Raw genomic sequence first — 115343 nt, forward strand, 5'->3', positions numbered from 1 at the left:
AGTATATGTCAAAGAACAAGGGCTAAGCTTATATCATCAGGACTTCTTTTAAAAGATGGAGCCTATGTGACGCTTACGTATCTGTTGGGCGTTGGAAAAATATAATTCAAGGTAAATACATATGCGTTACAGATATGCTCTTTTTGATGACGACAGAGTTGAATGCTTCGAGGATGACCCGCAGGTTCGCAAAAATTTAATTTGGAGTGGAGCTAAAGCTTTTAGCGTCTATGCCTTTTCGGGGCGGTTGGGGAATTCCGTTTCTCCGTCTTTTGTTTTGGGTGATTTACATATGTACTTTCCTTTCCATAAAACTGAATTTTTTATTGATATATTATACCGGTATAGGGTTCCTCATTCTGCGATACATGTTTACAAACATTATGGGCTTCACGAACTTGTTGTTTCTGAGGAGGCTTTTAGAGGAGATCTTCCGTATGCCAACAGGATAGAGATAGATAATAGTTTGAGGGAATACTTTGATGCTTCCCCTAGTAAGGATAGATATTCTACAATTGAAGGGTGGAACGTCTTATTTACTAATTTTGAGATGTTGGGTTTAGAAAGCAATGTCTCTCTGAGTAGTTTAAGCAAAAAATACAATCGAGAAACCTCTTCTGGTGTATCTTTGCTGCATACTCTTTTTTTGAGTTTTAACTTTAAAGTGAATAAGGGCGTGAATCCTTTTCCTCAAGATAAAATATACTTGAAACAGTGTGGTGTTCTTCGTGGACTTTTAAGTTCAGAATTCATATCAAGCTTTGAATTTTGCACATTTAGCAATTTGTTCAAAGATGGCAGAGTTGGATTGAGCAAGTTTTTGAATGAATCAAGGCGTTTTGAAAGGGATGGTGAAGATTATAGTGAGGAGTTGGTGGGGGATATAACAGATACTCCATTGTGGTGTTGCGATGTTCCTAAATTTTTAGCTGAGAAAGGCTCCACTCTTAAATGTAAAGGTTCTTGTGGGGTTTCCACGCCAGAGGCTTTTATTTATGCTGCGTATCCTCCTGAGTTGGTGACTTTGAATGAGAAGCATGGGGGTTTCTTGCTTACTCGTACGGGTCTTTTTGTGAAAACTGATGATTTTATGGGGGGCACTGTTAAAATTTGCCCTCCAATCTGGGTGGAGGAGTGCCATTCTGGGATTTTAAATGGGTTCGGCGCACGTACTGTTGTTTTTTATGATATTGACGGCAATCGTAAGTCGTTAACAATCGACGAAAGGGATTTGGATAGCCCTAAACTTTTTGCTTTGCTACGCAGCCATAGGTTTGAATGTCCTACCGGAAAAACGGAAAAAGGGCTTTTGCGAGAATTTTTGTTACAGCAGTATCCAAAGCGCGATAATCCTGAAGCGGCTGTTGCTGTAAGGGCGTCTGGGTGGCAAAAAAAAGGCTTTGTTTTTCCCCTCTCTGAATTTCGATCTCCTTCCTACAGGCTAAAATCCGTCATTCTTCCACCTGAGTCTATTGATAATTTAAGGTTTGACCGATTCGATTATAAGAGAAATTGGAGCCCAGAAGAAGAGCTAGCTGCATGTTTTTCGCTTATCTCGCCACTGCTTAACTTTATCAAATCTAAGGGTATTTGTTTGCATTTTCATGGAGGATCAAAGCAGAACAGAGATTCAATTCTCAGCGCAGTAAATTATGTATGGGGAGATGTGTTAATTCCTAAGGTTTGTTCGGCTGACGATCTTAAGAATAATGTTGTCGCTTTAAAGAAATTACATACGGACCTTCCTCTTTGTGTTTGTGAAGTGGGGGAGGCAAATGAGGCGCAGAAGAAGATGCGAACCTTTCTTCGTCGCTATTTTTTGGGAAGAAAGGGGGCTGATGAAGGTATTCACGGTGTTGTGATATCAACAGGTAATATGCCACTTGCTCCCGAGAAAGATCGTAGGATGGGGCGGAACGGGTATGTTCATCAAAAGAATGTTTTGTTAATTGATATTCCCGTTGGAGCAATTGATTTTTCTATCTATGAAAAATTGCCTGCGGATTTCAGTCAGATGGCTGTACAGAAGATACAAGAGAACAAAGAACGGTTTGCTGAGGTCCTCAAATCCGTTCACAAAGAATTTAAGTGCCAACTGGTGGTCAGAAGCTCTTCAAAATTTTTTGCTGAAATTGTCCGTATTTTCTCAATGGTTTATTGTGCGGAATACTATTTGATTGGAGATAAAGAGCTCGCGGTGCCCACGTGTTTTGGTGCTGCGTCGTTAAGGCACATAGGATTTGTTCGCAAATTAGATTTAGAAGCCAATTATTTTATGCCCGAAGCTAGGCATTTATTCGGAGTTTGTGGTCAAATATTTAGCTTGGGTTTTGTTCTGGTCATATCTAGCTTGGGCCCTTCGTTGCCTAAGCTTAATTTTATTGCGACTAAAAGCTATATAATAATAGCAGCTGATGATTTTAAAGAGCTATATGGGGAAAATTTTCCGTTCGGAACTTATACGGCCTGGCTTAAAAGGAAGAATGTCTTGAAGCCTTTTAAGGGAGGTGATTTGTGCGGTGTTCACCATTTTCCGAAGCTTAATAAATCTGTACGGAGTTATAAAGTTATCTTGAAAAAATTATATCAACTCGCGCAGAACTGAGCAAAGGGTATGGCTATTTTGCTGTGGTAATTTTTTGGTCAGTTGTTATGTCTGTTGGATTTGATTCTTTCTAGTATAATATTCAGTAACTTTGCCATGAAATGATCTCGACGGACTGATTTATAGGTATTCTTAAATTTAATCCACGTTCCATATTTAGCATTTACTTTGAATGTTTTTTTATTCTTCATTCTTTCACAAAATATATTATTGTCTCAACATTATTCATAATAGTTAAGGATTGATGATGGTTGATTTGTGTATTTTGTTGTTCATATTACAGCATTTTACTAATTTAATTCTAAAATGTAATAGTATGATTGTATTAATTGATAATAAATTAAAAGTGATTTATTATTTGAATTAAAATGGAATTATATTTGATTCTAATGTTAACTTGTGAGGGGGAGTGAATGTCGATATATCACAGGATTAAGGGTTACAAAGATAGTCATCCAAAGCTTAAGTCGACCACAATCAGGGCGACAGAAGCCTGTCTGAAAAGGGTAAAAAAATTTGCAAAGGTTAATGGAATTGGCGAAGGTGTTGCATTATGGATTCTTGTGGAAGAGGCGCTCGAAGGAACTGATGAATCTCAAAAAACAGTGGACCCTATAGAAGATTTACGCGCTGAGGTTGCCTCCCTTAAGCAGGAAGTTGTATCAATGTGTGAGCGTATGAGAGATTTTGTTGAGGGCTCTAACGAGGTTTCGAATTTTGATAAATCAAAGGACTCAGATCGGGAAGAAGAAGGGGAAGCATCGCCTGCTACTGATGAAGAAAATGCTGAGAAGACCCTAAAAGAACCCGAAACTCGCCAACAATATGCAAGCGTGGTATCTAGGCCTCTAAAAAAATGAACACACAAAACCTAGACATCCTTAAATCTCGCCTCGACGCACACAGGCCGCTTCCGCCCGAGGTGGTAAAGAACCTGCGTGAGGATTTGTCTGTACGCTGGACTTACAACTCCAACGCAATTGAAGGGAACACGCTTACGCTTCAGGAAACTAAAGTCGTACTTGAGGGGATAACTGTTGGCGGCAAGTCTATTGTTGAACATCTTGAAGCTATCAACCATGCTCAGGCTATCAATCTTGTCTATGATCTAGCAGAACAGGGTGAGCTTCTTTCAGTTCATGCTATCAAAGAAATTCACAGCCTTATTCTGAAAAGCATTGATGATAAGAACGCTGGAGCTTTTCGTACAGTGAATGTGACTATTTCAGGTGCTGAACATGTTCCACCTAGTTTTTTGAATATACAGGATGAGATGGACAGCTTTATGAATTGGTGCGAAGGCGATGGAACTAGTCTTCATGTTGTCGAATGTACCGCCAGAGGTCACGTTGATTTCGTAAAGATTCATCCGTTTGCAGATGGTAATGGGCGTACTGCTAGATTGTTAATGAACCTTGAACTTATGAAAGGTGGATTTCCGCCGGTTGTGTTTCAAGCTTCGGAGCGCTTAGCGTATTATGAGGGGCTTGAAGACGCTTGTGTGAAGTCAGACTATGAATCGTTTCTAGAAACGACTGAGAGGCTGGTTGTTGACAGTTTCAAGCCGTATTGGTTTGCATTGGGGTTGAGTAAGGAAGGATTGTAATCGTCGAAGTAATCTTAAAGTTCTGAAAGAATTTCATAGTACCGTACTGTTGATAAACAGTGCGGTATTTTTTATGTGGTCGGGAATTTCGCTTAAAATAGGAAAAAAGAGGCTTCGAATGTGCTTTTCTGTCCTGTTCAAACTCACAGATTGTCACAGAAAATCACTCTCCATAGCCGTTTAAATGGGGACAGAGTGGGGACAGAATCAACTTTAGCCATAAAAAAAGGGTCTACAAACAATCCTAAAATTGTTCGTAAACCCTTGATTTAACCGTGGTACCCAGAACGAGACTTGAACTCGTACAAGCCGAAGCTCGAGGGATTTTAAGTCCCTTGCGTCTACCAATTCCGCCATCCGGGCACGGAGTAAAGTTATCTATACTGAGTCTGCTAACTAGTCAAGAAACATTAGCTTATTATAGTAATTTTTTTATTTCAAGGTAGTTTTTGAAAAGTCTAGGGCTGATACGCGAGAATTTATCCATATCTGAAACAATTTCTAAGCCCGGTATAATTGCGCGGGTTACGGGGATTTCTAGATCTTTACGGGTCAGATCCACGTAGATTGGATAGTAATTGTTTTTAGTAAGGAGGGTTTCAAGCACCATCACATCACCTTCTGTGCTTCCTGTCGACAGGTCTGGAAGGTCTTCCAGTTTGCGGACTGGCAATCCTTCGGGACATGGTGAGGTTGCGGGGCCGGGGAAGGGGTACGGAACTTCTGTCAGAGCAGAAAGGAGCGCCCTTTTGCCATCAAGATTACACCCGCCGCCTTTGTTGATGTCACCTCGTTTGCCGACAGCAAATGCGCGGTAGCAGGGAACTCCGAGCTCGGAAGTCATATCTTGAAACCAGACATGAATTCCTGAATCTTCCAAATCAGCTAGATGCTTTTTGATTTCGGCATTATCACTTTCAATTCTGAAACATTTTTCTTTGTCAAAAAGGATTGTTGAGTCTGAATCGCGCTCGAGCACTTCGAGAAGTCCGCTGAGCTGTGCTTCGGCAAAGGTGTTGCCAGAGGCCAGTCCTGTGGAACTAAGGCCGCTGAACAGGTTTTGCTCATCAAGGTTGCAAAAGAGAAATACATGTTGCACAGGAATCAAAATTTCTTCGTATTCTGTGCCGTTGAATCTGTCCGCTTCCATCCACCAGAGAGATTGTCCTTCGTAAGGATATTCCAGAGATAAAGTGGAAGGGTCAAGAGCTTTGCAGTCTTTTGACACCTCTTCGTAAGTTCCTTTAACAATTGGATAAGGATCAACTCTGTTAAGAACTCCGGCTTTGCCTATGCTTCCGTAGGAGCTTACTCTTTCTACCACTTCCATGGCGCAGGAAACCTGAGCATCGATAAGAGAGAAGCCGCGACCATAACTGGTTTGAATTGCATCCAGTGAGTTTGATAATGAGCCGTTATCGGTTTTTGTTTTAACCTGCCAATGTTGAAGTACCGCCGCAGGGCTTAGGCAGCCTTTCTGGCGCATTTGCTGGCCAAGGAAAACATCTAAGGCTTCTAGCTGCTTCATTGCGTGAGTTGTTACTTCGATTGTCGAGGCGCGTTCTTTCGCTGGAGGTAATTTTCCCTCTTTTTCAAGTGACGTTTTGACCGTTGAGGCTTCAATTGACTCTTTAACTGGAAGTTCTTCGTTCTTATATAAAAGAGGAAGCCCGGTTTCTTCGGGGCTTGGCAGGTCTTCGTGTTCTTCCATGTTTGCAGATAAAACCAAAGTCCATTGATTGTGCAACGGTTGATCCGCTAAGAGGTGAGAGCGAAGGTGCAGTGTCGGAGTGATATCTTTAAGCTCTTGCGCGTCGAAATCTTTTTCAATCTGTTCTTTTAATGAAACCAGCTTCGGGTGGGTGAGGCAGGCTTCATAAATCAGTGCAGCGAGCACTTTTTTATTAGGATCTCCCTTTATTTCGGTGATTAATTTTTCGATTTTGCGTGTGCGGTGTTTTCCGAGCATGTCGAGCATGTGGTGGTGCATAAATTCGTCATATGGGTGTTTTTCCAGATGATTTAATACATCGGAAAAACTTAAGTTCGGTACAGGGAACGCCGCGAAGCAGCCAGTTCCTGAAAGAGTATCCATAAGTTTAAGCTGGTAACGCATATATTTCCTTGGTTTTGCTGAAAAACAGCATCTCATGTTGATAATTAAATATGTAACCGCTATTCTGTTCGGACCGAGATGTTAGGATATTTAAGCCCGCAAGTGAAGTAGGTAAATATGGTTAAACGTGATTGGTTAAAAAGTAGAACTTTTTGGCATGGAGTTATAGTAGTACTGGTGGTGGGAGTTTTGTCTTTTACCGCTGAAAAATATGGAGAAGGGCACCTTAGCTCTCTTGTTAATTGGGTCGAAGCAAGTGGTAATTTTGCTCCGGTAATTTTTGTTTTGATAAATGTGTTCGGACTGGCGTTTGTTCTTCCGCAGACTTTGTTCACCGTTGTTGCTGGGGTGCTTTTCGGAACGTTTAAAGGAGCGCTCTTGAGTCTTGCTGGAATGGGCGCAGGTTCTGCATTGGCGTTTCTGCTTGGGCGTTTTGTTTTCAGGAAAACTATTTTACAGAAATTAGGTTCAAATACATATTTTATAGATCTGGAAAAGCTCAGTAAGAGCCACCCGTTGAAAGTATTGGCCTTAAGTCGGATTGTGCCTGTAGTGCCTTATTCAATGGCCAATTATCTTTGGTCTGTAACAGGCGTGAGGTTTATTCCGTTTTTGGTTATGAGCGTATTTTGTCTTATACCTGAAACAGTCTTTTTAACTGCGGGCGGGCATCTGCTTAAGGCCGGGGTGACGAAAGGAACCGTCAACTTAGAATTGATTGCTGTTTTAATTGTTGCCGGAGCAGTTATTTTTTTTCTTGCAAAGGCTGTTCAGAAAAGTTTGAAAGAATCTTGATAAGTTAGAATATTATTGCATTTCGGCCGCTAAAGAAATTTGCCCTGCGTCAGATTGAATAATGTAGAGCGGTTTTTGTACACTTCCGTTTTTAAAAGATATCTCACCTGAAACTCCTTTGAATTTATTAACAGCTGGAAGGTTGGTTCTTATGTTTACGGAAGGATTTCCTGTTGTTCCGGCTGCATGCGCGAGCAGAAGAATAGAGTCAAAACCGAGAGCAGCATAACCTGTTTGCGGCTGTTCACCGAATAATTCCGTATAGGCTTTTACAAATAGTTTAACGAGATTGTTTTCACGGGTGAGGCTTGCCTGTGATGCAAAAATAATATTTCCAGACCATGAGGCAATGGTTTTTTTCATGGCTACCATGTCAAAGCTTGTTCCGCCGACTATGTTGTAAGCCATTTCTTTTTCTTTCATGAGATTCAGCAATTTAGCGCTGACTTTTGCCGAAGCGAAAATTACGACAGCTTCAATTTCCTGAATTTCAGGAGGAGGCGTGCGTTTTTGGGTAATAATTGCCGCGCCTTCATCTATATAATTGCTGACCCCGATAGCATCCTCCGTCTTTTTGCTGTCTGACTGCGGTAGGGGTGCTAGTGCTTCAATGGCCTTCATGATGAATGATAAATCAGGGTTCGGCTCTGTTATGCGCATTTCTGAAAGGATAGTTCCGCCTTTTGTTTTGAAATTAGCGGAGAAGCTTTCAGCCTGTTTTGCTGTCGAGTCATTCATATCAGAACGGATTAGAAAAATATTTTCAGCTTGAAGTGTTGCAAAAGTGTATTTTGCTAAGTCTGTGCCGATTTTATTGTCTGACACTGCCAATGTGAAAGTGTCAGGTGTTTCGGGAGTGGTAAGGCTGTTTAGCTGCGCACCTGTGCATAGGAAAGGAAGTTGTGCTGTTTGAAAAACTGGCGCTGCCGAGAGTGCTGCGTTTTCTGAAATAATGCCTGTTGTGGCCATAATTCCTTTTGTTGCAGTCAATTTATGGACGGCTTGTATTATTTCCAGAGGTTCGTTTGTGATTGATTCGCATTCAAGTTTAATCTTTAAATTTTGGTTTGAATCATTGAACTTTTTGACGGCAAGTATAGCTCCGTTCATAGCCTCCTGCGCGGTAAGGGCATTTTCTCCTTTGGTCTCTAAAATCGTACCAAATACTAAGTCTTGCGCTGAAACTGTTGAAGAAAATGAAAATAGAAGGGCAATCGTCAATAGTATGATTTTCATGATCACGCTCCAGTTCTTTCTTTATTGCTTTTAACTATCCTGATTTTACGTTTTACTTTTTCTTGATTCTTTGGTTCGCTTTTAGGAACAGGAGATCCGAGTGTTCCTGATGTTTTATTTTTAGAAGTTTCATTTTTGCGGTTTATTTTTTCATCGTTAAGTTTTTTATCTTCTTTCTTTCTTTGCAGTTCTTCTTTTTTGAGTTCAACTTTCTTTTTAAACTCAAAAACAGCTTCTTTTAAATTTCCTTTTTTAGCTGTAAGCGCAACTTTTCCGGCATGGACAATCTCAGTAATCTTCTTGATTTCCCACATTTCAATTGGGCGTGGATGCCTTATGTAAACTGGTATTATTTCATGATGGTGCATGTCGATGGAAAGCGGTAATTGGCTGGTAAGAATAGATCTTCTGAAAATTCTTGATGAATTAAAGTAGCTTTCAATAAAATTTTCAGGTTCCGGGTTGCATGCGTCATCAAAGTATATGGCAATGATGATATCAATGTGTCGTTTCACACATTCCATTATCGGCATGGGAGATGAGAATGCTCCGTCAATTAATTTTTTGCCGTCAATATTTGCAGGGGGCATCAATGGATACACAGCGCTGCTTGCATAGATAGCCTGCGCAAGGTTCCCTTTTTCAAGGATTACAGGCAGTCCAGTAGTAAGGTCTGTGGTGGTGATCAGGGTTTTAGGTTTGAGGTCAGAAATGTCCATATTCTTAAACAGAGTTTCATATGTTTTGCGAAGGGAATCTGTTTTTAGAATGCCTGATTCTGCTGAAAATTTACCCTGACCGATATCAGCTATATCCATGACGGATTTATGGTTAATTTCTCTGAAAAAGCGTGGATCTACTGCTTTAGAGAAAATGTCTTGAATTTGTGTAAGATTATATCCTGCCCCTAGAAAGGCAGCCAGAAGAGCTCCGCCGCTTACTCCAATTACGAGATCAACTTTAATATTTTCTTTTTGCAAGTACTCGATAAACGGCAATGCACAGAAAGATTTAATGCCCTCGGAACCAATAATCAGAGCAATTGAAGGTCTCTCAATTGATTTTGCAGGTTTTTCCTGAGGTTCTGGATTTGTGTTTTCTTCCATCAGTTCTCCATTTCTTTGTAAAAAGATAACTTTCTTGGAAGAAAATTACAATATTAAGCAATCAGTTCCTCATAGAAGGATTTGAACAGGGGGAAAATATTTTCAGTCATTATGGCAACCCCTTCATTATTAGGGTGGACGCCGTCAGTCTGATAATATTCCGGGTTTTCGCCTAGTCCTTTCATGAGGTTTGCGTAAAGAGGAATGTTATATTTTTGTGCGATATCTGAAAAGATTGAGTTGAAAGCTAAAGCATATGATTGAGGGGTGAAATTCATGGGCTTGAAGCCTAGCAGGATCACAGGGATACGTGCTTCCTGAAAGGCTTCAACCATTGCAACAATATTAATCTTAACCTGTTCTGGATCGGCAAGCTGAAAGCAGTCGTTTGCGCCGAATTCAATGTAGGCAGCATCCGGTTTGCTTTCAATAACATCCACAAGTCGTGACAGGCCGTCAGCAGAGGTGTCGCCGGAAATTCCGTAGTTAGAAATTTCCAAATTGCAGCCTTCCTCAAGCAGTTTTCTTTCCAGTTGTGCTGGAAAAGAACTGTATGCGGGGAGACCATATCCTTCAGTCAGGCTGTCACCGAATGCGGCTAATGTTATCCGGGCCATTATATTTTCTCTTTTATTTTTCTTCGTCGTTACGAAGCCAGTGGCGAAATTTTGCGACTTCATCCTGCCAATTGTTGGAAATTCTGATTTTTATGAATTCCATGTAAACACAGTCCAGCAAAGAAAGACTTTTTTCGATTAGGAATATTTTTTCAAGGAATTTAGAATCAGGATCATCTCCCTCTTCATCCTTCATTTCGACTTTTGGGGTTTTAAGACCGCTTAAAGCAAAATCTTCTGCTTTGATCTGTACCTGCCATGCGTTTTCGTCAATTTCCATTCTTAGCTGGGCACGGGTAACTTTCTTACCTGTTTTCAACCCCATCAGAACTTCAGTCATATCTCCGCTTGAGGAGTTGACTGTGGCAGTATCAATATTTTCGCCTTCTCCGCCTTGAACAGACATGCGCTGTTCCATGAAAAGCAGGAAGCGTTCACCGTTTTCGAGCTCGAAAAGACCGTCGCGAATTTCACTTTTATACCAAAGCCATGTCAGGAAGTCCTGACCCAACAGGGTGTTTTCCCTTTCTGCAAGAAGTAACAGGTCCATAAAATTATCCTTATTTTTATCAGGCTGCTAGCCTACGAAGTATGTTGGGTCCAGTGATTCAAGTTTCTGCGCTGCGTCTTCTCCGAGCATATTCATTGCCAGAAAGAAAGGAGTCAGCGGTTCGAGAGTCAGTTCGAAGGTGTCTGTGAAGTATTCTTCAAACATGTCCAAGACTTTTGAGTTTGAACAGGCAAAATACAGTCTGTTGTCAGGCACGTTCCATACTGCGTCGAAAATGGCCGGAATAGGAAGACTGCGAGCGCGTATTTTTAATGTTACCTGATCTTTTATTTCTCGTTTTCTATCACGTGATATGAAATTTTTGCCTTCTTTTTTGGCTTCTTCAAGTTCGTGATTAAGGGCTATCTGCAAGTGTTTTTTTAATACGGCAGGTTGAATTCTGCGCGTGTCGAGCCGGAGTGAAAAAGTATAATATTGTCCCTTTTCAGGAGGAGAAATGCTCCATTTATCATCAAGCATATCATCCATATTCACCCATCCGAAAGATCTCTCTTCAGCGGTGTGGTCAATATCTTTAAAAGCGTATTTTACTAAAAGATTCGGAATAGATCTGATCAGATCATCCTCAACTTCTTCTACAATTCTATAACGGGTAAGTCCGACACTGGCGGAAAGTATTGGCAAAACAGACTCCTTGAACCGGTGGCGATTTGAAATAATTCATACCGGATTTATTTTATAGCGCATGACGCACTGTCGACAGTCATGGGTAAAATCATTCGTTTCAGATGTAAAGCGAAAGAATAACAGACTGTGTCAATATGGCATATTTGGTGCATAATATATTTTAGTAAGATGTTTGTAAATCAGGTCACAATTCAGGAGGATTCAGTCCGTTTAGGCTGATTTAAGAGTAGGAGGTCATTATGACACTCTGGAGAGTTCAAACGGAAGGCGATTTTATTGTTATGGGGAACCAGCGGAGGAAGAAGCTTACTTCGAACGGTTGCAATGAACCTTTTAAGGGGAGATTCTGGTGCCCTCGCAAGAAATGGTTTATGAATAGCCCTTGTCCTTTCGTTAATAAGCAAGAGTGCGGTAATTACAGGCAGATATGCGGTGCGTTGTAATTAAAACGGGTTGTTTTAAATAACCCTCTTAAGTTTATACTTACTTTATTTTGATTTTTAGAATATTTAATGTATGTAATCAAAATCGAAATAAGGGAGAGGTTATGCCTTTGAATTCATACGAAGTTATAGCAAACTGGCTTGATGCTGAGGCTGCACAAGTTAGAGATATTGAAAAACGCGCAAGTTCCGCATTGTACGATGATAAAGATGAACATCTGTATAGAGAACTTATGCGTCAAAAAGCCATACTTCTTGCCTATCTTGCTGATAACTTCGCCAGCTTAGATGAATCTTTGAGTGCTGAGGAAAGAACAGTTGTGCAGGAGCGAGTAGGCCGTTTTTCTCTTTCAGCTTCTAAAGCTCTTGAGATAGGGAGTGTTTTTTTTATGTCCGCTCTGTTGTATCCTGATGATCACAAAGACGGTGACAAAAATGATTTGGAACGTTTTGCTGAAAAAGTTCGCAACAGGTCACAATAATTTGATTTTATTAATAAAGCGATTTGTCTTATTGTTTGTATAGAAAGGTTGTGGATATTGTAAACGTGGTATATCTATTCCTCCGGGGTATATGGGAGGAACAGACTTTTGGTTAGTTTGTCTTTTTTTTGACGTTTAAAAAGGTAGATGAATGCTTTCTGCAGATCAAAATAATATCACAGCTTACGACAGTAAAAGTGTATCAGGCAAAGTTTTAAAAATTTTGTTAGCGGAAGACTGTGAAAATAATGTATTGCTGGTTCAATTATATCTTAAGAAATTTCCATATTCTATTGATGTTGCGGAGAATGGTGAAATGGCTTTTGAGATGTATAAAAAGAATCGTTACGACTTGGTTCTTATGGATATCGAAATGCCTTTTACCGACGGATATCAAGCCACTACCAGCATTCGGCAGTATGAAAAGGATAATGGTTTTGAGAATACTCCGATTATTGCCGTTACAGCACATGCTTTATGCGAAAACCGGGATAAGGCATATGATGTCGGATGTGATTATTTTATGACCAAACCCGTTAGAAAAGCTGATTTAATCAGCACTATTCAAAAATTCACAGAAAATCAGTAGTATTGAATTAAAAATTGTTTACTACGTTAACGGGGGTTCCTTTAATAAAGGATTCCAAGTTGTTGACTGTGCTTTTTGTCAGTCTGGTGCGCGCTTCGAGCGTCGCCCACGCAATGTGGGGTGTTATGATGATGTTCGGCGCGTCAAGCAATGGATTATTCGGCTGCATTGGTTCTTTATTTACAACATCAAGAGCCGCGCCGCCTATGGTTCCAGTCTTCAACGCTTCGGCAAGATCTACCTCATTTATAAGCTGTCCGCGAGCTGTATTGATGAGAATCGCATTTTTTTTCATTGATTGCAGGATTGAACGATTGATGAATTTTTCATTTTCAACTGTAAGTGGACAATGAAGTGATATTACATCTGACTCACGCATGAGTTCTTCAAGCCCTGAGAATTTGAACGGTAAATAGTCTGGTTTTTGTTTAGGGCGCGGAGAATAAGCAATCACTTCCATGCCGAATGCGTTTGCAAGGGCTGCTACTTTACTTCCTATATCGCCGAATCCTACTACTCCCAGCTTTTTCCCCTGAAGTTCGAACAAGGGGGCTTTCCAGAAGCAAAAATCTTCCTGAGAAGACCATTCTCCGTTCTTAACCGCTTTGTCGTGCAGGCTCACCTGATTGGAAAAGTTTAGCAAGAGAGCGAAAACATGTTGTGCTACTGACGGTGGCGAATAGCCCGGAACGTTTGAAACAATGATTTTATTTTTAGTAGCGGCTGAGATGTCTATAGTATTATATCCGGTGGCCAAGACTGATATGAATTTTAAATTAGGCAGAGAATTGATGATTTGTTCAGTGAGGATGTTTTTGCTGGTGAAGATTATTTCGGCATCCACGCACCGTTCGATTATTTTTGACTGCGGTGTGCGATCATATACGGATAGTTCACCAATTTTTTCCAGCTCGGACCACGGATTATCGCCGGGATTGATCGTATATCCATCAAGGATAACCATGCGCATAAAAAAGTCCTTTTGATTTGTTCAGCTATTGAAATGGTATTCTTTTTCGTCAGATAAAATTAAAAAGTATTAAAGTTCAATCTTTTTAGAAGGTGTCTTTTTTGATCCGCGTTTTGCCTGATTTTTGGCAACTTTTATGATTTCATTTTCTGTTTCGTCGTCAGTTTTTTTACCCAATTTTGTGCATTTAATAGCTCTTTTTTGCGCTGCAACAACAATTTTACTGACAACTTTATCTTGGTTTTTGTCTAATTCGTGAAATTCACAACCGACAAGTTTTTCTTTGCGTCTGACAATTTTTAATTTTAAATTTTTAAGAACAGGCTTTCCAGACCACAATAAAACGGATTCGATTATTTCTCCGACTGGAAATTCTTTTGAGCTGGTAAATCCGATGCCGTTTGCACTGATATCATTGATGCGGCATTTAACTCTCGGATCGCGACAGACTATTTGCATGTTATTTACATGTATTCTGAAAGCCGCACGCGCACTTGGCGAATCTGTTTTACCTTTAAAGGAAATGTCGAATGTTTCGGATTCTTTTCTTCCGAGCATTCTGTTAAGTTTGTCCTTTAGTCGGTCCACGATTCCGGATTCATTGTCTTCGCTTGCCATTGGATCCTCTGCAGTAGAAAAACTTGAATAAATAGTAGCAATTTATCGTGTTTTGAAAAATACTAATTAACCAATTGGTTAATTTAAAATTATTTTATATGTATGTTGTCGTTTGTCAATAATTATACTGAAACTAGATCTTGACATTATAATAAATAGCAGTGATGAATATCTAACATTTTTTTGTCATTAATTGGGCTTAATAATTGGAGGTACATGCGATGGTTGGTGAATTGATTAGTAATATGGGGCATAGCAGTACAGCTGGCTTTGTTGGCGTTTCTCTTATCTTTGTCTACTTTGCTTGGATTCTTGTTATGGCTTTTTACAGAATCGAACAGGGTAAAAATGAGAGTCATCACTAGAAAATAATTTTCAAAGAAGAACTTTGTTTTTCTTTATTTTTTCATAAAAAAAGGCGCGATTATCGCGCCTTTTTTTATTTTAGTTCTTTTTTGATCAGTTTTAATTGTTTTAAAACGATGTTTAGTTGTGCCTCGAGTATATAAGCTAGGTCTTTCAGTTTTTGATCATTCGCTTTAACGATTATATCATGAACGAAATTTTTCCTGCGTAAAAAATCGTTATATGCATATCCGCTTTTTTCTTTCAGAATGGTTGTTTCTTTGCTTTGAAATTCTTTTTCACGTTTAACAATATTTACAACAGAATAAAGTGAGTTCAGACTATGAACTTGTATTCGGCTTGTCTGGCACAAATTTGCCAAATCTTGCAGTGCGTATGCGCGGTCAGGCTGAGCGTCTGATCCGGCTATCTTGTCGAGATTTGCGCCGATTTTTTTCAATGCAGCCTCTACTTCGGATAAATTCCTGAAGTATTGAGTCAGGTTGGATTTTTGTGATGTATCTGAATCGTTGCACTTTGCAGAAATAGGAATGCAAATAATTGATGCTAAAATTAATATTATAAAAAAGTTACGCAATGCCTTTCTCCTTAGCTTCATTATATACGTCCATAAGGTATTTTCCGTAATCATTTTTCAGCATATCTGCGGCCAGCGTTTTAAGTTCTTCGGCACCGATGTATCCCATTCCGAAAGCTATTTCTTCAAGGCATGCTAAAAGGAATCCTTGTCTTTCCTGAATTGCTTCAACGTATGCTGCGGCTCTGAGCAGAGACGCGTGCGTTCCCATGTCCAGCCATGCGTATCCGCGTCCGAGAAGTTCAACATTAAGCAGACCTTGTTTTAAATATTCTTTATTAATATCTGTTATTTCAAGTTCTCCGCGATGTGAGGGAGCTATTTTTTTAGCAATTTCAATGACGGAGTTGTCATAGAAATAAAGTCCGGTAACCGCAAATTTTGATTTAGGATTTTCAGGTTTTTCTTCAATGCTGATTACAGATTGATTTTTATCAAATTCGACAACACCGTAACGTTTCGGGTCTTTTACTGCGTAAGCAAAGACAGTTCCGCCTTTTTTTAATCTAGACGCTTCTTGCAGTATATGCGGGAGGTCGTGCCCGTAGAAGATATTGTCTCCAAGTATCAGGCTTACACTGTCTTTCCCTATAAATTCTTCACCGATTATGAATGCTTGAGCAAGACCTTCCGGTTTTGGTTGGACTTTGTAGGATATGTTGATACCAAGTCTAGAACCGTTGCCGAGTAGATCTTCAAATCTATGTAGATCTTCGGGGGTGGAAATTATAAGAATGTCTCGTATTCCCGACATCATATGTATAGACAGCGGGTAGTAGATCATGGGTTTGTCATAAACAGGCAGGAGCTGTTTGCTTACTACGCGGGTCAAAGGATAAAGCCGTGTACCTGAGCCGCCCGCGAGGATAATACCTTTCATAATATTTAATTCTCCCAATCTTTTATGAACGAAACTTACTTAATTTATCAATAATATCTTGAAGTGTCTGCTTCAATAGCTTTAAATAACGTATTTCAATCAGTCTTTGCAACAAAGGAGTTTTTATCAAGATGCGCGGTCCTTTATTTTCTCTACCTACGGTGATGTTTTTAGGCGCTCTTTTTTTTATTCTCATATTCTTTTTGTTTATATTTGTACAGGTTGGCCTTATAACAGTCGCCTTCTCAAAATTGGGACTTACACCGGGGCAAGGGTTTACTCTTTTGATTGCCACCTTGCTTGGCAGTGGAGTGAATATCCCTGTTTTTCGATCTGAAAGATTGGTCCCTGATGTATTTGTCAGAAAATTTAGAATATTGAATCCGCAAGCTCCTGTTGAGGAACCTCTACAAGGGAAGTCGCTGGTTCATCAAACCGTGGCAGTAAATCTTGGCGGATGCGTAATACCTGTGCTGTTGTCAATGACGTTGTTGGCTAGTTTCGGGCTTAATCTTCCTATTCTTCTCTGTATTATAATTGTAAGTGCGACTACTTATGCTTTAGCGCGCCCTGTGCCGGGAGTAGGGATCGGTATTCCGGTTCTCATTCCCCCTATAATAACGGCTCTGGCTGCTCTTATTTTTGTTCCGGGAGATATTGCTCCTGTTGCAGCCTATGTTGCCGGTAGTCTAGGAACTTTGATCGGAGCGGATTTGCTTCATTTAGCAACTCCTGCAACCAGAAAGGTTCTTGATGCTCCTGTTGTCTCAATTGGCGGAGCAGGAACTTTTGACGGAATTTTCATTACCGGAATTTTAGCGGTCTTGCTGGCCTGATAAAAAGCAGTATTTAAAAGGAGTATGGTTATGGTAAAATGTGACTTTTCTTCTGCCGGGAATGTAAGTGTCGGCAGCCGTATTTATTTAGGCTGCGGTGATCATTTTCCTCAGGGATGTCCCTTTGTGAAGGTTTCAAATGAAGCTCGAAAGTTGCGGGCAGGGATGAAACTGGTCAGCGAAGGGTGCGATCTGCTCAGGATTATTTCCGTTTCATGGGCGGACCAAGTGCCGGGAGCTAAGACATGGGTTGCCGAAGTTCTTGACGTTCTTCCTGATACAGGAAATCTAAATTTAAAAATTGAGAAGATAGGTTATTCTGTTGCCTATGTGACTCTTAGCGATAAAGGTGCTGCGGGACAAAGAGAAGATAGGGGCGGACCGCTGATCGCAGAAATTATCAGTGATTCTTTGCCCGTATCTGCTGTGCACGGGTTTCTTATTCCGGATGAGTATGGAGATTTAAAATCACTTCTTATGCATCTGGCGTACACAAGCAGATTTGATCTTATCATCACTACGGGAGGGACAGGTGTCGGCCCACGAGATATTTCTCCTGAAGCAACTCTTGCGGTCATTGAAAAGAGATTGCCCGGTTTTGAGAGAGCTATAACTGCAACAGGTCTTGCTAAAACACCGCATTCCATGATTTCCAGAGGGGTTGCAGGTACGCTTGGGGACTCCATTATAATAAATGTGCCGGGTAGTCCTAAGGCTGTTAAAGAGAGCTTAGAGGCCATTATCCCAGCCCTTAAACACGCAATTGATAAGTTGCAGGGTGATATCTCTGATTGTGCAAACATTGCATAGTGTTTAATTACAAAATGTTTCTTGATTCCCTTGGCAGGAACCTCTATATAAAGTTTGATTTTGTTTTTTAGTCTTTTAAATAAAAATAACACGCATTGCTCAGGACGGATAGAATGAAACGCAACATTTTTCTTTTGTTTACGTTAATCTTTTTACTTGCGGCGGCTACAGCTTCCTTTGCTCAGCAGCTTCAAGGTGAAGGTCAACTCGGGGAGGCTAAAGCTCCCGTCTCCATGGAACAAGCTACAGAACAAGTTCCGCAGGCTGTTAGCAAGGAAGAGGAAACAGCTGATTTAACTCTTACTCTGGAAGAATGCGTTAATATGGGTCTTAAGCAGAATCCGACTATTATCGCAGCGCGCAAACAACTCATGGCTTCCGAAAGCAGTGTTGAATCTCAGCGCGGTCAGTTCGGGGCAGGAATGAAGTTGAAATACGGATATACTCATTCAGGTGATCAGCCTAGATCCGGTGCTATGCCGACCGATTACCAGGATAAATGGGGACTCGGCATTAATGTCAGTCAGCCGATTTTCATGGGATTTGAATTGCTTTCAAAGTTCCAGAAAACAAAGCTTCAAAGAGAACAAAGTGATGCCAGCCTTTATAATGCAGAATTGATTCTGATTAGAAATATTCAGGAAGCATTTTTGACATTGTTGCAAGGACGGATGGAAGTAAAAAGTAATCAGGATTCTGTTGCACGACTTAAATCTCAGCTTGATGTTATTCAGGCTTTTTATCAGGTAGGACTAAGACCTAGGGTTGACGTTTTGCAGGCTGAAGTTGAACTTGCTACAGCTGAGCAGGACTTGCTTAAAGCTTCAAACTCCGTTGCTTCAAGGGTTGCAAGGTTGAATACGTTGCTTAATCTTCCACTTGAGAAAAAAGTTAATTATTCTGGAGAACTTACCTATCTGCCTTTCTCGATGACTCTGGATCAATGTATCATTAAAGCTGACAAGGATCGTCCTGACCTGCGAATTGCTATGAAGGCGATTAAGATTTCAGAAGAAGATGTTACAATTTCCGAAAGTTCTTTTTATCCTAAACTTACTGCGGATTTCAATTACAACAGTGCTGGCGGAGATCCTTCCGTAAGCAAGAATAGATATAATTATAAAAACCGTTCTGATTCTTGGGACGTCGGCGCCAATGTTAATTGGGATTTCTTTAACTGGGGCGCAACCTACTACGATGTGCAGAGAGCTAGTGATAATGTAGACAAGATTAAGGCTGAGTATGACAATACAAGACTTGAAGCTTCCTACGAAATCAAAGATCAGCTTTTGAGCCTGAAAGCCTCGGCTGACAGAATCGGTGTTGGTCGTAAATCTGTTGAAGCCGGTCGTGAAGGTTATAGAATGGCTATGGCCCGTTATCAGGCTCAGGTCAGCACAAACAACGAAGTTCTGAACGCTCAGTCCAGACTAAGTGCCAGTGAAGCCCAGCTTATTGAGGCGCTGGCCGACTATCAGGTTGCACTTGCAAGGCTGTTTGTTGCAATGGGAACTAAGAATCCTTCGCTTACAACTAATTAAGAAAAAAACATGTTATTCTAAAGCCGGCTTCCGTTATGGAATCCGGCTTTTTTTATTAAGGGGGCGCCATGGGTGGGGGGAGAAGACTTTCATCAGACTTGGGAAGTATTAATAATACTGCTAAGTCAGGGATGATTTGTAAAGATTGCGGCGGAGAACTATATACGCGTCGGGGTTGAACCGGAGTTTCTTTATGTTGCAGGTCTTGCGGCAAACGGTATAGTGTTGCGGAATATGCGAAGTTTATTGATGATGACTTCGAAGAACAAATGGCTAATGTTTCGATGAACAGATTATAATGAGGATTTATGACTTTAAAGCTTAAAAAGCCGATGATCATTTTTGTTCTTTGTTTTTTGTTTATGATTTGCGGTGTTGTTTGCAGTCTTGCTTCAAGCTCGGCAGATTATGATGCTTGGGCGCCATTAAAGGACAGGCTGGTCAATGACGGGTTTAACAGAGAATATATAGATACGGTTTTTTCTGCCGGAACAATTAAATATGATTCTGGTATGATGACAAGAAAGATGAAAGTTCTGCTTCATCGCAGATTCGAGCCATCGGCTAAAAAAATAGCCCGTGAAAAAGAATATGATGATAGATATGTGGGACCGATTCTTCTCGCCGGAGCTTATTCATATCTGCGTGAAAATTTCGAAGTTCTTGTTAAAATAGATAAAAAGTACGGGGTGTCTCCCTCTGTTTTAGTCGCATTGCTGCTGGTTGAAACAAAACTTGGACATACCCTCGGCAATTCGCCTGCCTTTAGCAACCTTGCCAATATGGCTGCCAGTCCGGATCCTATGAAGTTTTTTGATGAGCTGGGGCATTCTGATCTTGGTCCTGAGGATATGGTATGGCTTAAAAAAAGAACTAAGCAGAAGGCTGATTGGGCTTATAAGGAGCTGTCAGCTCTTTTAAAATTTTCTTCCACTAATTCTCTTAATCCGTCGGAAATACCGGGGTCACCATACGGAGCTTTCGGTATCTGTCAGTTCATGCCGACGACTGCAATCAGTTATGCTGTTGACGGGGATATGGATGGCCGGGTAGATTTGTTCAGTAAGGACGATGCCCTCGAAAGCATGGCAAATTTTTTGAAAAAGCATGGTTGGAAAAGCTCGCTCAGCAAAAAGAAAAAACTAAAAGTTATCTATCGCTATAATCATTCAATGGTGTATGCCCGTACAATTTATGAAGTTGCTGTGCAACTGGATAGCATTCGGTCAACTTTCGGACCTGAATAAATATTCTTATTTTAAAATGAGCTAAGAGTTCTTTGTAAGTGTTCCCTGATAAAGAGTCAGAGTGCGCTTTAAAAAGTCAGATCCTGAAAGCTGCGACATTGTTTTAGCGTGAGTTTCAAGTAATTCTTTTTTCATTTCAGGTCTGCTGATCACTTCTTTCAGTTTAAGCGCCATGGCGGAAACATTTTGTGGTTCAACCAGTGCTTCTTCGGGAAGCAGGTCCGGCATTACTCCGACTGAGGTAGATATTAGCGGGCGTTGGCAAGCCATAATTTCAAGAGCTGCCCTTGCGATGGTTTCGGACCAGAGTGAAGCAATCACACCAATATCAATCGCTGAAATACATGCTGAAATGTTCTCACACTTACCGCTTATTTCAGTAATGTCGGCAATGTTATTTTCATTTAACCATGAGTCTATTTCGTGTCTGCTCGTGGCCGTCGGAAAGCCCATCAGAAATAATTTTATATTGTCGTTCTCAGAGTTTTGGCGAACTTTTGCAATCGCTTTTATGAGCTCATGCTGACCTTTTACTCTGTCGAATCTGCCAAGAAGGCCGACAACAATTTGATCGTCGGTGAATCCGTACTTTTTGCGGATTTCATTTCTTCCTTGTTGATTGAACTTAAATTTATCAGTATCGACCCCGCCGTGTATGAGCCAGAGTCTATTTTCGGCTAATTCCATTTTTTTTAGAAAATGTTCAGCCATGCGTTTGTTTGTTACGACAACAGCGTCGGCAATATTTGAATGCAGATAGCGGTTAAGTATATCGTTTCGTGGAAGACGCTGGTCTCCGCGGGTTCTTACGAGTTTAAAGCCAAGACCTGCTTTCCTGAGAAATCCCCACCAGAAGAAAGCTTCTCCTCTGTGGCAGTTTACGATATCAGGTTTATGCTTGCGAACGAGAGAAAGAACTCTTGCGCATGCTTTGACAAGTTTTATAGGGTGCGTTGAATTCAAATCAATTGTTTCAACATTAAGTCCCATTTCGAGAGCTTTCTCTTCCGTTTCTGTATCAGGAACGGTGATGACAAGAACATCGTGCCCGGCGTCCTGCAGTAGTTTACTGAGGTATAGGGCGTACCATGAGGTTGCGTTGAACCATCGAACGTTTATGACTTGAAAAATTCGCATGAAAGTAAATGACAATCCGTTAACTAAAGAGTCAAGTAAAAAGGGTCGATAAGCAATATTATAGGCAATTTATTATCCGTTAATAATGTTTATCGAACTATATCCGTCACAGGTCTTATATCGTTTCTTAATAGTATGTACACCTGACAATTTGAATTATAAAGATTTTTTTAAAAAAAGGTATGTGAATGTCGGTTGATAAAAATAATTCGGTTCCTGAAATTTCTGTTATTATACCAACTTACAATAGGTCGGAACTGCTTTGCCGTGCTCTTCGTTCCGCTTTAGTACAGAGCTTCACTGATTTTGAGTGTTTGATAGTGAATGATGGTTCGACGGATGATACGGTGCAGGTGCTTACAGAATTTACTGATGTGCGGATGAGAGTCTTGTTTCAAGAAAATAGAGGCGTTTCCGCAGCACGTAATTTTGCTATAAAGGAATCAAAAGGAAAGTATATAGCTTTGCTTGATTCTGACGATGAGTGGTTGCCTAAAAAACTTGAAATGCAGCTTGCATTTATGAAGTCTGAAGAATTAGATATAAGTCAGACTAATGAAATTTGGGTGCGCAATGAAAAGCGGGTGAATCAAAGTAAAAAATATGTGAAACCTGAAGGCATGTTTTTTGATAAGTCTCTTGAAACGTGTTTAATCAGCCCGTCATGTGCTATGTTCAGCAAGAAGTTTTGGGATAGCGTCGGCCCGTTTGATGAGAATATGCCTGCTTGTGAAGATTATGATCTTTGGATCAGGTCCGGGTTTAAATTTCCGGTCGGTCTGTTGGAAGATCGGTTGACCATTAAGTATGGAGGACGCCCCGATCAACTCACGAACAGTGTCGGCTGTTTTGATTTATACAGAATTTATTCTATTATAAAATTGCTGCACAGCAATGAGTTGAGTCTGGACGAGCTTGAACTGGCGAAAGTAGAATTGCAGCGCAAAGTTAGTTATTTTGTGGGCGGATGCAGGAAGCGCGGAAAGTTGGAGCAGGCTGAGAAGGTTGAACAAATGGTAAAAAATGTTTTAGAAGGGCAGAGTGTAAGTCCAGCAGATATTCTTCCTGATCAAATAATATCTGTTTAAAGTAAGATTGCCCAAAAGAGACCCGTTTTTGCTTTGCAAAACACAAGTTATCGGATCTCTTTTGAACAATCAGTTTAGGCCATTATTTCTTTTTTGGTGAAAGCTTCGGATTTTACTCTGTCGAGCATTGTTGCAAGACAGGCTTTAACATTTTCACGAATATCACCGGCAACGATAATGAAAAGAACATCATCGCCGGGTTTAAATGTTCCTTCATGTGCTTCGACGACAATTTTATAGATACCCGGTGATTTTTCGTATTCAGCGCGGAGCTGTTCAATTTTTTCATGGTCAGCTTTGATTTCGATTCCGGAAACTTCCTCGCGTGAACCGCGGGACCAGCCGCGGACAATTCCGTTGTGAACCAGAATCATTCCAACGTTTTTAGCAAATTCGGGGTCTTGTTTAAGTTCAGAAATTTTTTTCGAAATGTCCATAATCTCTCCGGTGAGTAAGGAGTTATTGTTTTGTATCAGATTGCCAGCTTATTTGAAAATCTTCCCGTTGTCAGCCATTCTCGTATGGTTAATCGCGGTTACGGCGTATGGATGGTGTGGGGAGGTACTCTCGACGACTCTGTTTCGCGTAGTATGAGTGATTTTGGCGGGATGCTCATGAAGGAAGGAACAAATCAGGCTTTCTGGTTCTTTTTCAGTGATGACGTATTCCGGGTGCTGGCGCGTTTGCAGATATGGTCAAAACTTAATCCAATGCCTGTCTTTACCCAGTTAATGCCGACCACTTTGCTCGTAGATTATAATTTAAATCTTTCATTGAATGTTTCGGATGAATTTACGAATCAAGAGACTGCACTGCCTACTGAGTTTGAAGTATTGATTCATCCACAGTTAAGTGCTGAGGTTAAGACTATTTCCGGTTTAAACCTTGAAGAGGAAAGATCTCCAAGTGGTCTATCAAAGTCGGGCTGGCTTAAATTAATACCTGATCAAGGGCTTGGGTATGAGTCTCTTCAGAGTTGGTATTTTATTTTAATTCCTGTGGGAAATCCTTCGGATAAGGCTTTTATCAAAGGATGGAGATCTTTTTTATCTGAAATACAAGTGTTGTTACAAAGACTCGGAGTTCAATATATTACTTCTGAAGTGCGGGTTATACTTCCTATTAAGTCTTTGTCTTTGCTTAGAACTTTTCTGAAAGATCTTTTGGTTCTTATAAACAGAGTCAGAAATCAGGAAGGAGAGGACATCAGTTACTGGCCATCTGTTATGGCTCTTGTTCCTCAGAAAGGGATGAGCTTTAATGAAGAAGTTGTACGAAAGGTTAATCTTGATTGGGATAAGCTTACTCCTGATTGCCCACATTTAAGATATCGGGATGCCTACCTTCTTGGGAAGGATTTTGCTGTTAATGAAGTAAGATTCGGAAGTGAGCAGGAAAGCTTGGAAGGATGGTGTCATGTAAGCCTTAAAAAAGGTGTTGAAGATAGTGGGTCAGACTCTATTGAAGTGACTATCTCCCGTAGAGTCTCTATCGGTGAACATGACGATTGTTTTTATTGCGGGATGAAAAATCATATTCCATCGGAGTGTCCGAGTAGAACATTGCAAGGAGTCGATCCAAATGTTTGGAAGCAGCTTGCAGCGATAGATAGTGAAAAATTTACGGAAGGTTTTCAGAATATTGATGTCGGTATGCAGGGTAAAGAAGATGTTGTTGCAGAATTTAAAAAAATTCTACAAGGCGGGAGCAGTTATGAAAATATAATCGGTAAAGCTCTTTTTTCCATCAATTCGGTCTCTCAGTTACGTACATTATATTTGGTCTGGCGTTCCCGGGGAAAAGAATGGCCTAACGGGATAACTGAGCAAGGCCCGGAAGAAGGGGAATTGATCTGGTCAGCTTTTGAATCATTAGTCAGCGGAGACTTAAACGATGCTGAAATTCTGGTAAAAAATGCTATGATTCGATTCAGTCGCGGTTATCAACCCCGAGCTTTAATGGGGTTTATTCAGCTGGAAATGAACGAGCCTGAGCAGGCAGAGTTTTATTGGCAGGAAGCTGAAAGGTTAAGCTTTTCTCCTTTGCAACAAGCTTATTTCATATACTTACAGGCTCGACTACAAGAAGTATCCGGTGAATTCGGGGCAGCAAGCACATCTTATAAAAAAGCTTTTGGTATTTGTTCTAACTGGCTGGAACCTCAATATCGCAGAGCAATCTGTATGGTTAAAATGGGTTTTTCAGAGCAGGCTGTTAGTTATTTTAAAGACATTATTTCGAAAGATCCTAATTATTTTAATAGAATAGTGATTGACCCTGAGCTCGACCGGGGTAGGTTGATTATTTTGCAATCTCTTGGAGAATTATGGGAAACAGCCGAGGCCGAGGCAAAACAAGTTGCCTCCGGGATTGATTCTCTTACCTCTGACATATCTCAATGGTTTGAGGAAGGTCATGAGTTCGCTGAGGATGCCGAAAAGTTTATGGAGAGAATGGGCCGCCTTGCTAAAATTAAAAATTATGTGGCTTTTAGGCATCTTATCTCCGGAGTTGAGACTCTTACCAGTGAAATTGAAAAAAGGGTTGAGTACGAAATTAAAGTTATTAATAAGAAAGTTGATTTTTTCAGAGAGCATCTTAAAGAAATTCGCGGAGAAGCGTCATGGTTTCCGTTCCCTAAATTGCTTACGGAATTTTATGCGGATTTTAATTATTGCGCTACAAAGATTTATTGGATCAAGTCACAGCATTTAAATGTGGCCGAAACTTTCAGAAAAACTCAGAAATATCTTCTTCAGATTGAAGATAGACTTAAAAAACTAAAAAACAGATTGGTTACTCTGCGAGTTGTGCGGGATTCAACTCTTTTCATCATGCTGCTTGGCAGGAATTTTATATGGCTTGAAGTTATTTTTTTAGGTCTGGCATTGCTTTGTATTCCTTTGCTTATTTATTATTCGACCAATGTTCAATCGAACTTCCTAATTGATATGATTATTCGTCAGAAGTGGGAATTCCAGAAAGGAATGATCCTTATTTTGAGCATACTGGCTTTAGCATTGTCAGCTTTTAAAGCCGCTGTTGTCTTTGAAAAGCGGAAACGTGAGTTGTTTGCTTCCGGTGAAGACAAAAGGGGGGAAGACAAGAAAGGCAAAGATAAAAAAGGTAAGGGAAAGTAAGGAATTTAAACTGTTTTCAATGTTGGTATACTTGGTGCAAACCTATTGTTGAAATAATATTTTTTTGACAGAGGGAATAACCATGACCAATATTAATGATAATATCGCAACTGTAATGAAGGTGCTGGGGAATTCCTCAGGAACCGCTGCGGGGGCTGGTACACCTAATCTTGCAGCTTTAAAAAATAAAGCCGGATCTTTTGATATGGAAATGGAAATGGCAGGGCGTATGTTCTCTGAAGGGCGGGATGGCGAAGGTTATTCCGCGCAGGGGATGGATATGGGGGTTATGAACAACGCCCTGATGCTTGAAGCTTTGACAGCCTTGAACTCGATTAAAGGTTTACAGAAAAATGAAGGTAGAGGTTCATCTCCTTTTACCAACAATCCATACAGCAATATTTCTAATCAGTTTGATGTTACTTCTGTCAAAAATATGTCCATGCCGGATGTTGTCGGAGATTTATCCGCAAAATTTGAATCAGGTGCCAAAGGTGTTTCTGCCATTGGATATGATCGTGTGGGCGGAACTTCATACGGAAAATATCAAATTGCATCTAATACCGGTACAATGGACAAGTTTATTGAATTTCTGAAGGATAAAGCTCCGCATGTTGCGGAAAGACTGGAACAATCCGGTCCTGCAAATACGGGATCTAAAAATGGTCATATGCCTGATGAATGGCGTAAAATAGCCGCAGAAGATTCAGCCGGTTTTGAAAAATTGCAGCATGATTTCATACGCAATAGTCATTATGACCCAGCAGCGAAAAAGATTTTTGCGCAGACTGGAATTGATATTAATAATTTGCCGGGACCGCTTCGTGAAGTACTCTGGAGTACGTCTGTTCAGCACGGGGCTACAGGGGCATCAAATTTGATTTCACGGGCACTCGATAAGCTGTCTTCGCAGGCAACAGAAAAAGGCTTTCCAGCTAATCTAGTTAAAGAGATATATGGTGAGCGTAAGGAGCAGTTTGCTTCATCCACTGGGGCTGTGCAGGAGAGTGTAGCAAAGCGGTTGACGAAGGAACAGAATATGGTTCTTACAATGCTTGAACAGGCTTCTGTTTCTAAACTGGCTTAGTTTGAATTGAATATAGTTTTTTAAATTGCGGTTATTTTTTCGCCAGAGACTCTTCAAGCGAATGGTCTACTTTTACGTGCAGAGTTCGGCTTACATTGTCGACTACTACCTGTCCCGGAGCAGCTCCTTTTCTTTTACGAACATCTTTAACCAGCGCGCACATTATATCCGCTTTTGAGTCATCGCATCGGTAACTTTTAAGCGCTGCAAGCGTTGCGGCTTCTTTGAATGTTGTTTCCGGTATTTCCTGGCCGGGATGATCTCTTTTCAATATAACATGTGATCCAGGCCCGCCTTCTACATGAAACCAGTAGTCGAAAACAGATGCCGCCTTGCTGAGCAGGTCATGGTTTGCTTTGCTGTTTTTACCCCTGATCATGAGAAATCCATCTGAGGAAACAAAGAGAGCAACAGCGATATCTTTATATTTTTTAGGAATTTCAAGGCTAGTTTTTTGCCTGTCTTTGCTTGACGGTGGCATTAAATTGGCGTGAAGGAATTCTTCCTGCTGAGTTTCAACTTCACCTCTCCGCCGCTCCATATGTTTGAGGCCCCTTTGAGCCTTGGCTGAAAGCTTGAAAATTTTAGTCATGTTTTCTGCCGGAGTCAGAGTAGGATCGAGCTTCACGACCATTTTTCCGTGCTCAGGATGTGTGACAGTAACCTTATCAAGTTCTCTTAGCGGTTTAAGGCGGTACATCTCAGCTTGAAGAGCTTCTGCTTCGATTTTTCTGCTTAAAAGTTTGCGGAGCCTGTCCTCTTCTTCTTCAATTCTACTCATTATTTTTTTGAATTTCTTTTTACTGGACTTAAGAGCATTTTTATCTTCAGAGTTTTCGAGCCGTTCCATTGTGGGGAATAAAACTTTTTCTCCATATACTGAAGAGGCTTCTATTGCTGATGAAAATATTTGCTGGTTTGAGTTTTCGTCCGGCCAGAGGCGTGGAGGGGATAATTCGTTTTTACCGTCAGTTGAAAGGTAAAAAGTATTAGCCGCACCGTTTTTCAGAGTATCAAGCAATTTTTGAGCTTCTGGAGGTGTGAGTTTTTTTAGTGCCTTGCGAAGAGGGGGCGAAATATGCGGGAATTCTTTCCAGATTTCTGCAGTGTCCTGAATGTCAGCATAAGAAGGCCAAAAGACAGGAAGGCCGAAGTCTTGGGGTAATTCGTGAATCAGGGATATTCCCTTTTTTATATCAAATAAAAGGAACCTGTATTTGCTGGGTTCTCTTCCCGGAGAAAGGGAAAATGCGACACGCAGGTTGGTCCAGTCGTGGTGGGCTTCAAAAATCCTTCGTCCTGAAAGTCTTTTTCGAAGCCACATTACAGTGGCGGTAGGGTTTGCCGGGTTAAGCGGCTTTACCTTTGAAAGAAAAAAAAGGCCCACCGATTTGGCGGGCCTGAATAATAAGAATTCTTTTCCACCCGTAGATTGGAGCGCAAGTGTCCATACCCCGTCTGCGGGAGCAAATATTTTTTCAACCCTTCGCCCATTAAGATTTTTCTCAAGTTCGAGTACAAGGGCATGAAAGAAGTGCGCGTCCATTATATGTATTCCGGGAGATTACTCTCCCCGATTTTGTTCTTCCTCTTCCTGTTTGCTTTTGCATGCAATGCAAAGGGTTGTTACAGGTCGTGCTTTAAGGCGAGCAATTGAGATGTCATCGCCGCATGCAACACAGTAACCGAAGTCCCCGTCATCGATGCGCTTGATCGCTTTTTGAATTTTTTTGATCAATTTACGTTCTCTGTCTCGTAGTCGCAAAGTAAAAGCTCTGTCGGATTCAGCTGTAGCACGATCAGCAGGGTCGGCGTAAGTTTCACCGGACTCTGTCATGTCTTCAATCGTTTCCTGTCCTTTTTGTAGAATCTCATCAAGATTTTTATTCAGGGCATCGCGGAAAAATGCTAATTCTTTCTGGTCCATATCATTAACCTCCCATTTGGAGAAGTTTAATTTAAGTAATTACCTCGACAACGCTAAGCTTTTTAAAGATGAAAGGTCTTATCCCAAAGACGACGTGAAAGTAAAGTGAAACCGGAGTAAATGTTATTAAAAATATAAATAAATTAAAAATCTAAATCGGTTGACAAAACTTTGAGGCCGTCCTAAAAGCTGTTCTCGGTTGACGCAATTAGTTCATTGAAATTTTTTCGATTTAAGTTTTAAACTGCATTGAACATGGCTAAGCAGTTTTAACTTAAAGAGAATGTTATAAAAAAATAAAAAAGTAGTTGACAGGTATTAGCCGAAAGGTTAACTTCTGTTTCGCTTTTCGTGAGCGGGAATAACTCAGCGGTAGAGTGTAACCTTGCCAAGGTTGAAGTCGCGAGTTCAAATCTCGTTTCCCGCTCCATTTTTTTATAAGGCGACATAGCCAAGCGGTAAGGCAGAGGTCTGCAAAACCTCCATTCTCCGGTTCAAATCCGGATGTCGCCTCCAATCCGCGGGAATAACTCAGTGGTAGAGTGCAACCTTGCCAAGGTTGAAGTCGCGAGTTCAAATCTCGTTTCCCGCTCCAGGAGAGTTCAGGGTCGATCAGCAATGATCGACCCTTTTTTTATGTCTATTCATAATATATAAGTTTCATTTTTTTGCTCATTGGTAAGCAGGGTGTTGACCGTATGAGTGTTAATGATTACTCCTTTTCGGCATAGAGAGACCTTATTCATACCAAAATGGAATGAATTTGTTTGTCTGTTTTTTGGTGAACAAAAAAATAGAATCGAACTTTCATAGGAGGAAATCCTTGAATAATATAGCTTTAAAGCCCGAGGCTTCATTTGATGAGTTACTTGCGGCTGCCCGTAATAAATTTGGTGCAATAAAATTTGAGTCTGTTAAAATTGGTGGGAAAGAACTCGAGATTGCTCAAGTTGTCGATATGCCCGCTTATTTAGATAGTTTAATTGATAAGATCAGAGGCGGTAAAAAAATAGAGTTGCCATTGTGGGCTAAGATTTGGCCTTCCTCGATGGTCCTTGGCGTTTATCTCCTTAAATTTAAGCCTGTTGAAAAGGCTACTTTTCTTGAGGTCGGAGCAGGCGGAGGTATTTGCGGACTTTTAGCTGCCAGCAGAGGGTATAATGTCGTACTGTCAGATGTTGATGACGATGCGTTGCTTTTTTGTCGCCTGAATGCTGTGCGCAATAATCTGGATGATAAAATTTCAGTTAAAAAAATAGATTTTTGCAGCGATGAAATGAATGAAAAGTTCAATTATATCATAGGTAGCGAAGTTCTTTATCAGGAAAATATTCAAATTCCTTTTTATCATTTTATAGAGAAGCACCTCAGTAAAGATGATGGCTCGGAAACTCTTCTTGCGATGGATAAGAAGCGCTCCGGCCGACTCTTTTTTGAAGAAGCCCAAAAAAATTATCGCCTCATGCGGCAGGAAGTTTCTTTTGCCGGAAATGAGACTGAAGGTAAAACCCTTATTTCTCTTGTAAGAATGGGAGCACTCTAAAATGATTAAACTTAAATCTTGTCTTAAAGTTTATACAACTGATCAGGATAAAGCTGTTTCACCTGAAGAAACCGTTTCCCGCGTAAAGAAGTTGCTGGAAAAGAATTGTGACGGAGTGCTCGGATGTACTCGTAAGATCGACACCGGACGACTCGGAATTCCTGTTTTTATAAGCGAATGCGGTCCTGCTGCACGTGATATTATGCCTACACGCAAACAGATGGGAAAAGGTGCTTCCGTTGCGCAGGCAGAAGCCTCAGCATTGATGGAATTAGTTGAAAGATTCAGCTTTTTCAGTTTCTGGAGCAATTCCGAAAATTTCACTCTTGCAACATATAGTGAAGCTGAAGAGCTTTGGCCCGGAAAAGTTATTTCCATTGAAAAGATCCTTCAATCCGTTGACGAAGAAATGGAACCGGCTAAAGCCCGTGTTATTCTGGATTTAGTACGCTGGCATTTTCATCCGGCGCTTAATGTGCTGACCGGAGAGACGGAATATGTTCCTTTGGACTGGTTTAAAATATTAAATGAATTTAATGGTTCTTCGGCTGGAAATACCCCGGAAGAATCTGTTCTTCAAGGTGGTAGCGAGCTTGTTGAAAGGCATGTTTGTGCGGTTATTGATCGTGACAGGGGTGAAGTTCCATGTATCGATCCTGCCTCATGTGGTGACGCTGTTCTGGCAAAGCTTTGCAAGTGTTTTGAAGACAACGGAATCAAATATATCATAAATGACTTTTCTCTAGGAATGCCGCTACCCACGGTTGCTGTCACTGCTTGGGATCCGTCAACTTTTCCCGGAATGAGTGAGATTGTTTTCACAGCGGGAACATCCTCCTGTCCGTCAAAGGCTGCAATCAGAGCTTTTACTGAGGTCGCCCAGCTTGCCGGGGACTTTGAAACCGGGCGAGTCTATGAAGCTTCAGGACTTCCTAAGTTTACTGATCTGGAACAGGCTGAATGGCTTGCCAGAGGCTGTCGTGTTGCTTTAGACAGTCTTCCGTCCGTAAAGCATGCTGATATCTACGAAGAGCTGATGCAGTTTGCCGCAGGTCTGAATGAGCGTGGGTATACTTTGTACACAGTAGATACTACTCATCCTGACTTAGGTGTGTCTGCGAACTATAATTTTGTTCCCGGTTTCCATTTCAGGGAACGCACTCCGTATGCAAGTCTGGGGCTTTTTGTGGGCCGTATTCTGTCCGAAAAAGTCGCTATAGATCTTGCGGGTGCAGGTCTGGATGTTATTTCAGATATTTATGAAGATGATTATTTCATTCCTTTCTTTGAAGGGATGCTGGCTCTTCGCGGTGGTGATACATCAAGAGCTGCTGATATGTTCATGCTGGCGACCGAGGTTCAGCCTGCCAATGAAGAGAAGGCCCTGTCGGCGTTTTATACTGCCTATGCCATGTCTTTAGAGGAAAGATGGTCCGAGGTTCTCCCTTATCTTGATCGGGCTGTTGAGCTTGATAGTGAGGCTAAAGAGTACTTCAATCTTCGTGGAGTTGCATATTTCAAAGCCGGAGAATATTCACTTGCAGCTGAAGATTTTAAATCAGCTTTGGCTATAGATAGCGGTTCGGCTTCTGATCTAGCCAATTTGGGGTTATGTCATAAGTTTATGGGGGATACCGAAGAAGCTATTGAATATTTAAGAACAGCTCTTGAGCTTGAACCTGGGCTTGAGTATGCGAGAACACATCTTGAGCAACTGCTTAAAGTTAAATAGTTCTAATTTTTATGCGTATTTTTTGGGTTCATTATTGACAAGAAAGCATATTAGAGATTATCGCTTTATGAACAAAAACGTAGAGTGGTTTTTTGTTCCTTAAAAAGTCGTGAAACAGCGGATCGCTGTTTTTGGATATGGTTGATTCGGCAAACGTTGAATCACATTTCAGCTTAATAGCATAATATTCCTAAGGAGTATCACAGATGGCAAACGTAGAATTCATGGGTCAGTCCTTCGAAGTTGATGAAGACGGTTTCCTCCTCAAGTTTGAAGAATGGAGCCCTGATTGGGTTGACTATTGTAAAGAAGGCGAAGGCATCAAAGAACTGAATGAAGAACACCAGAAAGTTCTCGACTTCTTGCAGGATTACTACAAGAAGAACGGAATCGCTCCTATGGTTCGCATTCTCTCCAAAGTTACTGGTTACAAGCTGAAACACATCTATGAATTGTTCCCTTCCGGTCCAGGTAAAGGAGCATGTAAGATGGCTGGTCTGCCTAAACCTACTGGTTGCGTATAGCTTCCGGTTTTTAGCAGAATATTTAGGCGGGGCCTTACGGCTCCGCCTTTTTTGTTTATATGAGTTGTTGACTTGTTGGCCGTTTCTACATAAAAATTTCAATCAAAGCAGATATCCCTTGCATATTGTGTACGGTGGGGGTATTGGGCTTTGTTTCCACGGTTAACAAAGACAGGAGTAAGTCATGAAAAAAGATATCCATCCTAAACTTTACAAGGCAACTGTCCGCTGTTATTGCGGATATGAGTCTGATGTTTATTCTACACTGGGTGAAGAGGTTAGTACTGAAATTTGTTCAAACTGCCATCCTTTTTACACAGGTAAACAGCGTTTCATCGATGCAGCTGGTCGTATTGACCGCTTCAAGAAAAAATTCGGTGATTTCAACGCTGCTGACAAAGTTAAAGGCAATTAGTTCTTTTTTTGCGGTTTTGCCGCGTAAACATGCCTCTGTTGCTTTTGGGCGACAGAGGCATGTTGCTTTTTTGTATCCAATCGACAATCCCGCGTTGTTTTAAAGTTGGGCTTTCACTTTTTACCGCCTGCATTGTCTTTTTTTTTGGGAAATCTCGCGCTGTCCCCTTGTCTGTTCCCAATGCGTGATTATCCTATCTGAATCTGAAATCACTTGAATTAAGTGGGAATTTTATCCCTAAGAGAGGAAACGCTTTGAAATCATCTCTTTTGATGTCCGCAGCTAAGACTGTTGGTGGTCAGGCTGTAATTGAGGGCGTTATGATGCGGGCTAAGGACAGGCTTGCTATTGCGGTTCGTCGTCCTGACGGTGAGATTACCGTGGAATTACGTCCTTGGTTTTCTATGACTCCTGAGTTTATGAAGAAACCTTTTTTGCGCGGCTTCCCAATTTTTATTGAGACTATGGTCAACGGTGTCAAAGCTCTCAACTATTCCGCAACTCAGGCTCTTGACGAAGAAGACGGAGAACTGACCAGTTTTCATCTGATACTTACCATGATTATAGCGATGGGTTCCGCCTTGGGACTTTTCGTAGTTCTTCCACATTTTTTTTCAGTATTAATGAAGTGGTGGGGCATTTCCGGTGATGTTGATACCCTTAGTTTTCATGTCTGGGATGGCTTTTTTAAAATGGCCATGTTTCTTGGATATATTGTAGCCATATCATTTGTTCCTGATATCAAGCGTGTTTTTCAGTACCACGGGGCTGAACACAAATCTATTTGGGCATACGAATCCGGTAGTGAACTGACACCAAGCAAGGTCAAAGAGTTCAGCAGACTGCATCCTCGTTGCGGGACTGCTTTTTTGTTGTTTGTTTTGGTTGTGAGCATTTTGCTGTTCACTATACTGGTTCCGTTGCTGCTCGCTATTTGGTCTCCTCAGACTTTCTTATATAAACATTTATATATTGTCGGCATTAAGCTGCTTCTTATGGCTCCGGTCAGTGCTATTGCTTATGAAATGATTAAAGCGTCAAGTAAGCATGAAAATAATTTGTTTTGCCGGGCCATGTGCCTTCCTGGACTAGGTATGCAACTTTTAACTACAAGTGAACCTGATCTTGATCAGATTGAGGTTGCTTTGGCTGCTCTTGCAAAGGCTGTTGAAGAAGACGGAGGAGTAAGCTGATGTTTGCCAAACTTGAAGATATCGAACGCTCATATATGGATTTGGAGCAGGAACTTAGCGACCCTGAAGTATATAATAACCAGGAAAGATTCAGAAAAGTAACTAGAGCTCACTCTGATCAGGGAGAGGTTGTTCGGGTTTTTAGAGAGTATAAACAACTTTCTGCCGACCTTGAAGATAACAAGGAAATGGCTAAAGATTCTGATCCTGAGATTCGTGAAATGGCCGAAATGGAAATTTCCGAGATAAAAGAAAAAATTCCTGCTCTTGAAGAAGAACTTAAATTGTTGCTTCTGCCGAAAGATCCCATGGATGAAAAGAATATCATTCTTGAAATCAGGGCTGGTACCGGCGGTGAAGAGGCAGCTCTTTTCTGTGCTGATGTTTTCCGTATGTATTCCCGTTATTCCGAGCAGAATGGCTGGAAAGTTGAAGTCTTAAGTTCCAATCCTACCGGAACCGGTGGTTTTAAGGAAATGATAGCTTCCATCAGCGGGCCGAAAATTTACAGCAAGATGAAATATGAATCCGGAACCCATCGCGTTCAGCGCGTGCCTGCTACCGAATCTCAGGGACGTATTCACACCTCAGCTATTACTGTAGCTATTATGCCCGAAGCGGAAGAGGTTGATGTTCAAGTTCGCACTGAAGATGTCCGTGTTGATGTTTTCCGTGCGTCCGGTCCCGGTGGACAGAGTGTTAACACTACTGACTCTGCTATCCGTCTGACGCATATTCCGTCAGGGCTTGTTGTTATCTGCCAGGATGAAAAATCACAGCACAAGAATAAAGCTAAGGCTATGAAAGTTTTGTGTTCGAGATTACTTCAACAGGAACAGGATAAGCAGCATGCAGAGTTGGCGGAAGTCCGTCGCGCACAGGTTGGGTCCGGTGACCGTTCCGAGCGAATCCGTACATATAACTTTCCTCAGGGACGTGTAACTGATCACAGAATTAACCTGACCCTCTACAAACTTGATTCAGTCATGGAAGGTGATATGAGCGAGCTTGTTGATTCGCTTATTAATCACTATCAATCAGAAGCCTTGAAAAATCAGGCTTCAGATTAGTCACGATTTCTGAATTAAGGGCGATTGTTTTATTGCTCTTTATATTATTAAATTAAAGCTCGCGGCCAATTTGGGCGCGGGCTTTTTTTATAGAAATTTGAGATTTATTAAAACAAAGGCATCATCGCATGAAAAAAAATACTCTTAGAGAACTTCTTTCCGCAGCCAATCTTAAGTTAACAGAGGCCGGAATAGATTCTCCGGCTTTATCCGCGCACTTGCTGGCTGAAAAAGTTTTTAAGTTAGATCGATTGAAAATAATCATGGAAATGAACAACCCTGTAAATGATGATTTAATTCCAGCGTTCAATGATTTCGTTGACAGAAGGGCAAAAGGCGAGCCTGTTGCCTATATTCTTGGTGAAAAAGAATTTTACGGGATGGATTTTAAAATTGGAGCCGGAGTTTTAATACCGCGTCCTGAAACAGAAGAAATTATTGAGCATGTTTTAAAACGTTTTAAAAAAGATGACGCTTTTCTTTTTGCGGATTTCGGTACCGGTTCAGGAATTCTGGCTGTGACCATAGCTAAGCTTTTTCCCCAAGCAAGAGGGATTGCTATGGAGTTAAGTGCTGACGCCCTCGGTATTGCCCGTGATAATGCAAAGAAGCACTTTGTGGACGACCGGGTTTTATTTATTAAGGCGGACTTCACTCTGCCTGTTTTTAAAAATGATATTTTTGATCTGGTGCTTGCCAATCCGCCTTATTTAAGTGATGCCGAACTAGGTGAGATCAGTCATGAGGTTGCCGGGTTTGAACCTGTTTCCGCGCTTGTTGGTGGAGAGCTTGGTGATGAAATGATAAAGGGTTGTGCTCCGCATATTGCCGCTGCATTAAAGTCGGCTGGATGTATGTATATGGAGATAGGTTACCTTCAGGGTGAGGCTGCATATAAAATTTTTGACTCCTGTGCTGCTTTTTCAGGGCAGGTTGAAGTGCTGGCTGATATTTCAAATCACGACCGGATTGTTGTAGCTCTAAAGAATTGAATGTTGTTGCATGGTTGCAAAAATACCACAGTGTATGTTTGATCTTGTTGTAAAAAAACAACCAGTTGCGTGATGTTAAAATCTTATCATGTAATAAATTCATTTAAATCAAAGTATTAGAAGTGGTCACTATTCTGGCACTGAGCTTGCATAATTAAAGGCAGAGGAGAACTTATGCTACAAACAACTATCCAAAAAACAGTAAGATGCAAAGGTATTGGACTCCACAGCGGCAAGCAGGTGGAAATCGTATTGAGGCCTGCTGTTGAAGACACTGGTATTCTTTTTTCACTTCATACCGGGGTCGGAAGTTCTTTTATTACTCCTAACCCTGATCTGGTTGTAGCAACCGGACTTGCAACGACTCTCGGAAATGGAAAAGATTCTGTTTCTACTGTAGAACATCTTCTCGCCGCTGTGCGCGGAATGGGAATTGATAATATTCATATCGAAGTCAGAGGCAATGAGCTGCCCATCATGGATGGTAGCGCAGGGCCTTTCGTATATCTTCTTCGTCAGGCTGAAGTCATGGAACTTTCCAAAGCTCGCAGGGTTATGGCTGTTACCAAGGCTATAAATTTTGAGCAGGACGGGAAGTACGTTCGTGCTTATCCTCATGACGGTTTCGCGATTGATTACACTATTGATTTTGATCATCCTCAGATTGGAAGACAGACTCTCTCACTTGAAATTACTCCTGATGTTTTTGTTGATGAACTGGCCAAAGCCAGAACATTCGGATTCTTGAAGGAAGTAGAATATCTACATGCCAACGGACTTGCTCTCGGCGGATCGCTTGATAACGCAGTTGTGCTTGACGATTATGGCATATTGAATGAAGACGGACTTCGTTTTGTAGATGAGTTTGTACGACATAAAATTTTAGATTTTATTGGTGATATGGCTGTAATGGAAGCTCCTTTACAGGGAAGATTTGAAATATTTGCTTCCGGTCATGCACTGAATAATTCTTTCCTCAAATATCTTTACGCAAATGCGGAAGATTATCTTGAAGAACGTGTGCTTGAGCCTCTTTACGACAAGGTTGCACAGAAAGATCTTTCTCCTGTTTATCCGGAAGCCGTACCCGTTCCGGCATAGTCTTTTAAGATTATAGGATTTACTTTTAAGCCCGCCTTTAGGCGGGCTTTTTTTTATGTTAGATCTGTGTGATTGCGTGTAGAAACGGGCTTGACTCGACTTGATGCAAGAGTAAATATAATAAAAATTAAAGGTTGAGATTTATTAAAGATGATTTAAAGAAATGCAGCTTGTTCTTATATAGATGATGCAAATATTAAGGAGTTTTTATGTTCCGGTCCATTAGCTCAAGAATTTCATATATGGTTGCCGTTGTAGTAATTATTTCAACAGTTATCATGCTGTTTTTTATCGACAGCACTCTTGAAAAAGACATGCTAAATGCACAGGGGCGTACCGCACGAAATACAATTCGTATGGGCTTATTGTATCTTCAAGAAGGAAAGCAGGCGATTGAAGTTTATCGGGATAATGTCTACCGGGAGCGCAAGCAGGCTGTTAAAGACGCAATGAGTGTTTTTATTGCGCAACTTGATTCATATTATTCACTCTACAAATCAGGGGTGTTGACAGAAGCTCAAGCTAAAGAGGCTGCTTATAATCTAGCAAGAACTACTAGGTATTTTAATAATGATTATTTTTTTATCTATTCAGAGAATCTTGTTTCTTTGGCTCATCCTGATAATTCAATTGAAGGGCGAAATTTATCTAAGAGCCAAGATCAGAAAGGGTATTCGTTTGGTCCTGATATGATTTCAAAAGGAACAACTGAAGGGGGCGGGTTTCTGAATTTATGGTGGACCAGATTGGGCTCTGAGGAACCGGTTCCTAAAATTTTGTACGTCCAGCCGTTTTCAAAGTGGAATTGGATAATTGGTACAGGCACATATGTAGATGACATTGAGAGCTCTGTTGCAGTTCAAAAAGTAGAACTCATTAAGGATTTGCAGAAAGGATTTTCGCAAATACGTTTAGCTGAGACTGGACGATTGTTTGTTTTTGATAATGATAAGAAAGTATTAGTCCCACCTGTAGGTGCAGGTCCTAATTTTGCGGATACAGTCAATCTGAATACTGGAAAAAGTTTATTGCATGATCTTAAAGATGTCGGAAAACAAGGGATGTGGAAGTTAAATTATAAAGTTTTGCGCGGAGATGGAACAGAAGTTGAGAAGCAGTCTTTTGTTCGTTATTTTGCTCCTCTTGGTTGGTATGTTGCTTCAACGGTTCCTTTGAGAGAAATTCATGCTCCGGTAAATAATTTGATTATGAAGCAGGGTGGTATAAGTTTTGCCATTCTCTTGTTCACAATTGTTTTTATTTATTATGTTGTCCGAAAAATTTGTATGCCTATACAGAGTGTTTCTAAAGTAGCTTTTCTTGTTTCGCGAGGAGATTTGAAGGAAGCTAAGACATTATTTTATAAAAATAATGATCAAGATTATTTGAAGAAAATAATTAATTCCGAGAATATTGAGGGCGGAGATAAGAAGTTTGATGAAGTTGACCATCTTGTAAAATCTTTTCATACAATGCTTATAACTCTTAATTCGCTTGTAAGTCAGGTTCAACGGTCAGGTGAAATGGTTACTGGGTCGGCACTCAAGCTTGGTTCTGCAATTGGACAGCTTGAAGTTGCTGTTGAAAACCAGGCTGCGGCTACTCAGGAGCTTGGAAGTACTTCCCGTGAAATATCTGCAACGTCTCAGGAACTTGCCCGCACAATGAATGAATCTACGGAAGTTGCGGTTTCCACAGGAAATCTGGCAGATCAGGGATTACTGGATCTTGATGTCATGAGTCAAAGTATGGAAACCATGCGCGATGCTTCCGGAGGAATTTTTTCTAAGCTTTCAGTAATTAATTCTAAGGCCGCTAATATCAGTTCTGTAGTCACTTCTATTTCTAAAATATCAGAACAGATAAATCTGCTTTCCCTTAATGCTGCAATTGAAGCCGAAAAAGCCGGTGAATTTGGTCAGGGTTTTTCCGTAGTTGCACGTGAAATTAGAAAACTTGCAGATCAAACGGCTATGTCTACTCTTGATATTGAGAAGATTGTTGCTGAAATGCTTTCAGCTGTTTCATCCGGTGTTATGGAAATGGATAAATTCCGTCAGCAGGTTGAAACGGGGGTTAGTAATGTTGAAGTGCTTGGTCGCGGAATTACTGGAGTTGTGGATCAGGTCCGTTCACTTACTCCGCAGTTTGCTTTTGTTAATGAAGGAATGCAGAACCAAAGCGAAGGAGCTGAGCAAATTAGTAGTGCAATGCTTCAGTTAAGTGAAACATCGATTCAGACTAAGGATGCTCTTGAGGAGTTTGTAAGTATTACCGAGCAACTCTCAATTTCTGTTGATACTTTGGAAGAAGGCGTGGCTGTATTCCGGGTAGAAAAAGAGTAGTACGTAATTTAGCTAAGAAGAACCTAGTAAATCTGACAAGAAGCCTCCGGCAAAGTATGCCGGAATCTTTTCAATACCCAGATATTCAGGAAAAGATTCTTTTAATTTCGAAGAAAGTAACAAGCTTGTGCCCTGAGAATCTGCAAGAAGTTTAAAGCCGCATTGCGGTTTTTTATACATAATCTTGAATCTCATAGGTGACGAAGGGGAAAGGTCGAAGGCGTAAAAAAGTTCATAGAACGAATTGTCAGGGTTTTGTTCATCTTTTTTTATCTTGAGAACTATTTCCTGATTTAAAGCTATAGGCATCAGCCAAGGCATGTAATGAAGAGTTGCCGTCTTTAAAGATGAATTAAGTAGCGAGACACATTTAAGTGTTTCAAAAAGAAGAATAGTGCTTTGAGTGTCCGATTCAATAATTTTTAAAAATGATTCAGCTTTGTCCGGGCAAGTTGCTTCAGCCTGTCTATAAAATTTATTAATAACAGTTCGCGATTGAGCTTCAAAAGCCGCTCTTTTAGTCACAAATTGTCTTGTTATGTCAACAGGGTTGAGAAATTGTCCCTCGGCACTTATATCATTGGGATCGATTTCTTTAAGAATTATATCGGGGTAGAGCTGGTGGACTATAAAAGCCAGAGTGTCTCCAGGAACAGGTGACGAAGAAATATCGGCCAGCAATGTTTGAGAATTAATTTCAACCCAGCCTAATGTCTGCCGTTCCCATTTCAAGAGTCTGCCTTTTAAAATTTCACCTACGCGATATTTTTTTTGAAAAGCTGTGGCTCTGGAGGATAATCTAGAGTTATCGTTACCGTATTGTCCGCTGCCGTATTTTGAAATTTTCATGAGAGCTGTCAGTTGTATTGATCTAATATAAGTTCAACTTCTTCCGTAGATAACCCTGTTGCTTTAGCTAAACGGCTTACAGGTTTGCCCTCTTTGTGTCCTGTAATAATTATTTGACGTAGGAATTGGGGCGAATGGGCGAATTCATCCGCTTGAGCAAGAATTTTTTTAAGTTTCTTGGTTTTATTGTCAAGCAAGAGATCAAGCTGAGCCAGTTCAAGCTGTCTTTGCTCAAAAGTGGAAACAATTTCATTTTCAAGTTGGGCATTGAAATGAAGCTTGTTTATGAATTCTTCTTGTTTGGATTGCAGTTGATTTAGCAATGATTCAGATTTTTTGAGACGTAAAAAGAAGAAGATAATAGCAATGAGCAGAATTATCTCAGTAATTGAGAAGAATATGAGTAGAAAGATAGTCATTAGTAATCAGCTTTTTTGTAATCCGCAGTTGTTAGTACGATTAATCATATTTTAACGTTTATAATGTTACCAGACCATTGAGAGCCCTTAGGAGTTTCTTCTTCCGGTTCTGGATCAGGTTCTTTATTTTTTCTTTTTTGTGACCTAGCTTCCTGTCGAGTATTCTTTCCACCTTCATCTTGAATCGCACTAGACCCTTCGTCTTTATCTATTTTTTGTATTTGTTTTTGCGATTCTTTATTTTTTTCCTGTTCGGCTGGATTGATCATCAACATTTGCTGCAATTCCGACTTGCTGATTTCGGAATTGGAAATTTTTTGAACGTTCGCAAGTTGCGATATGATCAGAGGCATGTCCATAGGGCCGGGCATATAATTACCTCACAAGGTATTTTTCAAACAGAATTGTGTCGAACTGGCCTGCAACTAGATATTGGTTTATAACCATAAGCAGGTCTTTTTTTAATCTCTCCGCATTCTTCTTATCGGATAAAAACTGTAAATCTTTATTTTTAAGGTAGTAGTATACCGCGTCCCGTAGAATCAGAGTCTTTCGGCCATATTCACCGACAATTCGCTCATCAGTGGTTGTCATCGCAAATCTGGCTACTAGAAAACGGATGTGTCCTTTATCATCTTTCTGTTCAACCCAGAAAGGGTCCATTCTAAGTAACGTGACTCCCGGTTCTTCTGGAGGTGGAGGAGGCGCTTCTGTTACTTTAGGGATTTCTACTACTTTCTCTACAACCGGAGCTGGTTCTTCTGCGGGGGGGGGGGCACTGAAAAAAAATACTTTAACAAGAATTAGAGATAAGAGCAGAATTACGATGCCAATTCCGAGATAAATAAATTTTTTGGAACCAGAGCTTTTTTCTTTAGTTGTTTCTTCTTCCAGAGCTTCCAGTTCTTGTGGTTCTTCGTCTGGAAGATCGTCTTCGTCTTCATCTTCTAGAAAAGGAGCATCATCAAGATCCAGATCAACTTTTTGGGTTGCCTTGCTCGGGGTTTCTGGTGACTGAGTTTCCTCCTCGGAATCGTCAATATCATCTATAGCGAGGAAGATCATGCTTGCAACCCTTTGCTAAAGTCTTTGCGCTTAAGAATGATTTTTCTACCAGTTTCAATGAAAAAACAATTATTCAGCGGATACATAAATATATCCGCTGAATAAAAATTATAATTTTTCAAAAATTTTATTAATTTTTTGACCGAGAGTGTCAGGGGTAAAGGGTTTAACTATGTAGTTTGAAACCTTTGCCTGAACAGCTTCAATGATATTTTCCTGTTGTGCTTCAGCTGTAACCATAAGGAAGGGCAGGTCAGCAAATTCTTCGCTGGCTCTGACTTTACGTAAAAATTCAATTCCGGTCATCTGTGGCATATTCCAGTCAGAAACGATGAACTGAATGCTATCATCCTTATTCAGCATTTCCCATGCGGTTGTGCCGTCATCAGCTTCAACTATATTGGTAAAACCGATCTGACGAAGGATATTTTTAATAATGCGGCGCATGGTCGCGAAGTCATCCACAACTAGAACTTTCATAGAGTAATCAATGGCCATTTGTTTCTCCTTAGGGTTCCGTACTATATTTTTCCTGGAACATTTTTCTTAATTTTGTCAAGGCTTGGGAGTGAAGCTGAGAAACTCTGCCTTCCGTAATTTCCATTACTTCAGAAGTTTCTTTCATGTTCAGTTCCTCTCCGTAATATAAAGATAATACCAACTTTTCTCTTGGCGTCAAATTATCAATTAGATTTGCAACCTTGTCTACTGTTTCTTCAAAAACAGCTGACTGATAAGGCTCATTGTCAAACTGAGCATCATGACTGCTAGGAATATTATCATTAAATGCGTCAAGGCTTATGCAAAATTGAGTTTGTAGAGCTTCCAAGCCCTGCTGAACCTCTTTTGCCGAAAACCCTGTAGCTTCTTCAATTTGTTCACTAGTCGGTTTTTCACCGGTTTCGTGTTCAAGGTTTCTTATACTGCTTTCAATGGTTTTAACTTTTTGGCGAAGGCCGCGTGAAAACCAGTCCAATCGTCTGAGTTCATCAAGCATTGCCCCTTTTATGCGGCTTTCAGCATAAGTTTCAAACTTGATTTTAAGTTCAGGACGAAATTTTCCAAGTGATTCAACAAGTCCCATGCTTCCGGCACTGATGAGCTCACCAAGTTCCACGTTTTGTGGTAGCTTGGCTTTCATTCTGAGTGCAATGATACGGATCTTCGGAGAATAATGCCGTACTATTGCCTCACGATCAGAGGACGAAAAATCTTCCCAGTCAGTAGCCCCGGACTCAAGTTTAAGCCACGGACTGTTCTTGGAAGAGAAGCTTTTTCCAGAAGAACTTAATGTTTCCATCTAATTCAGAGGTTGATTTCCATGTTGTAATTTTTTTAGCAGCTTCCCCGATTTTTATGCATGCGGGGCTGGAAGGAGACAGCTTGCACAGAGGAGTCTGGTTAATGACAGCTTCACGCATTTTAGGGTCGCGGGGAATTACTCCCGTTAGTTCCAAAGAAACACCGCTTAAGAAGTGATCGCATGCCATATAGAGCTTTTTGAAAATATCTTTAGCTGTGACCATATCAGGAGCCATGTTTACCAAAATTTTAAACTTGTCAACTCCGTGGTTCAGTTTCATCACCTTAATAAGTGCGTAGGCATCGGTAAGAGATGTTGGTTCCGGTGTCAGCACCAGAAGTCGTTCCTGAACTGCGAGGTTGAAGTATAATACGTTTTCATTGATACCGGCTCCGGTGTCAACAATAAGATAGTCAATTTCTTCTTCCAAATGGTCCATTGCTTCCAGCAGATCAAGCTTTTGTCCTGTTGAAAGAGAAACCATATCACTGACTCCTGAAGAGGCAGGAAGGATATCAAAACCGAATTCTGTTTTATATAAAACGTCTCTGATGCTGGTTCCTTCGTGAAAAAGGTGGAACAGGTTGTACTTAGGAGCTATTCCGAGAAGTACATCCACATTTGCCAGTCCCAGATCGGCATCCAAGACTAAAACCTTCTTGCCCATGCGGCTGAGATGGCAGGCCAAGTTTACAGAAATATTTGTCTTGCCTACGCCTCCCTTACCGGAGGTGACCGAAAAGACCATGGGAAGATTAGAACTCATTTGCATCACCTGTTTATATTTAATCTTTACTGTTTACGTTGCTAGCGACATTTATGCAACGAGTATCACACCCAAAATCGTTCAAAAATAGCTGATTTATCAAAACTTACTGGTTAAATTGCTTTAGCGAATACAGCTTCATCCTTTTCTGGCAACTGGTGTTTGAAGATAAGTCTCCAGAAATCTTTTTCAACAGCACCTTTCAGGCTGTTTCTCAGTCCTGATCCGTATGAGAGCAAGGATACTGGCAGTCCACTTTCAAAAGAGGTGTTAACCAGTGCACCGTAAGAGCAGGATTCATCAAGTTTGGTCCAGATAAGACTTTTGAGTTTTGAAGATCTATATTTTTTTAAAAATGCTGTATATTGCGCTGAGGCAAAGTAAGGATTCATTACAAGATGGACAGCTATGTCGCATGCTCCGTTTAGTCCGCAGACTGCAAGCCAGCTTTCAAGTTCCGCATTTCCGGAAAGTCCGGGCAGGTCGATAAAGATTCTGTCAAACTTATGACTTTCGCCTATAAGTGTTGCAAAATCTTCTCTTGTTGCAAGGTCTTTAAATTCAAGTCCGGAAAGGTCTGCGTAATGGCGCAGTACTAGTCGTCCTTTGCCTTGTCCCTGATCCGCAGAAGCTACACAGATGCGTGCTCCGGGATTGTTTTTCTTTTCTTTAAGAGCAAGTCTTATGATTGTAGATGTCTTTCCTACTCCGTGCGGGCCAGCGAGTGCATGAAATTTTTGAGGCCAACGTCCTCCGTCAAAAGAGCAGACAGGGGCTATGTTTTCAAGGACAGGTAGAATTGCTTTTGACGGGTCCTGTCTAAGTTCGTGAAATAAACTCATGATGACCTTGCTTTCAACTCCTTCACGCTCAAGATATTCAAGAGCAAGGCGTTGGCGGGGGGCAAGGAGATTCAAGTTCATTTGCGGTTTTAAAAGAGCCATCATATGCCCTTTTATCTGATTCCATTCCTGATTCCATTCGGGGATATTATTCATGGCATCCCCGAGTACGTCGTCTCTGGTGGACCGTGTCTGGACAGGGGCTTCCTGACCTTCGACACCGACCATGATTTCGTGGATTTTGCGTCCACTTTCCTCAACTGACTTATTACTGAGGATTACAGCGCTGTCGCCGAATTCTGCTTTGATTTCGGCGAAGACTGTTGCAGTGCTGCTTCCTCTGAATGTTTTTACCCGCATATTACCAACCTTTTTAGAACTCTACAGTACCGGCAGACATGATTCTTACACTCGCAGGAATCTCAGCTTGTGATATTATAGGTATTGTAGGCAAGAACCGTACCATCAGTTGTGCCAAGTGACTTCGCATCTGAGGCGCACAGAGCAGGACGGGTTGACCGTCAGTATCCAGTACATTTTCAGCTGCGACGCTGACGGTTTGAATTAACTGCTGAGCTGCTCCCGGGTCAAGTGCAAGAAAGCCTCCATTTTCAGAAGATCGGATTGCCGCATTAAGTCGTGCTTCCACATTCGGGCCGAAGGTCAGAATAGGTAAGCTTCCATCGCTTGCAAGGTAAGGCTTAATAATTGTTCTGCTCATGTGTGAGCGAACATATTCAGTTAATTGACCAGGGTCTTGGATGGATGGACCGTAGTCAGCTAATGCTTCAACCACTGTCAGCATGTCTCGAATTGAAACATTTTCTTTGACGAGGTTTTGCAGAACCTTCTGCACAGTTCCAAGCTGTAAGATATTCGGAACCAGATCTTCAACGGCTTTAGGCGCACGCTTCGCAAGGTTGTCCAGCAGTTCCTGAGTTTCCTGTCGTCCGAGGAACTCTCCAAGATTGCGGCGGAATACCTCAGTAAGGTGTGTTGCTATGACAGTTGAAGGATCGACTACAGTATATCCAGCAAGCATTGCTTCTTCTTTCTGGCTGTCCGGAATCCAGATAGCAGGCAGATTAAAAGCAGGCTCGACAGTTTCGATACCCTTAATTCTATGTTTTGCATCACCCGGGTCCATGGCGAGCTGATGATCGATAAGGATTTCAGCAGAAGTGATGACGTTACCTTTAATAAGGACTCTGTATTCTCCGGGTTTGAGCTGAAGGTTGTCACGCAGGTGCAGTGACGGAACAATGACACCCATATCCAGAGCGAACTGTCGACGTATAGAGCGTATGCGGGAAAGAAGATTTCCGTTCTGCTCTTCGTCTACCAGCGGGATGAGGCCATATCCGACTTCCAGTTCCAATTGGTCCAGAGGCAACAGGGCTTGCACTTCTTCCGGGCTGTCCAGAGACGGAATATCTTTCTTCGATTTTTTATCTTTAGCTTCCTGCTTGTCCTTTGCTTCTTCGTCGTCGCGTCCGAGGGTGGAAACTGCGTAGACAATACCTGCAAGGAAAAGGAAAGGAATTGTAGGCATTCCGGGAACTATGCCGAAAATTACAAGTATGACGGATACAAGTTTAAGAGCGCGTGAGTGATAAGTAAGCTGGCCGAGAAATTCTTCGCCCATCTTGGCTTCAGCTGCGGCGCGTGAAACAATGATACCTGCGGAAGTTGAAATAATCAGTGAAGGGATTGTAGAAACAAGACCGTCCCCGATAGTCAGGAGTGTGTATGTTTGCGCTGCGTCAGCCCAATGCATACCTTTCTGCAGGACCCCGATCAGGATGCCGCCGATGATGTTGACGAAGGTAATCATCATACTGGCGTTAACATCTCCCTGTACGAACTTACCGGCACCGTCCATTGCTCCGTAAAAGTCAGCTTCTCTGCGGATCTGGGTTCTTTGATTTTGAGCTTCTTCTTCATCAATCAGGCCGGAATTGAGGTCGGCTTCAATTGACATCTGCTTACCCGGCATTGCATCCAGTGTGAACCTTGCGGCGACTTCAGCAATACGGGTTGTACCAGCTACGATAACTTTTTTGTTCAGGATGAAAAGAATGAGGAAGATAACAACCCCGACAATGTAGTTACCACCGACGACAAATTCACCGAAACTTTGAATAACGTTACCAGCTGCAGATGTTCCTTCATCTCCGTGCAAAAGAATTGCTCGGGTTGTCGCAACGTTTAGAGCCAGTCGCAAAAGAGTTGTGACCAGCAAAAGTGATGGAAAGATTGAAAATTCAAGAGGCGACTGCATAAACATGGATGTAATAAGAATAATTAATCCAAGGGAGATACTTACAGTCAGCATAAAGTCAATTATGAGTGTCGGGAGAGGAATCAGCATGACGAAAAGAATAATTACTACGCCTGCTGCGAGAAGAATATCGCCATGCTTGGCAAATCTTTCGTAATTGATATTTACTGCTTTTGACTTTGATGCGGCCATAATATTGACACCCCTTTCAGGTCTTGTAATTGAGGTAACGATAATCGAGGAAGAGGGGGGCTGAATCCTTTATTTACGCTTAAATCTATTAAGTTTAGCAAGGATAGCAGCTACAGCTTGATACAGTTCTTCCGGAATTACGTCACCGATCTCAACCTGTTTATACAAAGCCTGTGCCAAAGGTTTATTTTCGCGAATGGGAACGTTATTCTCACGGGCTACTTCTTTGATTCTTTCAGCTACTTTATTCATGCCTTTTGCCAGAACTTGCGGAGCAGGAGCTTGAAGAGTGTCATATCGTAATGCAATTGCGTAGTGAGTCGGGTTGGTAATAATTACATCAGCCTTAGGGACATCACTCATCATCCTTTGCTGCAGAATTGCCATCATTTTTTGTTTCATCTGCATTTTAACTTGAGGGTCACCTTCAGCCTGTTTTCGCTCATCTTTGACTTCGTCTTTGGTCATTTTGAGATTTTCCTGATAATCCCAGCGAGTGTACACAAGGTCGATGATAGCTATAACCATCATTGGCAGCATGGCGTAGCTGACCATTTTGTATCCCACTTCGAGCATGTATACAGCAAGTCTATGTGCATCTGAGTGAAAAAGTGGAATAAAGTTGGGCATTTCCTGTTGAATTACAATGTATGGCGCAATTCCAACGACTATAGCAAGTAAAAGGCTTTTAACCAATCGGACCAATGTTTTTACATCGAAAAGAAGTCGTTTGACTCCAGCCATGATGTTAAACATTTTGCTGAATTTGGGTTCGAACACTTTTGTGGTCCACAGGCTTCCTACCTGAAGTCGAACAGTCAGATATGCTACAAGTGCAATGAAAAGAAGTAAGGGGAGCAATATTATTGCCAGTTTATAGGAACACCATATGAATAGTGTGTATACTGAACTTTTATCTAACTCTAAATAAAATCCTTTGGTTAAAAACCATTGGAAAAGCTCATAAAATTGTTCGTAATAGAAGTCCATCAGGTATTTAAGTGCAAGAACTCCGGCCAGCAAGGTCATTGTTTTACCCATTTCCTGGCCTTTCGCAACACTGCCTTCATCTCTGGATTTGTCTACCCGCTTGGGAGTCGCTTTCTCGGTTTTACTTGGATCTTCCTGCATATCGACCTATTTTAGAGGGGGCATGTCCAGCGGACTGGCAGCTTTGATGATGTTTAGCATGTATGCAGGAAGTGTGTGCACAAACTCAGCTATAAAGATGGATAAGATACTGAAAACCATACTTAAGAAGAAAAATCCGACCATAATTTTTAGAGGAAAGCCAAGCATAAGCACATTCATTTGAGGAGCCATTTTGCTGATTAAAGCTAGAGCTAAGTCTACAACAAAGATTGACGCGATGATTGGTGAGGCCACTTTTACGGCTAAAACGAAAAGCTCCTTGGAAATGGTCATTATTTGGTGGACCAGTGTGTCATTGATAAAAATTTCACCCGGAGGAATATATTTGAAACTGTCGACTAGTCCTGAGATGAGATATAAATGTCCATTCATGCTGAGAAATACCAAAATAGAACACATATATAAAAAATGGGCGGTAACAGCTTCATTTACCCCCGTCATGGGGTCAAGAACGTTGACCATTGATAACCCCATATGCACGCCTATAAAGTTACCACCGGTTTGAATTGCGGAAAAAATGACATGAATAATAATTCCTAGGGTTAGCCCCAAGACTAATTCGCCCAAAATCATGAGGGCAATATTATATGGATTTGCCGGCATAAGGGATCCATCAAATGAAACCTGTGGCCATATGGCAATTGTCATAACTACGGCAAGTGCAGCTTTGACCATGTTCGGAATAGAATTTGCGCCAAAAAAAGGTAGCATAAACAGCACAATACTTACCCTGAAGAAGGTAAGATAGAAGCTCATAAGATCGCTAGGATTAAAGTTGAAAATATTCATGCTGTTCTCTTTTTGTCGTCTATTGCAAGAAAAGACCCATTATTAAAATCTTATTAACATCAAGCTTTGAATAGAGCAAAGGTTCTCAAGGTGTTACCAATACTCGTATGAATCGAATTTAAGCATGAAAAAGGCCCGTCAGGATAAATTCCTTACGGGCCTTTTAGTTGTAATAAAACTGAGTTTTAATTCAAAATGTAGCGCATCGGGCTGACCGGAACTCCGCCAAGCCTTACTTCATAATGAAGGTGAGGTCCTGTTGAGCGGCCTGTGTTACCGGCGTAGCCGATAAGTTCGCCGCGGGTTACGACCTGCCCCTTTTTAACTGTAGGACGCTTAAGATGTGCATATCTTGTTGAAAGGTTTGCGCCGTGGCTCATTTTGATCATGCGTCCATATCCACCTAGAACACCTACAAAGGCGATAGTTCCTTGTGCCGGTGCATATATAGGTGTGCCGGCGGGACAAGAGATATCAAGTCCTTTGTGATATTCTCTTTTGCCTGTAAAAGGAGAGCTTCTCCAGCCGAAGGGAGATGTTACCCATCCTTGGAGGGGCCAAATAGAAGGAGTTGAATCCAGTGCATCCTGTTTGGAACGCATGGAGTGAATTATTTCTTGTTGTCTTACTTCTTCCAGCTTTGCTTCAGTACTGAGTTGAGCAAGAAAGTCGTGCATTTTACGGACAAGAAGCTCTTGTCTGTAAAGCGGGAGATAATTTGTAGAAAAATCAGGTTCAGTAGATCCCCCTTTTGGGGCTACATTTTGAACATTTCCCTGATCCAGATTAATCATAACCCGTAATTTAGAGTCAAAATTTCTAACCCGGTCCAGATCCTGCGAAATATTCTGCATTTTTTGAGAAAGAGACAGCAATTGTGCTTTTTGTTCTTGAACAGCTTTTTCAGCGTGGGCCAGATTTATCTCTAAACCTGAATAATTTTCGTAATATTTCCAAAGTAATACATTGCCTCCAGCAAGTCCTGCTACAAGGGCAAAGATGAAGAAAAACGTCCATCCCCTGATTTGGAATTTGCGAGCATTGTCACATGGATTTTTAAATATAACTATATGGTATTTTTTGAATAGCATTGTTTCCGTAGGCCTGTTTCTATGAGGTTATAATTAGCTCTGAGTAGAAGGCACAATGATTTTGAAGAATTGTTATTGCTTTTTCATGTTTAAGTCAAGCTGCCAGCGTCTTAAAGCGTTGAAAGTGTTGTTTCTAGTGACTGGATTTTTTTGCCACTCTTCTTGAAGGCGATCATAAATATAGCTTCTTTTGGTGGCATCATTGGAAGGACAGTTGTTTTTCCAGATGGGCAATTCCCATTGGCGCGCAGCAGCTTTGATATACTTTTTCTCAAGCATGAGAGCTGGGCGGATCATTTGCAGTTTGCCTTTGAAAAAAGGCTCACTGGCGGAAAGTCCCTGAACTCTGCCGTTTTGATACATGTTCATATGAAAAGTGGTAACGAGATCGTCTGCTGTATGTCCGATAGCAAGATGTGTCAGGTTGTATTGACCGCAAAGTTCATAAAGTCTTTTGCGGCGAAGTTTGCTGCAAAAAAAACAGGCGGATTTGTTTCTGTTTTCCGGCCCGTGAGCTCTTGGGCCATAGTCAGTCAGTTCTATATGAGATGACAGCCCGTATTCTTCACACCATTTTGTGAGCGGTTTATGACTTTCCGGGTCAAATCCGGGATTAACGTGAAGTACCATTAGTTCAATATTCATTGGAATAATGGCCTGTCGGATGAGCATTGCTCTGATCAATACAAAACTGTCAACTCCACCGGATACGGCAATTCCGAGGCGAGCGCCTTCGTGAACCATCTCTGTCTTCTGCATGAGCATGCCGATGGTTGAGACAGTCTTTTTTTGCGCATAGCTCAATTTTCCCCATTTGCCCATTCTGAAACTCCGAATCAGTTTATTTGTTTACTTGAGAGGAAAAACTGATTTTATTTATTATTTAGTGTAGGTGTTTTTTTAAAAACATATTGATAGAAAGAAGTGGGCACTTTGCCTTAAAATTGATTGACATGCAAGTCTATTCCCTTTATATTAATAAATTGCTCCATTGATGAAAAACGTCGTGAGTCTATTAATCCCAAGGTGCTGTTTGTGCTGAAAAGGTTCTTAATTTTTCTGGCTCTGGTTGCCATTATCTGTGGAGCCTTCTATTTAAGTTCGCCTGAAATGCCGATGCTGCTGTCCGAACCGGTTTGGCCGGTTGTAAAGTCTCAGCAGGTTGACAGGGTCGATGTCTGTCGGCGTGGGAAAGATTGTTTTTCACTGGTGCGCAAAGTTGACGGCTGGAATGTCGTTCAGCAAGGGTGGTTGACAGCTCCCTTTGCAGAGACTGCGAAGGTCAGTGCACTTTTAGATGTTTTGTCGCAAGGACAAGCTTTAAGGTACATCGGGCACATAACCGAAGAAGATGGGCAGCAATACGGATTGCTTGCTCCTAAAATCCGCATAGCAACGGGTGGCGGGCAGGCTCTTAGTCTTACTCTCGGTGAAGAAGCTCCATCCGGTGAAGGTTTTTTTGCTTTGAATTCTCAGGATCAAGATGAACTCTTTATATTGAGTAATGATTTTGTTCGTCAGTGTGATTTTCCTGCAGGTTATTATTTTAATCTGCAATTACTGTCAGGTAGCTCTGATAATATTTCTTCTATTTCTCTTGGACATGGTGGAGCTTTTTTATGGACACTTGTTCGTCAGAAAGACCAGTTCGCCTTTTCTTTCCCTGCTTCTTTGGCTGGAAAAACAGCTAGTTCTGGAGAAATAGATTTGTTTTTGCATTCTTTGATGGAAACCCCGGCAAAAGGTCTTGTGCCTGAAGCTTCAGATCTTCCTGGTATTACGGTCTGTAGTGTTGAGGTTCTCTTTAATGATAAGAGTCTAAAAAAACTTGAAGTTTTTGAGGTGGAAGGCGGTAAGGATTATTACTTAGCAAATTCCACTGTTCAAAATGGTTTTTTTGTTCTTAGTAAAGAACATGTAGATCAGTTGAATAAAACAGCATTCGGTATGCGTAAGCGTTCCGTTCTTTCTTTAGAAATCGGAAAGGTCGGTTCTATACGTGTTTTGCAGGGTAATCAGACTTTTGTCGGAATTAAATCTGATAAAAACTGGGAGAGCTTTGAAGACAGAAAACCGTTGCTGGGTATTGACATGTCCTTATGGCGACTTAATGAATTAAAATTCGAGGCGGAACCGATTAGTGAGCTTTCAAGTTCTGCTGTAAAAGTAATGGAACTTGAACTCATGAATGTGGATGGCAGCAGGATCGATAAAGTTTTATTTTTTTCCGACCCTGAACTTCCATCCGAGCGGTGCTGGCTTTCACTTGGTGACGGCAGCGGATATTATCATGTATCCAACAAGTTGCTCGAAGATTTGCAAGGTCAGATTCCTCTCAGAAAATAGTCGTAAAGAGATTTTCTCTTTCGGCAAAACCATCGTTTTGGAGATAATATGGCAAGGATTACAATTGAAGATTGTCTGGCTGAGGTCGGTAACAGATTCCTGATTGTCCAGATGGCCATTAAAAGAGTTAAGCAGTATCGTGAAGGATACCCGCCTCTTGTTGAATCCAAGAACAAAGAAATTGTAACAGCCTTGAGGGAAATTGCCGCCGGTAAAGTTATCCCTGAAGATTATCACACATTTTCTGGAGCAAACCCGGATAGTGAATAAACATGTCTAAACGCGATTATTATGAAATTCTACAAGTCTCCAAGGACTCTCCGGAAGGTGAAATAAAAAGAGCTTATCGCAAGATGGCTTTTGAATATCATCCTGACCGTAATCCTGGAGATGATGAAGCTGAATCAAAGTTTAAAGAAGCAGCTGAAGCATATGAAATCCTCCGTGATCCCGAAAAAAGAAGTCGTTATGACCGATTCGGGCACGAAGGAATGAACGGTGGATTTAATGGGTTTAAATCTTCCGACGATATCTTTGGTGCATTCGGAGATATTTTCGGGGATATTTTCGGATTCAGTCAGGGACGCGGCGGAAAACGCATGCAGGCTGGATCAGATCTTAGGTACAATCTTACAGTTTCTTTCCGCGATGCGGCTAAGGGGACTGAGGTTGAACTGAATCTTCCTATTACTGATACTTGTGAGGAGTGTAACGGAAGCGGTTCTGCTCCCGGAACATCTCCCGAAACATGTTCTCATTGCGGTGGCAGGGGTACAGTTGTACAGAATCAGGGATTTTTCCAGATTTCTGTACCATGTCCTTCGTGTAACGGACGAGGTCAGGTTATCACCGATCCTTGTTCCGCTTGCCGTGGTGCTGGTTATGTTCGTAAAGATAAGAGCCTTAATGTTCGTATTCCTGCCGGTGTAGATAACGGATCAAGACTTCGTTTACGCGGTGAAGGTGAAGCCGGAATGAACGGTGGGCCTCACGGTGACTTGTACGTTGTTATCACCGTACAGCCTGATAAGGTTTTCAGACGCCAGGGACAGGACTTGGTTCTGACCACTGAGATCTCTTTTGTTCAGGCTGCACTTGGTTACAAAATGAGTGTTCAGACTCTTGATGAGCCGATTGATATGGATATTCCCAAGGGAACACAAAGCGGTGAAGTTTTTCAGCTTAGAGGTTTAGGTCTGCCTTATCTAGGCAGTTCACATAAAGGTGATCTGCTGGTTGAAGTTAAGGTTGTAACTCCTATAAATCTCAGTCGTAAGCAGGAAGAGCTTCTTGAGCAGTTCGCGGCTCTAGAGGAAGATAAACCCATGAAAAAAGTTAAAAAACTTTTTAAAAAAGCTAAAGACAAGGTGATGGGTGATTAAAAAATGAGTGAATTCTCCCACTTAGACGCTGATGGGAATGCCGTAATGGTAGACGTGTCAGCTAAAAAAGATACTATTCGTACAGCTATAGCTAAAGGAAAAGTTCTTCTCAACCGGGAAACTTTTGAATTGTTACAGAAAAAAGCTCTCCCTAAGGGAGATGTTCTGAATACAGCTAAAATTGCCGGGATAATGGGAGCAAAAGAAACTCATAGGTTAATCCCTTTATGTCATCCTTTGGCAATCAGTTATGTTGACGTCCGCTTTAATATTGATGAGAAAAATTATATTGTTGAGATTGAAGCTGAAGCTCGCACAACCGGTAAGACCGGAATCGAAATGGAAGCGTTGATAGCTGTTCAAATTGCAGCCGCAACTATTTATGATATGTGTAAAGCTGTTCAGAAGGATGTTGTTATTACAGATTGTCGTCTTGTTTATAAAGAAGGTGGTAAGTCCGGTATTTTTAAAGCCGTTTAATTTACCTTCGTTGAATATACAATAAAAAGCCCGTCTTGAGTAATCAAGACGGGCTTTTTTTATTTGCGTAATATTTTATCAAAGTATGCGATGGTCGGTTTAAGTCCTTCTTCCAGTGGAGTGGAAGGGGTCCAGTCGATTGTTTTTTGTGCAAGGCTTATGTCTGGACTTCGTTGGCAGGGATCATTTTCCGGTAGTGGTTTGAATTCAATTTTAGATGATGACCCAGTCATATCTATTATTATTTCGGCAAGCTGACGGATTGTGAATTCGCGTGGATTGCCTAGATTTACAGGGCCGGTGAAAGAGTCGTCAGTATTCATGATCTTGATAAATGCGTCGATTAGATCGTCTATGTAGCAGAATGATCTCGTTTGTGACCCGTCCCCATAGAGTGTGATGGGATTATTTTTCAGCGCTTGTACAATAAAATTTGAAACTACTCGACCGTCATTTACAGCCATACGTGGACCGTATGTATTGAATATTCTGGCAACTTTAATGCGTAAATTATGTTGTCTGTGATAATCAAAAAAAAGTGTTTCAGCGCATCTTTTACCTTCATCATAACAGGCTCTAGGGCCGATGGGATTAACATTGCCCCAATAGTCTTCACGTTGCGGATGACAGGCCGGGTCTCCGTATACTTCAGAAGTTGATGCTTGAAATATTTTTGCTTTAACTCTTTTTGCCAGTCCGAGTACGTTGATTGCTCCATGGACTGATGTTTTTGTCGTTTGAACCGGGTCAAACTGATAGTGAATCGGCGATGCGGGGCAGGCTAGGTTAAAGATATTATCTGTTTCCAGATAAAGCGGAAAGGTTATGTCATGGCGCATCATTTCGAAGTACGGGCTATCCATCATTTTTATGATGTTTGCTTTTTGTCCGGTGTAGAAATTATCCACACATAAAACTTCGTGTCCTTGTTCAAGCAACTTTTCGCAGAGTCTTGATCCAAGGAATCCGGCTCCGCCTGTAACCGTATAGTGCTGCATTTTGCTCATTATTTCTCCGGAAACTATGCATAAAATTTATTTGTTTATTAATTACTTGGAAAGTCCTGATAAAACAAGCAACAAAAACATAATCTTAATTTGCTAAAAAACTTTATTCTGGGGTTTTAACTTTTTTAGAAATGTATTAAACGGACGTTATGGATAATCCTTTAAAAATACTCCTTGTTGATGATAATGTCGTCAATCTTATGTTACTCGATAGATTATTGCGTAACGAAGGTGCTGAGATATTCAAGGCAGTAAACGGTGAAGAGACGGTTGTACTTTGTGAAGAGCATGATTTTGCTCTCATACTTCTTGATGTTCAAATGCCCGGCATGGACGGTTATGATACCGCAAAAGCCATAAGGAGAATCGACTCATGTCGGTTAGTTCCGATAATATTTTTGACAGCTATATATAAAGATCCTGCGTATGCCCGTATGGGATACGAGGCCGGAGCTGTAGATTTTCTTACCCAGCCGATCGACCCTCCGACGTTGCGCAGTAAGGTTGGAATTTTTCTTCAATTAAAGAGGCAGAAGGATTTGCTTGAACGAGAGATTGCTCAGCGGATTAAAACTGAGAAAGCTTTACGCGTTGCAAAAGAAAAGTATCGTAATATTTTTGTTCGGGCGGTTGAGGGTATTTTCAGGTCAACTCTTGACGGCGAGTTTGTAGAGGTTAACCCTGCTCTTGCCCGGATTTTAGGATTTGATTCTCCTGAAGAAGCGTTAACTAAAGGTTGCGGATATGAGAGGTTTGCAGAACCGGAAGAAAGATTCCGTTACATTGAATTTCTTAAGCGCGATAAATATTTAAATGATTATGAAATCCAGATAAAACGCAAGGACGGAACGCTTGTCTGGATTTCAGAAAGTTCAAGTCTTTTTGAAGAGGATGGAGAGTTTTATATTGAAGGAGTTGTTGAAGATGTTACTCAGCGAAAGATATGCGAGTTGGATCTTCAGCAAAAGGCTACTCTGGATGCACTTACCGGAGTTCCTAACCGGTATTTATTTTTTGACAGGTTGGAAAGTTCAATTGCCAGCGCTCGAAGATATGGTGAAAAACTTGCATTGCTCTTTATTGATTTAGATAATTTTAAGTCTGTTAATGACCGGTTCGGGCATCATGCCGGAGATGTTTTGCTCTTGAACGTTGCTACCCGTCTTAAGTCAAGACTTAGAGCTTCTGATACTCTTGCCAGATTGGGGGGAGACGAGTTTTGTGTTTTGCTTGAAAGACCTTCCGGTAGAGATGATGTTCAAAAGGTTGCAGAGGATCTTGTGTCATGTCTTACAGATTCTTTCGATATAGACGGGATGGTTTGTAACGTAGGGGCCTCGGTAGGTATAAGTCTTTTTCCTGATGATGCTGCAATTGCTGAAGAGTTAGTACAAAAAGCTGATTCTGCAATGTACAAGGTTAAAGAGGGATCTTTTAAACGGTATTGTTTTTTTAGCAGGGATGAATGTTGTGATAATATTGAATAGTTTTATAGCGGATTGTTAGCCGTAGGTCGGGATAGTCTTGTTTTTGTTTTTGAGCTCTCACAGCATGCTGCGAGAGCTTTTTTTTGCTTTTCCTATAGATAAAATTGATAACATTGTTTTGAGAGACTTAGGCTTAAACATTATTGTGTGAAAAAATGATTTTGAAGATTTAGCCTAACACTTGGGAAAAAATAGAGGAAATTTCAAGTTGAATAACCTCCTAAATAGCTAGGTAATTGTCGAGGTGTAAAGTTATGCAGTGAATTTTTATTGCGCTTTTTTTTGGGCCCTAATTATTGTTTTTAACAGTCTGTTTTTATAGTATAAAAGTTTGTTACTTTTTTAACAAGACTTACCTGTTTAGAGAGGTTTTCAGAGGTTGTAGTCATAACGCCTTGACACTCTGAGTGGCTGGTGAGATAAACTTTAAGAAAAATAGCCCGTTTAGGTTGTTTTTATTGATTCTTTTTTTTGTGTAGCTGGTTGCGCGTAGTATTTATTTTTGTTATTTGCTCTTCCTGTGTTACTAAATACTAAAAAGTAAGCGAGGGTGAAAAATGGTATTTACTTGGCTTCAGTTAGCCATTTTTCTTTTCCTGTTGGGCGGATTGCTTTTTGCCGGGGGGCCGTTGATTCTTTCTTGGATCATTGCTCCGCGTGCTAAAGGCGGCGACATTGGAATGTCTTACGAGTGCGGTATGAAACCGCATGGTCGGGCATGGAATCAGTTCGGAATAAGCTATTACGTCTACGCTTTGCTTTTTTTGGCATTTGACGTTGATGTGCTGTACCTTTTTCCTGTTGCTGTTTGGTATCCGCATGCCGAAGGAATGATGTCATTTTATAAAGTGGCGATTTTTATGGGCGTTTTGGCTCTTGCAATAATCTATTTCTGGAGAAAAGGGGTATTCACATGGCCGAGAAAGATATCCTGACATCCGGCGGGCACCATATAGAAGATGGTCTCGTCCGGCTTCAACTTGCAGAGGATGCAATGGATATATGCAGGTCCATGTCCCTCTGGCCCATGACATTCGGACTGGCATGCTGTGCTATCGAGATGATGGCTTGCGGTATGGCCCGGTTCGATATGGCCCGTTTCGGAGCTGAGGTATTTCGTCCTTCAGCGCGGCAGGCCGATTTAATGATTGTAGCGGGAACAGTTACAAAAAAAATGGCTCCTGCGGTTGTTAGGTTGTATGAGCAGATGCCTGCTCCTAAATGGGTTATGGCTCTTGGAAATTGTGCGATATCAGGTGGTCCTTTTAAATTTAAAAATCAGTACGGCATAATTGAAGGTGTTGATAAACTGATTCCTGTTGATGTTTTCGTGCCGGGGTGCCCACCTCGTCCGGAAGCTTTGCTCGAGGGATTATTCGAAATTCAGAAAAAGGTATCTGGCAAACGTTGGTGGCCTGTTGCTGAAGCTCTTGAAAAGGAGAATGCCTAATGTCGGTGAGCGAGAAATTATTGGAATCTGTTACTCCTTTGATGGTCTACAAGTGTTCTTTTGAAAAAACCGGAATTAATTATAATGTATTTTTGTCTACAGATGATATTTCCACCGCAGCTAAAGAGATGCTCCGGAAAGAATATTACCTTGAAGACATTGATGCACTTGATGTCTCCGAAGGTTTTTTAATTACCTATCATTATGCGCGTTTCGATTCACCTGAGCGAGTGGCTCACCGGGTAATGCTTACTCATGATGAGCCAGTGGTTCCAACCATTTCAGATGTGTATCAGGGCGCTAACTGGCATGAACGTGAATGTGCCGACTTTCACGGTATAAACTTCAGTGGTCACCCCAATTTGATTCCTCTTCTCCTTGATCCCGATACTCCGCAAGGTGTCCTGCTTAAGGATGTTAAGTCCCGCATGCCTTTGCGGGATTTGATTAATCCGGGGGAGTCCATTTTTACTACTGAGGGTTTTACGCTGTTTGATGAGGTTCAGGCCGAACCCGAAGAACCGAAATAGGAAGCACAGATATGAATGCATTTCCTGAAGGCGATTTTTATACCAATCATTTCGAGAAAGGGGCCAACGAGAACACCATGATATTGAACATGGGTCCTCAGCATCCTTCCACCCACGGAGTTCTGCGGGTGATTCTCGAACTTGATGGTGAATATATTGTCCGCGCTGAGCCGGTCCTTGGCTATCTGCACCGTATGCACGAGAAAATGGCAGAGGTAAAAACATGGGTTCAGTATATGCCCAATATGGGCAGAGTTGATTACCTGCACCCTCTTGCCTGGAACCATGCGTATGTCGGAGCAGTTGAAAAACTGGCCGGAATCGAAGTTCCAGAGCGCGCTGAATTTATCAGAGTAATTACCACCGAGCTTAACAGAATTTCTTCACATCTGCTCTGGTGGGGAGCTTATCTTCTCGATCTCGGAGCTTTTACTCCGATTATGTATGCTTTTGATGATCGTGAAAGAATTATGGACATGATGCAGAAACCGACCGGATCAAGACTGACTTACAGTTCTTTCCGTATCGGTGGAGTTGTACATGATCTTGATGACGGGTTTCTCAAAGAGTGTGCTGAGTTAGTACCTTACCTGCGCAGCCGTCTACCTATCTATAAAGATCTTGTTACTGACAACATTATTCTTCGTAAGAGACTCGAAGAAGTCGGGACCATGGATAAGGATATGTGTCTACGTTACGGGGCTACGGGACCGCTGATTCGCGGAGCCGGAGTTAAGCACGATACCCGTAAGGCTGAACCGTATTCCGTGTATGATCGTTTTGATTGGGATATTCCGGTTTACAAAGAAGCTGATTCGATGGCTCGTTATATGGTTCGCATGGATGAAATTGAGCAGAGTCTGCGTATAGTTGAGCAGGCGGTGGCAATGATTCCGGAAGGCGAACATCTCATCAAAAAATCTCCGAAGCCGGCTTGGAAAGCTCCTGCCGGGGAAGCTTATTTTGCATCGGAAGGAGCCAGAGGTAAGGTCGGAGTTCATATTGTAAGTAACGGTAGTAAAACTCCTTACAGGGTTAAGCTTCGTGCTCCAGGTTTTTCAAATTTAAATCTTTTCGCTGAATGTGCGAAGGGAACGATGCTGGCTGATGCTGTTGCCATTCTTGGTAGTCTGGACATGGTAATCCCTGAAATCGACAGGTAGAGCGAGGAAATATCGATATGTCTCAAATACCCGTTGAACTGGTAAAATTACTGATTGCTCTTGTGGCGATTGCTGCTTTCGTAGGGCTGAACGGACTTGTTCTGGTTTACCTTGAACGAAAGGTGGCAGGACACATTCAGCGTAGGCCCGGACCTTTTGAAGTCGGCCCGCATGGACTTTTACAGCCTCTTGCGGATGCCGTGAAGTTGATTGGTAAACAGCTTTTCACTCCTAAAAATGCAGATGGATTCCTTTTTTGGCTGGCTCCGATTATTTCGTTTTTGCCAGCACTCTTACTTTTTGTCCCAATTCCTTTCGGTCCGGTTGCTACCGGAATGGAAATGAATCTGGGCTTGCTTTTGATTCTTGCATTTTCTGGCCTTAATGTTTTGGCTCTCTGTCTGGCAGGGTGGGGGTCTAACAATAAATATGGAGTTCTCGGGGCAGCGAGAGCAGTCGCTCAGTCGGTTGCTTATGAAATTCCGTTGTTATTGGCTGTTCTGGCAATAGCTTTCCAAACCGGAAGTTTGAATTTGTCAGAAATTGTACAGGGGCAGGGCGGCTGGCCGTGGCAGTGGAATGCAATGGTGCAGCCTTTAGCATTTATTATTTATTTTGTAAGTGCTCTCGGAGAGACAAACCGCGCTCCATTTGACCTTCCTGAAGCGGAAAGTGAACTGACAGCAGGTTTCCATACTGAGTATTCAGGCATGGGATTCGGACTGTTTTTCCTCGCTGAATATGCCAACATGATTGTTGTCTGTTCGGTTGCGGTAGCTCTTTTCCTCGGTGGATGGCACGGGCCTTTCTTTGACGGAAGCTGGTGGTTCCTTGCAAAAGTATATGTTCTCCTCCTGATAATGATCTGGCTGCGCTGGACTTTCCCCAGAGTTCGCTTTGATCAGCTTTTAAATATCAACTGGAAGTGGCTCATGCCTCTTGCATTGCTCAATTTGCTGATAACTGCCTTTGTAACCAAGCTTTCTTGAATCAGGTGGTGATATAATGACCGCAATTAAAAAGATATGGGAAAACGTCTCCGGACTTTGGAGTCTTATTGTTGGACTCAGGATTACGGGGAAGAATTTTATGGATAAGCAGATTACACTGCACTATCCGCGTGAAACAGTCAGTAAATCGCAGCTTGAAGGTTTTAGAGGACCGTTGGAACTGGTGGGTAAACCAAAAGATCCCGGTTCTCCTAAGTGTATCGCATGTATGATGTGTGTGTCAGCTTGCCCTAGTAATTGTCTAACAGTTGTTAAGGCTAAAGCTCCGGTGCTCACCGAAGAAGAACTTCAGGCTATGAAGGACGCCGAGGCTCGCGGAGAAAAAGTAACGAAGCCAAAGGCTCCTAAAGAACCGATTAAATTTATTTATGACTTTACGCTCTGTTCACTTTGTGGATCGTGCGTTGAAAACTGCGCGGTTAATTCTTTGAGATATTCCAGCAATGTGTATCTCGCTTCCACTGATCGCAATGATTTCAAGATGGATCTTCTGGCTCGTCTCGCCACGCAAGCACAGGCAAAGACGCCTCCTACGGAACCTGAAAATTCAACGAGGGAAGATTGATTATGGAACTGTTGGCTAAAATCGCTTTCGTTGTGTACACGCTGCTGGTTCTCGGCGGAGGGTGTCTTGCTGTCGGGGCGCACAGTCTGGTTCGGGCTATGGTCGGGCTTATTACTTCTCTGCTCGGTGTAGCGGGAATGTATCTGTTGATGGCCGCTCCGTTTATGGCTTTCATGCAGATACTTATCTATGTGGGGGCTGTCTGTGTACTAATCTTTTTTGCCATCATGCTTAGCAAGGCTGATGAACACGGGGTTGAATCTGGCTCTCGCAGACCCGGAAAAGCTTTGCTTTCTGCACTGGCATTTATTTCACCGGCTTTCGTAATCGGCTGGGTTGTCGTTAATTATCAACCGGAAAGTATTAACCTTCCGGTAGAAGTTCCTCTTGCTGTATTAGGTAAAGGTCTGCTTGATAATTACTCACTTGCCTTCGAACTTATTTCAGTGGTTCTGCTGGCGGCAATGGCCGGAGCGGTGCTGCTTGCTTTTGAAAAAAAAGGGAGGGCAGCTGAATGAGTCCGCTCATGATGTATCAGCTTGTAGCTCTTGGACTGCTGGCAATAGGCCTCTATGGAATTGTCTGGCGCAAGAGTTTGGTAGGGATGCTGATTTCAGTGGAATTGATGCTCAACGGAGCAGGTCTTTCCATTGTAGCAGCATCGCAATTGACCGCAGCCGATAGTGCGACAGGGCAGATAGCTACTCTTTTTGTCATGGGACTGGCTGCTGCTGAGGCTACATTAGTGCTCGCAATTATTGTGGTCGTTGCAAAACGATTCAAAAGTACTGAAACAGATGTTGTTTCAAGGCTGAAGGGTTGATCATATGACAGTTAGCAATGAATTCATCAACAGTACTCGTATGCTCATTCCGCTGGCAATTACCATGGTTGCTCCGATCCTGATCTGGCTGTTTCGTGAAAATGAAAACAGACGGGAAGCAGTTTCAGTTTGGGCCGGAGTCTTAGCATTTATTTCCGTTTTATCCATGGTTCCGGCAGTTCTTGAAGGGACAATAAGAGAATATACACTCTTCACCATTATGCCTGGCATAAATGTTTCTTTCGCAGCTGACGGACTGGCATTTGTCTTTGCTCTGGTAGCTTCACTTCTGTGGATATTCGCTACCAGTTATAACATCGGTTACATGCGAACTCTTAATGAACACGCACAGACCAGATATTACTTCTGTTTTGCCGTTGCGATTTTCGGAGCGCTCGGTGTTGCCTTTTCCGCTAATATTTTCACATTGTACCTTTTCTATGAAGTCATTTCAGTATTCACTTACCCTCTTGTAGCTCATCATCAGGATGATACTTCTTTCAACGGGGCAAGAAAGTACATGATCTACCTCATGGGTACATCAAAACTGTTTTTCCTTCCGGCAATGGTTCTTACCTATGTGCTGGCGGGAACTCTTGATTTCAATATCGGGAACATTCAGCAGGGGATCTTTCCTGCGGATGCAAACCCGACTCTCGTAACAATTACTTATGTTCTTTATATTGCCGGTCTTGCAAAGGCAGCCCTGATGCCGCTGCATAACTGGTTACCCTCGGCGATGGTTGCTCCGACTCCCGTATCAGCTCTGTTGCATGCAGTGGCAGTTGTTAAGGCCGGTGTTTTCTCGGTTTCACGCGTAATCCTTTCAGGGTTCGGTGTGGATCTTATGGACAAGCTGGGACTTGGGATGCCTACCGCATATCTTGCCGCGTTCACCATTATTACCGCTTCACTTATTGCACTAACTAAAGATGATATTAAGGCACGATTGGCATATTCAACAGTCAGTCAGCTTTCATACATTATTATCGGTGTTTCAATGCTGACGCCGGAAGCTGTTCAGGGTGGGTTGATGCATATTGCCCATCATGCCTTTTCAAAGATCACATTGTTCTTTGGAGCAGGGGCAATTTTTGTGGCAACAAATCTTAGGCTGATCAGCAAAATGGATGGACTTGGGCGACGAATGCCGTGGACTTTCGGGGCATTTGCCATTGCGTCATTATCTATGATCGGGGTTCCACCCGTCTGTGGTTTTGCAACTAAATGGTATCTGGTCAAAGGGGCTGTAACTATTGGCGAATGGGGACTTTTAATTGCACTTTTAGCAAGTACTCTTTTGAATGCCGGATATTTCGCTCCTATTATATATAGAGCGTTTTTCAAAGCTCCGGCCGCGGGTGCGAATATTGAGCAGTATAATGAAGCTCCGCTCACGATGGTTATTCCGCTATTTACTACGGCATTGATTTCCGTCTGGCTGGGCCTTTATCCCCAGACGTTTTTACAGTTTATTAACGTCTTCGGAAAATTTTAAGGAGCGTTAGGCATGAATAGCAGTTTAGGAAACTGGTTTGAAACCCAGCGCACAAAGAATCTCACAACATGGAAATGGGCATTTATTGTTTTCCTTGTTGTATTAGTGGTATTGAACGTCTTCATTCATCCACACCATCCTGAGTATGTTTATGATAAATATACTGGATTCTGGGCATTATTCGCTCTTGTAGTCTCAGTGGGAATGGTTTTTATGATGAAGGTTATTGTACAACCTTTCCTTGTGGGACCGGAGGAAGATGATGGAAATTAACGGATTTCTTCATCCGGCTGTCGCCTTTATAGCTCTGGCTATGGCGTTGCCGTTTTTCAGGGGACAACACTGGAAATGGCTGCTTCTTGTCCCGCCCATTATTGCTATTGCGGTTGTATTCACCGCAACAATGGGTAGTTTCGGGGTTATTCCTTATCTTGGAAACACCCTTATTCTGGGCAGAGTAGATAAGCTTTCCCTGGTGTTTGCGAATGTTTTTGCCATCCAATCTTTGATAGGTATGATTTATGCCTTTCATCTGAAAGATAAAGCGCATCATGCGTCAGCGGCATTATATGTCGCGGGAGCATTCGGTTGTGTATTTGCCGGAGATTATCTGACTCTCTTTATCTTCTGGGAGCTGATGGCTGTAGCCTCGACATTCCTTATCTGGCTGCATCGCACTAAAACTTCAAGCGCAGCCGGTTACAGATATTTTCTGTTCCATATGCTTGGCGGGCTGTTCCTGCTTGGCGGATTGCTGCTTAGATATCATGAAATCGGTACATTTGCGTTTTTACCTGTCGATCCATCGGCAGTTCAGTATTACGACTGGCTGATTCTAATAGGATTTTGTGTAAATGCCGCAGTTGTTCCTCTGCATGCGTGGCTGCCGGATGCTTATCCTGAAGCTACCATCCCGGGCGCGGTTTTCATGTGTGCGTTTACAACAAAAACAGCAGTTTATGTACTGGCAAGAGGGTTCTCCGGTGTATATGTACTCGCGATTGCCGGAACATTTATGGCGGTTTACGGAGTGCTTTACGCGTCTATGGAAAACAATGCGCGCAGGATTTTATCCTACCACATTGTCTCTCAGGTCGGGTACATGGTGGCCGGTATCGGAATCGGTACTGCATTGTGTTTGAACGGAGCTATCGCTCATGCTTACGCACATATCCTTTATAAAGGGCTGCTTTTCATGAGTGTCGGAACAATCCTCTTCGCAGTGGGAACGGCAGATCTTGATAAGCTCGGCGGTCTGGTCGGTAAGCTTCCTTGGCTGGTCATACTCTATATGGTCGGGGCGGTTTCCATTTCGGGAATGCCGTTCTTCAATGGTTTTATCAGTAAAACCATGACCATAACAGGTGCGGCTGAGTCTCATAATACATTAATTGCGATAGGGCTTGAAATTGCCGCGGTCGGTACGTTCCTTTCGGTGGGTATTAAGTTGCCGTATTTTGCTTTCTTCCATAAGCCGGCAAAGACAGAACTTAAGCTTAATCCAATTCCTAAGAATATGTACGTAGCCATGGCAATTGCAGCGACACTTTGTTTCGCACAGGGTGTTTATCCGCAGATGCTTTATTCACTGCTTCCATTCCCTGTGGAATATACTCCTTACACTCCATGGCATTTGTTGCAGTCAGCAATGCTGCTTGCATTCACAGGCGCAGGATTCTGGATCATGAGAAAGGTTATTGTTCCTCATCATGGCAGAAATCTGGATTTCGATAAGCTTTACAGGTGGATCGGAAATACCGGAATTAAGGTTGTGTGTCGTCCTGTCGCATGGGTGGATTCAGTCTGGACCACTGTTTACAGAGTGATCGGACTTAGAGCTCTTATGGACTTCGCAGACGGATCATCATGGTTCGACCGCAAAGGGATAGATACGGTTGTGGATGGAACTGCTTATACGGTAAGAAATATCGGCAGGACCGGTGCTAAGATACAAACCGGACGAATACAGGATTACCTTGGTATGGCTGTATTTTTCGCGCTGTGTATCTACGGACTTGTCTGGTACTTTGGATAAATTGGAGAGATCTAAATGCAAGAAGTAGCTTATCCGGTTCTGACCAGCCTCGTATTCTTCCCGCTTTTGGCGGCCTTCGGACTGTTTTTCTTCCGGGGAGATTCCGCAGTACGGATTTATACGCTGATTGTGTCAGTCATAGAACTCATGCTTTCTTTCCCTCTTTTCACTAACTTTAAATTAGGCTCGGCAGAGTTTCAGTTTGTGGAAAGAATACAGTGGGTGAAGCAATGGGATATTGAATATTATCTTGGAACGGACGGCATCAGTTTTCTTATGGTTATACTGACTATCGCTGTTCTTCCCTTATGTGTGCTCTGTTCGTGGAGCTATATACAAACAAGGGTTAAAGAATTTCACTTCTGTCTGCTGTTTATGACAGCGGCTTGTGTGGGAGTCTTTACCTCTCTTGATCTGGTTTTATTCTATGTGTTCTGGGAAGCGATGCTGATACCTATGTATCTGCTCATCGCTGTATGGGGCGGACCGGAGAAGAAATATGCTTCTCTCAAGTTCTTCCTTTACACACTTGCAGGTAGTGCTCTGCTTCTGGTTGCGATTGTTGCATTCAGAGTCGTGGGCGGAACATTTGCAATACCCGAACTGATGGAAAAAACATTCTCATTCGGTTTCCAGTTCTGGGCTTTTCTGGCTCTTGCCTTGGCATTCGCAATCAAGGTTCCCATGTTTCCTTTTCATACATGGTTACCCGCTGCGCACGTTCAGGCTCCGACAGCGGGTTCAGTTATTCTGGCGTCAGTTCTGCTTAAAATGGGAACTTACGGTTTCTTGAGATTCAATCTGCCGCTAACTCCGGCAGCGAGTGAATATTTTGCTCCTATGATGATCGCGTTTTCCATAGCTTCAATAATCTATGGCGGAGCGGTCGCACTGGGACAAAATGACATTAAAAAAGTTATTGCTTACTCTTCTGTGAGTCATATGGGTTTTGTCACTCTGGGTATTTTCCTTTTCAACCTTCGCGGGCTTGAAGGGGCACTTTTCCAGATGCTTAACCATGGTATCGTAACCGGTGGTCTCTTTATGATGATCGGGGCGATTTATGAACGCAGTCACAGTAGAGATATTTACGACAACCTCGGTCTCGGAAAATATATGCCTGCATATATGGGGTTCTGGGGACTGTTCGCACTGTCCTCATTCGGTTTCCCGGGAACTAATAGTTTCGTTGGTGAAATGTTGGTTTTCATCGGAGCCTTTGAGAAGAGCCCATGGATCGGAGCTATGATTGTTCCCGGTGCTATGATTGCCGCCGCTTACATGCTTCGTATTTCGCTTAAGCTTGCATGGGGCAGACCTTCAACCTGGAAAGGGTGGAAGGATTTAAATCTGCGTGAGTGGACTTATCTTGCGATTCCGGCTGTGTTTGTCTTTTATATCGGTCTTGCTCCGGGGCTCACTTTCAGAGTTATGGATGCCTCTCTTATTAAGTTGCAGAATGATGTCCATACCAAGGCTCAGGCTGTCAATATTGAAGATGAGAGACCGTTGGAAATGGCTTGGAACTCCATCAAGAACATAGTCAAATAAACAACTGGAGAGACTGAAGTGACTTTCAATCCGAATCTGATTTTACCGGAAATCTACCAGTTTCTTGTTATTGCCTTGCTTTTTATTCAAAGCATAGGCACCGCCAAGATGCGTGTTAAAGTCGGGCCGTGGCTTCCAATGGCCGCAGCTTTAGGCGTGGTGGTCGCGGTTGTGTCTGTTGGAGCGCAAGGTCTTGTTTTCTGGGATTCATATCGTGTTGACCATTTATCCCAGTTTTTTAAGGCCGCCATTGCCATAGGTTTTTTTATAACGGTTCTCAATGCCTCACGGCAGCCTACTCTGGATAAAGAAAAGACCGTAGATTACTTCTTGTTCCTCGCACTCAGTGCATGGGGACTTATGCTCTTATCTTCCGGAGTAGAGCTTATTACTATGTATCTCGCTTTGGAACTTTCCTCTTACAGCCTTTACGCACTCATTGCTGTGCGGGCTAAGAGTAAAGATGCAGCCGAAGCCGGTATTAAATACATTCTGTTCGGAGCAGTGGCTACAGCCCTTGCTTTATACGGATTATCTTACATTTTGGCTGGAATGCACACCACTTATCTTAGTGAATTGGTCAAGGCGGATTGGAGCTTTGCAGCTTCTCCGATGGCTGTCACAGGTATGGCGTTGTTTCTTGCCGGAATGTTTTACAAGCTTGCATTGTTTCCGTTTCACTTCTGGTGTCCTGATGTTTATGAGGGCGCAAGTAATGAAACCGCAGCGTTTGTTGCAACTCTGCCGAAGCTAGGTGCAATTGTTGTTTTGATCCGTCTGGCTACAATGTTTAAGCCCGGCTACGATATAACAACCATGCTGGCAGTGCTTGGTGCGCTGTCCATGACATTCGGTAACCTTGCCGCGCTGGTGCAGACCGACGTAAAAAGGATTCTCGGTTATTCGTCTGTCGCTCACGCCGGTTACATTATGATCGGTCTGGTTTCAGGAACTTCCGAAGGTCTGGCTGCCGCAAGCTTTTATGCTTTGGCATATGTAGCAATGAACCTGACTTGTTTCTGGGTAGTCAGCAGAGTAGCTGTTGACGGTCGTAACTTGAAACTTAAGGATTTGGACGGGTTGCACAAACGTGCTCCTGCTCTTGCCTTTGCGCTTGCGGTCGGAGCTTTTGCTCTCGTAGGTTTGCCACCGATGGCAGGATTTATGGGTAAGCTGTTCCTCTTCTCCGCAGGTTGGAATCACGGTTACAACTGGCTGATCATTATTGCGGGTCTTAATACCGCGATTTCGATCTATTACTACTTAGGTCTTGTTCGCCATGCTTATACCAAGGATGCCGAGGATGATGTTCCGTTGCCTGACACTTCACCATTCAGTCTTGTAGGCGCAGGTCTGCTTTCCGTGCTGGTGTTGGCTTTAGGACTTATGCCTTCAGGTGTTTTTGATTTAGCTTTAAGCGCCGGAGGATCACTCCTGCCATAAAAGGGAAGTGATTATTGAATTGGATTATTATCCTCCGTACATCTGATGGTGTACGGAGGATTTTTTTTAATTGAATTTAATGTAAATGTGGATGCAACGGGATAAAATAAATTGATTGCTATACATGTATCTTTCACGCGTTCTTGTTATTTATTTTCACCCGGATGGACGCAAGCAATTCGTAGGCTGCTTTGACTCTGGTTGCTTCCATATCAGGTAGTATCTTCTGGATGATGTTTTCTTCATTTTCGCGGACCTGATTCAATACATCCCGGCCATGTTCGGTAAGTTTCAGAAGTTTGGAACGCTTGTGGCGTGGGTTTTCCTGAAACTCAATCATGTTTTGTTTTTCTAGCTCATTGATCGCAGTCTGCACAAACTGGCGCGATATTTTCATGGCGTAAGCTATGTCTGGGACGGTTGCCTGACCAAGTTCTAAAAGGGTGTTTGCCAGCCTGACTTGAGAGGTTCGCATACCCGCTTTTTCATGAACTTCGTCCACTACTTCGGACAAAGTTGATTGCAGGTTGAATATCTCTTTGAATAACGTGTGTAAGGTAGCACCAGTAGCGTTTTTTTCAGTCATGATTAAAGCCATTTACGTACGTATTTGCAATATGTTTTAAATTCTGTGCCAAAAGTTCTGAGAAGGTATGCTTCTTCTTTGGGGATTACATAGAATGAAAGATACAGAGTCATCGGTAAGGCAGAAACTAGCATCCACACACTATCAACGGCAATGCCTAATCCCAAAAGTATAGCAATAAATCCTACATACATTGGGTTGCGGCTGTATTGGTGTGCTCCGTCTGTTACTAATTGTGACGCGGGCATGTCAGTGGGAACGTTGACTCCCAGAGACTTGAAACGGGCATGTCCCCACATCATGAAAGATATACCAGCCGCTATGATGATTATGCCGGTAATCAACAATGCTAGCCAGTTCTCGGGCATAATATGGCACGTGAAAAAAATATTAAGTGTGATGCCGTTGATTAGACAGCAGAAGAAAATGGATGGTGGCATTATTTTTACGCCGGCGGAGTCAGTTTCAGGAACGTTAGGTATGGCTTGCTTTGTCATTGTAATCTCCTTGATGTGTGTTTTAAGCAATATGTCGGAATGACAATCTAATTGTCAAGATGTAAATTAGGTTGTCAATAATAAAAGTTTTAACGATTTGTATTTTAAGTTTTTTGATTTGTAATTACTCTTGATCAGGATAAGGTTTTTTTGTGAGGATGGTTGCAATAGAACAAAATATGCTTATATATATTAGTAATGTGAATTTAATTTAGCTGTGAAAATATATTATGGAGGCTGGAATGCACGAAGTCAGTATGGGCGGAACTCTCAGAGATTATTTAAGCGGAGAGGAAATAGTTGAGACGACTTACGAAGAATTCAGGCAGACTCTGGCTAAGATTCTTGTTGAAGAGCACAGCTATCCTAAGGAATCTCTAAAGGCTAAAGTAGACCTGTGTTTTAATATTGACGGCGAAGAGATGTGCCGGACTATTGATCTGGTTATATATGACACAGAAGGGGCCCCGATTCTCATGGTAATGTTTTGTGCCGGAGATGTGGGGAGTTATGAGCGTGAGGCTGTCTGTGCCGGTAAGCTTCTTCAAGGTGGACCTGTTCCATACGTAATCATAAGTGATTCAATGGATGCTTTTTTATTAGATGCTATTTCAGGTAAAACTATTGCTCACGGTATGAGATCCGTCCCGGATTATAAAGAGCTTCTTTCTATGGTTGAAGGATATAAAAGAGAACCTTTACCCGCAGAAAGAAGGGCGAAGATTGAGAGAATTTTTTATACTTACACCGGATTTTTACAAGGCACATGTTGCAGTGACTCTTGTTCTTTGCCTCCAATTAGAAAAATTGAATTGAAGAAAATGCCTAAAGGTAAAAATATGAAAAAGTAAGAAAATTATTTAATACTTTATACAAAAAAGGTCCGAATTTTTGCTGATGCAGAAATTCGGACCTTTTTTGTTACATTAAGTTAGAGAAGATAAAATCTTAAAGCTTATATGTTGCTCCAGCAAAGCTTCAGGTGCTCCTTGTCTATTTTGGTAGTAATGAATGAGACTCCAATTGCTAAAATGAGAGATATCGGAAGCGCAACCACGTTGGGGTCGACCCATTGAAGCAACCATATCCATGAGCCTTTTGTCGCATTGGTGACGAGAGTCGGCTGCCCGAATAATGTCTGACAAAGACCTATCGGTACTGCTTCTTTAGCGTGAACAAAAAGCAGCCAGAACATTGAGGCACTGAATCCGCCGACTAAAGATACTTTTGCGGCTTTCTTTGTCATTCCTTTCCAGTAAAGGCCTAGAAGATAAATAGGCAGGAAGGACGCGGCACACAGGCCGAAGAAGAAAGCAGTCGCTCTTGCAATGATGGACGGAGGAAGAACCCATGCCCATGCAATAGCGGCAAGGAGCGTTATGGATACGCCTATGCGGGTTATTTTAACTGATTTTTCACTGGAAACTTTAACGAATCTTTCAAAAAAGTCTCTTCCCAGCGCTGTTCCGCCTACGTGGTACTGAGATGAAAGGGTAGACATACCCGCAGCAAGCATTGCCAGCAGGAAGAGTGATGAGAACCACGGAGGCATCATCTGTTCAATATACATTGGAATAATTTTATCCATGTTGCCGCCTGCAACGGCAATAGATATTTTTCCGACAGATTTGTAAAAAACAGCATTAGAAAGTGCTCCGACAGTAAAAGCAACACCTGTCATCAGCGGAATGAAAATACCGCCGTAAAGAACAGCACGGTTAAGTTCGCGGTCGGATGGAACGGTCATAAATCTTACTGCAAGCTGTGGCTGTGCCAGAACTCCGACACCGACACCGTAAACAATGGTGGTGTATATTACGAGCCAGAGCGGGGTTCCGAATCTGGCTCCTTGCGTCCAGCCGATCATGCCGCCTTTCACAAGTTTTTCCGGCATCAGATTAACCATGTCAGTAAGAGTTTGATGTGCTTCAGTCACGCCGCCGAGCATTACATATGTTGAAATGACAAGTATGAGCATCATTACCGCCATAATAACACCTTGAAAAGCATCGGTATACATTACAGCTTTCATGCCGCCTGTAACAACGTACATGGCAAGGATAATACTGATAATGATCAATGCCGCTCCGTAAGGAATGCCGAATGAAATTTCCATCATACGTGAAATTCCAATGAGGACGGCTGCCGCATAAATGGGAATGAATAGAAAAATAATTCCGCCGGCAAAGCCTTGAATAAATCTTGAATCGTAACGCCTGCCGAGCAGCTCGGGAAAGGTGTGACTCTCGAGGGCAAGTCCCATGCGCCGGGTTCTTTTACCAAAGAATACCATCGCAACAAAAACTCCTATGACAATTGTGGCAAGTGTAAGCCATAGAAGGGGGAAACCGAACAGTCCCGCCGCTCCGCCGAACCCTATAATGGCAGAAGTGGAAACAAACGTTGCTCCGTAAGACATTGCCATGATGAAAGGATTCATCTGTCTGCCTGCAAGCATGTAATCTGTGGACTTTTTGGTGGACTGCCAGCCTTTGAATCCAAGGTAGAAAATTACTGCGAGGTATATAACGATAATTACTATTTTGGTGATCATTTATTTATCCTCAACCTTGATATCAATTACTTTAGCAGTCGCATCGGGCTTACCTTTTTTATTCCAGTTGATAATGCCGTAAGCAACGCAGCCAAGCGCTGCCAGCAAGCAAAGCCAAAAAACTAATACTATTTCAATACTTCCTAAACCTAACATCAGACACCTCCAAAATGTTAATTTTGTAAAAACAGGATTGTTTTAAAAAAAAATCCCAGTTGGGGCAGCAAGCTTTTGGTGGGCTGGAGACAAAAAAAAGGCCGCCAGCGTTAAGCTGCGGCCTTGTGTGAAACTCTTTTATTTGCTTTTACGCGAGTGAACACCACCAGGCCACAGGGCTGGTAAATATAAAATAAGAATAAAAGAAAAATATTGATAGCTGGGTGTTCATTGACTTTATCAGTAATTGAGTAATTACTTTTTGTCAATGTGCTGGTTTTAATTTCGATAAATGTGTAATGGGGATAGGAAGCTATCAAGCCGATTGAGTAAATTGTCTAAATAATGCGACTTGTTGGTTATATGATGAAAAGTTAAGTGGTTGTTATTACTGTTTTTAATGATTAATACTGAGTGAGGGATGGCTGTTACGTAAATGTAAAAATAATAATAATAAATTTAGTCTTTTTTTCAAAAGATGTATGGACTTAGCACGTTAGTGATGAAATAAATAAAATAATTTTATGAGCTGAGTTCTTTTTTATCAACGTTCAAGGATTATGAGGAGGCTTTAAGAATGGATATATTGGAATTGATTAAAAACAGAGATCCTAATGAAAGAGAATTTCATCAGGCTGTAAGCGAAGTCGTGGATTCTATCAAACCTGTTTTGGATCGTAATCCTGAGTATCGCAGTGCACGTATTCTTGAACGTATTGTTGAACCTGAGCGTGTAATAATGTTTCGCGTTCCCTGGGTTGATGATGATGGCGATGTGCATGTTAACCGCGGTTTTAGAATTGAGATGAACAGTGCAATCGGACCTTATAAAGGCGGTCTTAGATTTCACCCTTCAGTCAATCTCGGTATTTTGAAATTTCTTGCTTTTGAGCAGGTATTTAAAAACTCACTTACTTCTCTCCCTATGGGGGGCGGTAAGGGCGGTTCTGACTTTGACCCTAAGGGCAAATCAGATATGGAAGTTATGCGCTTTTGTCAGAGTTTTATGATGGAACTATGCCGTCATATCGGTCCTGATACTGATGTACCTGCTGGAGATATCGGAGTCGGCGCTCGTGAGATCGGTTTCCTTTTCGGTATGTATAAAAAAATCCGTAATGAGTTTACCGGTGTTTTGACTGGTAAAGGTCTTAATTGGGGCGGTAGTTTGGTTCGTCCTGAAGCAACTGGTTATGGCGCTGTTTATTTTGCAGCTGAAATGCTTGATACCAAAAGTAAGACTTTAGACGGAACTGCCAGTCTTGTTTCCGGTTCTGGGAACGTTGCTCAGTTTGCAATGGAAAAACTCATTGAACTGGGAAGCAAGCCCATAACTTTCTCTGATTCTTCCGGTTATATTTATGATGAAAAAGGCGTAGATCGTGAGAAGCTTGATTTTATCATGAATCTCAAAAATGTTAGACGTGGACGCGTCAGCGAATATGCCGATAAATATCCGGAAGCAGTATATACTCCGGTTAATCCTGACGCTGGTTTTAATCCTCTCTGGAACCATAAAGCAGATTGTGCTTTCCCTTGTGCCACTCAGAATGAAATTAATGATAAAGATGCCGCACATATGGTAGCAAATAAAGTTAAAGTCCTTTCTGAAGGTGCCAATATGCCTACTACTCCTGAGGGTGTAGAATTATTCCTTAATAATGGACTGCTTTACGGTCCTGGAAAGGCTGCTAATGCCGGTGGTGTTTCTGTTTCAGGGCTTGAAATGAGCCAGAACAGCATGCGCCTTGGCTGGTCGAGAGAAGAAGTAGATCAGAGACTCAAGGCTATTATGAAGAATGTTCATAAGACTTGTAAAGAAACAGCTGATCAATACGGAACACCGTTTAATTATGTAAATGGTGCTAACATAGCCGGTTTCGTAAAAGTTGCGGATGCAATGCTTGATCAAGGTATTGTATAGTTAATTATTGTTTTTTAGTATAATTACACCCTAAGGGCGGATTGCGTTTTTCGCTTTTCGCCCTTTTTTAATGAAATAATTTTAATTCGGGTGGGAATTCTATGGAAAGCAGGTTGATGTTTACTGGTAATCAAGGGCGAAAGTTCAGTCTTTATCATGATCTTATGAAAATAAAGGTCAAAGAGATTCTTTTGATTTCCAGCCCATATGATGCCTGGGTTATGGAGGAAGACAGCAAGATCTCCGAAAGAATAGTCAGTGAATACCGGGGACTCAATCTCAGCCGCCCGCCACGGCTTACATGGGTTTCAAACATTGATGAGGCCCTTGAGATTTTGGAGCCTGATTCTTTTGATTTAGTTATTATTATGCCTCATCTTTCAAACATGGACTGCTTTGATATGGGGTTGAGAATTAAGGAAAAAGTTCCCGGAATTCCCGTGGCATTGCTTAGCCACAGGCAGGTCGAAGTTGCTGAAGGAGGGGTGCTCGGTGGTGTCGACAGGCAGTTCGTCTGGTCCGGGGATGCTGAATTGCTGGTGGCGATGGTCAAAAATCTTGAGGACTTGCTTAATGTTGAGCATGATACGCTGTCAGTCGGAATTCGGGTAATTATTGTAGTTGAAGACTCACCTCGTTATTTAGCTTCTTTTCTGCCTATTTTATACAAGGAACTTGTCAGGCAGACTCAGGCTCTTCTGGAAGAAGGACTTAATTCGGAACATCGTCTTTTGACCATGCGCGCCCGTCCTAAAATACTTACAGCGCAGACATATGAAGAAGCTTTAGAGCTTATCAAAAAGTATGGACCGTATATTCTGGGTGTTATTTCTGATGTCAGGTTTCCTAGAAATGGCAAGCTGGATGGGAGTGCAGGCATTGATCTGTTGAAAGATGTTAAAGCGCACAGGGAGGATATCCCGTTACTTCTAGCCAGTAATGAACCTGCAAATGAATCTAGGGCCGAAGAAATACCTGCCTATTTTGTTGATAAAAACTCACCGGATTTGATGTCTGAAGTTCGGAACTTTGTGACAGAGCATCTTGGTTTCGGTGACTTTGTTTTCAGAGATCTTGAAGAAAATGAAATAGCCAGAGCATCCAGTTTATATTCTTTAGAAAAAACACTCCGCAATATTCCTCACGATATTTTCATAAGGCACTGTGAAAGAAATGATTTTTCACGTTGGTTTTACGCCAGAACGGAGATCAGGCTTGCTAATAAAATCAGACCATTAAAAGATAAAGATTTTCCAAATATCGAAGCTCATCGACAGTACATGATGTCTCTTATTGCTGCTCGTCGTACACGTCGTCAGCAGGGCGTGATTGTTTCATTTAATCCTAAGGATTTTGATCCGCAGACGGAGTTTTTGAAAATAGGTTCCGGCTCACTCGGTGGAAAAGCAAGGGGGTTGGCTTTTATTCAATCGATGCTGAATCGTAATTCATGGATACATGAAAAGCATTCAGAAATGAAAATAATTGCCCCGAAGACTCTGACTATCGGAACATCCGGGTTTGATGATTTTATGGAAATGAACAGTCTGTTTTATCTCGCTTCTGCTGATATTGACGATAAGCAGGTCGCGCAGCTCTTTTCAGATGCTTTCTTTCCCGGTTGGATTGAAGCGCAGCTCTGGGCATATTTGAAGGAAGTTAAGTATCCACTCTCAGTTCGTTCATCCAGTTTACTTGAGGATGCTCAGTATCAGGCATATGCCGGACTTTACAGCACATACATGATTCCAAATGATAATGGGGATTTGGAAAAAAGGCTTGAGCAACTGGTCGGCGCAATTAAACTTGTGTGGGCTTCTACTTATTACAGGGCTCCTAAATCTTTTTCTCAGCGTGTTAATCAACGCACTGACGAAGAAAAAATGGGCGTAATTATTCAGCAGGTTGCAGGACAGCAATATGGAGATTATTTTTTCCCAGCCATTTCCGGGGTGGGGCAGTCTTACAATTATTATCCTTTCGGAAAGATGAAACCTGAACACGGTGTTGCAACTATAGCTATGGGAATTGGTAAATCCGTTGTGGATGGTGAGCAGTGTATTAGATTTTCACCTCGTTACCCTAATATTCTACCCCAATGCCCAACATTAGCCGATTCACTTAAAAATGCTCAGACTCGTTTTTACGGGCTTAAACTGGATCGAGGTCAAGATATTGATATTCACGGGGATGCAAATTTAGAAAGATTAAATATTGCTGATTTTGAAGATATTGCGCCCGTACGGATGCTAGCTTCAACTTATCAGGCGCAAGAGGGTAGAATTAGAGACACCGCAGCTATCCCGGGCCCTAAAATTATTTTGTTTGCACCTGTTTTGAAACATAAATCAATACCTCTTTCAGCTGTTTTAAAGGATGTACTTCTTATTGCTGAAAAAGGTATGGGCGGTCCTGTCGAGGCAGAGTTCTGCATAAATATGTATGAGGATGGCCGGCTGCCTGAGTTTAATCTTCTTCAACTAAGGCCCATGAGTGCCAGAGCTGATCTTAATCAAGTTAACATTACTGATGAAGATTTAAAAAATGCAGTTTGTATTTCGAGTCATGCTTTGGGAAATGCGGAAAAAAATGATGTTGAGGATATTTTGTTAGTTCGGCCGGACTCATTTGATGTTGCAAAAACTCGTGAGATTGCAATGGAAATTTCTAAGATGAACGGGAAGCTGATCGGGATGAAACGTAAATATATTCTTTCGGGTCCTGGCCGGTGGGGATCAGCTGACCACTGGCTGGGTATTCCTGTTGAATGGCCCGATATCTCAGGAGTTTCAGCTATTGTAGAAACGTCTACTGAAACTCTTAAAGTAGAGCCGTCGCAGGGATCACATTTCTTTCATAACATCACAACGCTGGGTATTAATTATTTTATGGTTTCTGATAAAGAAGATAATTTTATGAATTGGGAATGGTTTGCAAAACAGCCTGTAATTGAAGAAGGAAAATTTGTCAGTCATTTAAGAGTACCTGTGTCGATGGTTCTTAAAGTGGATGGCAGAAGTTCGCAGGGAGTGATTCTTCCGGCAAAGGGAAGCAGTGATTATTGTTTGCTTGGTAAAGGGGATTAATTGTAAATTCTTTTTTTGCAGAGTTGATAATAGTAGAAGCGGTGAAAGTCATAATGGCTTTCACCGCTTCTTTTTTAATGTTTGTTTTTAGATCTTATTTGTCGTGTTTATGCGGGATACCCAAAAGATCACGTTTGGCCCTGCCGCGTTCATACAACCATTTTTGGAAGGTATCCATGTATGTATAGAATACTGGTGTCAGGTAGAGTGTTACAACTTGTGAAAGTACAAGTCCGCCGACGATTGCAAGCCCCATAGGCTGTCTAGCTTCCGCTCCTGCGCCTAATCCCAGTGCGATAGGCATGGCTCCTGCGATTGCAGCAACAGTTGTCATCATGATCGGTCTAAACCTTTCAAGTGATCCTTTTATTGCCGCTTCTTCAGGAGACAGGTTCTCTGCTTCCTCCGCTTCAAGGGCAAAGTCGACGACCATAATTGCGTTTTTCTTAACAATACCGATAAGCATGATAATACCTACGATTCCGAAAAGGTCGAGGTCCTTGCCGAACAGTGTCAGGGTTAAAAGTCCGCCGATGGCTGCCGAAGGAAGACCTGAGATAATCGTGATCGGTTGTATCCAGCTTTCATAAAGAATGCCCAGAATTATGAAGATGATGAATATAGCAATGATCAATAGGAAGAATACACTGCTCATTGATTTCTGGAATTCATCAGCCGTACCTTCAAAGTTTGAAACGACTGTGTCCGGTAACGTGTCCAGAGCCAGTGAGTTGATTGCTGTCGTTGCATCACTTAGTGAAAATCCGGGAGCAATATTAAATGAATAGGTTACAGACGGCAGCATGCCGGTATGGTTAACCTGCATCGGCCCCGGTTTTTCTTCAAAAGTGGCAATGTTATCAAGGCGGACAAGTTGCCCGTCTTTGTTGGCAATATACAACTTCATGAGATCTCTTGGATCTTTTTTATTGGATGGAATAACTTCCAGAATAACCCAGTACTGATCTGTGTCGCCGTAAATTGTGGAGACCTTTCGTTCTGAGTAAGCGGAGTTAAGGGTGTTTTCGATGTCGTGGGCGGTAACTCCGTAATATGAGGCTTTGTCTCTGTCTATTTTTACCCATAATTCAGGATTGTTATCCAGCAGGTCTGAGTTAACTCCGGTCAGGAAAGGGATTTGGTGCAAAGCCATTTCAAACTTGGGAGCTATTTCAAAAAGTTCCATCTGGTCGGGAGCTTGAATAGTATACTGATACAAGTTCTTTGACGTTTTAGCAGTAAGCCTGATCATGGGTGGATTCTGAATCCAGACCATAATTCCCGGGTTCTGATTCAGTTTCTGCATTAAAGAACGTGCAACTTCATCCGCTGTCATTTTACGGTCATGCGGTTCGACAAGCATCGGGAAAATGTAGCCCTGATTAAGAACCGGTGCCCCTGCAACAATAATGACATGTTTTATGTTTTCGTCCGCTGCCAGTATAGGCTCAAGTCCTTTGATATGCTCCTTCATGGAATTGTATGAAATACCCTGCTTGCTTTGTGCAAAACCCTGACAGTAACTCATGTCATCTGTGGGCAGAAATCCTTTCGGAATAATCATAAAGAAGTGGATAGTTGCAAGCAGAATTAGTCCTGCGGCGCCCATCGTCATACGGCGATGACGCATGACAAAGTGAAGCGAGCGCTCATAATTGCGCAGTAGGAAGTCATTAAATTTATCAGACCCGGAGAGTTTGCTGCCCGGTTTAAGAAGTCTGCTTGCGAGCATAGGTGTCAAAGTCAGCGAAACCACGCCCGAAGCAAGGATTGCAACTGTGATTGTCATGGCGAATTCATGTAGAATGCGGCCGATAATACCGGACATGTACATTAGCGGGATAAAAACTACCGATAATGATAAAGTCATCGAAACAATGGTGAAGGTTATTTGCTTGGCTCCTTCAAGAGCCGCGTAATATGGCTTTTTACCCATCTCCAGATGCCGGACAACGTTTTCAATCATGACGACAGCATCATCGACAACAAATCCGACAGAGAGTGTGAGTGCAAGCAGTGACAGGGTATCCAGTGAATACCCCAGCACATACATTATTGCGAAGGTGAAAACAATGGAGACAGGGACCGCCACTGCTGCAATAAGTGTTGCAGATATATTTCTGAGAAAAAAGAAAATAACGCAGATAACGAAAAAGACAGCTAGCAGCAGAGTGACCTGAACATCATCAACGGCTTCTTTAATGGGGATTGAACGGTCATAAAGAACGTCCATATCTATTCCGGCAGGAATCTGCTGACGAATGGTCGGAAGCATTCCTAAAATAGTTTTACATACTTGAATGGTGTTTGAACCCGGCTGTTTCTGGATTGCGATAATAACGGCTCGTTTGCCGTTAACCCATGATCCGGATTTATCGTCTTTAATAGAGTTTACTACAGTTCCGACATCTGACAAACGTACTGTCCTGCCGTCTTTAGATTCGAAAATCATCGGCAAAAATTCTTCAGCGGTTTTCAACTGGCCTGTGGCTTCAATTGTTACGGATTGGAGTTTGTTGTCTAATGTTCCTACAGGTTCTTTTACATTTTGCTCGGCAACAGCCTGACGTACTGTATCAATATTAATGCCTCTGGCGGCGAGCTTTTCAGGATCAACCCTAACCCTTACTGCAAGCTTTGATTCTCCGTAGATGACAACTTTAGATACGCCGTTAACCATAGAAATGGTGTCGGTAAGGAATGTTGTGACATATTCATTTACCTTATAAATAGGTAAAGAATCAGACCACAGCGCCATATAGAGAATAGGGTCATCAGCCGGGTTTACTTTTTCATAATAAGGTTGCTGAGGCAGATCAGACGGTAGATCTCCACTGGCTCGTGAAATCGCAGCCTGTGTATCGGAAGCCGCTCCGTCAATGTTGCGGTCCAGATCAAACTGAAGTGTTACAAGGGTTTTACCGAGAGAGTTGATGGAACTCATGCTGCGGAGACCCGGCATTGATGTAAATTGTTTTTCAAGCGGGGTGGCTACAGACGCAGCCATCGTTGACGGGCTTGCACCGGGAAGTGTTGCCGTTACCTGAAGTGTAGGGAATTCTACAGCGGGAAGATAACTGACAGGTAATTTAAAATAGCCGACAATTCCAAAAAAAACCATGGCAATGACCACAAGGACGGTCATAACCGGGCGTTTAATAAATAGTTCTGTTACATTCATAGCTACTCACCGGTGCCGGCTGTTTTGCCAGTCGAGTTGGTGTTTCCGGTGGAATTTGTATTGCTGTCTTTTACTCTGACGACTGCGCCGGGGAAAAGTCTCAACTGACCATCAGTAATAATTGTCTGACCATCTTTAAGGCCAGATGTAACTATATCAAGTTTACCTGACCTGCGATCTATATCAACAGGTTGCATATCAACCGTTTTATTCTGATGCATAATCCAGACAAACTTTCCGTTAGGTCCGTCGCATGTTGCCTGCATAGGGATTCGTACTACATTTTCTTCAAACAGTTTGAGCCTGATATCAACGTAGTTACCCGGCCAGAGTGTGCGCTTTTTGTTTGGAAAAGTTGCCTGCATCCAGACCGTTCCGGTCTTGGTATCAACATTATTGTCGATGAATGTCAGTGAACCTTCGGCAGGGATAGGATTCCCTTCACTGATAGCCATAACACTGAGTGTTCCGTTAGCAGCGTATTTTTGCACTTCGACCAAATATTTTTGAGGGAGGTAAAAGTTAACCGCTATAGGAGAAATCTGGTTTATGACGACAAGTTCATCTTTGTTTTCTTCAATTAGGTTTCCGGCTGTGGGAAAGATATAGCCAGTAAGCCCGTCGATGGGAGATTTGATAAAACAGTAATTCAGATCGTTTTTAGCATTTACAAGTTTTGCTTCAGTCACAGCGATTGAATCACTGGCAGTTTTCATTTCTAAACGTTTCTGTTCGAAATCTTCGGAACTTACAACTTTACGTCTGACAAGGTCACGGTAGCGATCATAATCTCGTTTTGCCTGTTTATACTTTGTAATGTCAGAAGCACGCTCGGCTTTATATTGGCGGATACTGGCTTCAAACTGCGTCGGGTCCATAGTGAACATTTGCTGCCCGATAGTAACAAAATCTCCGTTTGCTATTGAAATTTTGCTTAGATATCCGGTGACTCTGGAACGAACCGTGATAGTGTTGATAGCCTTAACAGTACCGATTGCAGTAAGGTAGTATGGAGTTTGTTTTTGTTCCGCATCAGCTATTGTAACTGGTGCAGGAGGAATCTCTCGTACTGTTTCTTTATTATTTCCACAGCCTTGTGCAACAAATCCTGTGCTGATTATCAAAGTTATATGTATAAAGTGTGTAAATATATTTTTTAATTTTAATAAGTTGGTTGAAAGCATAGGAATTTGCTCCTTGGGCATGGTATATTTTTCTTTTCTAATACCCTAACTGATTAAAACTTAAAAGACTATTTTTTTAATTGTTCTCTAAAAGATAATTTTAAAAACGCTGATAAATTTATTTATATAATAACTTGATCAGAAGTTGTTTTGCATGCAAATACTAGCCGTAACTTTATTTAGAAAGTTATTTAAACTTGTTCTTTTTACAAAAACACCAATAAAATAAAGATAAAATATATAATGCAATTAGAAAATATTACTAGAATTCAGTATGTTGACGGGGTGCGGTTTAGAAGGGGCGTAGTTGCAGCCGCAAGTCGTCTTATCGCGAATTCTCCGCATCTGGATGCAATCAATGTTTTTCCAGTTCCAGATGGTGATACCGGTGCGAATATGGCCGGAACTATGCGCAGTATTGTGCGTTCTTCTGGAGATTCTCTGGAGAAATCCCTTGAGAAGATGAGTGCCTTGATTGCTGAGTCTGCTCTGAATGGTGCAAAGGGTAATTCTGGAGCCATCTTGGCGCAATTTCTTTGTGGTTTTGCTGAAGGCGTAAAGGATATGCCGAGGCTTTCTCCTTCTGATTTTGCTCGGGTAGCATCTCTTGCCGCCCGTCGTTCCTGTGAGGCTATTTCTGATCCCAAAGATGGAACAATAATAAGTGTTATCAGGGATTGGGCCGCTCATCTTAGTTCTAAGAGTCATGAATATAAAGATTTTCATGAACTTCTTTCTGATTCATTGCATTATGCTCAGAAGTCAGTGAAAGCGACGACTGAGAAACTGGCTGAGCTTAAATCAGCTGGAGTTGTCGATGCCGGAGCGTTGGGTTTTGTGTATCTTCTAGAAGGAATTGTTGATTTTCTCGAAAATGGGAAAATTGAGAAAAGTGTTACTCTTGATTTAGCTCCATTATATAATGTAGAAGGTGTTCAAAGTAAGGTTGCTGTTGATAAGCTGGACTTCAGGTATTGCACAGAATTTCTTCTTAAAGGGTCAGATATTGATAAAAAATCAGTACGTGATGCTATTTCAGGTATGGGTGACAGCCTTATTGTCGCAGGATTGCCGGATTGTGTAAAAATTCATATTCATACTAATGATCCTGATGCTGTAGAAGACATAGTTTCCGGTTTTGCAAGGGTGGATAAGCGTAAGGTTGACGATATGCTGGTTCAGCATAAACGTTTACTTGCAGATGCATGTAAAGTCGGAATTGTAACAGACAGTACTTGTGATATTCCGGCTGAGCTTATTGCTGAATATGATATCCGGGTAGCCCCGCTAAGGCTTACAATTGACGGTCAGGAGTATATTGATCACGTTACTCTGACTCCTGAAGATTTTTATAAAATGCTTCCCAAAGCTGAAAAAGCACTTACCTCGCAGCCTTCTCCCGGTGATATGAAAAGAGTTTATGCAAGAGCTTGTGCTGATTACGAAAATGTCGTTTCTTTACATGTTGCCAAGGTTCTAAGTGGAACTTACCAGAATGCGCTTACCGTCAGCAAAGATTATGAAAATGTGTCAGCTTTTGATGGCAAGCAATTGACTGTCGCTCTAGGGCTTTCTGTTCTAGAGGCTGCTCGTGCGGCTCAAAAAGGGGCGACTGTAGCTGAAGTCACAAAAATAGCTAGAAAAGCCATTGATAATGTAAGAATTTTCGTTACTCTTGATACGCTTGATTATGCTGTTAGAGGCGGTAGAGTCAGCAAAGGGCAGGGATTGATTGCCAAGGCTTTAAATATTAAGCCTATTCTGGCTTTTGAAGGCGAAGGGCATCCTCGTACTGTTGCCAAATCTTTTGGTTATAAACGGCAGGAAGCTGCCTTAATCAGGCTTGTTAGTGAAAATTTTTATGGCAAGAGTCATTTGCGTTATGCCATAGCCCATGCCGCCGCGCCTGAAGTCGCCCGTAAGTTTGCTCGCATCATTAAAAGAGAGTTCGGGGTTAATCCTGTTTTTATAACCGAAGCATCTCCTGTGCTCGGTCTACACAGTGGTCCGGGGGCATGCGCGGTTGCATTGCTTGCTGACGATTAAAATCACATCTTTCGTGCTATGAAGTTTGCCTGTCTTCAGGTTGTTGTAAACTCAAAGTCCGAAACTTAGTTCGCAAATGCGTGCTTGAGTTTCGGACTTTTTTATTTATTACAAACTTGGTTAATGTTATTGTTAATGTATTAATAATTGTGGGGTGTTGAAGTTTTTAAGTTGTTTTTTATGAAAAATAGCGCTCCAATTTCTAGTGTTTGAAAAAAATATTAAAAAAATAGTTAAAAAAATAGTGTCGTTTTTGTTAAATTATCTTTTTTGTATATTTCATAAAAAGCTATAAGTTTTGTTGTTATATATGTGATCATGTCGTTAACCGTTGCTACATCCCATTAAATGAGAATGTGTTATTTCCTGTTTAATAGTCTGTTTTGGATTTACTCCCAAAAAAGTAAAGCACTTAATTTGTTTATACATAAATGGAAAATAGAGCCATTTTCTTGACTTTTGTTCGTTTTGGGATATGACTATTGTTCTTTCTTGAATTCTGAAAGTTTGTATTTAGGATTCAAAAAAAGGTTGCTGAAATTAAAAAAACTCTCTTTAAATAGTAGCCTGTCTTGAATTGATAACCAGTACGGACGTTGGAGTTAAGCTATATGTCGATGATTGAAATTAAGAATCTTCACAAATGGTATGGAGATTTTCACGTACTTAAAGGTATTAATGATCATGTAGATAAAGGTGAAGTACTTGTTATCTGCGGGCCTAGCGGGTCAGGAAAAAGTACATTCATCCGCTGTATAAACAGGCTGGAAGACTACCAGAAAGGTACCATCACCTTTGATGGAACAGACATTCTTGACAAGAGTGTCAATATTAACGAATTGCGTGCCGAAATAGGCATCGTTTTTCAGCAGTTTAATCTTTATCCTCACCTTACTGTTTTAAATAATGTAACTCTTGCTCCGCAGAAGGTGCGCAATACTCCGCGCGCCGAAGCAGAAGAAACAGCTCTTAAGTTGTTAGAAAGAGTAGGCATTCATGATCAGGCTCATAAATATCCAGCAGAATTGTCCGGCGGACAGCAACAGCGTGTCGCCATAGCAAGAGCTTTGGCAATGAAGCCTAAAGCTATGCTTTTTGATGAGCCTACATCTGCGCTTGACCCTGAGATGATCAATGAAGTTTTGAATGTTATGAAAGACCTTGCCCGTGAAGGAATGACCATGCTCTGCGTTACGCATGAGATGGGTTTTGCCCGCGAAGTGGCAGATCGAGTTATATTTATGGATGGTGGTGAAGTTATTGAGCAGGCTCCTCCCGAGGAGTTTTTCAAGAATCCGCGCCATGATAGGACTAAATTATTTTTGAAGGAGATATTGTAGCCGTTTACTTTGTTGACGGCATGGGGAAAACCTTAAAAAATGTTCTAGGAGGATCTATGAGAAGACTTTCAATCATGGTTGCCATGGTTTTGGCTATGGCTCTTTGCGCTTCTACCGCTTTTGCAGACAAATTGCAGGAAGTAAAAGATCGCGGAGTTCTTATCTGCGGTGTTAAAGATGCAGTTGTTCCTTTTGGTTACATTGATGAAACCACAAAGAAACTTGTCGGTATGGACATTGATGTTTGTAATTACATCGCAAAACAGCTTGGTGTTAAAACAGAGTTCAAACCAGTAACATCCTCTACACGTATTGCTATGCTTGCTCAGGGTTCAATTGACCTTGCTGCAGCTACAATGACTCATAAGATCGCTCGTGACGATACCATTGATTTCAGTATCACTTATTTCATGGATGGCCAGAAACTTCTCGTGAAGAAAGGTTCCGGCATCAAGTCCGCAGCAGATCTTAAAGGTCAGAAAATCGGTACTGCAAAAGGTTCTACTTCTGAACAGAACATCTTAGCAGTACAGCCTGATTGTAAAGTTCTTTCTTTTGAAGGTTACCCACAGGCTTTCCTTGCTCTCAAGCAGGGTAAAGTTAAAGCTGTAACTACTGATTCTACTATTCTTCTTGGCCTTAAAAACTCTGATCCTAATCCAGCTGGTTGGGAAATTGTTGGTGATTTTATCTCTCCTGAGCCTTATGGACTCGGTCTTCCTGAAAACGAATCTAACTTCCGTGACGCTGTAAACTTTGCTCTTATTGAAATGTGGAAGAGCGGCGATTATAAAAAAATCTACAACAGGTGGTTCGGTGCTGACACAAAATACGCACTGCCTTTGACTTGGCAGATGGAAATTTGGCCTTAGCCGGTTAGGTTACTAAGGTTGTATTGATTAGCAACGGAAGGACTGTGTCTGTCACAGTCCTTCCGACAAACAACGGATAAACGCCTTGAATTATCAGTTTGATTGGAATCTAGTTTTAACCGGGCAATACGGGCAGTGGATTCTTGACGGAGTCAAAGTTACTCTTCAAATTTCTGCGGTATCCATTGGTTTTACACTGGTTCTCGGTACCATTATTGCTGTAATGCGCATGTCTAAGTTTAAACCATTTGAATGGTTTAGCTTTGCTTTTGTTGAATTTTTCAGAAACACTCCTCTACTGATTCAAATATTTTTCTGGTATTTCGGATCATATGCCATACTGCCGGATTCATGGAATACGTGGTTGTATGATCATGATTTTGAATTTGCGGCAGGGGTAATCTCTCTTACTTTTTATACATCCGCATTTATTGCTGAAGAAATCAGAGCTGGAATTAATTCAATTCCCAAGAATCAGCTTGAAGCTTCCCGTGCAACAGGCCTTTCTTTTATGCAGGCCTACAGGTTTGTAATTCTTCCACAAGCATTCAGGATTATTATACCTCCGCTTATTTCACAGTCTCTTAATCTGATTAAAAACTCTTCTCTGGTAATGACCATCGGGGTTATGGATCTTACCTATATGGCTCGTCAGGTCGAATCTTATACATTCCATGGGTTCGAGGCGTTCACGGTAGCGACTTTGATCTATTTGGTTATTTCGCTGATCGTGTCCTTCTCAATTAATATGTACAATAAGCATTATCTGATTCAAATTAAATATTAGGGGTGGCCTCTGTGCAATGGGATGTAGTTTGGAACAATTTTGATTATTTTCTTTGGGGTGCATTTCCCAACGGACCTCTTGGCGGTTTGGCTGTCAGTATTATCTTGGCAGTGCTCGGGATTTTCGGTGCGTTCTGGATAGGACTTGCCGCCGGATTGATGCGACTTTCCAGAAATAAGCTGGTTAAAATTACTTCGGTTATCTATATTGAAGTTATCCGTGGTGTGCCTTTGCTGATGCTTATTTTTTGGTTCTACTTTCTTGCCCCTGTTGTTCTAGGCACATCTTTGCCGGAATTTCACTGTGCACTCATTGCATTTGTAGTCTTTACCGGTGCATATATTGCTGAAATTGTTAAAGCTGGAGTTGTTGCTCTGCCTAGCGGGCAGATGGAAGCTGCACGTGGAACCGGACTTTCTCATTACCAGGCGATGCGGTTCGTCATTCTTCCGCAGGCTCTTAGAAATATGATTCCGTCGTTTGTTAATCAGTTTGTCTCGCTTACAAAAGATACTTCACTTGCATATATTATCGGAGTTAATGAGCTTACCCGTACGGCTACTCAGGTAAATAACAGGACGCTATCAGCTCCGACAGAAATTTTTATTACTATCGCGGTACTTTATTTTATTGTTTGTTATGTTCTAACTTACACCAGCCGTAAGATGGAAAAACATCTAGCCCGTTATCAGGCCCGTGACCGGTAGTTCTTTTATTTGGTTTTTTATTTGAGTTTATTATAGGCCCCGAATTTTCGGGGCTTTTTTTGTTTTCTTTTGACCCTTTGCCCTTATTAATTTAATATTCCTTTGCTAGAAATTTGCGTTGTTCTTATAGTTTCAAAGAACGTTTTTATATTTATGAAGACTATTGAATAATTTAAGTATGTTGCTTTTTTCCCTTTAAAATTTGGGAGGCAGAAATGGATGTTATTAAAAATTTAGCTTCTTATGTTGATCATACCCTTTTAGATATATCCGCCGGTCCGGTGGATATTGAACAACTTTGCAGGGAGGCTGTTGAATACGGATTTGCTTCTGTTTGTATCCATCCTTGGCACGTAGCTCAGGCTTCAGAACTTTTGCGGTTTGAAAAACCGAAGGTTTGCTCCGTAATTGGATTTCCTTCAGGGGCTACACTTACTGAGGTTAAGATGATTGAAGCTATGCGGGCTGTCGAGAAGGGAGCGCAGGAACTCGATATGGTCGTAAATGTAGGAGCTTTGAAAGCAGGTGATATCAATACATTTTTAAAAGATATTTTCATGACAGTTGAAGGAGCTGGCGGTGTTCCCGTCAAGGCTATTATTGAAACAGGTCTTCTTGATGACGATCAGAAAAAACAGGCTTGTACGTTGGCTGTTAAGGCCGGAGCTTCGTTTGTTAAAACCTGTACAGGATTTAATTGCGGCTCTGCCACAGTCGAGGATATCAAACTCATGCGTGCCAGTGTTGGAGATTCGGTTGGAGTGAAGGCCAGTGGCGGAATTAAAACTTATGCTCAGGCTTGTGAACTTGTTGTGGCCGGAGCCACTCGTTTAGGTACATCTTCTTCCATAAAAATTATTCAGGAGGCCATCGGTGGCTGATAAAGTTAAACTTCTTGCTGTAGCTAAACCTAGAGATATTGAAACAAAATCTTTTGAAATAATTGATTCAGAAGTCCCTGAGCCTAGAAAATTTCAAGGGATTGAATGGCAAATAGTAAGAAGAATGATTCATACAACTGCCGATTTTGAATTTATTGATCTTGTCCGTTTTCACCCAAATGCTGTTGCCAGCGGTTTGAATGCACTAAGAAAAGGGTGCACAATTGTAACTGATACCGAGATGGCCCGGTGTGGAATTCCTGTACGAAGAATGAATCCACTCGGATGTGAAGTCCGGTGTTTGATTAATGATCCCGAAGTAATTGCTTCCGCAAAACAAAACTCAACGACCAGAGCCCATGCCGCCCTTGAACTTGCGGCAAATAAACTTAAACCCGCTATCCATGTCATAGGGAATGCTCCTACTGCATTGATTCGGCTTGTTCGTCTTATTGAGGCAGGTAAAATGGATATTCCTGCTTTGGTTGTAGGCATGCCTGTGGGGTTTGTTAATGCTGCTGAATCAAAAGCCCTGCTTATGGATTGCGCATCGTTACCATATATTACAATTTCAGGAAGAAAGGGCGGCTCTGCTCTTGCTGCTTGTGTCATTAATGCTCTGGCGGAAGTTGTTTTATCCGAAAAAAAATTGTCCTCAGATTGCAGTTGAGTCGTAAGTATAATTAATTTTTATTATAATATATTCCAGTCCTTCCAGCGTAGTACATTTTTTATCGGAATTGAATCATCAACTGTTGCTGATGCTCTGACAATTTTCGGTTTATTGGTATTAAATTGTCTGCGCTGTAGAAGAAATAAGTTTGTTCTTGTGATTTAGACATGTGGTGGGTAATTTAATTGCTAGAAGTGATTATCTGTATACTTAATTTTAAGGCTTAGTTATTTTGTAATAACATTTAGTATTTTTGGTTTGGTGCAATAAAATATGTCTGGGCATAATCCTTCTTCAATAAAATCATTCTTCCGTTTAAATACAGGTGAGAGATCCATTTCTCGAGATCTTTCAGCATGTCTTGTTTTTGCTCTTGCCGTAATTATCGGAATTGTAACTGCTTATGAGTATTTTGGACGTTCCAAAATGCTTCATCAGGAGATAGAGGATAAAGCGGATACATATATAGAGCAATTAACCAAGTCAGTAACCTTTCCGATTTGGAACTTTGACATGGTCTCTTTGAAGCATGTTTGCAGTGCCTATACCCAGAATGATCAGTTCGCCAAGTTTAAAATTATTGATGCAAACGGTGATGTTCTTTTTAATTTTGTGAGAGCTGGTGAGGATAATGATGATCCTATAATCAGATCTCGCGACTTATACATTGGAAAAGAAAGGATTGGATCGCTTAGTTTTGAGCTTTCAAACAAAGCATATCTTAGAAATCTTGACTGGATTCTTTTTGTTTCAAGCTTGACCTTTTTAACTTCTGTTGCGGTTATTTATATTATTACCGGGATCTTGCTCGATTATTTTATTCGAAAACCTATGAGCCGGTTGCGAAAAGGGCTTGATAAAGTAGCGATGGGAGATTTTTCGTATAGATTTGAAGAGATACCATATGCGGAACTTCTCGCGATTGGTTCCCGTTTTAATCGTATGACTGAAGAGATTGCCAGTCGTGAAATGCGGTTGGAAGAAGTTAATAAAGAATTAAAAGGTGAAGTTTTTAAACGGGAAAAGGCTGCTGAATCTCTTATAAAAAGCGAGAAACGCTACAGAGCTTTGGTTGAAACCACCTCCGAAGGTTTCTTGATGGTCGACGATAATCAGATTTTACTTGATGTGAATCCGGCTTTTTGTCGTATGGTAGGTCTCCCCCGTGAAGAAGTATTGGGAGAAAAACTTTCGAGCGTATTGGGTTCTGCTGCCTCGGAGAGGCTTGATGATAAAAAAATCGGGGATCATCGTTTTGAAGTCAGCTTTCGCAATCAGGAAGGCCGCGATTTAGATATTTATGTTCATGCAACTAATTTGTATGAAAATGGTTTTACTCATTTTCTATTTGCTTTTGTCACAGATATTTCGAATCACAAATTACTTGAAAAGGCTTTAAGGGCCTCTGAAGAAGAGTACCGGACTATCGCGGATTATACTTTTGATTGGGAAATGTGGATAGGAACGAGCGGTGATCTTAAATATGTAAGCCCTTCGTGTGAAAGGATTTCCGGTTATCCAAAAGGGTATTTTATGGAAGGTCCGGGGCGGGTGGAAAATCTGCTTCATAAAAATGATAGAGAATTTTGGCAAAATGCTTTGTCTGGAAAATTCCTCTCCGCAGACGGAACCGATTTAAGACTTTTTCGCAAAGATGGTTTAATGCGCTGGGTTTCATTGACTGGTCATAAAGTTTTTGCTGAAAACGTTACTCCGCTTGGAGTCAGGGTTTCTCTTCGTGATATTACAAAGCGTAAATTCATGGAAAAACAGCTTCAATACGAGGCTCTCCATGATCCGTTGACCGGACTTGCCAATAGAACTTTATGCTGTGACAGAATAATGAAGTCTCTCAAGCGTTCACGAAGGCGCAATAATTATTATTATGCTGTTGTTTTTATGGATTTGGATCGGTTTAAGGTCATTAATGACAGTCTTGGACATAATATCGGAGATAAGCTTTTAGTTAAAGTTTCCAAAAGATTACTGCAAGCTGTCAGGGATCTGGATACTGTTTCCCGTTTCGGGGGTGATGAATTTATTGTCGTTCTTGAAGAACTGACCAAGCCGCGTGAAGCTATTCGTATTGTCAGCCGCATAAAAGAAAGCCTCAGCACTCCGATGCTGATTGACGGTCATAAAATAAGCGTTGCCGCTAGTTACGGAATTATACTCAGCCCTACAACATACGAAAAGCCGGAAGAATTAATTCAAAACGCTAATGTAGCCATGCATCAGGCTAAAGAAGCTGGCCGTGATAAGATGAAGGTTTTCAATAGACGGATGCTTGATAAGGCGATGCAGGCAATGAAGCTGGAAAGTGATCTTCGCGCCGGCATATTGAATGATGAGCTGTATCTCGATTATCAGCCGATTTATTGTCTTGAAAGTAAAGAAGTTGTTGGTTTTGAGGCTTTAATTCGTTGGAATCATCCTGAGCGCGGTCTTGTTATGCCCGGGGAATTTATTCCCATGGCCGAAGAATCAGGTTTGATTTTTGAGTTGGGAAGGTGGGTTATAACCCAGGCTTGCCGCGAAGTTAAGAGCTGGCTTAATAAGTATGAAAGCGCGACAAATATGGTTGTCTCTATTAATATTTCAGGTCGTCAATTTTCGCAGCCGAATCTTGTTGATAATATTCTTTCAACACTCGTAGAGTATAATCTACCTCCTAAAAATTTAAAAATTGAGATTACAGAAACAGCCATCATGGAACGAGCTAATCAGGCCGTAGAGATGCTTACCAAGCTTCAAAAAGCGGGGGTTTTAGTTTCGATAGACGATTTTGGAACTGGATATTCTTCCATGAGCAACTTGCAGGAATTTCCTCTCGATCAACTTAAAATAGATATCAGTTTTGTCAGAAGACTGGCAGAGTCTCCTGAAAATGTGGAGATTGTTAAAGCGATAATTAATTTGGCGCATAATTTGGGCCTTTATGTTGTGGCAGAAGGGGTAGAAACAGAACAGCAAGAAACTCTTCTGAGAAATATGGGCTGTGAATTCGGTCAGGGATATTTATTCTCAAAACCTATGAAGCTTGCGAAGGTTGAATCTTTTTTGAACGGTGATATTTCTTTAGGTTTATAAATAGTAATTATTACAGGTAGCTTAGATTGTCCGCGCGTTTTGCGTTATTTGATGAATTTGCTGAGTTAAAATCTTTGCTCGAAGCTTGCAATGAAAGGCATTACAGGTTGTAAGCAGTATTTGTGGATATTATAATGTTTTTATTTTAAAAAGAGCCAATATTCTAAATGGCTCTTTTTTTGTTTTTTTAAGGTGATTGAGTAATCAGTATGACGGTGTTGTAGTCTTTTATGTTATCAAAGGTAAAATTTAGAGTTAATGTATTGTCTTGGCTGTTAAGATACTTTAAAAATGTAATATTGCACAAAAAGTATCGATTACTGTTGCATGTGCGGTTCTGGCGTGCTAGGGCCGAATTAACATTCTGAATTTAGGTCTTTTTCAGGATGATGTTTGTAGAGGCGCGTTTGTCTCCCGTGAGAGAGGAGACTTATGGAAAAATTACCCCAAACCTGGATCAGGTTATGAGTGTCAAACGCAAGGGACAAAGCAAGGTTACGATTTTTCCGGACTGGTGCAAAGGCTGTGGCATTTGCGCTGCCTTTTGTCCGGCGAAGGTCATGGAACTGAATGATCAAGGCAAAGCGGTCGTGATCAGAGAGGAAGAATGTATTAATTGCGGATTCTGTGAGCTTCATTGCCCGGATTTCGCAATTATGGTTCAGCCTAAAGTGGATGATGAAATTCCGGCGGTATGCAGAGCTCTGCTGAAGAAGGCTTCATTGCCGGATGCCGGAAAAGATGAAGAATCCATTAAGGAAAAGGGATAAGGTGTAATCCATGGCCAGACCCAAAAAGAAACATAATAAAGAAATTTTTGCCCTTGGCAATGAGGCTGTTGTTGAAGGAGCCCTTTTGGCTGGGTGTAATTTTTATGCCGGTTATCCCATTACTCCTTCATCGGAAATAATGGAGATAATGGCTCAAAGATTGCCGACTATACCAAATGGCGCTTTTGTCCAAATGGAAGATGAAATCGGAGGGCTTGGTGCTATTATCGGCGCTTCGCTAGCCGGACGTAAAGCTTTGACGGCGACTTCCGGTCCTGGTTTTTCTCTTATGCAGGAAAACTTAGGGTATGGTTGCATAACAGAAACTCCTCTTGTCATCGTTAATGTCATGCGCGGTGGTCCAAGTACGGGTCTTCCTACTTCGCCCGCTCAGGGTGATGTTCAGCAGGCCAGATGGGGAACACACGGCGATCATTCAATCATTGTCCTTTCAGCTTCAAATGTTCAGGAATGTCTGGAGATGACAATTGAAGCGTTTAACCTCGCTGAAAAGTATCGTACTCCGGTAATTCTTCTTATTGATGAGATTACTGCTCATACACGCGAAAAGATAATAATTCCTAACGAAGATGAGTATGAAGTTTTCAATCGTACTCTTCCGACTATGCCTCCGGAATGGTATAAACCTTACGAAGAAACGGTCAGGGGAGTTCCTCCTATGCCCGCAATCGGTTCGGGGTATAGATTTCATGTCACGGGACTTACACATGATGTGAACGGTTTTCCTACATCCCGTCCTGATGAGGTTCGTGAATTTAACGAACGTTTATTCCGTAAAATAGATCAATTTCTACCTGATATCCAACTTGTTGAAGAAATTGATACTGAAGATGCGGAAGTTGCAGTCATCGCATACGGAACAGTCGCACGTTCAGCAGAGCTTGCAGTTAAGCAGGCTCGTGCTTTAGGTGTTAAAGCTGGATTGTTGAAACTCAAAACTTTGTTCCCGTATCCGCGTAAGGCGACTGAAAAGCTTATGTACAAGGCAAAGGCTATTATTGTTCCTGAAATGAATATGGGACAGATTTCCAGAGAAGTGAAAAGAGTTAATAATGGTCAGGTGAGCGTACGGACTATTAATAAAGTTGACGGGCAGATCATAACTCCCGCTGAAATCCTCAAAGTCTTAACACGGATATAGCCATGGCAGATATAAAAGGAACACAACTTATTCACGAGTATCTGAGGCATAACAAGAAGTTTCCGCATGTCTTTTGCGCCGGTTGCGGACATGGAATTGTGCTTGGTTCGTTAATCAGAAGTATTCATGGACTGGGGCTTGCAAAAGATAACGTTTGTATCGTTGCCGGAATCGGATGCTCCGGACGACTTGCAGCCTATGTTGATTTTAACACAGTTCATACCACTCACGGCAGAGCGCTTACTTTTGCTACCGGAATTAAGATGGCAAAGCCGAATATGCACGTGATTGTGGTCATGGGTGACGGTGACTCAATGGCTATCGGCGGTAACCATCTTATTCATGCTGCACGCAGAAATATCGGGGTTACTGCATTAATTCTTAATAATAATATCTACGGAATGACCGGAGGCCAGTGTTCTCCGACTACTCCGGCCGGTTCGTATTCAATGACGACCCCTATGGGACAAATGGAGCAGAGCTTTGACTGTGTTGAGCTTTGTACGGCCGCCGGGGCTAATTATGTTGCCAGAGGAAGTGTTTTTCACGTCAACAAGCTCGATTCCATGATCATGGAAGGCATTACTAATCCCGGATTCGGTGTTGTCGAAATCTTGTCCCCTTGCTTCACCCAGTACGGGCGTAAGAATAAGTTTAAATCTCCTGTAGATATGTATCATGCTCTTAAGAGTAAAGTTACACCGCTTGAGCGTTTCAACGCAATTCCCGAAGCAGAACGTGGCGAGAGAGTTCCTTCCGGTGTTTTTGTCAAAAAAGATAAACCTGGTCTGGAAGAAAAATTCTATGAAATGGCTGCACGATGTCAGGGGGGCGAGTAATGAAAAATCAACATTTAGAACGATTTGAAATTCGTCTTTCCGGTCTTGGCGGTCAGGGAATTCTTACTCTCGGTAAGGTTATGGGGTCAGGTTTGGCTCTCGGCCAAGGGTACAATGTTACTCAAACTCAGAGTTATGGGCCTGAAGCTCGTGGCGGCGCCAGTCGTTCAGACTTGGTGATCAGTTCCGAAAAGATAAGTTATCCAAAGGCGGAATCTGTTGATCTGCTTATAGCTCTCAGTCAGGAAGCGTGTAATATGTATTACCGCAATTTAAAGCCCGGCGGGCTTTTAATGATTGAAAGTGATTTGGTAAAGCAGCCACCTGTAAATATGTTTATAGGGCTTCCTTTTACTTATCTTGCCAAAGAGAAAATTGGTCTTGTCCAAACCATGAACACGATTGTTCTTGGAGCAGCAGCCTTTCTTCTTCCTTTTGCAGAGCAAAGGGTAATCCGTAAAAATCTCGAAGAGATTCTTCCGGCTAAGATTGTAGCGATTAATGTGAAAGCTTTTAATCTTGGATACAAAGAGGCTAAGAAAAACTTTGGTGATCCGGAAATGCTTTGGAAGAAAAACAGCGTTGTTGTCAAAGAAGACGATGAAGATTCAATTTAGCAATTAGTTAACCTGTCTAATAGAGGTCTTTCAATCATTTTGATTGGAAGGCCTTTTTTTGTGAGTGGAGTTTGTCTGTTTAGCACGTTGATTTTGCGGAATAATTACATCATAATTAAAAAAAGAATCTGAAATTTTGTTGAATTCTTCAACTTCTTCAAACTGGTTTTCTGTAAGATTTTTTAAATCCCAACTATCACAAAGTTCTTGAGGTTCGCGTGCTCTGTTTCGCGTTTTAATAACGATGATACTGCGTTCGCCGGTGGTTATAAAACTGGTGCGAACCAGATGGCAGTCAACATGGGCGGTAAGGCATTTTACTTGTTCCGAATCACTGAAACAGTTTCCAGCGGAAACAGCATTCCAATCTCCGATTTCAGGGATTTGTACTTCGGATTTTCGATTGAGAAGAACTTTAACTTCAGCAGTCCCATTACCATTTTCAAAAAAGTATGTCGTTTGAGTAATGGAAAGAAATCTGCGGGTTGTGCTGCCGTCGTAATTTAGAGAGGGGGTAACCGATAACGTTTTATCGGATGTGATGTGTTCAGAGTCAAAAGGAATAATAAAGGGCTGTTCCGGGTCATTTTTTCCAGAACAGCCCTCGATTGCAATCAAAAACAGCAAGCTTAAGATAGCGGTAACGAAAGGCAATTTTTTTGCCTGTCTGCTGAGTGTTATCACCATCATTTATTTATTCTTTTTAGCACCGGTGTATTTTTTTACATCAATATTATATTTTTTAACTTTATAATTAACGATTCTATAGCTGACTCTGAGATCTCTTGCAGCTTGAAGCATGTTTCCACGTGCTTTTTTCAGAGAGTCTACAAGAAGCTCCTGCTCGAATTTAGCGACAGCTTCACCGAAAGATAAGGAAGTATCTGTTGCGGTACTCTCAGCTGTCTGCAAAGTCGGCGGAAGGTGATAAGTGCGTATTACTTCTTCTTCACAAATCAGCACCGCCCGTTCGAGACAATTTTTCAGTTCACGAACATTTCCAGGCCAGTGGTATTGAGTAAAAAGATCAATGGCCGGACTTGAAATTCTTTTAATGTTTTTATCATATTCTTTGGAAAATATTTCTAAAAACTGTTCAGCAAGAGGTAGAATATCTTCACGTCTTTCACGAAGTGCAGGTATGAATATGGGGAAAACATTTACTCTGTAGAATAAATCTTCTCTGAATCTGCCTTCTTTCAGTAGTTTTTCAAGAGGTTGATGAGTCGCACATATCAGGCGAACATCAACTGTGATGGGGTGTTCGGAACCTACTCTTTGAATTTCTTTTTCTTGAATAGCTCTAAGCACTTTGGCCTGAGCGTCTAAGGAAAGTTCTCCGATTTCATCAAGGAACAAGGTGCCGTTGTTTGCAACTTCAAACAGACCGCGTTTGTTTTGATATGCTCCGGTAAACGCACCTTTCTGGTGTCCAAAAAGTTCACTTTCAACAAGTTCTGCGGGGAGAGCAGCGCAGTTCAGCTTTACAAGAGGTTTGTCTCTACGGGGGCTGCATGCGTGGATAGCTTCGGCCAGCAGTTCTTTACCTGTGCCGGATTCTCCGCGTAAAAGAGCTGTTGCTCTGCTGGGTCCAACCTGTCTGGCCTGCCGTAAAACTTGTTTGATGCTTTTTGAAGTTGCAACAAAGTTAGCAGGAGGCGGGACTTCCTGACCACCGAGCAAAGATCCTTGACTCAACATTTGAGCCTGAAGAGACATTTCTTCCTGAAGACGTGAAACCTGATTTGAAATCAGGGCAGCGACAACTTCGAGAAACTGTTTGTGCTCTAAAAGGTTATCCATAGGAAGGATCGGTGAATCTACACTGAGAGTTCCAAGTACGTTATGATCTTCTTTAGAATTTACTTTTTTAATGGGAACACAGATAAAAGAAAGTGATTTAAGTTCTTCGTCTGATCTTCCGAAGGCTTTGTTTAGAAAGTCGGTGTTCTCGGACATTCTGGGAATTACGACAGCTTGCCCTGTTTCGTAAACCCTTCCTACAACTCCCTTGCCGGGAGAATAGGTGACGTGGTCAATTTTGGCCGGACTGTGAGTTATCGACAGTTTTAGTTTTTCAGATTTCGGGTCCATGATGGCCAGAAATGCACGCTGGAAGTGGAGGTCTTTGGCTAGAATTTTTAAAATTGAGTTAAGGCTCAGCTCCAGATCATTTTGCGGAGCTATAGAATCGAGAATTTCATTCAGGGTAGTTAGGTAAATATTTTCCACTTTTTCCGGCTGTCCATTAATACTCATGTTTTATACTCGTGCCGTCCAGGCTGTCTTTGTTTTCAGCTTTTTCGAATCTTATCGGTCTTGAAAAGGGTGATGATTCGCGGTTTCGGCCTAAATTTCAGTTGTCTTTAATCCGTAAAAAGTCGACAGCCGCAACTTGGGTCGCGGCTGTCGAAATGTTAATTATCAGGATACAGCTTCCACCCCTAATTGAAGGGCTTTGATGTTGATATCCGCTATTTTGGGCTTCATGACAGATTTGATCGTTACTGCCAATTCTTCCGGTTTCAGGGGAATTAAGCCTGTCGCGCAGAGAGCTCCGAGAAGAGCTATGTTTCCGCTTTGGACCGCTCCGGCTTTAAGACCTAAGCTCTGGCAAGGGATGAAGTATGCTTTGCTTGCGCAACTGTTAACTTTTTCCTTGATGTAGTCTAAAGGAGTTTCTTCGTCTTTACCTGTTGAAACACTCAATGGATGGATATATTCAGTACTTGAAAGAATAACACCACCGGGTTTCAGGTAGGGAAGAGCACGAAGGGTTTCAAGCGGTTCGAAACCGAGAATTATGTCGGCTTCACCATGTGCTATTTTAGGAGAAGACATTCCCAGAAGAATTGCTGATTCAACAACTCCGCCTCGTTGTGCCATTCCGTGTATTTCTCCTGCAGTGACATCTGTTCCATTATCAAGAATTGCCTGTGCAAGAAGATTAGTGGCTGTCAGGGTTCCCTGTCCGCCCACTCCAGTCATGAATATACGCAATCTAGTACTCATTAGCTGTTCCTCTTTCTGGCTTTTATGTCTTTAGTCATTTGCAGACAAAGCATACAGCCAGAGCAAAGAGTTTCATTAATACTGACCCCGTCTTCGTCCTTTTCAAATGCAGGACAAGCAATTGCTTCCATACAGCTGATTACTTCGTCACTTTGGTTGGCAACATAAGCAGTCTGAGTCGGCTTTTTACCCAAAGCTCTTTTAGCAAAGAGCGGACATGGATCTTTTGCGATCAGAACTCTTACGCCTTGCAACTCTTTAAGCTCTTCAAGAGCCTTGAAAGTAGCTTTCTGGTTAAGCGGGCTGACAGTACGTATTTCGTTTACGCCGCATCCTTTAACGATTGCTTCAATACTAATCTGAGCTGGATTAGAGCCGAGAAGTGTTGTTTCAACTCCGGGATTAGGCTGATGTCCGGTCATGGCAGTTGTGCTGTTATCAAGAATAACCAGTAATATATTGTGCTGGTTGAATACTGCATTCACCAGTCCGGTAATTCCGGAATGGAAGAATGTTGAGTCTCCGATGAATCCAACTACAGTCTGACCGGAAGCGCGGGCAACGCCGGATCCGGCAGAGATAGATGATCCCATGCAAAGCAGAAAGTCTGCTGCATTAAGTGGAGGCAGAATTCCGAGTGTGTAACACCCGATGTCAGATGAGCAGACTGCTTCAGGTCCGAACACTTTTTTAGCGGCATAATATGTCGCGCGGTGAGGGCATCCGGCACAAAGGTTCGGAGGTCTTACAGGAAGACCTTCTTCTGCTGCACAAAAATCAATTTTCTCAGGTGTAAGCCCGAGAACTTCGTGAATTATTGCAGAAACGTTACCAGTGGAGTATTCTCCATTCAGTGGTAAGTTTGCATTTTCTTTACCGATAATTTCTATAGAAATAGAATGCTTCTGAGCTAGAACTCTAAATTCATTTTCAAGGAAAGGCTCAAGCTCTTCAAGAATGATTACCTTGTTCACAGATGACATGAAATCGGTAACAAGCTTTTCAGGAAGAGGAAAAGTAAATCCTAATTCGAGTAATTTGAACTTATCTGCCAGGCCGGAATCAATAAGAGCATCATTAATATAAGCTCTGCAAATACCCGAAGCAACAATACCTATTTTTCCGTTACCGGAAATTTTGTTGTACACGGATTTTTCTGCCAATTCGCGTAATTCTTCAAGCTTTTTAAGCAGCGCGACATGCATCGGGCGGGCAAAAGCCGGAATAGGTACGTACTTGGAAGGATTCCTTTTAAAACCTTCAGGAGCAGCCAGTTTGGCGATTGGGCCGTATTCAACAGGGCCGCGCAAGTGGTTTACCCGGGTTGTTGTTCTAAGCAGAACCGGAGAAGATGTTTCGCGTGACATATTAAGAGCGTCACGAGTCATATCTTTTGCTTCCTGCGCAGTAGAAGGCTCAAAGCAAGCCATGCCGGCAAGGCGCGCGTAGTAGCGGTTGTCCTGCTCGTTCTGACTTGAATGACAGCCCGGATCGTCTGCGGAAAGCAGCACCATACCACCGGGTGTACCAACATATGCAAGTGTCATAAGCGGATCAGCCGCTACGTTTACACCTACATGTTTCATGGTTGTCAGAGTCATTGCTCCGGCAAGAGTCGCTCCGCCACCTACTTCAAGGGCAACTTTTTCATTTACTGAATATTCAAATGAAAAATCGCCTTCGCTGGATAGGCGGAAGAAAGTATCGGGTACTTCTGATGAAGGGGTACCCGGATAACAGGTAACCATTTGTATTCCGGCTTCAATACCTCCTCTGACAATAGCTTCATTGCCTAACAGGAGTTTTTTTTGACCGGGATTATCGGCGAGAAGTGGATGAGCCATAAATGCGCTCCTATCTTAATTAAGCTTAGTCTTAAGCTCTACAATTTTGCTCTCAAAGTAGAGCCTCTGTGAGGGATTGTTGTTAAGCAGTCCCTGATATGCCTGAATTGCAAGCTGAATGTTGCCTGATTTCTCAGCGGCTTCAGCGAGTAATCTGTCAATTGTGCTTGTGAAGTTGTCACCGGTTTTGTCTTTGAGTGCCTGCAGAATTTTGACAGCTTCTTCAGGTTTGTCAGAAAGGATCAGACATTTTGCCTGTCCGAGAGATGCAACGGGAGACATTGCTTCATTTCTTTTTGCAATTTCTGCCCAGACTGCTTCTGCTTTCATGAACTTAGAATCGTCCATCCATGCTTTGGCGAGAGCCAATTCAACAGCCGGTTTCATATCAGAAGGAGCGGTTGTCAAAAATGCTGCAAGTTCTTCAGCCTTTTTTGTTCCGCTATATTTGATAAGAATGGTTCCGAGTTCACTTTGAGCTTTTACCTGTTTTTGCTGCTGCATGTACTGGTAGCCGGAAAAACCTGCTGCTAGAACAAGAATTACTGCAATCCCGATGGCAATAGCCTTTCCGTTTCTAAGAAGAAAATCGAGAAGAGGGTGGATGCTTTCGGGTGCGGTTGCCTGCACCTCGTCAATAAGGTCGTGTGTGGTCTGTTTGTTATCTTCCATATTAAAGAAGAGCCTCCGGGATATTGATGGATTTTGCACAAAGTTAAGTGCGCTTTATAAAGTAGTCTGACAAAAAGGTCAAAACTGAATTTTCAAGTTAAGGGTCCGTAACATCAGGTAAAATATGAAAGTGCCTGAAAAAGATTACAAAAATAGTAAAAAAAAATTACTATGTTTTTCAGTTATACGCCGAAAAATGCTCCTCATTGGTAATTGGTAGTTGACTTTTTTGCAATATCCTTAGTAGCCCAAATTGATCGATAGGTGGAAAATAAGTAATTTCAGTTAATATATCTTGTTTCAAGGTGGACTATAATGAATTTTGCAGAAGCAATGAAAGACGTAGCCCGTAAGGCTAAAAAAGCAGCACGTAAAATTTCGTGCGCAGACGGTTCCGTCAGAAATGGCGCTATTTTAAAGTTGGCATCTTTGCTCGAACAGGAGCAGGAATTTATCTTTGCTGAAAACCGCAAAGACCTTGATGCTGCAAAAGAGCGCGGGCTTGATAACGCTCGCATGCAGCGCCTCGAAATTTCTCCGGCAGTTTTGAATTATATGATTCAGGGTTGTAATGAAGTTGCTGCGCAGACAGACCCTGTGGGCGAAATTGAAAAAATGGAACGTCGTCCAAGTGGAGTGCTTGTCGGGAAAATGCGCATCCCTCTCGGCGTTATTATGATGATTTTCGAATCCCGTCCTAATGTGACTGTTGATGCCGCTGTGCTGTGTTTGAAAGCTGGTAATTCGATTATCCTGCGAGGCGGTTCGGAAGCTATTCATTCGAATTTAGCGCTGGCTTCGCTTATTCATAAAGCTCTTGAAAGTCAGAATCTGCCTGGGGATGCGGCTCAGGTTGTGGCTGTTACTGACCGCGAAGCTGTCAGCGAACTGCTGAAACTCGACGAGTATATTGATGTTGTCATTCCCCGCGGCGGAGAAGGACTGATTCGTGCCGTCGTTCAGCAGGCTACTATGCCTGTTCTCAAGCATTATAAGGGCGTATGTCATATTTTTGTTGATAAGTTTGCGGATATTGCGAAGTCTGTTGATATTATTAAAAATTCTAAAACCCAGAAGCCCGGTGTTTGTAATGCCCTTGAGGGTGTTCTGGTTCATGAAGATATTGCTGAAGATTTTCTGCCTGCAATGGCGACAATTCTCGGTGCATGCGGAGTTCAGTTCAGAGCGTGTCCGCGTTCAATGTCCTTGCTTGGAAATACCGCGATCGCCGCAACTATTGATGACTTCGGGTATGAATTTCTGGATTTAATTCTGACTGTGAAAGTTGTTTCAAGTCAGGATGACGCTCAGGATTATATAGCTCGATACGGTTCAAATCATACCGAAGTGATTCTTACAAAAGATCACGATCGTGCCATGCGTTTTGTGCGTGAAGTGGATGCTTCAATGGTCGGGGTTAATTGTTCCACCAGATTCAATGACGGCGGACAGTTGGGACTCGGCGCGGAAATAGGAATATCTACCTCAAAGCTTCATTCGTACGGTCCCATGGGAGCTAGAGAGCTGACCAGTACAAAGTTTGTTTCGCTCGGAGAATGGAATATCCGCCTTTAAAACTAAGTTTTTAACCTAGTTCTGTATGTCTTTTATTGTTTGAAATATTAAATCCCGGTGAGACTTGTTTTAAGCGCTCGCCGGGAATTTTTTGAGGTTATATTTTATGAAAATAGGGTTGTTCGGCGGCAGTTTTAATCCTGTTCACAATACTCACATTGATGTTTCATCCGCAGTGATGAAGCGTCTTGGGCTTGATCAGGTGCTGTTTGTTCCGGCAGGGAATCCTTACCATAAAAAATGTGGAACCATGTTGCCTGCTGAGCTTAGATTTGAATTGATTCAGAGGGCTGTTGATGGTTTAGACAATTTTGATGTCAGTGATATCGATATGTCTTCGATCGGTCCCACATATACGGTACAGACACTTAAAGAAGCGTTGAAACGTTATCCAGAAGATGAGTTGTATTTCTTAATGGGGCAGGATGCCTTCAATTCTCTGCCCGGCTGGAAAGATTGGGAAAAGATTCCACTTCTCGCGAATATCGTCGCTGTCAGCCGGGGAAAATCTGATGCTGGTGAAATGACTGTACTTCTCAAAAAAATATTCACAGACATTGATAATACAGACACAAATGAGTGGAAATTAAAGGACGGAAAGTCTGTTTACATAATTGATGATTTTGATTTTAAAATCAGCTCTACATTTGTTCGCAAGGTATGGAGAGAGGGCGGTGATATCAGCCCATATGTTCCTGCCGCAGTTGCTGATTATGTCAAAGGTAAAGCGGATGAATTCAATAAGTATTGGGGTTTAGAAGAATATTCATAATCTTTTCAGGGTGGATATTTTTTAAACATTCGCGGTTTTTGTTGCAATTGCTTTTCCCATGAAGTGAGCAGGGACGGCAGTTAAGGTCCAACTCCAATATGCGGTCATATTTACCAGCCGGATAGAATCCCCAGACTTTAGAGGTCGGTCCGAACATTGCTATAACGGGAGTTCCCACACCGGCTGCAAGGTGCATAGGGCCGGAATCTCCGGTTACCAAAAATTTTGCTTCCTGCAAAAGAGCTGAGGTCTGTCTCAGAGAAAGTCTGTTTGTGAAATTCCATTCAGATTTGCCGGCATTCAATATGTTTTCATCTTTACCTACTACCGCCCATTGGATTCCCTTTTCATCAAGCTGTCTTATAAGCTCTATCCAGTATTCGCGGGGCCATGCTTTGTCCGGGTGAGTAGCATATGGATGAAGTGCGATAAAATTTTTATTCAAATTTTCGCGTTTCATCATTGAAAGCGCATTACATTTTTCAGATTTTGTAAGGTAAATGTGGGGCAGAAGTTTTTTTGCCTCCGGGAGTTTTTTTTCAATTGCGGATGTGTAGCGTACAGTTACAGGTTTATCTTCTAGAACTTTTTCGAGTTTGGATGAACGTGTAAGTTTAAACAGTCTGCGCTCAAGGCTGAATTTTTTATAACGGGACACAGTGCCGCGCCAACGCATGGCAAGTATTCTGGATCTGAGTGTTGAGTGCAGGTCAATCAGTTCACAGCCTTCATATTTCAGCGCAAGCTCTCCAGCCTTGGAAATCCAAGCTGAATCTCCGAGATCATTTTTATCAAGTTTGATAATTTCAGTTATATGCGGGTTCTTTTCTAAGGGCGCGGCATATTGCTGTTTAGTTATTACGCTGAAAGTCCAGCCGTACTTCTTCGCCCAGAAATCTATAACTCCGGTTGTCAGGATTAGATCTCCAAGAGCGCTGAGTCTGAATATAATTTTGTGATTGTCTTTTAACGGGTGCATTATCGCGCTATTTTAATTGTGCAGAGCAAAAGGTCAATGTAAATTTTACCTTTGAATTTTAGCAGTATTGCTATTTGTCATGTCATTTTCTGTGAAACAGCTTATAAAGTGTCATCTGTTTTTATTTTAAAGTCATAAATGATTCTTCATTTCGTACTGATTCGGGGACGGCTACCCTATTTCTGTTGCACGGGTAGTATCCTTCTGATAGTTATCTAGCTATACTTTTTTGCGAATCATCGCTTTGAGTAACTTTAACAAAAAAATTAATGCTGGAACTAATACTTGCCGTCGGGCTGGCTACTGTCATATCTGCCTACTGTTCAGTCAGTGAGGCTGTTTTTTATTCTTTTCCACGGAGTAGAATAGAAAAATTGCGTAAGGAAGGCCATAAGTCAGGAATAATTCTGCACAACCTTCGCTTGAACGTGGAAAAGCCGATAACGGCTATACTTACACTTAATACTGTTGCCAATACAGCCGGAGCCTCGATTGCGGGAGCTGCGTGGAGCAACGTTTATGGCGCTGACACATTACCGTGGTTTGCGCTTGTTTTCACTCTAATTATATTATTGTTTTCTGAAATACTTCCCAAAACACTAGGAATTGTCTACTGCCACACTTTGGGGACGGCTCTTGCCCGCCCGCTGGAGATTATGGTCTGGATTTTTTCTCCTGTTATTTGGGTATGCGGATTTCTTGCCCGCCTTGTAAGCAAGGGGAGCAAAGGCCCTCAGGTTACGGAAGATGACATCAGAGCAATGGTCAGTTTAACTCGAAAATCCGGGGCGATTAAACCTTATGAAGCCCTCTCAATTGCTAACATCCTGTCGTTGGACGACAAGATTGTGGAGCAAATTATGACTCCCCGGACTGTCGTGTTTTCCTTGCCAACTGAAATGACTGTCGCAGAGGCTCATGTAAAGTACAGTGCATGGCCGCATAGCCGTATTCCTGTATATGAAGGTGATAATCCCGAGGAAATTGTAGGTGTTATCTACAGGCGATTAGTTTTTGAAGCGCTTGCAGATGATAAGGATGACGTCAAACTTTCAGAGTTGATGAAACCTGTCCGATTTGTACTCGAGAACATTACTCTCGACAAACTGCTGGTTAAGTTTCTTGAAAGTCGTATGCACTTATTTGTGGTGCTCGATGAGTATGGAGGAATGTCCGGCGTTGTCACTCTTGAAGATGTAATGGAAGAAATTCTCGGCAGCGAGATCGTTGATGAGACCGATCAGGTCGTTGACATGCGCGAGCTTGCTCATAAGAGAAGAGAAGAACTTATTGTAAGTCGGAGAAAGAAAACCTCTGACATTTAGAAATATAACGGAGAACAAAATGGCCAAAAAAAGCGGAAAAGGCGTATATATTGTTGCCTTGCTACTTTTTCTGGGAGGACTGGGATGGCTTGTTTATTCGGGTCTTTCTCAAGACAGTGTGTACTTTCTAAACGTTTCTGAAGCGCTTGCTATGGATGAGAGTGAGCTTGGACAGTCCAGACTTTTTGGTAAGGTCGGTCCTCAAAATATAGAAATTACTAACGGCGGACTTGGTGTCACTTTCGATTTGACAGATCAAAAGAATCTCGACCAAAGTATTCGGGTTGTATATCGCGGTGCGGTTCCCGATACTTTTAAAGTGGATGCGGAAGTCATAGTCGAAGGTACTTTTGTCGGTGGGAATAAAGCTTTTAAAGCAAATTCACTGATAACCAAGTGTCCTTCAAAATATGAAAAGGAAAGCCGGGAAGGTTAACTTTTTATTTAAAATGATCCTGTCAGGATTTTAATAATCCGGGCAGGACTTTTTGTGTTTAATTGTTTGATTAATTTATCCATTCATGGAGTTGATATAAAATGCAAATTATTGCCAATTTGATGCTTTTACTTGCACTCTTGGCCACGCTCGGTGCAGGAGCATATGCTTGCTTATCGCTACTGACAGGCAGGCGTAATGTACTTGTGCTTTTAGACAGAGCGAATATTGTTGTTGCGGGACTTGTTACATTTGCAAGTGTTATTTTGACTGTAGCTCTTCTCAGCCGTGACTATTCATATATGTATGTCTACGAGCATGTAGATAATACCTTGTCTCTTCTTTATTCAATTACAGCATTCTGGGCCGGAGGCGAAGGGTCTCTGCTATTTTGGATTCTTTCTATAGCCGTTATGGGGGTAGTCTTTTCGAGATTATCTTTATTCCAAGAATTTTCGGAAAAAACGCGCCTTTATTACTGGCTTTTTTATTTGCTCGTACAGGCTTTTTTCCTGTTACTTGTTACATGCTGGTCCAGCCCTTTTATGGAACTTGTTCCTGTCCCCACCGACGGAAGAGGACTTAATCCCCTGCTCAGAAATCCGGGCATGATTTTTCATCCACCGCTTCTATTTCTCGGTTATGCCGGATTTACAAGTCCCGCTGCCCTTGCTCTTGCTGCATTTATTTGCGGTGAAGCAAAGTCATGGGTTAAGCTTTGCCGCAACTGGAATATTCTTGCGTGGGTATTTCTTACCGCAGGAATTGTTCTCGGTGCATGGTGGTCTTATATGGAACTTGGTTGGGGCGGATATTGGGCATGGGATCCTGTTGAAAATGCTTCACTTATTCCTTGGCTCAGTTCTACGGCTTTTATGCATACCGCAATTATTGAACTCAGACGAAAAGCATTGCAGAAGACAAATGTCTTTTTGATGAGTTTGACATTCCTGCTCTGTATTTTCGGCACATATCTGGTTCGTAGCGGGGTTATTCAGTCCCTTCATGCCTTCGGTGAAGGCGGGGTGGCTCTTCCGCTTGCTTTGTTCATGATTGCAGCGCTTGTCTTGACTGCACTTGTTCTGGTCCTTGGACAACGCATAGAAGCCAAGTCTCTTTCTACTCTCGGAAGCAGACAGGGATTACTTGTAGTTGCAGCTTGGGCCTTGCTTGCTCTCGGTCTGGTTGTAGGTTTAGGCACAATGTGGCCTGTAATCAGCAAGATGTGGAGCGCCAATCCGGTTGGTCTTGATGCTAATTTCTACAACCGCGTTTGTCTGCCGTTATTTACATTGTTAATTTTGATCTTCGCAGTATGTCCATGGTTCAGCTGGAAGGAAGGAATCAGAGATAAGCGCGGACTCGCGCTCGTTCTCGTTTCCTTTATCGGCGGATTGGGTATCAGCTGGATGGCTGGATTGCATCATCCTTTAGGTCTCATTACATCCGCTGCGTCCATTGCTGCACTTGTCGGGATTGTCGGAGTTTTTATTTTTATACCTCAAGTTCGCAAAGTGACCTCAACCATGGGAATATACGGGATTCACTTCGGTGTTGCTCTTGTTTTTCTGGGAGTTGCATGGTCCGGACCGAATCAGGTTGTGGGTGAGTTTGTACTTGATAAGGGTCAAAGTGCTCAGATCGGTGATTACACTTTAACTTTTAAAGAGTTTTCCGAAAGTCAGACCCCGGCAATTGCTAAGATTGCTTCCTTGATTGAAGTTACCAAAGACGGCAAACATGTCGGACTTTTGAATCCTGAACGTAGAATATATCGTAATTTCCCTCAGCCGTTTGCTGAGGTTTCGGTCATCCCCGGACTTGGTGATGAAATTTACGGTGTACTGCTCGGTGTTGACGAAAAAGGCGCAGTAACGCTTAAAATAAGCGTGAATCCTCTGATCAACTGGATGTGGATCGGTGGAACTCTGATGTGTCTGTTCGGGCTGGTAGCGTTCAGGAAGACTCGTTTAAGTTAAGGCGGCTTTAAGTGGAAACTAATGAAAGTATAGCCCTTAAAGTGCGCAATGCGGCCAAGTTTTTTGGCACGAGGCTGATATTTAAGAACGTGAGCTGCGACGTGCACAAGGGGGAAATTCTTCTTGTGGTCGGTCGTAATGGTGCGGGTAAGACCACTTTGCTAAAGATTATGGCAGGTCTGTCACGACCTTCAGCCGGATCTGCGGAGATTATTACACCTCCTGAAAAAACAGCTTATCTCGGGCATTCCACGTTTATTTATCCCCGGCTCAGTGCTTTAAGAAATCTCTCTTTCTGGGCTTCAATGTATGGGCTTTCTCCATCCCGCGACGAACTTATGGTTTTGCTGCGCAGAGTAGGTCTTGAAAGGGCGGCGGAAGAACTTGCAGGTTCCTTTTCGCGGGGAATGGCGCAGCGTCTGAATTTGGCGCGGGTTTTTCTGATTGATCCTGATCTACTCTTTTTGGATGAACCGGGTACCGGACTTGATCAGGCTTCGCTCAGCCTTCTTCGTGAAGAAGTTGTTGCTTTGCGTGATCGGGGTGCTGCGGTTGTCTGGATCAGCCATGATGTAAATCATGATGCGACTCTTGCTGATAGAATACTCGGCCTTGCTAGTAGTAAGCTTGAGTATCTGGGGGCAGCGGCTGATTTTGATCCGGAAACAGTTCTCGGAGGGAAACCATGTTAAAACGAGGACTGATCATTGCAGCCAAAGATCTTAAACTGTCGGTCGGCGGAGGGCAGGGGTTAACGCAAGCAGTTCTTCTGGGACTTTTGCTTATCTTTGTTTTCAGTCTTTCGCGTCCGGCTGGACAACTTGTAGAAGCTCAGGCTGCGTCGGCTATATTCTGGCTGGCTTCTTGTTTTGGGCTGGTGCTTGTTTTTAATACTTTGTTTTCTATGGAAGAATCAAATGAAGCTCGATTGGGACTGCTTTCTTCTCCTGTCCCTCTTCATGCTGTCTGGTTCGGAAAAGGTTTAGCTGGATTCGGATTACTTCTGTGTTCACAGTTGGTATTTCTTCCAGCTACAATTGTGTTTCTCGGTCAGGACTTGAAAGGCTCTTTCGCCTTTTTTGCAATTACTGTTTTAGCTGCGGATTGGGGTCTTGTTTCTTTAGGGGCGTTGCTTGGTGCAATCTCTCAGGGACAGGCCGCAAGAGAATCGCTTTTATCAGTCATTCTTTTTCCTCTGCTTCTGCCTATCCTGCTCGGTGCAATACAATTGATGACTTCGGCTTTTTCCGGGGTTGAGGCTCTTGACCAATCATCGTGGCTGGGGATTATTTTGTCCTCATCCGCGTTATTCAGCGGAGCCGGCCTGATCCTTTTTCCTTTTGTATATAGTGGTGAACAATAATATGTTCATGCGTAAAAATATAACTGTATTACGGAGCGTAAAATGAGTCTTGCAGTTGCGGCGCTGATTTCCGGCATTGCCCTGTGTACCGGGCAGTATTTTATCTGGATGTATGCTCCCGTTGAGACAACTATGGGATTGGTGCAGAAAATATTCTACATCCATATGCCTATGGCGGTATGGGCCATGATCAGTTTTTTCGTAGTATTTATTTTCAGTGCGTTGTACTTGATTAAAAGAGATATTAAATTTGATTATATTGCAGGGGCTGCCGCTGAAATCGGTGTTGTTTTCAGTGGACTTGCTCTTATAACCGGTTCCCTCTGGGGACGGGCGGCATGGAATGTCTGGTGGACATGGGATCCGAGACTGACCACGACTCTTATTATGTGGTTTGTTTATGCTGCTTATCTGGTGCTCAGAACTTCGCCTATGTCTGCCGAACGCAGATCTTTAGTGTGTGCTGTCCTTGGAATTGTCGCTTTTGTTGATGTCCCTCTCGTTTTTTATTCAGCGCGACTCTGGAGAAGTGTACATCCTGCGGTGCTCGGGGCCAAAGGAGGCGGAATGGAACCTGAAATGTTAACTACCTTGATCGTCAATGTTTCAGCTTTTGGACTTTTGTGGCTGGTTTTGCTGGCTGTCCGTTTTCGTCAGACCCGTCTTGCCGGAAAGCTTGATGCCCGGTTGGTCTGGGATAATGAATAATATCAGGAGTAATTATATATGACTAATGAAACATACTTGCTTATTGCAAATATTGCTGTCTGGGCAGGAATAGCCGGATATCTGGCTTTTATTGCGGCCAAAGGTGTAGCTATGGAACGGCGCATCACACAGATGGAGATGTTAGATAATGACAAGTAAAAAACAAACAAATCCTGTCGGCAGAAGTTTCGCTCTTGGCGGCGGACAAAAAATTGTCGTAATTCTGCTTGGAGTTGCCTTACTTGTAATTTTTGTATCATCACTGACATACCGCATGAATCATCCCGGTAATAAAGTGGAATTCCAGCAACAGAAGGAATCATCCAGTTCGGGCATGAGTCAGGAAGCCATGGGTGAGAGTATGAAGGAAATTCGTAAGCTGATGGACCTCATGCGTGATAATCCGGAGGATATGAAAGTACAGCTTGAACTTGCAAATGCTTTTATGATGATTCGCGCTTATGACCGTGCGCAGACCTTTTTTGAAAAGGTTGTTGAAAACGAGCATGCTAATATAAATGCTTTGATGGGGCTTGGCATGTGTTACTATCAAGCTGAGAAGTTTGATAAGGCTGCCGAGGCGTTTGATAAAATATTGTTAGTTGATCCTGATGATTCCATGGCCCATTTTAATACCGGAATTATTAAGAAATATTATTTGCATAAGCATGAAGAGGCTGAAGAGCATTTTAAGAAGATCATCGAAAATCCTAAATCATCTGAAGATATGAGATCTCATGCCGAAGAAGAGCTAAAGAAAGAGGCTCACGAAGATTAATAATACTAAGGGGATTCGCTTTTGAAGCGGATTCCCTTTTTTCTTTAAGGGGTTTTGGGTTGTTGTGTGGTGAGTGGTTGCTTACATGGGGTTAGCCGTATTTTATGTTTTTTTTTGGCTTTTGACAGGTTATTTTATTTTTATTTAATGATTCTGCTTTACTTTGTTCGTTTTAAGGTTCCTGATATTGACAAACATGCTTAATGTTAGCTAATTTATCACTTCGAGATTTGGTATTTATCTAAAAGAAAGACGGATTTCCATCTTGCCGGAAGGGATCCCCGTTTTTGATAATAGTTTCCAGGTTTTGAAAATTTAGGGTCGCCCAGCCTTACTGGGTTATGGTATGGGTGTTCGTGTTTTATTTTATACTGTTTAAGATTTAATGATCACGAATTTGGTAATCCGGGCGTTAAGCCCTTAAAATTTGCAGTCAAGGAGTGTCTATGAAACGTTCATTGCTGGCTCTGTCGTGTGTTCTGATGTTGACCGTCGGTCTCGTCGTATTCGGCGGAGAAAAAAAAGCAGAAGCTTCTGCTAAAACTATCCTTCTCGGAGTTGCCGGGGCTCACAGTGGTGACCTTGCTTCTTACGGTCTACCTTCACTTGAAGCTGCAAAGCTTGTTGTTAAGGCTGTTAATGATGCGGGCGGTATAAACGGGGCACAGGTTGTTATTTCCAGTCAGGATGATCAGTGTAAGCCTGAATTCGCTACCAACGCTGCATTTAAACTTGTTTCCGATGAAGTAACAGTTGTTCTTGGTCACATCTGTTCAGGAGCTACCAAGGCTGCTCTTCCTATCTATAAAGAGTCAAACCTTGTTTGTATGTCTCCTTCCGCAACCAATCCACCTCTGACTCAGAGCGGAGACTATCCTAACTTTTTCAGAACAATTGCTTCTGATGATGCTCAGGCAGCTCTAGCTACAGATTTCGCGATTGATACACTCGGACTTAAGAAAATTGCTGTAATCCATGACAAGGGTGACTACGGTAAAGGTTTTGCGGACTTCGCAAAGCTTTATATCGAGAAGTCCGGTAAAGCAGAAGTTGTTCTTTTTGAGGGTGTAACTCCCGGAGCTGTTGATTATTCCGCAGTAGTCCAGAAAATTAAAGCTTCCGGCGCAGACAGTGTTATCTTTGGGGGATATCACCCTGAAGCTTCTAAAATCGTATCTCAGATCCGCAAAAAGAAAATCACCATTCCTTTTATTTCTGATGACGGAGTTAAGGCTCAGAAGTTCATCAACGTTGCCGGAGAAGCTTCCGAAGGCGTATATGCAACAGGTCCTCGTGATATCACTGGAAACCCAATGTATAAGGTTGCTCTTGATCAATACAAAGCAACTCATGACGGCGAACCCGGTGCATTCTTCTTTGAAGCATATTCTGCAACACAGGCTTTGCTTAAAGCTCTCGAAAGAGCCGATTCTACAGACTATGAAAAGATCGTATACGCACTCCGCAACCAAGAAGTTGATACTCCTGTAGGAAAGATCAAGTTCGATTCAAAGGGTGATGCTATCGGTGTAGGCTTCTCAATGTATCAGGTCAAAGACGGTGCATATCAGGAAGTTAAATAGCTCCAACCTGTGTAACTGATTCTAAATAAAAAATCGGTAAGGGGGGCAGGCTTAACGTCTGTTCCCCTGATCGTGATTCAGCAGGAACTTAAATGGATTATTTTCTGGAATTATTTTTCAGCGGCCTGACTCGGGGAAGTATCTATGCGCTTATCGCTCTTGGTTATACCATGGTTTATGGTATTATCGAGTTGATTAACTTTGCTCATGGTGAAGTTTATATGATTGGTGCTTTTGTCGGACTGACAGTTGCCGGAGTGCTTACCAGCTTTGGATTTCCCGCTACATCAATTATGGTTATGGCATCTATGGCTGCCGTCGTTTATGCTGCTGCTTACGGTTATACACTCGAAAAGATTGCCTATCGTCCTCTAAGGAGTGCGCCGAGGCTTTCTCCTCTTATTTCCGCAATCGGTATGTCTATTTTTCTTCAGAACTATGTGATGCTTTCACAGACTTCTGATTTTCTTTCATTTCCCAAACTTACACCTGAGTTCGATTTCCTTGAGAAGTATTCTTCTACGATCGGTTCATCTGACTTTCTAATAATTACGGTTGCTGCTTTCGTAATGATTGTTCTCAGCCTTTTTATCAAGTTCACCAGAATGGGCAAAGCCATGCGCGCCACGGCTCAAAACCGTAAAATGGCTATGCTTGTCGGAGTCAATGTTGATCAGGTTATATCTGCTACTTTTGTTATCGGTTCATCTTTGGCTGCAGTCGGGGGAGTTCTAATTGCTTCGCATATCGGGCAGATCAACTTTTTTATCGGTTTCATCGCAGGGATTAAAGCCTTCACCGCCGCAGTTCTTGGCGGTATCGGTTCCATTCCGGGAGCAGTTCTTGGCGGACTGATTCTTGGTTGGACTGAAAGTTTCTGCACCGGATATGTCTCCAGTGATTATGAAGATGTATTCGCTTTCGCGTTGCTGGTAATTATTCTGATTTTTCGACCTTCTGGTTTACTTGGCAAAGCTCCAGTTCAGAAGGTTTAATCGGCATAGATGTTCCTTTGATTCAGACCGCGTTAACGGCGTTCTGCCGATCTAATAGATAAAAACGGATTGTTTGAAATATGGAAGGCTTTAAAAAATCTTTATTGGTCTCATTGTGGTTCATGTTCTTAGTCCTGCCTATTATGGGGGTCTTCGTGGACTCAGTTGAGGATGTTGTTATATGGCGATTGGAAAGAGTTCTATACGTTGGTATATGTACTTTTTTCCTTTCTTACGTCTGGCGTTTCATGATTCGGAAAAAGGAAGCTGGCAACAAAGTTGATGAGGAATCCGGCGAAGAGCAGATTTCCACATATAGTAAAATTTTGTCTAGTCCTTCATTTTATTATCCACTGCTTGCCGGAATTTTGATTTTTGCACTTCTTTTCCCGAAACTTTTTTCGATGTATCAGGTCAATATCATGATCTCGGCGCTCATTTATGTGGTGCTTGGACTTGGACTTAATATTGTTGTCGGGTTGGCAGGGCTTCTTGATCTCGGTTACGTAGCTTTTTATGCGGTAGGAGCTTATTCCTACGCGCTTATGAATTTATATTGGGGAGTGAATTTCTGGGTTGCGTTGCCTGTCGGCGCCCTACTTGGAGCTCTTTGCGGGATTTTGCTCGGTTTTCCCGTGTTGCGTCTCCGGGGTGATTATCTTGCGATTGTTACACTCGGATTCGGTGAAATTATCCGGCTTGTGCTGGAAAACTGGGGTGATTTTACTCACGGCCCCAGCGGGATTGCAAATATTCCCAGACCTGACTTTTTCGGCTTGTTCACAGGTCTCTCAAACTCGATACATTTCATGTATTATTTGATGCTTGTGTTGGTTATGTTCACAATTTTTATTGTGAACAGACTTAAAAATTCCCGCATAGGCCGTGCGTGGCAGGCTCTTCGTGAAGATGAGATTGC

The 115343-nt window shown here is 42.0% G+C and carries 111 protein-coding genes and 4 tRNA genes (1 of these 115 running past the window's edge); 74 read left to right on the forward strand and 41 right to left on the reverse strand.

Annotated elements, in window-relative coordinates:
* Nucleotides 1-121: 121 nt before the first annotated feature.
* From JEY82_RS09875 to JEY82_RS09885, 3 genes are all read left to right on the forward strand, one after another.
* Nucleotides 122-2605 (forward strand): hypothetical protein, encoded by a 2484-nt coding sequence (locus JEY82_RS09875; protein ID WP_304085242.1) that lies wholly within the window; start codon nt 122-124, stop codon nt 2603-2605.
* A gap of 413 nt (nt 2606-3018) precedes the next feature.
* Complete coding sequence (locus tag JEY82_RS09880; protein WP_304085243.1) at nt 3019-3465, forward strand: hypothetical protein; 447 nt, start codon at nt 3019-3021, stop codon at nt 3463-3465.
* Nucleotides 3462-4211, forward strand: a complete 750-nt coding sequence (locus JEY82_RS09885; protein WP_304085244.1) for a Fic family protein — start codon at nt 3462-3464, stop codon at nt 4209-4211. Before JEY82_RS09880 ends, JEY82_RS09885 begins: the two co-directional genes overlap by 4 nt.
* A gap of 276 nt (nt 4212-4487) precedes the next feature.
* Here JEY82_RS09885 and JEY82_RS09890 read toward each other — a convergent pair.
* Together JEY82_RS09890 and JEY82_RS09895 are read right to left on the reverse strand one after the other, a co-directional pair.
* A tRNA-Leu gene (locus tag JEY82_RS09890) sits at nt 4488-4574 on the reverse strand.
* Nucleotides 4575-4629: 55 nt separating this feature from the next.
* On the reverse strand, nt 4630-6327 hold the full coding sequence (locus tag JEY82_RS09895; RefSeq protein ID WP_304085245.1) for a YcaO-like family protein: 1698 nt from the start codon (nt 6325-6327) through the stop codon (nt 4630-4632).
* 117 nt (nt 6328-6444) lie between these two features.
* On the opposite strand from JEY82_RS09895, the gene JEY82_RS09900 reads away from it, so the two are divergent.
* Nucleotides 6445-7122 (forward strand): TVP38/TMEM64 family protein, encoded by a 678-nt coding sequence (locus JEY82_RS09900; RefSeq protein WP_304085246.1) that lies wholly within the window; start codon nt 6445-6447, stop codon nt 7120-7122.
* Nucleotides 7123-7134: 12 nt separating this feature from the next.
* Here the strand turns inward: JEY82_RS09900 and JEY82_RS09905 are convergent, their stop codons facing one another.
* The 5 genes from JEY82_RS09905 to JEY82_RS09925 are packed head-to-tail and all read right to left on the reverse strand — an operon-like array spanning nt 7135 to nt 11276.
* Nucleotides 7135-8358 carry an ABC transporter substrate-binding protein gene (locus JEY82_RS09905; RefSeq protein ID WP_304085247.1) on the reverse strand — a complete coding sequence of 408 codons (1224 nt, stop codon included), beginning with the start codon at nt 8356-8358 and terminating at the stop codon, nt 7135-7137.
* A gap of 2 nt (nt 8359-8360) precedes the next feature.
* Nucleotides 8361-9464, reverse strand: a complete 1104-nt coding sequence (locus tag JEY82_RS09910; protein ID WP_304085248.1) for a patatin-like phospholipase family protein — start codon at nt 9462-9464, stop codon at nt 8361-8363.
* A gap of 53 nt (nt 9465-9517) precedes the next feature.
* Nucleotides 9518-10081 (reverse strand): arylesterase, encoded by a 564-nt coding sequence (locus JEY82_RS09915; protein ID WP_304085249.1) that lies wholly within the window; start codon nt 10079-10081, stop codon nt 9518-9520.
* A 13-nt stretch (nt 10082-10094) separates the two neighbouring features.
* Nucleotides 10095-10631, reverse strand: a complete 537-nt coding sequence (locus JEY82_RS09920; RefSeq protein WP_304085250.1) for a hypothetical protein — start codon at nt 10629-10631, stop codon at nt 10095-10097.
* 27 nt (nt 10632-10658) lie between these two features.
* Entirely contained in the window at nt 10659-11276 is a 618-nt protein-coding gene (locus JEY82_RS09925) for a hypothetical protein (protein WP_304085251.1), read from the reverse strand.
* Between the two features lie 242 nt (nt 11277-11518).
* Between JEY82_RS09925 and JEY82_RS09930 the strand changes: the two genes are divergently transcribed.
* The 3 genes from JEY82_RS09930 to JEY82_RS09940 all read left to right on the forward strand — a co-directional run bounded on the left by JEY82_RS09930 (nt 11519) and on the right by JEY82_RS09940 (nt 12793).
* Nucleotides 11519-11722 (forward strand): hypothetical protein, encoded by a 204-nt coding sequence (locus tag JEY82_RS09930; protein ID WP_092159212.1) that lies wholly within the window; start codon nt 11519-11521, stop codon nt 11720-11722.
* Nucleotides 11723-11826: 104 nt separating this feature from the next.
* Nucleotides 11827-12204: a hypothetical protein gene (locus JEY82_RS09935; RefSeq protein ID WP_304085252.1), complete on the forward strand. Its 378-nt coding sequence runs from the start codon at nt 11827-11829 to the stop codon at nt 12202-12204.
* 151 nt (nt 12205-12355) lie between these two features.
* Nucleotides 12356-12793, forward strand: coding sequence for a response regulator (locus JEY82_RS09940; protein WP_304085253.1), 438 nt, complete (start codon nt 12356-12358; stop codon nt 12791-12793).
* A 7-nt stretch (nt 12794-12800) separates the two neighbouring features.
* Here the strand turns inward: JEY82_RS09940 and JEY82_RS09945 are convergent, their stop codons facing one another.
* Both JEY82_RS09945 and JEY82_RS09950 read right to left on the reverse strand, forming a co-directional pair.
* Nucleotides 12801-13763, reverse strand: a complete 963-nt coding sequence (locus JEY82_RS09945; protein WP_304085254.1) for a D-2-hydroxyacid dehydrogenase — start codon at nt 13761-13763, stop codon at nt 12801-12803.
* 69 nt (nt 13764-13832) lie between these two features.
* Nucleotides 13833-14381: a PilZ domain-containing protein gene (locus JEY82_RS09950; RefSeq protein WP_304085255.1), complete on the reverse strand. Its 549-nt coding sequence runs from the start codon at nt 14379-14381 to the stop codon at nt 13833-13835.
* Nucleotides 14382-14602: 221 nt separating this feature from the next.
* Here JEY82_RS09950 and JEY82_RS09955 point away from each other — a divergent pair, with 221 nt between their 5' ends.
* Complete coding sequence (locus JEY82_RS09955) at nt 14603-14746, forward strand: hypothetical protein (RefSeq protein WP_170830313.1); 144 nt, start codon at nt 14603-14605, stop codon at nt 14744-14746.
* 74 nt (nt 14747-14820) lie between these two features.
* Here the strand turns inward: JEY82_RS09955 and JEY82_RS09960 are convergent, their stop codons facing one another.
* Both JEY82_RS09960 and rfbA read right to left on the reverse strand, forming a co-directional pair.
* Nucleotides 14821-15324, reverse strand: a complete 504-nt coding sequence (locus tag JEY82_RS09960; RefSeq protein ID WP_304085256.1) for a hypothetical protein — start codon at nt 15322-15324, stop codon at nt 14821-14823.
* Nucleotides 15317-16204: a glucose-1-phosphate thymidylyltransferase RfbA gene (gene rfbA, locus JEY82_RS09965; RefSeq protein ID WP_304085257.1), complete on the reverse strand. Its 888-nt coding sequence runs from the start codon at nt 16202-16204 to the stop codon at nt 15317-15319. Before rfbA ends, JEY82_RS09960 begins: the two co-directional genes overlap by 8 nt.
* A gap of 131 nt (nt 16205-16335) precedes the next feature.
* On the opposite strand from rfbA, the gene JEY82_RS09970 reads away from it, so the two are divergent.
* The 5 genes from JEY82_RS09970 to JEY82_RS09990 all read left to right on the forward strand — a co-directional run bounded on the left by JEY82_RS09970 (nt 16336) and on the right by JEY82_RS09990 (nt 20638).
* The gene (locus tag JEY82_RS09970; protein ID WP_304085258.1) at nt 16336-17040 is read left to right on the forward strand and encodes a DUF1614 domain-containing protein; all 705 of its coding nucleotides are present in this window, start codon (nt 16336-16338) and stop codon (nt 17038-17040) included.
* A gap of 30 nt (nt 17041-17070) precedes the next feature.
* Nucleotides 17071-17850 carry a molybdenum cofactor biosynthesis protein B gene (locus JEY82_RS09975; protein ID WP_304085259.1) on the forward strand — a complete coding sequence of 260 codons (780 nt, stop codon included), beginning with the start codon at nt 17071-17073 and terminating at the stop codon, nt 17848-17850.
* Between the two features lie 113 nt (nt 17851-17963).
* The gene (locus JEY82_RS09980) at nt 17964-19391 is read left to right on the forward strand and encodes a TolC family protein (RefSeq protein WP_304085260.1); all 1428 of its coding nucleotides are present in this window, start codon (nt 17964-17966) and stop codon (nt 19389-19391) included.
* 68 nt (nt 19392-19459) lie between these two features.
* Entirely contained in the window at nt 19460-19690 is a 231-nt protein-coding gene (locus tag JEY82_RS09985) for a dual CXXC motif small (seleno)protein (RefSeq protein ID WP_304085261.1), read from the forward strand.
* Nucleotides 19691-19699: 9 nt separating this feature from the next.
* Nucleotides 19700-20638: a lytic murein transglycosylase gene (locus JEY82_RS09990; protein WP_304085262.1), complete on the forward strand. Its 939-nt coding sequence runs from the start codon at nt 19700-19702 to the stop codon at nt 20636-20638.
* A 21-nt stretch (nt 20639-20659) separates the two neighbouring features.
* Here JEY82_RS09990 and JEY82_RS09995 read toward each other — a convergent pair whose 3' ends face one another.
* Nucleotides 20660-21775, reverse strand: a complete 1116-nt coding sequence (locus tag JEY82_RS09995) for a glycosyltransferase family 4 protein (RefSeq protein ID WP_304085263.1) — start codon at nt 21773-21775, stop codon at nt 20660-20662.
* Between the two features lie 188 nt (nt 21776-21963).
* Between JEY82_RS09995 and JEY82_RS10000 the strand changes: the two genes are divergently transcribed.
* The gene (locus tag JEY82_RS10000) at nt 21964-22863 is read left to right on the forward strand and encodes a glycosyltransferase family A protein (protein ID WP_304085264.1); all 900 of its coding nucleotides are present in this window, start codon (nt 21964-21966) and stop codon (nt 22861-22863) included.
* Between the two features lie 74 nt (nt 22864-22937).
* Here JEY82_RS10000 and JEY82_RS10005 read toward each other — a convergent pair whose 3' ends face one another.
* Nucleotides 22938-23300, reverse strand: coding sequence for a molybdenum cofactor biosynthesis protein MoaE (locus tag JEY82_RS10005; RefSeq protein WP_304085265.1), 363 nt, complete (start codon nt 23298-23300; stop codon nt 22938-22940).
* A 30-nt stretch (nt 23301-23330) separates the two neighbouring features.
* Here JEY82_RS10005 and JEY82_RS10010 point away from each other — a divergent pair, with 30 nt between their 5' ends.
* Both JEY82_RS10010 and JEY82_RS10015 read left to right on the forward strand, forming a co-directional pair.
* Nucleotides 23331-26003, forward strand: coding sequence for a M48 family metallopeptidase (locus tag JEY82_RS10010; protein ID WP_304085266.1), 2673 nt, complete (start codon nt 23331-23333; stop codon nt 26001-26003).
* A gap of 82 nt (nt 26004-26085) precedes the next feature.
* On the forward strand, nt 26086-27090 hold the full coding sequence (locus JEY82_RS10015) for a hypothetical protein (protein ID WP_304085267.1): 1005 nt from the start codon (nt 26086-26088) through the stop codon (nt 27088-27090).
* Between the two features lie 31 nt (nt 27091-27121).
* Here the strand turns inward: JEY82_RS10015 and JEY82_RS10020 are convergent, their stop codons facing one another.
* A complete protein-coding gene (locus JEY82_RS10020) occupies nt 27122-28636 on the reverse strand; it encodes an NFACT RNA binding domain-containing protein (protein WP_304085268.1) in 1515 nt (504 codons plus the stop codon).
* Nucleotides 28637-28654: 18 nt separating this feature from the next.
* Nucleotides 28655-29017, reverse strand: coding sequence for an RNA polymerase-binding protein DksA (gene dksA / locus JEY82_RS10025; protein WP_304085269.1), 363 nt, complete (start codon nt 29015-29017; stop codon nt 28655-28657).
* 355 nt (nt 29018-29372) lie between these two features.
* On the opposite strand from dksA, the gene JEY82_RS10030 reads away from it, so the two are divergent.
* The 12 genes from JEY82_RS10030 (at nt 29373) to JEY82_RS10085 (ending at nt 39932) form a co-directional block, all read left to right on the forward strand.
* Nucleotides 29373-29447 (forward strand) — tRNA-Gly (locus JEY82_RS10030).
* 11 nt (nt 29448-29458) lie between these two features.
* Nucleotides 29459-29533, forward strand: a tRNA-Cys gene (locus tag JEY82_RS10035).
* Nucleotides 29534-29537: 4 nt separating this feature from the next.
* Nucleotides 29538-29612 (forward strand) — tRNA-Gly (locus JEY82_RS10040).
* A 228-nt stretch (nt 29613-29840) separates the two neighbouring features.
* Nucleotides 29841-30560 carry a methyltransferase gene (locus JEY82_RS10045; protein ID WP_304085270.1) on the forward strand — a complete coding sequence of 240 codons (720 nt, stop codon included), beginning with the start codon at nt 29841-29843 and terminating at the stop codon, nt 30558-30560.
* Between the two features lies 1 nt (nt 30561).
* Nucleotides 30562-32292: a YcaO-like family protein gene (locus JEY82_RS10050; RefSeq protein ID WP_304085271.1), complete on the forward strand. Its 1731-nt coding sequence runs from the start codon at nt 30562-30564 to the stop codon at nt 32290-32292.
* A 206-nt stretch (nt 32293-32498) separates the two neighbouring features.
* On the forward strand, nt 32499-32816 hold the full coding sequence (locus JEY82_RS10055; RefSeq protein WP_092159174.1) for a TusE/DsrC/DsvC family sulfur relay protein: 318 nt from the start codon (nt 32499-32501) through the stop codon (nt 32814-32816).
* A 184-nt stretch (nt 32817-33000) separates the two neighbouring features.
* Nucleotides 33001-33231 carry a 50S ribosomal protein L31 gene (gene rpmE / locus JEY82_RS10060; protein WP_304085272.1) on the forward strand — a complete coding sequence of 77 codons (231 nt, stop codon included), beginning with the start codon at nt 33001-33003 and terminating at the stop codon, nt 33229-33231.
* A gap of 272 nt (nt 33232-33503) precedes the next feature.
* A complete protein-coding gene (locus tag JEY82_RS10065) occupies nt 33504-34424 on the forward strand; it encodes a DUF1385 domain-containing protein (protein WP_304085417.1) in 921 nt (306 codons plus the stop codon).
* Entirely contained in the window at nt 34424-35494 is a 1071-nt protein-coding gene (gene prfA / locus JEY82_RS10070; protein ID WP_304085273.1) for a peptide chain release factor 1, read from the forward strand. Before JEY82_RS10065 ends, prfA begins: the two co-directional genes overlap by 1 nt.
* 128 nt (nt 35495-35622) lie before the next feature.
* On the forward strand, nt 35623-36486 hold the full coding sequence (gene prmC, locus JEY82_RS10075) for a peptide chain release factor N(5)-glutamine methyltransferase (protein ID WP_304085274.1): 864 nt from the start codon (nt 35623-35625) through the stop codon (nt 36484-36486).
* A gap of 174 nt (nt 36487-36660) precedes the next feature.
* Entirely contained in the window at nt 36661-37587 is a 927-nt protein-coding gene (gene lpxC, locus JEY82_RS10080) for a UDP-3-O-acyl-N-acetylglucosamine deacetylase (RefSeq protein ID WP_304085275.1), read from the forward strand.
* A 209-nt stretch (nt 37588-37796) separates the two neighbouring features.
* Nucleotides 37797-39932, forward strand: a complete 2136-nt coding sequence (locus JEY82_RS10085) for a methyl-accepting chemotaxis protein (RefSeq protein WP_304085276.1) — start codon at nt 37797-37799, stop codon at nt 39930-39932.
* A gap of 12 nt (nt 39933-39944) precedes the next feature.
* On the opposite strand, the gene JEY82_RS10090 is transcribed toward JEY82_RS10085, so the two are convergent.
* From JEY82_RS10090 to JEY82_RS10150, 13 genes are all read right to left on the reverse strand, one after another.
* Nucleotides 39945-40781 (reverse strand): hypothetical protein, encoded by an 837-nt coding sequence (locus tag JEY82_RS10090; RefSeq protein WP_304085277.1) that lies wholly within the window; start codon nt 40779-40781, stop codon nt 39945-39947.
* Between the two features lie 8 nt (nt 40782-40789).
* Complete coding sequence (locus tag JEY82_RS10095; protein WP_304085278.1) at nt 40790-41200, reverse strand: hypothetical protein; 411 nt, start codon at nt 41198-41200, stop codon at nt 40790-40792.
* Between the two features lie 44 nt (nt 41201-41244).
* Nucleotides 41245-41571 (reverse strand): hypothetical protein, encoded by a 327-nt coding sequence (locus JEY82_RS10100; RefSeq protein WP_092159159.1) that lies wholly within the window; start codon nt 41569-41571, stop codon nt 41245-41247.
* Nucleotides 41572-41575: 4 nt separating this feature from the next.
* Nucleotides 41576-42265 carry a flagellar basal body-associated FliL family protein gene (locus JEY82_RS10105; protein ID WP_304085279.1) on the reverse strand — a complete coding sequence of 230 codons (690 nt, stop codon included), beginning with the start codon at nt 42263-42265 and terminating at the stop codon, nt 41576-41578.
* Between the two features lie 108 nt (nt 42266-42373).
* Nucleotides 42374-42763 carry a chemotaxis response regulator CheY gene (locus JEY82_RS10110; protein WP_092159155.1) on the reverse strand — a complete coding sequence of 130 codons (390 nt, stop codon included), beginning with the start codon at nt 42761-42763 and terminating at the stop codon, nt 42374-42376.
* Between the two features lie 10 nt (nt 42764-42773).
* Complete coding sequence (locus JEY82_RS10115; RefSeq protein WP_304085280.1) at nt 42774-43565, reverse strand: FliA/WhiG family RNA polymerase sigma factor; 792 nt, start codon at nt 43563-43565, stop codon at nt 42774-42776.
* Nucleotides 43507-44334, reverse strand: coding sequence for a MinD/ParA family protein (locus tag JEY82_RS10120; protein WP_092159151.1), 828 nt, complete (start codon nt 44332-44334; stop codon nt 43507-43509). Before JEY82_RS10120 ends, JEY82_RS10115 begins: the two co-directional genes overlap by 59 nt.
* Before the next feature lie 113 nt (nt 44335-44447).
* A complete protein-coding gene (locus tag JEY82_RS10125) occupies nt 44448-45536 on the reverse strand; it encodes a flagellar biosynthesis protein FlhF (protein ID WP_304085281.1) in 1089 nt (362 codons plus the stop codon).
* Nucleotides 45537-45549: 13 nt separating this feature from the next.
* Nucleotides 45550-47649, reverse strand: a complete 2100-nt coding sequence (gene flhA / locus JEY82_RS10130) for a flagellar biosynthesis protein FlhA (RefSeq protein WP_304085282.1) — start codon at nt 47647-47649, stop codon at nt 45550-45552.
* Between the two features lie 69 nt (nt 47650-47718).
* Nucleotides 47719-48780, reverse strand: a complete 1062-nt coding sequence (gene flhB / locus JEY82_RS10135) for a flagellar biosynthesis protein FlhB (RefSeq protein ID WP_304085283.1) — start codon at nt 48778-48780, stop codon at nt 47719-47721.
* A gap of 6 nt (nt 48781-48786) precedes the next feature.
* Nucleotides 48787-49590 (reverse strand): flagellar biosynthetic protein FliR, encoded by an 804-nt coding sequence (gene fliR / locus JEY82_RS10140; RefSeq protein ID WP_304085284.1) that lies wholly within the window; start codon nt 49588-49590, stop codon nt 48787-48789.
* A gap of 185 nt (nt 49591-49775) precedes the next feature.
* Entirely contained in the window at nt 49776-50681 is a 906-nt protein-coding gene (locus JEY82_RS10145) for a M23 family metallopeptidase (protein WP_092159137.1), read from the reverse strand.
* Nucleotides 50682-50753: 72 nt separating this feature from the next.
* Complete coding sequence (locus JEY82_RS10150) at nt 50754-51503, reverse strand: tRNA 2-thiocytidine biosynthesis TtcA family protein (protein WP_304085285.1); 750 nt, start codon at nt 51501-51503, stop codon at nt 50754-50756.
* Nucleotides 51504-51716: 213 nt separating this feature from the next.
* Here JEY82_RS10150 and JEY82_RS10155 point away from each other — a divergent pair, with 213 nt between their 5' ends.
* The 4 genes from JEY82_RS10155 to moaC are packed head-to-tail and all read left to right on the forward strand — an operon-like array spanning nt 51717 to nt 54889.
* Nucleotides 51717-53027: a DUF4340 domain-containing protein gene (locus tag JEY82_RS10155; protein WP_304085286.1), complete on the forward strand. Its 1311-nt coding sequence runs from the start codon at nt 51717-51719 to the stop codon at nt 53025-53027.
* A gap of 48 nt (nt 53028-53075) precedes the next feature.
* On the forward strand, nt 53076-53297 hold the full coding sequence (gene rpoZ / locus JEY82_RS10160; RefSeq protein WP_092159133.1) for a DNA-directed RNA polymerase subunit omega: 222 nt from the start codon (nt 53076-53078) through the stop codon (nt 53295-53297).
* Nucleotides 53298-53299: 2 nt separating this feature from the next.
* On the forward strand, nt 53300-54409 hold the full coding sequence (dnaJ, locus tag JEY82_RS10165) for a molecular chaperone DnaJ (protein ID WP_304085287.1): 1110 nt from the start codon (nt 53300-53302) through the stop codon (nt 54407-54409).
* A 3-nt stretch (nt 54410-54412) separates the two neighbouring features.
* A complete protein-coding gene (moaC, locus tag JEY82_RS10170; RefSeq protein WP_304085288.1) occupies nt 54413-54889 on the forward strand; it encodes a cyclic pyranopterin monophosphate synthase MoaC in 477 nt (158 codons plus the stop codon).
* A gap of 59 nt (nt 54890-54948) precedes the next feature.
* Here moaC and JEY82_RS10175 read toward each other — a convergent pair whose 3' ends face one another.
* Complete coding sequence (locus tag JEY82_RS10175; protein WP_304085289.1) at nt 54949-55896, reverse strand: UDP-glucuronic acid decarboxylase family protein; 948 nt, start codon at nt 55894-55896, stop codon at nt 54949-54951.
* Nucleotides 55897-56045: 149 nt separating this feature from the next.
* Here JEY82_RS10175 and JEY82_RS10180 point away from each other — a divergent pair, with 149 nt between their 5' ends.
* The 14 genes from JEY82_RS10180 (at nt 56046) to JEY82_RS10245 (ending at nt 69451) form a co-directional block, all read left to right on the forward strand.
* A complete protein-coding gene (locus JEY82_RS10180) occupies nt 56046-57383 on the forward strand; it encodes a diguanylate cyclase (protein WP_304085290.1) in 1338 nt (445 codons plus the stop codon).
* Between the two features lie 557 nt (nt 57384-57940).
* Entirely contained in the window at nt 57941-58318 is a 378-nt protein-coding gene (locus JEY82_RS10185; protein ID WP_304085291.1) for an NADH-quinone oxidoreductase subunit A, read from the forward strand.
* The gene (locus JEY82_RS10190) at nt 58297-58833 is read left to right on the forward strand and encodes an NADH-quinone oxidoreductase subunit B (RefSeq protein ID WP_304085292.1); all 537 of its coding nucleotides are present in this window, start codon (nt 58297-58299) and stop codon (nt 58831-58833) included. Before JEY82_RS10185 ends, JEY82_RS10190 begins: the two co-directional genes overlap by 22 nt.
* Complete coding sequence (locus JEY82_RS10195) at nt 58833-59363, forward strand: NADH-quinone oxidoreductase subunit C (RefSeq protein WP_304085293.1); 531 nt, start codon at nt 58833-58835, stop codon at nt 59361-59363. Before JEY82_RS10190 ends, JEY82_RS10195 begins: the two co-directional genes overlap by 1 nt.
* An 11-nt stretch (nt 59364-59374) precedes the next feature.
* Nucleotides 59375-60526, forward strand: a complete 1152-nt coding sequence (locus JEY82_RS10200; protein ID WP_304085294.1) for an NADH-quinone oxidoreductase subunit D — start codon at nt 59375-59377, stop codon at nt 60524-60526.
* A 17-nt stretch (nt 60527-60543) separates the two neighbouring features.
* A complete protein-coding gene (nuoH, locus tag JEY82_RS10205; RefSeq protein WP_092159115.1) occupies nt 60544-61515 on the forward strand; it encodes an NADH-quinone oxidoreductase subunit NuoH in 972 nt (323 codons plus the stop codon).
* A gap of 16 nt (nt 61516-61531) precedes the next feature.
* A complete protein-coding gene (locus JEY82_RS10210) occupies nt 61532-62101 on the forward strand; it encodes a 4Fe-4S dicluster domain-containing protein (protein ID WP_304085295.1) in 570 nt (189 codons plus the stop codon).
* Nucleotides 62102-62103: 2 nt separating this feature from the next.
* A complete protein-coding gene (locus JEY82_RS10215) occupies nt 62104-62619 on the forward strand; it encodes an NADH-quinone oxidoreductase subunit J (protein WP_304085418.1) in 516 nt (171 codons plus the stop codon).
* Nucleotides 62616-62924: an NADH-quinone oxidoreductase subunit NuoK gene (gene nuoK, locus JEY82_RS10220; protein ID WP_092159109.1), complete on the forward strand. Its 309-nt coding sequence runs from the start codon at nt 62616-62618 to the stop codon at nt 62922-62924. The genes JEY82_RS10215 and nuoK overlap by 4 nt, the downstream gene beginning before the upstream one ends.
* 4 nt (nt 62925-62928) lie before the next feature.
* Nucleotides 62929-64422, forward strand: coding sequence for a monovalent cation/H+ antiporter subunit D family protein (locus JEY82_RS10225; RefSeq protein WP_304085296.1), 1494 nt, complete (start codon nt 62929-62931; stop codon nt 64420-64422).
* Between the two features lie 12 nt (nt 64423-64434).
* Nucleotides 64435-64695, forward strand: coding sequence for a hypothetical protein (locus JEY82_RS10230; protein ID WP_092159105.1), 261 nt, complete (start codon nt 64435-64437; stop codon nt 64693-64695).
* Complete coding sequence (locus tag JEY82_RS10235) at nt 64685-66457, forward strand: Na(+)/H(+) antiporter subunit D (protein WP_092159103.1); 1773 nt, start codon at nt 64685-64687, stop codon at nt 66455-66457. Before JEY82_RS10230 ends, JEY82_RS10235 begins: the two co-directional genes overlap by 11 nt.
* 15 nt (nt 66458-66472) lie before the next feature.
* Nucleotides 66473-68008 (forward strand): NuoM family protein, encoded by a 1536-nt coding sequence (locus JEY82_RS10240; protein WP_092159101.1) that lies wholly within the window; start codon nt 66473-66475, stop codon nt 68006-68008.
* A gap of 18 nt (nt 68009-68026) precedes the next feature.
* Nucleotides 68027-69451 (forward strand): NADH-quinone oxidoreductase subunit N, encoded by a 1425-nt coding sequence (locus JEY82_RS10245; protein ID WP_304085297.1) that lies wholly within the window; start codon nt 68027-68029, stop codon nt 69449-69451.
* A gap of 133 nt (nt 69452-69584) precedes the next feature.
* Here JEY82_RS10245 and JEY82_RS10250 read toward each other — a convergent pair whose 3' ends face one another.
* Nucleotides 69585-70037, reverse strand: coding sequence for a MarR family winged helix-turn-helix transcriptional regulator (locus tag JEY82_RS10250; protein ID WP_304085298.1), 453 nt, complete (start codon nt 70035-70037; stop codon nt 69585-69587).
* Between the two features lie 2 nt (nt 70038-70039).
* Nucleotides 70040-70534, reverse strand: coding sequence for an isoprenylcysteine carboxylmethyltransferase family protein (locus JEY82_RS10255; protein WP_304085299.1), 495 nt, complete (start codon nt 70532-70534; stop codon nt 70040-70042).
* 242 nt (nt 70535-70776) lie between these two features.
* Here JEY82_RS10255 and JEY82_RS10260 point away from each other — a divergent pair, with 242 nt between their 5' ends.
* On the forward strand, nt 70777-71385 hold the full coding sequence (locus JEY82_RS10260) for a type I restriction enzyme HsdR N-terminal domain-containing protein (RefSeq protein WP_304085300.1): 609 nt from the start codon (nt 70777-70779) through the stop codon (nt 71383-71385).
* Nucleotides 71386-71489: 104 nt separating this feature from the next.
* Here JEY82_RS10260 and JEY82_RS10265 read toward each other — a convergent pair whose 3' ends face one another.
* Nucleotides 71490-73088 (reverse strand): sodium:solute symporter, encoded by a 1599-nt coding sequence (locus JEY82_RS10265; RefSeq protein WP_304085301.1) that lies wholly within the window; start codon nt 73086-73088, stop codon nt 71490-71492.
* Nucleotides 73089-73244, reverse strand: coding sequence for a symporter small accessory protein (locus tag JEY82_RS10270; RefSeq protein WP_304085302.1), 156 nt, complete (start codon nt 73242-73244; stop codon nt 73089-73091).
* Between the two features lie 577 nt (nt 73245-73821).
* On the opposite strand from JEY82_RS10270, the gene gdhA reads away from it, so the two are divergent.
* A complete protein-coding gene (gene gdhA, locus JEY82_RS10275; protein ID WP_304085303.1) occupies nt 73822-75168 on the forward strand; it encodes an NADP-specific glutamate dehydrogenase in 1347 nt (448 codons plus the stop codon).
* Between the two features lie 101 nt (nt 75169-75269).
* A complete protein-coding gene (locus JEY82_RS10280) occupies nt 75270-78254 on the forward strand; it encodes a PEP/pyruvate-binding domain-containing protein (protein WP_304085304.1) in 2985 nt (994 codons plus the stop codon).
* 94 nt (nt 78255-78348) lie between these two features.
* Here JEY82_RS10280 and JEY82_RS10285 read toward each other — a convergent pair whose 3' ends face one another.
* On the reverse strand, nt 78349-81435 hold the full coding sequence (locus JEY82_RS10285) for an efflux RND transporter permease subunit (RefSeq protein ID WP_304085305.1): 3087 nt from the start codon (nt 81433-81435) through the stop codon (nt 78349-78351).
* Nucleotides 81436-81437: 2 nt separating this feature from the next.
* The gene (locus JEY82_RS10290; RefSeq protein ID WP_304085306.1) at nt 81438-82619 is read right to left on the reverse strand and encodes an efflux RND transporter periplasmic adaptor subunit; all 1182 of its coding nucleotides are present in this window, start codon (nt 82617-82619) and stop codon (nt 81438-81440) included.
* Between the two features lie 243 nt (nt 82620-82862).
* Here JEY82_RS10290 and JEY82_RS10295 point away from each other — a divergent pair, with 243 nt between their 5' ends.
* From JEY82_RS10295 to JEY82_RS10350, 12 genes are all read left to right on the forward strand, one after another.
* Nucleotides 82863-84665, forward strand: a complete 1803-nt coding sequence (locus tag JEY82_RS10295; RefSeq protein ID WP_304085307.1) for a DAK2 domain-containing protein — start codon at nt 82863-82865, stop codon at nt 84663-84665.
* 611 nt (nt 84666-85276) lie between these two features.
* Nucleotides 85277-86005, forward strand: coding sequence for an amino acid ABC transporter ATP-binding protein (locus JEY82_RS10300; protein ID WP_304085308.1), 729 nt, complete (start codon nt 85277-85279; stop codon nt 86003-86005).
* A gap of 56 nt (nt 86006-86061) precedes the next feature.
* Nucleotides 86062-86877, forward strand: coding sequence for an ABC transporter substrate-binding protein (locus tag JEY82_RS10305; RefSeq protein WP_304085309.1), 816 nt, complete (start codon nt 86062-86064; stop codon nt 86875-86877).
* 85 nt (nt 86878-86962) lie between these two features.
* Nucleotides 86963-87664 (forward strand): amino acid ABC transporter permease, encoded by a 702-nt coding sequence (locus tag JEY82_RS10310; RefSeq protein WP_304085310.1) that lies wholly within the window; start codon nt 86963-86965, stop codon nt 87662-87664.
* A gap of 11 nt (nt 87665-87675) precedes the next feature.
* Nucleotides 87676-88371, forward strand: a complete 696-nt coding sequence (locus JEY82_RS10315) for an amino acid ABC transporter permease (RefSeq protein ID WP_304085311.1) — start codon at nt 87676-87678, stop codon at nt 88369-88371.
* A 215-nt stretch (nt 88372-88586) separates the two neighbouring features.
* The gene (gene deoC, locus JEY82_RS10320) at nt 88587-89252 is read left to right on the forward strand and encodes a deoxyribose-phosphate aldolase (protein ID WP_304085312.1); all 666 of its coding nucleotides are present in this window, start codon (nt 88587-88589) and stop codon (nt 89250-89252) included.
* On the forward strand, nt 89245-89922 hold the full coding sequence (locus JEY82_RS10325; RefSeq protein WP_304085313.1) for a precorrin-8X methylmutase: 678 nt from the start codon (nt 89245-89247) through the stop codon (nt 89920-89922). Before deoC ends, JEY82_RS10325 begins: the two co-directional genes overlap by 8 nt.
* A gap of 276 nt (nt 89923-90198) precedes the next feature.
* Nucleotides 90199-93015, forward strand: coding sequence for an EAL domain-containing protein (locus tag JEY82_RS10330; RefSeq protein WP_304085314.1), 2817 nt, complete (start codon nt 90199-90201; stop codon nt 93013-93015).
* Nucleotides 93016-93479: 464 nt separating this feature from the next.
* Nucleotides 93480-93785: a ferredoxin family protein gene (locus JEY82_RS10335; RefSeq protein WP_304085315.1), complete on the forward strand. Its 306-nt coding sequence runs from the start codon at nt 93480-93482 to the stop codon at nt 93783-93785.
* Between the two features lie 10 nt (nt 93786-93795).
* Complete coding sequence (locus JEY82_RS10340) at nt 93796-94947, forward strand: 2-oxoacid:acceptor oxidoreductase subunit alpha (RefSeq protein WP_304085316.1); 1152 nt, start codon at nt 93796-93798, stop codon at nt 94945-94947.
* Nucleotides 94948-94949: 2 nt separating this feature from the next.
* The gene (locus JEY82_RS10345; protein WP_304085317.1) at nt 94950-95786 is read left to right on the forward strand and encodes a 2-oxoacid:ferredoxin oxidoreductase subunit beta; all 837 of its coding nucleotides are present in this window, start codon (nt 94950-94952) and stop codon (nt 95784-95786) included.
* Nucleotides 95786-96403 (forward strand): 2-oxoacid:acceptor oxidoreductase family protein, encoded by a 618-nt coding sequence (locus JEY82_RS10350; RefSeq protein WP_304085318.1) that lies wholly within the window; start codon nt 95786-95788, stop codon nt 96401-96403. Before JEY82_RS10345 ends, JEY82_RS10350 begins: the two co-directional genes overlap by 1 nt.
* A 30-nt stretch (nt 96404-96433) precedes the next feature.
* On the opposite strand, the gene JEY82_RS10355 is transcribed toward JEY82_RS10350, so the two are convergent.
* From JEY82_RS10355 to JEY82_RS10375, 5 genes are all read right to left on the reverse strand, one after another.
* Nucleotides 96434-97093 carry a hypothetical protein gene (locus JEY82_RS10355; protein ID WP_304085319.1) on the reverse strand — a complete coding sequence of 220 codons (660 nt, stop codon included), beginning with the start codon at nt 97091-97093 and terminating at the stop codon, nt 96434-96436.
* On the reverse strand, nt 97094-98662 hold the full coding sequence (locus JEY82_RS10360) for a sigma 54-interacting transcriptional regulator (protein ID WP_304085320.1): 1569 nt from the start codon (nt 98660-98662) through the stop codon (nt 97094-97096).
* 165 nt (nt 98663-98827) lie between these two features.
* Complete coding sequence (locus JEY82_RS10365) at nt 98828-99415, reverse strand: indolepyruvate oxidoreductase subunit beta (RefSeq protein WP_304085321.1); 588 nt, start codon at nt 99413-99415, stop codon at nt 98828-98830.
* Nucleotides 99415-101259: an indolepyruvate ferredoxin oxidoreductase subunit alpha gene (gene iorA / locus JEY82_RS10370; protein ID WP_304085322.1), complete on the reverse strand. Its 1845-nt coding sequence runs from the start codon at nt 101257-101259 to the stop codon at nt 99415-99417. Before iorA ends, JEY82_RS10365 begins: the two co-directional genes overlap by 1 nt.
* A 15-nt stretch (nt 101260-101274) precedes the next feature.
* Nucleotides 101275-101931 carry a tetratricopeptide repeat protein gene (locus JEY82_RS10375; protein ID WP_304085323.1) on the reverse strand — a complete coding sequence of 219 codons (657 nt, stop codon included), beginning with the start codon at nt 101929-101931 and terminating at the stop codon, nt 101275-101277.
* 315 nt (nt 101932-102246) lie between these two features.
* On the opposite strand from JEY82_RS10375, the gene JEY82_RS10380 reads away from it, so the two are divergent.
* Nucleotides 102247-103506 (forward strand): glutamate-5-semialdehyde dehydrogenase, encoded by a 1260-nt coding sequence (locus JEY82_RS10380; RefSeq protein ID WP_304085324.1) that lies wholly within the window; start codon nt 102247-102249, stop codon nt 103504-103506.
* A gap of 106 nt (nt 103507-103612) precedes the next feature.
* Nucleotides 103613-104278 carry a nicotinate-nucleotide adenylyltransferase gene (gene nadD / locus JEY82_RS10385; protein ID WP_304085325.1) on the forward strand — a complete coding sequence of 222 codons (666 nt, stop codon included), beginning with the start codon at nt 103613-103615 and terminating at the stop codon, nt 104276-104278.
* On the opposite strand, the gene JEY82_RS10390 is transcribed toward nadD, so the two are convergent.
* Nucleotides 104244-105257, reverse strand: a complete 1014-nt coding sequence (locus tag JEY82_RS10390; RefSeq protein ID WP_304085326.1) for a glycosyltransferase family 9 protein — start codon at nt 105255-105257, stop codon at nt 104244-104246. The genes nadD and JEY82_RS10390 overlap by 35 nt on opposite strands.
* A 269-nt stretch (nt 105258-105526) precedes the next feature.
* Here JEY82_RS10390 and JEY82_RS10395 point away from each other — a divergent pair, with 269 nt between their 5' ends.
* From JEY82_RS10395 to JEY82_RS10445, 11 genes are all read left to right on the forward strand, one after another.
* Nucleotides 105527-106582: a hemolysin family protein gene (locus tag JEY82_RS10395; RefSeq protein ID WP_304085327.1), complete on the forward strand. Its 1056-nt coding sequence runs from the start codon at nt 105527-105529 to the stop codon at nt 106580-106582.
* Nucleotides 106583-106601: 19 nt separating this feature from the next.
* Complete coding sequence (locus JEY82_RS10400; protein WP_092159034.1) at nt 106602-107018, forward strand: cytochrome c maturation protein CcmE; 417 nt, start codon at nt 106602-106604, stop codon at nt 107016-107018.
* Between the two features lie 101 nt (nt 107019-107119).
* On the forward strand, nt 107120-108997 hold the full coding sequence (locus tag JEY82_RS10405) for a heme lyase CcmF/NrfE family subunit (RefSeq protein WP_304085328.1): 1878 nt from the start codon (nt 107120-107122) through the stop codon (nt 108995-108997).
* A gap of 11 nt (nt 108998-109008) precedes the next feature.
* Nucleotides 109009-109689 (forward strand): ABC transporter ATP-binding protein, encoded by a 681-nt coding sequence (locus JEY82_RS10410; RefSeq protein ID WP_304085329.1) that lies wholly within the window; start codon nt 109009-109011, stop codon nt 109687-109689.
* Nucleotides 109683-110360: a heme exporter protein CcmB gene (locus tag JEY82_RS10415; RefSeq protein WP_304085330.1), complete on the forward strand. Its 678-nt coding sequence runs from the start codon at nt 109683-109685 to the stop codon at nt 110358-110360. The genes JEY82_RS10410 and JEY82_RS10415 overlap by 7 nt, the downstream gene beginning before the upstream one ends.
* Nucleotides 110361-110402: 42 nt before the next feature.
* Entirely contained in the window at nt 110403-111068 is a 666-nt protein-coding gene (ccsA, locus tag JEY82_RS10420) for a cytochrome c biogenesis protein CcsA (RefSeq protein ID WP_092159026.1), read from the forward strand.
* Nucleotides 111069-111086: 18 nt separating this feature from the next.
* Nucleotides 111087-111227: a CcmD family protein gene (locus JEY82_RS10425; RefSeq protein WP_304085331.1), complete on the forward strand. Its 141-nt coding sequence runs from the start codon at nt 111087-111089 to the stop codon at nt 111225-111227.
* The gene (locus tag JEY82_RS10430) at nt 111217-111846 is read left to right on the forward strand and encodes a tetratricopeptide repeat protein (RefSeq protein WP_304085332.1); all 630 of its coding nucleotides are present in this window, start codon (nt 111217-111219) and stop codon (nt 111844-111846) included. The genes JEY82_RS10425 and JEY82_RS10430 overlap by 11 nt, the downstream gene beginning before the upstream one ends.
* 446 nt (nt 111847-112292) lie before the next feature.
* Nucleotides 112293-113429, forward strand: coding sequence for a branched-chain amino acid ABC transporter substrate-binding protein (locus tag JEY82_RS10435; protein ID WP_304085333.1), 1137 nt, complete (start codon nt 112293-112295; stop codon nt 113427-113429).
* 92 nt (nt 113430-113521) lie between these two features.
* Nucleotides 113522-114424, forward strand: coding sequence for a branched-chain amino acid ABC transporter permease (locus tag JEY82_RS10440; protein WP_304085334.1), 903 nt, complete (start codon nt 113522-113524; stop codon nt 114422-114424).
* A gap of 80 nt (nt 114425-114504) precedes the next feature.
* On the forward strand, nt 114505-115343 hold the 5' portion of the coding sequence (locus JEY82_RS10445) for a branched-chain amino acid ABC transporter permease (protein WP_304085335.1). It continues 385 nt past the right edge of the window; the window shows 839 of its 1224 coding nt (coding positions 1-839); it begins with the start codon at nt 114505-114507; the stop codon falls past the right edge of the window.

Source organism: Maridesulfovibrio ferrireducens (assembly GCF_016342405.1).
Classification (GTDB): Bacteria; Desulfobacterota; Desulfovibrionia; order Desulfovibrionales; family Desulfovibrionaceae; genus Maridesulfovibrio; species Maridesulfovibrio ferrireducens_A.

Excerpts from the sequence above, each read along its gene's own strand:
- JEY82_RS10020 (WP_304085268.1), bottom strand. The coding sequence starts at position 28,636 with ATGGACGCGCACTTCTTTCATGCCCTTGTACTCGAACTTGAGAAAAAT.
- JEY82_RS10250 (WP_304085298.1), bottom strand. The coding sequence starts at position 70,037 with ATGACTGAAAAAAACGCTACTGGTGCTACCTTACACACGTTATTCAAA.
- gdhA (WP_304085303.1), top strand. The coding sequence starts at position 73,822 with ATGGATATATTGGAATTGATTAAAAACAGAGATCCTAATGAAAGAGAA.
- JEY82_RS10000 (WP_304085264.1), top strand. The coding sequence starts at position 21,964 with ATGTCGGTTGATAAAAATAATTCGGTTCCTGAAATTTCTGTTATTATA.
- JEY82_RS10215 (WP_304085418.1), top strand. The coding sequence starts at position 62,104 with ATGGAACTGTTGGCTAAAATCGCTTTCGTTGTGTACACGCTGCTGGTT.
- JEY82_RS10255 (WP_304085299.1), bottom strand. The coding sequence starts at position 70,534 with ATGACAAAGCAAGCCATACCTAACGTTCCTGAAACTGACTCCGCCGGC.
- JEY82_RS09905 (WP_304085247.1), bottom strand. The coding sequence starts at position 8,358 with ATGAAAATCATACTATTGACGATTGCCCTTCTATTTTCATTTTCTTCA.
- JEY82_RS09915 (WP_304085249.1), bottom strand. The coding sequence starts at position 10,081 with ATGGCCCGGATAACATTAGCCGCATTCGGTGACAGCCTGACTGAAGGA.
- nadD (WP_304085325.1), top strand. The coding sequence starts at position 103,613 with ATGAAAATAGGGTTGTTCGGCGGCAGTTTTAATCCTGTTCACAATACT.
- JEY82_RS10195 (WP_304085293.1), top strand. The coding sequence starts at position 58,833 with ATGTCGGTGAGCGAGAAATTATTGGAATCTGTTACTCCTTTGATGGTC.
- JEY82_RS10390 (WP_304085326.1), bottom strand. The coding sequence starts at position 105,257 with ATGCACCCGTTAAAAGACAATCACAAAATTATATTCAGACTCAGCGCT.
- JEY82_RS10400 (WP_092159034.1), top strand. The coding sequence starts at position 106,602 with ATGGCCAAAAAAAGCGGAAAAGGCGTATATATTGTTGCCTTGCTACTT.
- JEY82_RS09945 (WP_304085254.1), bottom strand. The coding sequence starts at position 13,763 with ATGCGCATGGTTATCCTTGATGGATATACGATCAATCCCGGCGATAAT.
- JEY82_RS09955 (WP_170830313.1), top strand. The coding sequence starts at position 14,603 with ATGGTTGGTGAATTGATTAGTAATATGGGGCATAGCAGTACAGCTGGC.
- JEY82_RS10300 (WP_304085308.1), top strand. The coding sequence starts at position 85,277 with ATGTCGATGATTGAAATTAAGAATCTTCACAAATGGTATGGAGATTTT.
- JEY82_RS09900 (WP_304085246.1), top strand. The coding sequence starts at position 6,445 with ATGGTTAAACGTGATTGGTTAAAAAGTAGAACTTTTTGGCATGGAGTT.
- JEY82_RS10050 (WP_304085271.1), top strand. The coding sequence starts at position 30,562 with ATGATTAAACTTAAATCTTGTCTTAAAGTTTATACAACTGATCAGGAT.
- JEY82_RS10235 (WP_092159103.1), top strand. The coding sequence starts at position 64,685 with ATGGAAATTAACGGATTTCTTCATCCGGCTGTCGCCTTTATAGCTCTG.
- JEY82_RS10185 (WP_304085291.1), top strand. The coding sequence starts at position 57,941 with ATGGTATTTACTTGGCTTCAGTTAGCCATTTTTCTTTTCCTGTTGGGC.
- JEY82_RS09975 (WP_304085259.1), top strand. The coding sequence starts at position 17,071 with ATGGTAAAATGTGACTTTTCTTCTGCCGGGAATGTAAGTGTCGGCAGC.
- JEY82_RS10425 (WP_304085331.1), top strand. The coding sequence starts at position 111,087 with ATGACTAATGAAACATACTTGCTTATTGCAAATATTGCTGTCTGGGCA.
- JEY82_RS09935 (WP_304085252.1), top strand. The coding sequence starts at position 11,827 with ATGCCTTTGAATTCATACGAAGTTATAGCAAACTGGCTTGATGCTGAG.
- JEY82_RS10345 (WP_304085317.1), top strand. The coding sequence starts at position 94,950 with ATGGCAGATATAAAAGGAACACAACTTATTCACGAGTATCTGAGGCAT.
- JEY82_RS10265 (WP_304085301.1), bottom strand. The coding sequence starts at position 73,088 with ATGATCACCAAAATAGTAATTATCGTTATATACCTCGCAGTAATTTTC.
- JEY82_RS09885 (WP_304085244.1), top strand. The coding sequence starts at position 3,462 with ATGAACACACAAAACCTAGACATCCTTAAATCTCGCCTCGACGCACAC.
- JEY82_RS10210 (WP_304085295.1), top strand. The coding sequence starts at position 61,532 with ATGACCGCAATTAAAAAGATATGGGAAAACGTCTCCGGACTTTGGAGT.
- JEY82_RS10230 (WP_092159105.1), top strand. The coding sequence starts at position 64,435 with ATGAATAGCAGTTTAGGAAACTGGTTTGAAACCCAGCGCACAAAGAAT.
- rfbA (WP_304085257.1), bottom strand. The coding sequence starts at position 16,204 with ATGAAAGGTATTATCCTCGCGGGCGGCTCAGGTACACGGCTTTATCCT.
- moaC (WP_304085288.1), top strand. The coding sequence starts at position 54,413 with ATGAGTGAATTCTCCCACTTAGACGCTGATGGGAATGCCGTAATGGTA.
- JEY82_RS10330 (WP_304085314.1), top strand. The coding sequence starts at position 90,199 with ATGTCTGGGCATAATCCTTCTTCAATAAAATCATTCTTCCGTTTAAAT.
- prfA (WP_304085273.1), top strand. The coding sequence starts at position 34,424 with ATGTTTGCCAAACTTGAAGATATCGAACGCTCATATATGGATTTGGAG.
- JEY82_RS10290 (WP_304085306.1), bottom strand. The coding sequence starts at position 82,619 with ATGCTTTCAACCAACTTATTAAAATTAAAAAATATATTTACACACTTT.
- JEY82_RS10190 (WP_304085292.1), top strand. The coding sequence starts at position 58,297 with ATGGCCGAGAAAGATATCCTGACATCCGGCGGGCACCATATAGAAGAT.
- JEY82_RS09875 (WP_304085242.1), top strand. The coding sequence starts at position 122 with ATGCGTTACAGATATGCTCTTTTTGATGACGACAGAGTTGAATGCTTC.
- JEY82_RS09995 (WP_304085263.1), bottom strand. The coding sequence starts at position 21,775 with ATGCGAATTTTTCAAGTCATAAACGTTCGATGGTTCAACGCAACCTCA.
- JEY82_RS10095 (WP_304085278.1), bottom strand. The coding sequence starts at position 41,200 with ATGACTATCTTTCTACTCATATTCTTCTCAATTACTGAGATAATTCTG.
- JEY82_RS10015 (WP_304085267.1), top strand. The coding sequence starts at position 26,086 with ATGACCAATATTAATGATAATATCGCAACTGTAATGAAGGTGCTGGGG.
- JEY82_RS10360 (WP_304085320.1), bottom strand. The coding sequence starts at position 98,662 with ATGAGTATTAATGGACAGCCGGAAAAAGTGGAAAATATTTACCTAACT.
- ccsA (WP_092159026.1), top strand. The coding sequence starts at position 110,403 with ATGAGTCTTGCAGTTGCGGCGCTGATTTCCGGCATTGCCCTGTGTACC.
- JEY82_RS10335 (WP_304085315.1), top strand. The coding sequence starts at position 93,480 with ATGAGTGTCAAACGCAAGGGACAAAGCAAGGTTACGATTTTTCCGGAC.
- JEY82_RS09950 (WP_304085255.1), bottom strand. The coding sequence starts at position 14,381 with ATGGCAAGCGAAGACAATGAATCCGGAATCGTGGACCGACTAAAGGAC.
- JEY82_RS10115 (WP_304085280.1), bottom strand. The coding sequence starts at position 43,565 with ATGGAAACATTAAGTTCTTCTGGAAAAAGCTTCTCTTCCAAGAACAGT.
- JEY82_RS10090 (WP_304085277.1), bottom strand. The coding sequence starts at position 40,781 with ATGAAAATTTCAAAATACGGCAGCGGACAATACGGTAACGATAACTCT.
- JEY82_RS10380 (WP_304085324.1), top strand. The coding sequence starts at position 102,247 with ATGAATTTTGCAGAAGCAATGAAAGACGTAGCCCGTAAGGCTAAAAAA.
- JEY82_RS10240 (WP_092159101.1), top strand. The coding sequence starts at position 66,473 with ATGCAAGAAGTAGCTTATCCGGTTCTGACCAGCCTCGTATTCTTCCCG.
- JEY82_RS10375 (WP_304085323.1), bottom strand. The coding sequence starts at position 101,931 with ATGGAAGATAACAAACAGACCACACACGACCTTATTGACGAGGTGCAG.
- JEY82_RS10180 (WP_304085290.1), top strand. The coding sequence starts at position 56,046 with ATGGATAATCCTTTAAAAATACTCCTTGTTGATGATAATGTCGTCAAT.
- JEY82_RS10005 (WP_304085265.1), bottom strand. The coding sequence starts at position 23,300 with ATGGACATTTCGAAAAAAATTTCTGAACTTAAACAAGACCCCGAATTT.
- JEY82_RS10125 (WP_304085281.1), bottom strand. The coding sequence starts at position 45,536 with ATGCGGGTAAAAACATTCAGAGGAAGCAGCACTGCAACAGTCTTCGCC.
- flhA (WP_304085282.1), bottom strand. The coding sequence starts at position 47,649 with ATGGCCGCATCAAAGTCAAAAGCAGTAAATATCAATTACGAAAGATTT.
- JEY82_RS10085 (WP_304085276.1), top strand. The coding sequence starts at position 37,797 with ATGTTCCGGTCCATTAGCTCAAGAATTTCATATATGGTTGCCGTTGTA.
- JEY82_RS09920 (WP_304085250.1), bottom strand. The coding sequence starts at position 10,631 with ATGGACCTGTTACTTCTTGCAGAAAGGGAAAACACCCTGTTGGGTCAG.
- prmC (WP_304085274.1), top strand. The coding sequence starts at position 35,623 with ATGAAAAAAAATACTCTTAGAGAACTTCTTTCCGCAGCCAATCTTAAG.
- deoC (WP_304085312.1), top strand. The coding sequence starts at position 88,587 with ATGGATGTTATTAAAAATTTAGCTTCTTATGTTGATCATACCCTTTTA.
- rpmE (WP_304085272.1), top strand. The coding sequence starts at position 33,001 with ATGAAAAAAGATATCCATCCTAAACTTTACAAGGCAACTGTCCGCTGT.
- fliR (WP_304085284.1), bottom strand. The coding sequence starts at position 49,590 with ATGAATATTTTCAACTTTAATCCTAGCGATCTTATGAGCTTCTATCTT.
- JEY82_RS09880 (WP_304085243.1), top strand. The coding sequence starts at position 3,019 with ATGTCGATATATCACAGGATTAAGGGTTACAAAGATAGTCATCCAAAG.
- JEY82_RS10430 (WP_304085332.1), top strand. The coding sequence starts at position 111,217 with ATGACAAGTAAAAAACAAACAAATCCTGTCGGCAGAAGTTTCGCTCTT.
- JEY82_RS10065 (WP_304085417.1), top strand. The coding sequence starts at position 33,504 with ATGTCCGCAGCTAAGACTGTTGGTGGTCAGGCTGTAATTGAGGGCGTT.
- JEY82_RS10225 (WP_304085296.1), top strand. The coding sequence starts at position 62,929 with ATGACAGTTAGCAATGAATTCATCAACAGTACTCGTATGCTCATTCCG.
- dksA (WP_304085269.1), bottom strand. The coding sequence starts at position 29,017 with ATGGACCAGAAAGAATTAGCATTTTTCCGCGATGCCCTGAATAAAAAT.
- JEY82_RS10395 (WP_304085327.1), top strand. The coding sequence starts at position 105,527 with ATGCTGGAACTAATACTTGCCGTCGGGCTGGCTACTGTCATATCTGCC.
- nuoH (WP_092159115.1), top strand. The coding sequence starts at position 60,544 with ATGTCTCAAATACCCGTTGAACTGGTAAAATTACTGATTGCTCTTGTG.
- JEY82_RS10200 (WP_304085294.1), top strand. The coding sequence starts at position 59,375 with ATGAATGCATTTCCTGAAGGCGATTTTTATACCAATCATTTCGAGAAA.
- iorA (WP_304085322.1), bottom strand. The coding sequence starts at position 101,259 with ATGGCTCATCCACTTCTCGCCGATAATCCCGGTCAAAAAAAACTCCTG.
- JEY82_RS10435 (WP_304085333.1), top strand. The coding sequence starts at position 112,293 with ATGAAACGTTCATTGCTGGCTCTGTCGTGTGTTCTGATGTTGACCGTC.
- JEY82_RS10120 (WP_092159151.1), bottom strand. The coding sequence starts at position 44,334 with ATGAGTTCTAATCTTCCCATGGTCTTTTCGGTCACCTCCGGTAAGGGA.
- JEY82_RS09970 (WP_304085258.1), top strand. The coding sequence starts at position 16,336 with ATGCGCGGTCCTTTATTTTCTCTACCTACGGTGATGTTTTTAGGCGCT.
- JEY82_RS09980 (WP_304085260.1), top strand. The coding sequence starts at position 17,964 with ATGAAACGCAACATTTTTCTTTTGTTTACGTTAATCTTTTTACTTGCG.
- JEY82_RS10260 (WP_304085300.1), top strand. The coding sequence starts at position 70,777 with ATGCACGAAGTCAGTATGGGCGGAACTCTCAGAGATTATTTAAGCGGA.
- JEY82_RS10350 (WP_304085318.1), top strand. The coding sequence starts at position 95,786 with ATGAAAAATCAACATTTAGAACGATTTGAAATTCGTCTTTCCGGTCTT.
- JEY82_RS09910 (WP_304085248.1), bottom strand. The coding sequence starts at position 9,464 with ATGGAAGAAAACACAAATCCAGAACCTCAGGAAAAACCTGCAAAATCA.
- JEY82_RS10175 (WP_304085289.1), bottom strand. The coding sequence starts at position 55,896 with ATGAGCAAAATGCAGCACTATACGGTTACAGGCGGAGCCGGATTCCTT.
- JEY82_RS10055 (WP_092159174.1), top strand. The coding sequence starts at position 32,499 with ATGGCAAACGTAGAATTCATGGGTCAGTCCTTCGAAGTTGATGAAGAC.
- JEY82_RS10270 (WP_304085302.1), bottom strand. The coding sequence starts at position 73,244 with ATGTTAGGTTTAGGAAGTATTGAAATAGTATTAGTTTTTTGGCTTTGC.
- JEY82_RS10415 (WP_304085330.1), top strand. The coding sequence starts at position 109,683 with ATGTTAAAACGAGGACTGATCATTGCAGCCAAAGATCTTAAACTGTCG.
- JEY82_RS09990 (WP_304085262.1), top strand. The coding sequence starts at position 19,700 with ATGACTTTAAAGCTTAAAAAGCCGATGATCATTTTTGTTCTTTGTTTT.
- JEY82_RS10280 (WP_304085304.1), top strand. The coding sequence starts at position 75,270 with ATGGAAAGCAGGTTGATGTTTACTGGTAATCAAGGGCGAAAGTTCAGT.
- JEY82_RS10440 (WP_304085334.1), top strand. The coding sequence starts at position 113,522 with ATGGATTATTTTCTGGAATTATTTTTCAGCGGCCTGACTCGGGGAAGT.
- JEY82_RS10105 (WP_304085279.1), bottom strand. The coding sequence starts at position 42,265 with ATGATCTTCCTCGCTATAGATGATATTGACGATTCCGAGGAGGAAACT.
- JEY82_RS10295 (WP_304085307.1), top strand. The coding sequence starts at position 82,863 with ATGCAATTAGAAAATATTACTAGAATTCAGTATGTTGACGGGGTGCGG.
- JEY82_RS10365 (WP_304085321.1), bottom strand. The coding sequence starts at position 99,415 with ATGAGTACTAGATTGCGTATATTCATGACTGGAGTGGGCGGACAGGGA.
- JEY82_RS09940 (WP_304085253.1), top strand. The coding sequence starts at position 12,356 with ATGCTTTCTGCAGATCAAAATAATATCACAGCTTACGACAGTAAAAGT.
- lpxC (WP_304085275.1), top strand. The coding sequence starts at position 36,661 with ATGCTACAAACAACTATCCAAAAAACAGTAAGATGCAAAGGTATTGGA.
- rpoZ (WP_092159133.1), top strand. The coding sequence starts at position 53,076 with ATGGCAAGGATTACAATTGAAGATTGTCTGGCTGAGGTCGGTAACAGA.
- JEY82_RS10285 (WP_304085305.1), bottom strand. The coding sequence starts at position 81,435 with ATGAATGTAACAGAACTATTTATTAAACGCCCGGTTATGACCGTCCTT.
- JEY82_RS09895 (WP_304085245.1), bottom strand. The coding sequence starts at position 6,327 with ATGCGTTACCAGCTTAAACTTATGGATACTCTTTCAGGAACTGGCTGC.
- JEY82_RS10405 (WP_304085328.1), top strand. The coding sequence starts at position 107,120 with ATGCAAATTATTGCCAATTTGATGCTTTTACTTGCACTCTTGGCCACG.
- JEY82_RS10355 (WP_304085319.1), bottom strand. The coding sequence starts at position 97,093 with ATGATGGTGATAACACTCAGCAGACAGGCAAAAAAATTGCCTTTCGTT.
- JEY82_RS10100 (WP_092159159.1), bottom strand. The coding sequence starts at position 41,571 with ATGCCCGGCCCTATGGACATGCCTCTGATCATATCGCAACTTGCGAAC.
- JEY82_RS10340 (WP_304085316.1), top strand. The coding sequence starts at position 93,796 with ATGGCCAGACCCAAAAAGAAACATAATAAAGAAATTTTTGCCCTTGGC.
- JEY82_RS10150 (WP_304085285.1), bottom strand. The coding sequence starts at position 51,503 with ATGGGCAAATGGGGAAAATTGAGCTATGCGCAAAAAAAGACTGTCTCA.
- JEY82_RS09930 (WP_092159212.1), top strand. The coding sequence starts at position 11,519 with ATGACACTCTGGAGAGTTCAAACGGAAGGCGATTTTATTGTTATGGGG.
- flhB (WP_304085283.1), bottom strand. The coding sequence starts at position 48,780 with ATGCAGGAAGATCCAAGTAAAACCGAGAAAGCGACTCCCAAGCGGGTA.
- JEY82_RS10305 (WP_304085309.1), top strand. The coding sequence starts at position 86,062 with ATGAGAAGACTTTCAATCATGGTTGCCATGGTTTTGGCTATGGCTCTT.
- nuoK (WP_092159109.1), top strand. The coding sequence starts at position 62,616 with ATGAGTCCGCTCATGATGTATCAGCTTGTAGCTCTTGGACTGCTGGCA.
- JEY82_RS10110 (WP_092159155.1), bottom strand. The coding sequence starts at position 42,763 with ATGGCCATTGATTACTCTATGAAAGTTCTAGTTGTGGATGACTTCGCG.
- JEY82_RS10145 (WP_092159137.1), bottom strand. The coding sequence starts at position 50,681 with ATGCTATTCAAAAAATACCATATAGTTATATTTAAAAATCCATGTGAC.
- dnaJ (WP_304085287.1), top strand. The coding sequence starts at position 53,300 with ATGTCTAAACGCGATTATTATGAAATTCTACAAGTCTCCAAGGACTCT.